This is a genomic window from Lederbergia citrea (assembly GCF_018343525.1).
Taxonomy (GTDB): Bacteria; Bacillota; Bacilli; order Bacillales; family Bacillaceae_C; genus Lederbergia; species Lederbergia citrea.
In genome coordinates, this window is record NZ_JAGYPH010000002.1 from 57,672 (window position 1) to 173,014 (window position 115,343).

Genomic DNA, 115,343 nt, shown 5'->3' on the forward strand with positions numbered 1-115,343 from the left:
TCAGAGGATTTACAAGAAAAAATATTTGATTATGTGTATGGGCATCTACCAAGTGAGGAGTGGTATGATAAAAGGTTTTACACATTTATAAAGAATGACAATTTACGAGAAAGATTAATTATTGAATATAAAAATAGTCGTGTTATTTATAAAATTTTTGAGGGGCTACAAGCAAAAGATGAATTGTTATTAGCACAAATTAAAACTCAAGTAATTATGTATGTTTCTATTCAAGAAGCTGTAATAAATTATGGCCTTTTCGATATATTTGAAGCTAAAAGACCTGTGCAGGACCTTCTGTTTCAAAATAGAAATACTCAAATTATGATTCCGAGTCACAAAAAAGAGAAATTAGTAGAAGAGTTAATTCACGATGGAAAAGAAATTTTAACGTTTTATAAAGAAAAGAAGCCAGTGGATAAGACAAAGATACGATATGACCAAAAAGTTGAGGCTTGTTTTCGATTAAATTTAATTGATATTCAACTAAAAGAGGACCTAATAAAACTGTATAAATATCGTAACACGGTTCATATAGAATCAGAGCTAAAACAAAATTTGGACTATAATCTTGAAATGGGGAATTTAGCTTACAGAAGAGTTGAAGGACTAAGCATGCAATTGACTGAGAGTTTAAAAAACTTCATTTAGTTACATAACGGAGAATCTTATCATAAGTAACTGGAACAAGTCTCATTATCGTGTATTTAATCCTCAGGGTGAAATAATATACCCCTTAATCTAAGCCTATCCCATTGTTTGTGATTATTTCCGTCTAAATTAATCTAACATAAGCGATATAAAATATCATATAAAAGCTAGTACGATTTGTTTTTATTACACAATTTAGCAAGTATTTTAAAATTTAAAAATTTTTGTAGTATAATTGACATAATATGACTTTAAATAGTTTCTTAAAAAGGTAAAAAAGGAGGGGCTTAATACCCAATGTATCAAATTGAAGTGAAGCATGAAGGATTAAATAAGTATAGAGTAATTAAAGGATCAGATTCATACGTTGTTCAGAAGAAAGCAGAAATGCAAATAAAAGAGTGGGATGAAAAATGGGAAAAGAAACTAGTTTTAGATGCTAAAAATGAGGCACGCGAACAGGCGGCAAGAGAGAAGGAAGAGAAAAAGTCTTTAGCTATGCAACTAACAAATGAGGCTTTGGAACAATTAAAAATAATAGAAAATACATTGCAACATACTCTTGATATTGACGATAAAATTAATTGGGAAAGCCTCAAAGATAATTCAAAATTCAAAAAGAAAAAGCCTAAAATTCCTGCAATTATTAATGAACCAAATGAACCTAAAAAAGACGAGGAGATCTACAAACCAAAGTTAAGCTTTCTTGATAAGATAATTTCATCCAGGAAGCAAAAGAAAATTGAAGAAGCAAAAACTCTATTTGAATTAAGTCATGAAAAGTGGATAAAAGATTGCGAACAAGTAATAAGACAGAATGAAGAAAATAATGCTGAATATGAAAAACTACTACAAGAATGGGAAAACGAAGAACAACTATTTTTATCGGAACAAAGAGAAAAAAATAATGTAATTGATAAACAAAAAGCTATGTATAAGGAGAGGATTCCCTCAGCTATTATTGATTATTGTGATATGGTGTTATCAAATTCGGAATATCCTGATGACTTCCCTCAAGAATTTGACATTGAATATAATGCTGATACGAAGATGCTAATTGTAGAATATTCGTTGCCTTCTCCAGATCGTGTACCTTCTCTTAAAGAGGTGAAATATATACAAGCTAGAGATGAATTTAAGGAAGTCTCTCTTTCGAATGCAGCTAAAAATAAGATGTATGATACTTTGCTTTTTCAGATAACGTTACGAACAATACATGAATTGTATGAGTCGGATGATGTAGACGCTATTAATTCAATTGTTTTTAATGGGTGGGTAAACTCGATTGATAAGGCTACTGGTCAGGATGCAAACGCGTGTATATTATCTATTCAAACGATAAAAGAAGAGTTTATGAGCATAAATCTTTCGCAAGTGGATCCTAAACTATGTTTTAAAAATTTAAAAGGAGTTGGGAGTAGCAAATTACATAGCCTTTCTCCGATAGCTCCTATAATAAATATTAATCGAGAAGATGCTCGTTTCGTATCCTCTTATGATGTAGCTGATTCACTGGATGAATCGGTAAATTTAGCGGCTATGGATTGGCAGGACTTTGAACATTTAATTAGAGAACTTTTCGAAAAGGAATTTAATCAATCAGGTGGTGAAGTAAAAATAACTAGAGCTAGTAGAGATGGGGGAGTTGATGCGGTAGCGTTTGACCCTGACCCATTACGAGGAGGGAAAATTGTTATACAGGCTAAAAGATATACTAATGTAGTCGGAGTATCGGCTGTTCGCGACTTATATGGGACGGTACTTAATGAAGGGGCTACTAAAGGAATTATAGTATCTACTGCTGACTATGGGCCTGATGCATATAGCTTTGCAAAAGACAAACCACTTACATTATTAAATGGAAACAATCTTTTACATTTATTACATAAACATGGACATAAAGCCAAAATTGATATAAAGGAAGCGAAAAAAGTACTTCTTGATGATTAATGATACTTATTAACAAGGCTATCGAGATGGTGGGGCTTTGTTTCGTGCAAATTAATCGCTACAATCAAACATATACCAATGAAAATAAAACATAGAACCTTGATCAATCTATTGATTGAAGGTTCTTTTTAAATTCGCAGTTTTAGAGAGGATACGGAGAACCTTATCATATGAGAACTGAATAAAGAATATCCCTTATATTTTTTACAATATCCTCCAAGTCAATAATAAATGTTACTATAAAGATAGGTATTTTTTACGGAGGAATTACAATGAAGAAAATATACGAAGAGGTTATACGTTTTAGGGACGAGCGAAAATGGGGTCCTGTACATAATGAAAAGGATTTAGCTTTGTCGATTGTATTAGAGGCATCTGAACTTCTTGAGAATTTTCAATGGAAAAGTAGTGAAGAGTCTGTTACTGACTCACGGCAAAATATTAAAGAAGAGATGGCTGATGTCCTTATTTATTTAATTCAATTGGCAGATAAGCTAGATGTAGACTTAGAAGAAGAGGTATTGCTTAAACTTGAAAAGAATGCGTTAAAATATCCTGTTCATCATGAGGAGGAGATAGAATTTGATCGTATACGAAGCAACGAAGAATGAATTTCTAGCTGACGTTTTTCAGGATGATTTGGTAAATAATATTTGTGCAAATTACACAGAGAAAATTGGGAAAATTAATGAACGTGAAGTGAGAGCATGGGATAATTCAATGCAATATATGTACCGTGTACTAGCTGATGAGGAAATTCCCAATAACGCGGGTGTTGCTATTGAGTTTAAGATTCCATATACATCTAAACGAGTGGACTTTTTAATTTCCGGTCGTGATAATCATGCAGATTCTGTAGTAATCGTTGAGCTGAAACAATGGGAATCTGTTGAAAAGGTAGAAGGAAAAGAAGCGATCGTCAAAACATTTATGAATAAAGGTATGATCGAAACTGCTCATCCCTCCTATCAAGCATGGTCCTATGCTGCATTGATAAAAGACTATAACGAAAATGTACAAAATGACCATATTGAATTATATCCGTGTGCCTATTTACATAATTACTTGAAAACGAGTCAAAATGATTCACTTACAGATCCAATATATAACTACTATAGAGAGCAAGCTCCTATTTTTGCTAAAGGAGATGCGCCAAATTTAAGAGATTTTATAAAGAAATATATTAAATACGGTGATGATAAAGAAAATCTTTATAAAATTGAAAATGGCCGTATTCGTCCCTCCAAATCTTTACAGGATTCTTTAAGCAGTATGTTAAAAGGTAATAAAGAATTTATTATGATTGATGATCAAAAAGTTGTGTATGAGAATGGGGTTGCACTTGCAAAACAAGCGACTAAAACAGGGCAAAAACACATTTTAATCGTAGAAGGCGGTCCGGGAACAGGGAAGTCTGTCCTTGCGATTAATTTACTTGTAGAGTTCACTCGCCGCGGGCTCGTTACACAATACGTTACAAAAAACTCAGCTCCACGAAATATTTATGCTACTAAACTCAAAGGAGATTTCCGAAAAACTAGAATTGATAATTTGTTTAAAGGCTCTGGCAGCTATACGAGCACACCAATTAATGAATTTGATGCCTTAATTGTTGATGAAGCCCATAGATTGAATGAAAAGTCAGGAATGTTTCAAAATATGGGTGAAAATCAAATTAAGGAAGTTATTCATTCTTCCCGACTCTCTATATTTTTTATCGATGAAAATCAACGTGTGACGTTAAAAGATATTGGCAGTATTGAGATGATAGAAAAGTTTGCAAGGGAACAAGATGCGATTGTTACAAAGACTGAACTCAGCTCTCAATTTCGCTGTGATGGTTCTGATGGATATATCGCATGGCTGGATGATGTGCTAGAAATCCGGGAGACGGCAAACTCTGATTATCTAGGTATTAATTATGATTTTCGTGTTTTTTCAGATCCTCTAGATCTACGCAATGAAATTGAGAAGTTAAACAAAGGTAAAAATAAATCAAGAGTTGTAGCTGGTTATTGCTGGGATTGGAAAAAGGATGGGAAGAACGACCCCTCTTATAATGATATTGTCCTTCCGGAATACAATTTTGGCATGAGCTGGAACCTAGGAAACACAGCAACATGGGCAATCGATGAAAAATCCGTACAGCAGGCGGGATGTATTCATACATGCCAAGGACTAGAATTTGATTACGCAGGTGTCATTATAGGAGACGACCTTATTTATCGAGATGGACAAGTTAAAACGGATCATTCAAAAAGAGCCAAGACAGACCAATCTTTAAGGGGTCTAAAGTCCATGTTAAAAGTAGAGCCAGAAAAGGCAGAAAAGCTAGCGGATGAAATCATTCGGAACACGTATCGAACCTTAATGACCCGTGGACAAAAGGGTTGCTTTATTTATTGTACTGACAAGGGATTAGAAGAGTATTTTCAAGAAAGGATTAGTCGTGCATCCTATATTTATGCTGAAAATGAACTTTTCAAACCTGCAGTGGCTGAATTGAAAGAGGATTATGATGCTAGATAACATGAAGTAATTCTCTTAACTATTTGTCAAGAAACTAGAGTGTTCGCAAATTTTGTTTTAAGATTAGGTTCTAGGGGATTAGGGGCATTAAAATGAATAAAGAATTGAATAATGCTCAACTTCTTTTTGATACTGGTGAAATGAGCAGAAAGCTAGAAAGATCCAGCCGAATTTAAACGATATTCTAAAAGATTTTATCCAAGAGTATAAGCTTGGGTGATACTCAAACAATTATAGAAAGTCTAGCGATATTAATAAGTGTACCCTTTGTAAAAGACATAAAAAAAGCCTAGGCATCTTCAAGAAGATGATCTCTGTATTGTAGAGGGTTCATCTTTTTTTATTTAAAAATTTAAAATAGTGTTGCAAGTTAAAAATAATAATGTACAATAGAAAATGTAATCGATTACAAGATGGCGGTGATTCCAGTGGCTAAGATAATTGATGTAGCAAAACATGCGAATGTTTCTACCGCAACCGTGTCCAGAGTATTAAGGAATCCTCATGCTGTTAAAGAAGTGACCCGAAATAGAGTGCTAAAAAGCATTGAAGAATTAAACTATCAACCGAACATTTTAGCCAGGCAGTTAAGAAGAAATAAAACAAATACCATTTTAGTGGTAGTCCCTAATATCCTCAATACTGTCTTTTCTCATATTGTCAGTGGGATTGAATACACTGCAAGTCAAAACAACTATCGAGTGATTTTTGGGAATACAGGTAAAGTTGTCGCGAAAGAGTATGATTATTTAAATGTTCTCAAACAAAGACAGGTTGACGGAATGATCTTACTAACATGCGAAATAGATATCGTTACTTTAAATCAGATTGCAAGCGAATATTCTGTAGTAATGGTAAATGAATTTTATGAAAATCTTAATATGCCGATAGTTTCCATTGATAATAGAGAGAGTGGTAGAATGGCCACTGAACATTTAATCAAATTAGGACACAAAAAAATTGCCCATATTTCTGGTCCTATTACTCATTATCAAGCGAGGGAGCGTTTTTCTGGCTATAAAAAAGCACTTACTCAAGAAGGATTAGAACTGAATAATGAATTAATCGTAGAAGGAAAATATACATTGGAATCAGGCTATGAAAATATGATGAAAATATTAATTCCCAAAAAAGACTTTACAGCTCTATTTGCAGCAAATGATGCAATGGCAATCGGCGCAATGAAAGCTGCCAAGAAATTAGGTTATAAAATTCCTAGAGACCTAGCCATAGTTGGATTTGATAATATAAAAATGGCATCTATTTTTGAACCAGAACTCACTACACTTGCACAACCTATGAATGAATTAGGGCATAAATCCATGGAATTACTACTTGAAAGTATGGAAAATAAGCAAGTTGAGAAAAAAAGGGTCGTGTTGAAAACAGAGCTCATAATTAGAAAATCATGTGGGAGTTTTCTTCGGTCAAAAATGTAAAGGATTACATTTTGTTAAAAACTTGGATGATTGGTATTTATAAATCACTAGTTTACATATTCCAAAATTAAAATTGGAACCACTTACTTTATATAATCAAATATTACTTTATAAAAGGAGGCGTCAACATGAAAAGATTGTTAATTGGTTTCACACTGATATTTTTATTTTCATTAACCATAAGTGGTTGTGCTCCGGGAGGTGGCGGTTCTTCCCCTAGCTCAAAAAATTCAAGTTCTTCTAATAACAGTTCTGGTAAACAAACTTTAGAGTTTTGGTATATTGATCCAGGTGAAAAAGAAGCTGTCTATTTAGATGCTGTGAAAAGATTTGAAGAAAAACATCCAGATGTGGAGGTAAAAGCTTTACGAACCCCTAATGATGCATACAAGCAAAAACTAGTTGTAGCGATGTCAGGTGGTAATCCTCCAGATGTCTTCCATAGTTGGGGTGGCGGATGGTTAAAAGAATTTGTCGATCAAGGTAAAGTCCTAGATATAACAGAAAGTGTAGAAAATAACCATTTCAACGAACTTGCTTTAGATAATGGAACATTTGATGGCAAAGTGTATGGTTTACCATTAGGAATTTCACTGGATCTTGTTTTTTATAATAAAGATATTTTTAAAAAATATAATTTAACTCCTCCTGAAACATATGATGAATGGGTCAAAATCATCAAAGTGTTAAAACAAAATAATGTCATTCCAATCGCTTTAACCAATCAGACAAAATGGCCGGGTGCCTATTATTTAATGAATTTTGCCTCTCGTATTGGTGGACCGGATTTATTTAAAGAAGCTTTCACCCGCACAGGTAGAGGATTTAATGATGAAGCATATGTAGAGGCGGGAAGGTATATTCAGGAATTGGTAGAAATGGATGCATTTAACCCAGGATTTAATGGGGTTCCATATGATGAGGGGCAAGGAAGACAACTCTTATATTCAGAGCAAGCTGCTATGATGGATATGTCGATATCATTGATAAACAACGCAAGAGAAGAAGCACCAGACTTTGAAAAAAAGCTAGATTTCTTTGTATTTCCTAAGGTTGAAGGAGGAAAGGGAGATCTAAGTCATTTAGGTGCATCTACTGCTCCAGTATGGTCGATATCATCTAACAGCAAACAGCAAGAACTAGCAACAGAGCTGATAAAAGAATTAACAAGTGCTGAAACTGCAGCTGCATATACAAATAGGACAGGCTCATTATCTGCTATTCAAAATATTGAACCGGAAGATGACTTTATCAAAAGAATTTATACGATTGCCCAAGAAGCTTCGCACTTACAAATGCCTTATGACCAAACTTTACCCGCTGAGTTAGCAGAATTGCATAAAGATACAACCCAAGCTCTATTTGGACTATCTATGACTCCTGAGGAAGCAGCTGAAAAGATGGAAAATGAAGCAAAAGTTAACTTGGATGAATAATTTTTTATGCGGGGGGGGCCTTTCCCCCTTAATTTATTTCAAAGGGGGAAACTTTAATGGAACATTTAAGTGTTAATAACGCAACTATTGTAACGAGTAAATCAACAAAGAAAAAAGCAAAAAAAATGATGGATATATTAACAATTACCTTGTTTGTTTCCCCGGCATTAATTATTTATGGATTGTATGTTATTTATCCTATTTTAGCGACATTCAATTATAGCCTCTTTGATTGGCGAGGAGGAAATGAGAGTACATATGTAGGTTTACAAAATTACGTAAAACTTTTTCAAGACCCCATCTTTTGGTCATCTTTAATAAATAATATTTGGGTGACATTAACTTCGGTCTTTTTGCAAATTCCTATTGGTCTCATTATGGCCTTAATGTTATTTGCCCCTATTAGGGGAATAAGGTTTATGAGTAGTGTTTATTTTTTCCCTTATTTAATGTCTACAGTGGCAATTGGGCTATTGTGGGTTTATATGTACGATCCTATTAATGGGTCTATTAATCAATTATTAAATTTATTGGGGATTGAAAATATTGCATGGCTAAGCGATAAAAATACTGCGATGATTGCTATATTATTTGTAATTGTATGGAATTTTGCCCCGTTTTATATGATATTATTTCGAGCCGCTATTGTCGGCATTCCAGAGGAATTATACGAAGCTGCAGAAATTGATGGTGCTAACCCACTCCTTAGATTTTTCCATATTACATTACCTCTATTGATGCCAACAATTGTCACATCCTCTATATTAGCAATTGTAGGCTCATTGAAAGCATTCGATCTATTTTATGTCATGACCGGTGGTGGCCCCAACCATGCAACTGAATTGATGGGAACCTATATGTATAAGCAAGCATTCATTAATTTTAATATGGGATATGCAAGTTCGATTGCATTTGTTATGTTTTTGATCGCATTAATCGTAACAATCATCATTCAAATGCTAGATTTTTATAGACAGAAAAAAGGAGGTCTAACTCCATGAGAATATTTCGAAAAGGATCGCTTTATCTTTTTGCCCTTTTTCTATTATCAGTGTTAGGATATCCTTTTTTGTATATGATCTCAACAGCATTGAAATCACAACGTGACTTCTTTGAAAAACCTTTCTCAATGTTTACCTCTTTTAAGCTTGGTAATTTTATTGATGTTTTTAAAATGGGTTTAACAAATTATTTTGTAAATAGTATTATCGTGACTGTAGTATCTGTTGGGACAGTAGTATTAATAGCTTCATTAGCAAGCTATCCTCTCAGTAGAATGAATTTTAAATTTAATCGAGTATTGTTTCTATTATTTATCTCTGGAATGATGTTACCGATCCATGCAACATTAATTCCTATATTTAAATTATCAGAAAGTATGGGAATCTATGATACTTTACTTGCTTTAATAGGACCTTATATCGCTTTTAGTCTACCAATTTCCATATTTATATTGACTCAATTTATGAGAGATATACCAAAATCATTGGAAGAAGCAGCTAAAATAGATGGGTGTAACCATTTAGGGATATTTAGGCACGTAATTATGCCAATGTTAACACCAGCTTTAACGGCGGTCATTATTTATAACGCAATATCGTTATGGAATGAATTTGTATTTGCCCTTGTTCTAATCACTAGTCCAGAAAGCATGACTCTACCTCTTGGTTTACAAGCATTTAAAGGAGAATTTTCGGTCAATGTTCCCGGACTAATGGCAGCTCTAACATTAGCTAGCCTTCCCTTATTGGTTATCTATATATTTTCACAAGAAAAGGTTGTTAAAGGACTTACAGGTGGTGCTGTTAAGGGGTAATATAGCTTTGTGTCCGAAAGAGAAAACTTTTTAATCGCAAGCCTGTAATAATGGAGTGTAAGTTGCAAAAAATAATTAAGAATAGAAGCCTTTAGACTTTAGTCAATAGTTTAAAGGCTTTTGGCTTTTATAGTTTATTATTAATCTTCCGATGATAGAAGGGTTTTATTAAATATCTCATTTAGAAGCAATCACGGTGAACCTTACCATAAATAGAAGCAGTTTTTTTCATAAAATAAATGCTTGTCACCACCCGCTATTTGTCGATACCCTCGACATTATTCGGGGAGTGACAGGCACTGTTTTATCAATGGAACGAAATTTTAGGTGCGTGAACACTTGTCAGGGAGTTATGGTTCTTTAACCGGCTGATTTCTGCCTGGACGCCAAACTTTTGCCGACTGAACCGAGTGCTAGTGCAATTGAAATGGCGAACAACAAGTTGACAATGGCAAAGGACGTTCCGTCATGGAAAGCGACCTGCGCGACATCGAGAAGAGCCGAAACGATAATCAGCACGCCTACAAATGTTGGATATACTTTTGCCCGAATAACCGCGCTTCCTAGAAGAATGAACCCGATGAGGCAAAGCAGCATTCCGCCGAGCGGAAAAATTGCAAAGTTCGAATTGTAGATTGGGTCGATAACCTCCGGCGCCTGTTTCGCCAGTAGAGGAATAACTGAAACGAAGAAAGCAATCGTTGCCATTTTTAAAAAGATACCAACTAGATAAAGAAACAAACCAATTAGCCCCATTTTACCCCCACGTTCTCCCGATAGACGCAAATACATCGCAGGGAGCCCGATTAGAAGCAGCATGAATATAATGAAGCACAAACTGTAAAAGGTTACCCACTGTGGGCTTTGAAGTTCACTCATTGGGGCATTGAGGCTGGTGTCAACGAGAAATGGCCAAATTGATGCAACAAGGTTTAGTCCAACACTTAACAATAATATAATGCCGGAAAAACGATACAGACTTGCATTTGACATTGGTTTTCCCCCCATTATTATCATTAGTTTAAATATTCTTTAAGCCTTTGATACTGGGTCCGTAGCTCTATTAAATTGTATTCAAACCCGCCAGGATTTATGAAACTCCCGAATAATATCCAAGGAGGAATGAGGGGCATAATTCTGCTTTGTTGCACAAAGGTGACTTACTGGACACTGATGTTATGGGAGACCCTCGGCTTCGGATCACTTTATATTTTACTTATCGATGCAGCCCAGTTTTTTAATGGGGAAAAATTGTACTTGCAGTAGCATTTCCATCAATTGAAGCAAAGCTTAATTCGGGGGAAAATGGCTCAAAGTATTAATCGGCGACTTGTATGAAATTAACATGGGATGATATGGTGAAGAACTGTCCCTTAAACGGGTGCTGTGAACTGTATCATAAATAGAGACAGTTTTATAATATAGAAAAATGGATGTCCAAAAGCTTTTTTGGCATCCATTTTTCTAGGGAGCTTTGGAGGTAGTGTACAAAAGTTAAATATGAACAATTATCCATCATGCCCATATGTTTAAACTGACCTTTTGTGGGTAATTTGGGAATGGAAAACCTTAACAAATAGAATGACTACACAATAGGTACGAATATTGGAGGATATGGTCCGAATCTTCCTCTTGGTGCCTCTCCTACTTTTTAACAACTATTTTCCTTGCTTTACTGACATTCCCTGCTTTATCTGTTGCGGTTATAGCTAATATAGTACCTGCCTTTTGTTTGCTGATTTTCACCGTAAACGTTTTGTTTTTATTGACTGTGCCTTTAAATGTCTTGGAGCCTGCCTTTACTTTTATTGTTGCACCCGGTTCTGAAGTTCCTTTTACATTGCTGTCGCGGCTTGTGACCGTTTTAACCTTTGGCGGGGCCGGAGGAATGACATCTTTTACTTTTACCTTCACGGCCGCGCTGGAGCCGAGGCTGTTTCCCGCAGTAACATATAGTACCGTGTCGGCTTTTTGGGTGCTTATTTTGACCTCAAAGCCGCCGTTTGATTTCGTTGTACTTGTAAAGGTTTTCTTTCCGGCCTTTACAGTAATCTTTGCACCCGCCTCTGCTGTACCTTTCACTACCTTTGAAAGGTTGGTAACAGTATTTACCTTTGGCGGAAGTGGAGGCGTGTTGGCATTCATGACCTTTACAGGGAGACTCTTTTTATAGTAAATGCTGCCAACTCCCAATTGCCCGTCGATGTTCGAGCCCCAAGCCCATACCGTGCCGTCCGATTTTAATACCACTGTATGATCTTCGCCCGCCTCGGCCTGAACAACATTTGTGATTGGTACCTTTACAGGAAATAATGAATCGGTTGAGCTGTTATTCCCTAATTTTCCGTAATCATTTTCGCCCCAGCTATAGACTGCCCCACCGTTAGCGACGGCAACCGTGAAACCGTCTCCCCCGTCAAGCTGCCTGATTTGCCACAAAAAGCCGTCTCCGTTTATTCCCCTGATTTGTTCCGGTTTATTTTGGAGCAGATTATTTTTCGGAATGCCTAGCTGGCCCTTATCATTATAACCCCATGAATAGGCTGAATCGTCAGCTGCAACAGCGAGACTATGATAAGTGCCGCCTGAAACCTTTTTCGCTTTCGTAGTAAGCAATACTTTTGTTGGCAGTAAAATATTCCCAAAGCCGTTTCGTCCGTTGCCAATTTGGCCCCAATTATTATATCCCCATGCCCAAACGGTCCCATCACTCTTAACCGCTAAGGAATGGAAGCGGCCAGCGCCGATTGAAACCACCTTTGTCAGATTTTTTACTTTAGCAGGAGTTTCAAGCTCTGCCGGCGATGTCGTGCCAATGCCACCCTGGCCAAATGCATTATTTCCCCATACCCAAACCGTGCCGTCCTTTTTCAATGCCATTAAATGTTCATCCCCTGCAGCGATGGCCACCACATTATTTAAGTAAGGAATTTGTTGCGGATATGTCCTAGGCCCGTTAACAATGGCCATCGGATCACCCCATATCCAAACCGTGCCATCTTTTTTTAAGGCGAAGGAAATACTATATCCGGCGGCGATCTCCTTTACATTGTTGAGTCCTTTCACCTGTACAGGTTTAAAACGCACTTTGTTATCGCCAGTCCCCAACTGGCCGGATTCATTCCTGCCAAAGCTCCATACTGTTCCGTTCTTCTTCAAGACAAGCGTATGATTTCCGCCTCCGGCTACGGCCGTGTTGGGAATCCCTTTAATCGGCGTTACTTTTTTTACTAATACCTTTACTTGAATATTGACCTTAAAGCCTTTATATTCCGCAGTAATAGTTGTGTTCCCCGGCGCAATTCCAGTAATCTTCCCCTTTGAAACCACAGCGGTGGAAAGGTGTTTCGAGTACCAAAAGGCATCACCGGCTACCGACTTTTTTGTGTTATTTTTATATTCTGCCGTTAAGGGTACTGATTTTGACTCCCCGGCATAGATCGTTACATTCGGCTGTGATGTAAATACTCTAGCAATAGATGGATCTTTTTCCGGGTTATTTCCGTCTGATGGTTGGGCAGTTTCGGTAACAAAGGTGAATTTCACACTATTGGTTGAGATTTGGTCAATCCTTAGTTTTGCAAACTTGCCGTCACTCATTGGGAATAAATATATGCCGCCCGCTTTCAAATCACAAACCTTTTGCGGACCAAATAGATTCTCAGGAAATGTGATTTGACGTAAATCAACCTGCTGTTTCAAATCTTGTTTCGGAAGTTCCACAATCTTCGCTGCCCCAATATCGCTTTGATTCATGACAAAATCAGCTTTGGTTTTGTCCTTTGTGATGGTCATTGATACAATGTCAAAGCCGCCGTCCTTTAAAACATCCCCGCTCCACTCCAATGTGTATGGATGCAGCGGCTGATAAGTACCTGTCTTTTCTTCAGACCAGTACAAAATATCACCCGCAGCCTGCACATGGTGGAGCTGCAGCCAAGAGCCCAGCATATATAACACCAATACATACAAGAAAAACGCCCTTTTCTTCATGTCATATCCCCTCATCATTTTTTAAAATCCCAAACCATATGTTAGGCATGACAGATCAAAAGTCCTACAACTTAATGTATATTCCTAAACGGCTTTTTAAGAAGTCATTTTAAATTTGGTCATCTTCGGATTAGGGATTCTCCAAATAGACAATGGATTATATAACCAATTATTAATAAAATGGTACGGCTCGTTAAAAAAATATGTAGAAGGAGCTAATGCCGTACTTGCCAATTCTTAAAACAATTATTAAAAGGATTAGAAATTAATATAACTAAACCAAGGTATCAATAACACTTATCATGCTACAGATACCCGCATTTTCATTTATTAAGTTTTAAATAGGTACTTACTGTTTTTACATTTTTCTCCTTTGGATAACTTTTGTATAAATAACTGGATAAACGAATGGGGTCCCCAAAAAAGAATCTTTCATATTGAGTTTGTCTTGTACCAAATGAACTCATAGTGAGATCCCAAGCCAACCGGAATAGCTTTACCCGGTCCAAAGCATTTCTGTTCTCTCCTTGAAGATACATATCAAGATCTGATTTAAGTGAGTCGAAGTCATTTTCTGTAGGCAATGAAACAATCCCGCTAGCCGCTATTAATTGAATAATTTCACTAAAACGAGGGTAAATCCTCGGAAAAACGTTACTAGCCACTTGTAGAGGAACCAAACTTGGACGCATAATTCCCCATTCATCTAATTCTGCGTTATTTTCGGATTTCTCTAATAGTGCTTTCATTGTTTCAATACCAATAATAATTTCCGATAGTTTTTCTTGAATATGTTGATATTCATCAATATTAATGGTTTCGACAAGCAGCTGAGCTAAACCAAAGATAAATTCTATTTTTACAATTTGCCTTATGATTACTTGATGGTAGGCAAAAGGATAATAAGAGCTTTGTTCTTTGAAATCAGTAGCCATTTCAACATTGTCATAAAAAAATACTTTTTCCCACGGTACTAATACATGATCAAAGACAATAATTGAATCCATTTCTTCAAATCTTGAGCTTAAAGGATAATTGAAAGTAGATTCACCTCCAACAAAAGATTCCCTGCAAATAAACTTTAAACCATCAGTATCGGAGGGAATGGAAAAGGCAAATGCTTCATCGGGATTAAAAAAGGGTCTAGGAGCGGTATAAACCAAAACCTCATCTGTCAAACCTCCTTGCGTAGCAAGAAGACGTGCACCTTTTATAATAATTCCTTTTTTATTTTTCTTAATAACTCTTGCGGAAATTGGTTCATTTGAAAATCCTAAATTGATGTGCGAACGATTAACCTGTGGGGTAATGAATGTGTGTGTAAAAGATAGATCTTTTTCCATCGCTCTTTCATAAAGGGACTGAATGTTTTCTGGAAAGCAATGATCTTTCCCTGTTAAAATGGCAGCAGACGCTGCAAAACTCATAATAGTAGTATTCATATAATCAGGACTTCTTCCAAGCATTCCACAAGTGTGTCTCGCCCAATATTCAATCATTGTCCTTCTTCTTTTTAAATCAGTTTTCGTTTTAGGCTGCATGTACGAAAGCCCAATAGATTCGTTCTTATTAGTTAAATTGAATGTCATTTTATCTTTTAAGGAAGGATCATTTTGTAAATCATACAAAGAAGCGGTTGTTTGGATTATTCCTTTAAAGGCGGGATGTTCAGAGATCTTCCCTTTGATTTTTACTCCATCACACCAAAGGTTAATATCCAGCCGATTTAGCCGGTCAATATAATCTTTTCCACTTATCGATCCCATTTTATCACCCCTTATAAATTGGAATAGTGGTAGTTGGTTTATTGTATTTGAAAATGTTTAAGGTTATTCCGTTAATTATTTATCGGAACGTTTAGGATAGGAAGCCCGATTTCGTATCACTATAGGAGCTGTTTGATCAATTGGAACTATATGATGGGGATTTGCACTATATTTACCTACATCCGAATTGCTCAAGCAATTATTCGAGGTTTTTCCAACAGTAGGATATGGAGATTCACAATAGTTATAGAGCTATCGCTGTGACTGTTTCACTTGCTTCTTGAAGGCGTGCGGAAATAAGCCCCATCCCGTAATGGGCCTTCACTTCAAGGAAATGGTAATCAAATTATGCCTTGAAATCGTTTACGTTGATAAGGGTAAATGTTTTAATTATAATTAAATACTCGAAAGAGAAGGGATTTTCTATGTAAAAGACTCAGAATACATTCTAGTTGAATTGTAATTGTGAGTATAAAGTTAGGAGGAGTACTATGTTGTTACAAGAGAAAGTTGCATTAATTACAGGCGCTGCGTCAGGACTAGGTAGAGCCCAAGCAATTGAATATGCAAAAGAAGGTGCAAAGGTCATCCTTAGTGATGTGAATGCGGAAGGTTTAGCTGAAACAGAGAAACTAATTAAAGATAATAATGGAACTGTACTTAGTATTGTTGCTGACGTTTCTAAAAAAGAAGATGTTCATAGTATGATTAATAAAGCTCTTGAAGAGTTTGGAACCGTTGATATTTGTGTTAATAATGCAGCTATTTTGGCAGATTTTAAAGCATCTCTTGATATTACTGAAGAAGAATGGGATAAAATCATGGCTGTAAACGTTAAAGGTGTCTATTTACTCACAAATGAGATTTTGCCACATATGCTTGAAAAGGGGAAAGGAACATTTATTAATGTTGCTTCAATTGGGGGAACAATTGCTGGTGTTGGAGACGCAGCATATATTACTTCTAAGCACGCTGTTGTTGGATACACGAAACAGCTAACTTTCAATTATGCTAAAGACGGAATTCGCGCTGTTGCACTTTGTCCAGGATTAATCGATACTCCAATGGTCCAATATGCAATTGAACAAGACCGTCCTGAGGTTGTACGACAAATAGAATCTATTCCATCTAAACATATCGGTCGCTCTGAAGAAGTTGCATATTTTTCAGTATATTTAGCAAGTGACAAAGCTAAACATATTAACGGTGTTGAAATGAAAATTGATGGTGGACAATCCATTTCATAATTATTTTTTCTAATGATCTGAAATTCAATCTATTGAATAAATGCTAAATTACCAATGGTACTTTTTTAGGTCTAAAAAACGGTTTGACTTAAGTCAAACCGTTGAAAAATTGAATTTTAACAATTGTGAAGAACTGAGAAAACCAACCGTTTGATAAGGCGATCGATGTTTTTCAGTAGGCGTAAAAGTAATTAGGGATAATCTGTTGATATTTGGATTTAAAGCTGTGAAAAACGAGAAGAAACATCAAGATTCATCAGATCTACCTTAGTATTTTTGTGTTTTCAATGATGTCTCTTTGTACGGCTATACTAACCTTCATATTGCAGCTATCTCCAGAACTATATTCTTCCGCAATAACTGGGAATGACATAATTTCTACTCATTACCCTATGGAAAAATTAGAATACTATTGGAATACTTAATCTGCAATTTTTTCAACCTTGATAATCGTGTTTGTTGCATTTAAATAAGTGAAACGATACTTCTGCCCTGTATAGATTAAAAAATCCTCAAAAAAGAGAGTCATTTGGCCTTCACCGGTTTCAATCAGTACAATCCTAGACGGATAAGATCCTCTTTTTATATCCGTAACTAATAAGTCTTTGACTTCCCATTCGCCATTTGTATAATCTTTCATAGTCTGAATTGACTTTTCTGCTTCAGTAACACCGAAGATCAATAAAAATATGGTAATTATTAAGGTAATGATCCCACCAAATGCGAATTTGATGACCGATGATTTTTTGATTCTCTGAGGATTAAAAATGGTTATCACAAAGATGAAATACAGGAAAAACAAACAGAATGTCAAAGCAGTGGCAAACAAAAAGGACGTTCCAATGAAGTCAAGGATGAACGCTGTATAAAGATCGGTCACAAACCTATTCGATGCAATAAAAGTGCTTCCTATTATAACCAAAACAATGATAATTATTAAAAAGCGAAAAATGCTTCGTAGTCGTTTTTCGTTCTGTTCTTTATTTAACTTGAATGATTTCCTCATAAACATTAACCTCTCACTTGCCAATTTCATTGGTATGGACATTGCCAATAAACTTACCTATTTGATAGTGAATACGAATGAAAGTGGTATAAAGTTTCAATAGAAAAGAGTTTTTTCCTCTCCAAATGATCACGTTAATTAAGTATTGAATGATTATTATGTTCATAGAATAGCTTTTACAGGTTAACTAACCCTAACATCAATGGAGTTAGGGTTAGTTATTGTAACCCTGTAATATGCCTTTTTAATAGCGAGAGAAAAACGATTGCCGGAGAACCTTCCCCCTGTTTTTATTAATGTTCGTCTAACTGGAGTATAGATCGGATTAAAACTTCAAAATCTTCTTCATTTGGCATATGTGCTGAGTTTTCCAGAACGATAAATTTCTTCTTCGGTGCTTCAATCCGATCCAAGTAACCTTTTGCCAAATCAAAGTTTGCCACCTTATCGTGTTTTCCCTGAATGATATAAACTGGTGTCTTAAAAATTGTCAATTCATTAAAGTCCGTATTAATAATTTCCTTTTGCAATTCCTTGCTTTCTATTAAGCTAAAAGTTGCCCCTGAAAAAAAGCCTGCATAAATATCTTTCAAACTGTAGTCGGGAGAAACAAGCGATCTTCCTGCTAGCTTAATAAGATTTGCACCTTTCGTATTTTCATCCTTATAGTTAAATCCATAATATTTATTAACCATGTCGCTATATTGCGATTCTAGTTCCCCATAATAGGGTGGCTCCCCAAACGATTCTATTTGGTCTAGAACATCCTTATCGTCTTTCGCCATTTCCTTCAGCCATTGCTTCCCTAGAACCTGACCTTCTTTAATATTTACTATTTGATCCACTCCAATGTAACCATAAAATTTGTCCGGATATCGGTTGGCTAACTGTAATCCGATAATACTACCCCAGGACATTCCAACCAAGTAGACCTTGTCCTGATTGAATTCCTCACGGACAAAATCAATTACCTCATTCGCATCGGAGAGGAATTGTTCAACATTCATTGTCTTCATATCCATATTTTTATAAAAACTTTTCCCTGAACCTCTTTGGTCAAAATAGACAGCATTAAATTTTTCAGTAATGACAGGAAATTGATTTCGTGAACTTACCCCAAATGGAAATGGCTGCCCTGGACCTCCATGTAAAAAAATTATGAATGGATTCTCTTTACTTTGTCCGTCTACTAAAATATATTGAGATATTCCACCAATGGTTAATTCCCTAACTTCACTGATCCCTCCATTTTGAATAGTCCTTTTAGATTCCCTATTAATCTGATATTGCTTAAATTCCCTGAGAAGCAGTAATAATAAAATAATGCTGACCAATGCTATTACAACATATAAACCGATCCCCATGAAAAATTTCATAATTCCCCCCCTTTTTTTTTATCTTAAGTTTCTAAATACTAATATTCCAGTTTATTTTCAAAATTCAAACGAATTTTTTATTAGAAGAACTTCGCCCCGTAGCTTTTTTAGCAGTTTAAACTCCATTTTATTCTTCAACTGTCGTGTTTCTGTTAGCTGCGAAATGAAATTGAGAAGCTAAACAAAAGGTCCTCTTTTTTCCACATCCTTTTTTTCCGGATAAGATGCATCATAAAATTAAATTTAAAGTTATAAAAAAGATGATGTATATAGCTTGTATGACTAATAACCTATTATTTCGACTTATTAACATATTAATAGACGGTATTCGGGATATTATTTGGATTAACTAATACGAATGGATTATATTTTTGAGAAAATACTACAAGCACGTGTCCTATCAGGGGTGTTTTTGTCTAAAAGTTACCAATATTCACTATTTTAGTTTGGTAGTTATTTCTATACAATTATACTTACGAAATTAATTTATTGGAAAAGGAGGTTCCTAATTTTGTAGCTAGTTTAGTAGTTAACTAGTAACTTCAGTTCGGGAAAAAAATCTTTCTTTGAAGGGAAAGTGGGAAATCAATGATGAAGAGGGCTCACCGTGACAGTGTTGTGGATGCTCCTAGTGCAAATAACAAGCTTCAGGAGTTGGCTTAATGCTTGAGCTTGCACGTATATATCGTGCTTACATACCGATTAAAGAGATCCGCTTCATTGCATTTGGTTCAGAGGAAGGGGGCAATCAACTAGAATGATACAGATTCTAGGATAGAGTTGAACTTTGATGGTTATATAGGAGGCCATACTCTTCAAACAGTCCAAGTGAAAATTAGAATAGGGAACGTAAGTCCAAACTATTTAAGCCAAATATTTAAAAGAGAGACTAATAGGTAAAAAAGTAGGATTTAGTGTTAGATTCAAGAAGTATAAAGATATGTTAAAAGAAAGGACAAAAAAAATCATGAAAAAGATGAAAAGGTTATTATTTATTTGTTTGGTGGTTGGTCTTCTGGCAGCGGCTTTTACGATGCAGGCCTTGGCTAACACCGATGATACCGCTCTGCAGACGGTCATAGAGAAGTTCGAGTCGCTTGATGAGAATGTTTATACCCCAGCCACATATCGACTGGCCAAAATGGAATACGATAAAGTAAAGGATCTAATTGACGATCCAAAAGCCACGCCGAACGAACTCAACGATGCAATAAATGCTTTAAACAAACGTATCGTAGCACTGAGAGTCCGAAACGGTTCTGAGCCACTGTGGAAAACTTATGAGGACTACTTTGAAATAGGCAATATTTATAGTGGAGCTGGCAACTTAGATCCGAGTAATACTCGCGGCTTGTTGACATCTACCCACTTCAACTCACTCACGGCAGAAAATCACATGAAGCCCGACAACCTTTCCACTGGAGGCGCCGGACAGCCGGGTACTTTTAGAATTTTCGAGGGGTCGAACCACGTCTCCGACCAACTGGTTAAACAAGCACAAGAAAACGGCATAACGGTGCACGGACACGTGCTGGTGTGGCACGGCCAGTCTCCCGGCTGGCTCAACGGAGGTACTAGTGGCAACTACACAAGATTACAGGCCAGAGAAAACATGGAGCACTATATCAAAACCGTAGTCAAGCACTTCGACACCTATTATCCCGGTGTAGTTACAAGTTGGGACGTCGTCAACGAGGCGTTCATCGATGGAGTGTCACGCATTCCTGAAGGCGCCAATTGGAAAGATTATCTTCGCCAAGGAAACCAGAGCGGCTGGTATAAGGCCTACAGCAACAGCATGTTAGAAGGCGAAGATCCGAGCGACTTCATCTATGATGCATTCGTGTTTGCCCGCAAAAATACTGACGCCAAGTTATTCTACAATGACTTTAATATGTATCAGGATGGCAAATCGAAGCTGGTCGCGATGATGGCTAAAGAACTCAACAAGCGGTACAAAAATGAGTATCCAGAAGATCCTCGTCAGTTAATCGAGGGTGTGGGTATGCAGTCCCACAACTACATTATGGATACCCCGCCTTCCAGCGTGGAAAACGGAATCCTTAATCTCCTGTCCGCTGGAGTCGATCTTATCATTAGTGAGCTTGATCTGTTCTGCTGGTTTCCGTGGAACGCCGAGCCAACTGGTGGCTCAACTAGTGGTTACATGGATTTGAGAGACCGTGGGATTGAACATATAATCGGTTCGACAGGCACAGAGGAACAGAGAAATTACTGGATTAATCGTGGTATAACCAACGGCTCCGAGATTGAAGTAATACAGGCGGAGGTTTACGCCGAATACTTCCAAGTCTATAAGAATTACGCAGCTAGTATCGACCGCGTTACATTCTGGGGTCTTAACGACATTCAAAGTTGGAGAGGAGGTCACAATCCGCTAATGTGGAACAGTGATTTCTCCCCGAAGGACGCTTTCTACGCTGTGTCCGATCCTGAGGGCTACCTGGGCGTTGACCATAATTATGTTAAACCAGTTCCAGCCTCCAAAGTTGCTGGAATCATTCTTGACTACAATGATATTAAGCCCGCTTATCGAGATGGAAGAAATGGCGGAAATTTTATCAGTGATGTTGCCAAGTTGATGGGTCCTAAGACATATTTTAATAACGAGCCGCCTTCCATCAAGAAAGGAGAATTGGATTTATCCAATCGAGCCTACAGGAGAGCAGTATTTGATTTTCTTAAATCTCATCCAGGGATGGAAGATAAGATTATAACCATGCCTCCGGACACATTCTTTATTAATAGTAAGAAATAATCCTCAAGTAGTTATACTACAAAATTTATTATAATAAGATTTTAGCGAGATAAAGCAGTCCCTTGGAGTTTTCTCTAGGGGGCTGCTTTATCCATTTGAAGGATGTGTTTTTTCAAAAAAGACTTTTCATTATTTTACTTTCCTAATAGCACTATTCTATTGTTTTCTCGATAGTAAAAACCACAAACCAATTTGTAAAGAATGATCTGTGGTTTACGATTTTAATTCAATTGCTTTTTTGATTGCCAACTTGGCTAACAAAAAAGTTGGATCGACCAGCTTTATATCTGTATCAAAGTACGGAAAAAGAAGAGGGATCTCAGTACAACCGCCGATAATCCTTGAAATACCTTCTAATTGATATGTTTCTATCATTTGATTTAATTCCTCTATATATGAGTTTGTATGAATTTCTCCTGTTTTCACATCATTAATTGCAAGGGTTACTAACTTTTGTTCCTCTTCATTCGGTAAAACAATTTTATAAGTGCTGCCTTTAAATGCATTTTGATATAATTGATGCTGAATGGTTGATTCAGTAGCAAAAAGGAGTATTTTTTCACTTACATTTGAATTACACTCCAATAAATGTTGAACTGTATTTTCAATCATACTATAAAAAGGTATGGTAACATTTCTTCTAAGTTCATCTATCCAGATATGGGCTGAATTACAGGCAATAATTATAAAATCAGCGCCAGCACGCTTTAAAACAAAAGCTGATCGAATTAATTCTTGTAACGGACTTTTGGCTCCTTTGTTGAAAGCTTCCATTCTAGAAGGAATTTTTGGATTATTATAAATGATGATTTGGTGGTGATCCTGTTCAATTTTGGCAGGTGTATTGGAAACTATTTTTTGAAATAAATCTATCGTTGCAAACGGGCCCATTCCACCAAGAATTCCAATCGTCTTCACCATATTATTGAGAATCCCTATTGCCCGGAAACCCGGCCATATATTTTGCATAAAGCATACTTGAGTTTTTGATTTTAGAAATCGTATCATAGTCGCCAACATGTGAAAAAATATGATCATTCGGGGCATGGTTGTTTATTTCAATTAGCCAAATGTGATGATGGCGGTCAATACCGATATCAATCCCGTATTTATAGATGCTCTCATATTTATCCAGCTCTTTAGCAGCTTTAATCGCAATTTCAGACATTTTTTGGCGATAACTTAGCATCTCGGCATTAGTTAGATTAAAAGATGATAAAAGTAATGTTTCTCCTCGTTCTACTTTTCCTCCACTTGAACGGTTGCTAACAACACTACCTTCCACACCTCTTCTTCCTACCATACCAACATCTTCCCATTGTCCATTCTCGTTTTTTATAAGAACAATTCGATAATCAATGAGATGGTTTTTTTCAATTTCTAAATCAATTTCTTGCTGTATAACATACTTCTCACTTTTAAATTTAGCTCTAACATAATTAAGCAGCTCGTTTTCAGAGAAAAAATCGATTGTCTTATTTTCTTTATCGCTTCGAAATTTAACACAAAATATATTTGGCTTTGCTATAAACTTTTCTACACCCATTCCCTTTAATCCTGATAATGGCTTTACATAAATGGTTCGAAAGTTTTTCAAATAATGTAGGATATCTTCTGGCTTTTTATATAAGTATGTTTTGGGTAGATGGGGGATCAAATCTTTATTTAAACTAAGCAATTGATACATTTTCCATTTATTAATATAAGCTGAATTGAAAAAACGTGAACCATAAAGGTTTTTTAAATCATTTTGTCTTTTTGTGGACAAGAGCATTCGCTTTATGATGACTGTAGGAAAAGGGAAAGTTCTTTTTTCCCATCTTCTTGAAGTTGGATTGTAAATAGGACCATTTATCTTTGCATTTTTTTCATCCATACCTTCCAGCGAAAATGCTGCTATAACTCCCCTCACTAACGGATATTGTCGAATGATAAACTTAAGATATTTTACTTTTTCTCTAAGTTCAGATTGGTAGTTCGCTATTAACAGTCCAATAAATGGCCCTATGATGATTCGATTTTTTTCAATGGCTAGTTCGTATTCAGCTTCTAAAGGAAGCCGTAATTTGTCTATAACCGTCTTGGATAACCCGATTTCATTTTCTTTTAACGTATTTAACTGTTTGCAAGCAACCTTCATTTTTTGAAAACCGAAGTGAATAGTCGTTGTTTTGTCTATTAATTTACTTTGATTAGGAAGGACAAAAAGACAATGACTTTGACTATTTATGGCTACTACTTTAATAACATTTCTCAAACGTTCACCCCCTACATTGCTATTGTTCATAATATGTTTAAACAAAAAGATATGTATAAACGATTTCCCCTTAGCTTAATCCCAATTGTCGAAAGTCGACTCCGACACTTTCTATAAAAGTTGGGTAAATAGTAGAAATATGCATTTAAATAGGACAATCACAGTGCCACTTTGCTAATTAGAGCAATATATTTAAGTAGTCCAATTGAAGGGGGGAATAATGAATGGGTGTTCTTTGTTCCTGCTGAGTCCTTATCAGTGCTGTCTAGGAGAATAACAATGTCAAAGGTGACTACTTAACTTACTTGGCTAATGTTTGAAGAAAACAATTCAGAAATAAATATAATCAACTTTGACATCGGGATTACACCGGGAGATATCTGGAATATTGAAGACAATTATATCCCCGATCTTACTGTTTTTAATGAATAAACTGAAATGAGGTGAATTTAATGAACGAGGATTTTGGAAAATGGACTCAAAATTTACTTTTGAAACAAAATCGCTTAATAGCAAAAAGAATTCCAAAAACGAAAAAATATAGTATTGAAAACCTATCAGATTTCCTCAGCCGCTTTGACAACGTCTATGTTAAACACGAAACATCAGGACAAGGGAGAGGGGTTTTCAAAGCTTACGTAGGAAAAGATGGAAGCTATTGTTTTAATGGCTTTTCAATCTCAGGAAAGCCAATCAAGCAATGTGTTAATACGATTAAGGATTTTCACCGAATCTTGCGCCCGTATGAGAAATTAGGGAGGTTAGGGAAATATATTATTCAGGAAGGCATCCAAAGTGTTACTCGTCATGGACTGCCGTTTGGCATTCGGGTTCATGTACAAAAACATAAAGGAGAATGGCTAATTAGTGGAATGAATGCAAAGATTGGAACGCCAGCAACAATCGATAGTGGTATTCTTAATTTCTCAAGAAGTGCTAAAGTCATATCGATTGATGAGCTTTTGTCGATACATTTAAAACTGGATGATAGAAAGAAGGAACAAGTAATTGATGATTTAGAGAACCTTACTATCTCAGCAGCTAAAATTATGGACTTACATTTTCCTGATAAGGAATATGGCATTGACTTTGGCATAAATCCACAAGGAAACCCCATCTTATATGAAGTGAATAGAAATCCAGGAGTCGCAGCATTTGCCGAGATTGAAAATAAAGTCCTCTTGAAACGAATTATGAAAATTCGAAGATTAGAAAAGAAGGGGTGATTTGCTTTTTATTAATGGAAGCTGTAAAAACCATGTAAAAGCATCAATTGGAACAGCTTTAACAAGTTTAGTCGATAGTTATGGTCATGCCTTTATTGATGGTCAGCTTATTCCTCATTCTACAATGAAAAAGATAAATTCGAATATTGTGCTTGGAAAAAAGGCGACTAAAATGGTGTCCTTTTTCGCCTATAAACCTCATTTAGATGCGTTACGGTGAACCGTGTCACAAATAGATGCGGTTTATTGGTGAATGATTTTCCCTGTAAGGCTTATTGAATATTTTTATTGAAGGGGTTTGATTATTTGGCGTTTATCAAAGGAATAGAATTAAGTAGGAGATTTTATTATGAAATTATTGAACAAGTAATATCGAGCAACTTTCCTAAATTGCAGTACACATCAGCACTGATTGGTCCTGGAAGCGAGGTACTTGGTTTTGATACCGAAATGTCAACGGATCACGATTGGGGTCCGCGTTTGTTTTTATTTCTTCAGAAAAATGATATGAATCTTGTAAATGATATTTATCAGGTGTTACAAAAAAATATACCGGTTCAATTTTACGGATATACTGTAGATTTGAAACAAACTGTGATTACTTCGTTAGAACAGTTTATTAAACGAAGCCTCGCTATAGATATACACAAGGATATCCAATTAATTGATTGGCTTACATTTCCATCACAAGTTTTAGCAGAAATTGTGGGTGGTGAGGTTTTCCGTGATGATACAGGACAACTGACTAAACTCCGCAAACAGTTGAATTACTATCCTTATGACATATGGTTATTTCAAATGGCGTCCACCTGGAACAGGATTGGACAAGAAGAACATTTGGTACTTCGATCTGGATATATGGGGGATGAACTTGGTTCTTCCATAATCGGATCAAGAATTGTCAGGGATATCATGAATCTGTGTTTCCTGATGGAACGACAATATGCACCATATCCTAAATGGTTTGGAACGGCATTTAAGGGATTGAAATGCGCAGATGAATTGTTACCAATGTTGACGAATGCTCAATCGGCAAGAACATGGAGAGAGCGTGAAGACGCATTATGTAAGGTGTATGAGTTCATTGCAAGTAAACATAATCAGTTGGGTATTACTGAAAATATGACTAATCAGGTTACCTTTTTCTATGATCGCCCGTTTAAAGTCATTCAAGGGGGAATGTTTGCAGATGTAATCGCAAGAAAAATCACGGATTCGGCGATTCGGAAGTTGTCCCAAAAACGATTAATTGGAGCAATCGATCAAGTTACTGATAATACTGATTTTCGATCTATCAATCAGTGGTGCACTGATGAACATTCTACAGAAAGAAACATAGTGAGGTTACTGTATAACAAAATACTAGAATAGATTCATTTCTGTGAAGCAACTATAAAACGGCAAGTATTAACGGCGTGGTGAACCTTATCATAAGCGGTTTTTTCCTATTGAGAACGATGCCCAATTTTCTATGGAAGCGCAAAAAACTGGTCATTATTATCACAGGAGGATAAATAATCAGTTCGTTGATCCTGTCCTCTTCCGTAAAAAGTATACATATTTAGAAGAGATAAGGACTTAACGCGATTATTTATTTGTTCTGATATAATAGTTAATATCTCATTACATATGAGTTTTCAAATTACGATGCCATGAAATAGTAAATACAAAGGAGGAAATAATGGATTTTATTAAAAATTTGCTTTTAGAGTTTGGATTGAATCCTACCTTAGCTAGGCATCTTTCTACTATTATTATGATTCTATTTATTGCGCTGATCTGTTTCGTAGCGAATTTTATCACAAAAAAGATAGTAATTAGAGTCATTACTCATATCGTGACAAAAAACAAATTACACTGGGGTAACATTCTTTTGGAAAGAAAGGTCTTTCGTAAGTTATCTCATATTGTTCCTGCAATTATTATTTATTACTTTTCTTCAACCTTTCTAACCTATCAAGAATTGATAGAAAAGGGTGCGATGGCCTATTTAATTATTGTAATATTAACGGTTGTTAATAGCTTATTAAATGCCATCACTGATATTTATCAAACATTTGACATATCTAAAGTTAGGCCTATTAAAGGATATGTACAGGTTGTTAAAATTATTGTCATAACGCTAGGGGGCATCTTGGTTATCGCGAACTTAATGGGGGAGAGTCCGCTTATTCTTCTAAGTGGGATTGGTGCTCTCTCAGCGGTATTGATGTTGGTATTTAAAGATTCCTTATTAGGACTCGTTGCTGGGATTCAGTTGACTTCCAATGATATGGTGCGAGTTGGTGATTGGATTGAGATGCCTAAATATGGGGCAGATGGTGACGTTATAGATATCTCTTTAAATACAGTTATGGTGCAAAATTGGGATAAAACGATTACGATGGTTCCAAGCTATGCTATGATATCCGATTCTTTTATTAATTGGAGAGGGATGCAAAGCTCTGGAGGACGACGAATTAAACGGTCCTTATTTATCGATACAAATAGTATTTCATTTTGTACCGAGGAGATGATTGAGAAATTTAAAAATATCCATTATCTTTCGGACTATATCATCAATAGAGAACGTGAAATTGCGGAATATAATAGGAATAACGAATTTAACCGCAGTAACCCAGTAAATGGTAGGGCTCTTACGAATCTAGGGGTATTTAGAGCATATATTAGCAAATACCTGCAAAATCATCCTGGAATCAATCAGGAAATGACCTTAATGGTTAGACTGTTAGCGCCCAGCGAAAACGGGGTGCCAATAGAAATATATGCTTTTACAAATGATGTAAGATGGGTAGTGTATGAATCGGTTCAAGGTGATATCTTTGACCATCTTTTTGCCATAGCACCAGAGTTTGGACTTAGAATATTCCAAAATCCATCTGGTAATGATTTGAAAACCCTTGTTAATGAATCAACAAGAGATGTAATGGTGATGGAAAGGGAATGATAACAACCTTGTTATCATTGGATAAGATAAAGTTATGAAGAAAAACCTGCAGATCCAAAAGGCAATAAATAAGTTATTTTAGCCTCTCCTAAATGATCACGGAGTAATTTAACATATTCAGGTTATTATAATACAGCTATTGTTGTTATTTAAACCAATATCTAAATAGCAGCAATACCATACACCTATAATAGCTATAGTGATAACGGAGGGAAATAACATGGTTAAAGACTCAGAAGCACACAAAGTAAATACAAATGGTGAAGGTAAACGACCACCTGAACAACAAAAGAAAAAAGGTAAATCTAATGCCCGTGGCGGAAGAAATTAAAGCCATCAGGTTAAGAGTTTAATTAAACACTCACGAATGTTGGAATATCAACGTTTGTGGGTGTTTTTTTTTGAATGCTATATCGTAAATTGCTTGATGGCTTCGTCCCAAATTAAATGTGAAACGACCACTTACTGTCATTTATTTACGATAAAATTCTCTTGTTGGTTTTTAGGAAGTTTTTACTTCTATTTTGCATTTTTTTAAAAAGGTGTATAGGTAAATGATTTTGATGTAATTGGTTTTATCGATATAGTCCCTGCCTAATCCTTTTTTTATTTTATTTCCGATACCCTTGGCTAAAATCAGAACATAAATGTCTGAACTATATTGAAAACACTTTGTCCACTTTTCTAAAATGAAAAACCTCGTTTAGATGCATTAAGGGGAACCGTAACATAAGTAAAGGAGTTTTTTAGCCAAATGCCTCTCCTTAGGTTGGGGAGGCTATAACATAATACGTTTTCTTAACGGAAATAGAAATGATAAGAATGATATTACGGAATATTAAGAAATTAGATTGACAAATAAAAGTATTCTATTAAGCTTAAAATAGTTCTATCCTCAAATTCTTCTCTAAATTTCCTTTGTATATTAGCTACTCCGAAATTTTTTCTTTGTCTTTTACTTTCTCCAATAGAAGCCACATTAAATCTCTTTTTTTACTCACATTAACACTCATTAATTTTAAAAATCTGTCCGAAGTTCAAATGAATAAATAATAGAGATGATTCATTCGTGGCATCGAATATGTATGCAAAATTTGATAGTAAAAGAAATTGAGGAAAGAACGTTTTCCAAATTAGTTAAGGGTTGTCTACTAAATTTTGTTTAAATGAGTATATAAAGGGTGCTGCAAAAGACATGACCATTGGATAGGAGAGGGATGCTATGGGATTTGAAGAAGAATACCAGGCTTTTTTGAATGCTCACTCGCAGGCAAGAACCGGTGAGCGGTTACGGCGCTTACAAGAGGGTCATAATCAGGCTGAAATGTTATTTTTGAAGCAAGTGTGGTGGCCTTTATTTTACCATTTCAAGTATCTTCATCCAGAATATGAAGTCGATGATTTCAAGGATGGCAAAAGGTATTTGGATTTTGCTTATATTCGTCCTGCCATCCGAATTTGCCTTGAGGTCGACGGGTATGGCCCTCACTTAAAGAACATAAGCAGATGGCAGTTTTCCGACAACCTGGAACGTCAAAATCAGTTGGTGATTGACGGTTGGACTGTGATTCGCTTTTCTTATGACCAGGTGAAAGAGAAGCCTCGTCGATGCCAACAGATTGTTCAGCAAGTGATTGGCCAATGGCTGGGTGATGAACTGGACCAGACCTCTCTGTCCTTTATCGAAAAGGAAGTCCTTCGGCTAGCGATTCGAAAAGGAGAAGCCATACCCCCTAAAGAAGTCGAGAAGTATTTGAAGTTAAGTGACAAGACAGTAAAAAAAGTACTTTCTCAACTAGTCGATAAAAAGATGTTGATTCCCGCATCTGGGATCAAAAGAGTCCGCTCTTATCGGTTGGGGGATCAGGTTAAGGTTCCGATCAGATAAATAGTCGGAAAAAATTCGCTTAATTAGTAATTAATATTTAAAATAGCTTAAATAGACGGAGAGATTCCTCCTATTGAATCGAAAAATGCAAAAATGGGGGATTTAGCTTTGAATAATTGGAAAACCTCCCCTTATTTACCCCGAAATGAGCTACATTCTGCATATAACCGAAAAGTTTCCGCTTATTTTACTATCGCCGGTTACTTAATTATGGACAAGAATTCTTATTGAAAAGGAAGTGAGATGAAGACGGGTCTTGTCTTTTTTATCTCAAAAAAATCCAAGAGAACCTCATTTAGATGCGTCACGGAGAACCGTATCATAAGTAATTGAGGTTCCCTAACCAACAAAGCCTATCCAAGACAAAAAAGTTTTGGATAGGCTTTTCTTAATAAGAATAATTTGTTTATGCTTAAATGGGAATATATTTGTGGAACGGTATGGCTGGAGCACAACAACTATCAAAAAAATAAAAGCAAAGTAATCTATAATTATATTCAGGAGTGAGGCAAATGAATGATTATATACAGTTGATGATTGATTGGATTGAAGAAAATTTAACAAATGAATTTTCGCTGGAGGGCTTAGCTGGTTATATGGGATATTCCCCTTATTATTGTTCTTTTAAATTTCATCAGGCAACAGGTATAAGCATTAGACGCTATATCCTTCTTAGAAGGTTGTATTTATCTACGGAAGATTTAGCAAATAATCGGAAGATCATCGATATTGCCTTTGATTATAATTATTCATCGCAAGAAGCCTATAGTAGAACTTTTAAAACAGTTTTTGGTATTAGTCCAAAAGAATTTCAACTCAATCAAATGCCTGTTCAATCATTTGCTAAGCTCACTATTCATCACGGGGAGGATGGTTGTAGAATGAATATCTCTAGAGAAACTGAGGTTGAACAATTAAAAAATAGGAAGAGAGAATTGTTTGACCATGATGTACTGAACATATTAAACGGTCAAGTGATGTATGAGGAATTTAAAGATAAAAAGCTTATGGGAGATTCTGATTATGTACCATTCAATGAAGCCATGTGTGTAAATGCGACTACCACATCTATTTTCGATCATGCGTTTATTCAAACGAGAGCGGCAGGACATAATGAATCCGAGGAAAATTACAGGAACAAGGTAATAAAGCCCTTAAATAATCTGTTTAAGAAAAACTATAACTATATTGTGTTATGGTTTGGGGAAGACATGTTTTGTCAGATGAATCTTCTGACTATTCTTGCTTATCTTGAACAGTCTCAGTATAAAGGTAGAGTTTTTTATAATAGCTTTAGAGAGGATGAATTTAAAGTAAACCAAACGGAGCTTACTTTAGGTAAATATTATTCTGTCTATGAAGAAGTATTGGTCAATCATATGAAACCAACAAATAAACTACTTCCAGTGATGTACCAGGCTATAGAGTTATTTCTAGAAATGCAGACAGAAAATAACGCCGTCATAAAATACATTTCAAAAAATAAGCATTTACCTACATCCGAATTGCTTAAGCGCTTATTTGAGGTTTTCCCAACAATAGGATATGGAGATTCACAATATTTAGAGCTGATTGATAAAATAAAATAAATGAAATACTAGATTGTTATTGGAAAGTCATCACATCTGCTCACATACTTTGTAGTAGAAACTTTCGTAGGGACGATCCTTTCAGTTATATTAGCAGGTATTTTCGTAGGATTTTTTTAAGAGAAGAGGAGATATGGTATGAAAGAGGTTCAAGAACGAATCGAAAGACATATAGATGCAATAAGCAAATTTACCGCTACACCTGGAAAAGGCACGACTCGTCTTACTTATAGTAAGGAAGATTTACAGGCAAGAAGTTATATAAAAGAAAAAATGAAGGAATACGGATTACAGGTTCAGGAAGATGGTTTTGGAAATATTTTTGGCAAGCTTGAAGGCACTTTAAAAGATGCGCCTAGTGTTCTAATTGGTTCTCATTTTGACTCTGTCCCAAATGGAGGAGCCTATGATGGCCCTGCAGGAGTAGTGGCAGCGCTTGAGGTGGCCGGTCTCTTTTACAAAAATCAATTAACACCGAAATATCCACTGGAAGTTATTGCTCTTGTAGAAGAAGAAGGGACAAGATTTGGCGGCGGATTAATGGGATCAAGAGGAATAGTAGGTTTACTTAGTGAGGAAGAATTTAAAAATCTAAAAGATAAAGAAGGAATCTCTACAGAAGAAGCGATGGAAAAAATCGGACTAAATTCCTCTCTTCCTAAAAAAAGAGATCCAAAAACGATAAAGGCATTTCTTGAAATGCATATTGAGCAAGGGCCAATTCTTGAGGAGAAAAATATTCCGATAGGCGTGGTGGAATCTATCGTAGGTATAACTCTATTAGAAGTGACAGTAACAGGTCAAGCTGGACATGCAGGTACAACTCCAATGGATCACAGATCGGATGCTTTAGTTACAGCTGCAAAGATAATTGCTCAATTGCCGGAGCTTGCAATAGGCGAGGAAGACGGAACGGTTATCACGACCGGACGACTCAATGTATTTCCAAACGGAGCCAATGTCATCCCAGAAAAAACGGTATTTACAGTCGATATTCGATCAGGCAAGGATGAAAATGTTTTGAATGTCATAGAGAAAGTAAAAGAATTAGTCATGTCATATAGTGAAAATGGAATTCATACAGCGGTTGAACAGCTTTTATATATCAAGCCAAAAGACATGAATCAAGATATTATTACTCTTTTAAAGAATAAGTGTGAAGTGTTAGAAATTCCGTATTGTTCTATTAACAGCGGCGCAGGTCATGATGCAATGGTTTTTTCCGACTTTACTGATGCTGCAATGCTTTTCATTCCAAGTAAAAATGGACTTAGCCATTGTCCGGAAGAGTGGTCAGATTCACGTCATATGGAATACGCTGTCAATATCCTATATGAAGTAATCAAGAGGTTGACGGAGGTAGAGTAGTTTGGGATCCATCCACGAATAAAAGAAGCCATACAGAAATATAGTGAAGAACTAACTGAATTACGTAGAGAGTTCATAGTGAACTCGGCTTTTATTTGTGAATATCTCAAAAAAACCTAGATTGCAGCAAAAGTTGCTTTTTCCTTTGTGATAGATACATCACGATGAACCATATCATAAGTAACGACTCTTTCACTGGTAACCTGCTTCGGCATTTGTTCTTGAAAATAATTCGCGATAAAGGTAGTTATTCTTCTTGTTTGTTCAAAAGTATAAATCGGTTCGATTGGTACAAATACTTGAAGCCCTGATGAACCTGATGTTCTTGGTACAGATAATAGACCGAGGGATTGAAGAAGATCCTTCAGTTTCAACGACACCTACTATGACTAAATTAAAGCTTGTATCATCGGGAGGATCTAAATCAAATACCATTTCCATAGGGAAATCGGGCTTATCATGGCGATCAAATGGAACGTGAAATTCAATCTCACTGTAGTTTGCTGCCCAAACCAGTGTAGCAATATCATTTAATAGCATTCGCTCTTTGTTTTTATAGAAATTCCGGCTGATCCATTCTGAGTGGGAGGAACTGGGGCAGCTAATCCATCAATTTTGAATGCTGTAAAGGATATGGAATACCATTTTAAAATGCTCGAAGCCTATCAAGCACATTGTTGATATGGTGAGTGGGAAGATGCCGATTTTGATGACATGGATAAGTTTTTCGGTTTTTAGGGAAAATGAATGAAAGTGTATCGCAAATAAACTGCATGATTGAAGAAAAAAGAAAAGACGAAGCTCTGTTTCACTTCATGGAAGAGGTTAGGTTAAGGATGATGTGAAAATCATTGATGGCTCTTCCTGACATATTAAATGATAAGAAGAGCCAATGAGGTATTATGTTAGTTATTTTCCAATGAAAGTTCTTGTGGTGGTTCTCCGTTTAGGTTTAAAACACGGACCGTTTGAGGTTTTATTTCAAGAAACACGTAGTTAGGATCATTCGGACCATCAAACCATTTACTAAACGACTCCTCCCAGAATTGATCCTTCAAAGCTTGTGTATCATTAATAGATGAAGTACCTAAAATTTCAACATATGCATCGCTATGACCTTTATCCTCGTAACCGAGCAAAACGGATACGTATGGATTATTTTCAATTTCTTCAATTTTTTCCGACTCCCTTTCCGTCGGTGTATATAGTGTAAGGGCTTCATGATAAAATGTCATATATCTTAAATGAGGCTTATTATTTTCAACCGATGCCAGGATACCGGTTTTATGATTAGAGATGATGTTAACAATCTTATCTTTTAAATCGGAATTGCTCATTTACATTCCTCCTATGGATATTGATATTTTATTTTTCACTATAACCTGGCAAATAATCTGTAAAAAACTTACTAAATTGATGAAAGAAGAGCATACTTACTTTAAGGAGTGGTTCATAGTGGCTAAAAAGGATGTAGTCAAAACATTAAATCAATTTTTAAAAGGGCAATATATGGGGATCCACGCCTATGAACATCATATACAAAAATTAACCGACCCTGAGATAAAAAGGGTATTTCAAAGGATTCAACAAGATCATAAAAATCATGCCCTAAAAGTCGCTGAAAGAATTCAAAACCTTGGAGGAGTTCCAGTCGATGATGAAGGCATGATTGGAGTGGTCCAAGGATATTTTGGTCAATTTATGATCCCGGATACCACAGTCGGTATAATAGAAAGTGCATTAAAGGGCGAAGGGTATTATGGAATTGAAGTGTCTGAAGAAATTGTAAAAGGAGATTTAGACCCTGAAAGCAGGCAATTGATCGAAGAAATATTGGATAAAGACAGAGAGCATGTTCACTTCCTGCAACATTTGGGACGTAAGTAAGGTTGGAGGCTAACAGGTTGTCATCGAGGTAACTTTGAGATTTCTATTTCACAAAATGGCTCTTTAAATAAGAAGGAGCGCATTTCTTATTCCAGATATGCGCTGATTATGAACAAATTTGACCTACCTAGTAGTTAGAGAAGTGCAAACTTGATCTATTCATGGAAAGTTAGTGTTGTCCCTGTAGCCAATCTACTAAGGCTTTTGTCTGAATATCAAGTTGATGTGCTGATTCTCCAATGTCAGTAAATTCATGCACTACTTGTTCAATACGAGAATTACATTGAGAAATAATCTTTTCTGAATGTTTGGTTCCTGTGCTTATGTTTTTATAGTGTTTATAAAGGTATACCTTTAGGTAAACCCAAAAAAAGGAAAATGGTAAAGACTTCAACAGAAGCCAATACAAAGCGTTATGGTATTTCAAGTTCAATTATGGAACCATTGTACATTTGTTCCTGACTTTACAATTATACCCGATTGGATATATAGACCTTACGAAACTTATAGTAACTGGAAATTTTCCAAGGAATTAGATAGCCGCATGCAGCAATGAAGAAGAGCAGCATTCTTGAATCCGAATCCATGTCAATAATTCCACGAATGGTCCACCGAGTGGCGAAAATTAATACAAATAAAATGACGAAAGCTAGACTTTTCTTCACATAGATCTTTCCGTCCTTCCGTCGTTCATAGCCGGTCGTAAGAATTAAAGGGATGGAGAGAATACATCCTAACAACAACGCGATAGCAACTTCGGTCGGTGTTACCTCTGCATTCGGATTCATGATTAGTGCCCATCCTGGTGTTAATAAAAATAGCGTTATAATTATTCGAGTTCCTTTGCCACTAATCGGTTGGAACATTGAGATAATTTGACGATAAAAAATCAGGGCGGCAACTAAGACGATTATGATAAGTATCGGATTATAGTTCATCATCAAACCAACTTTCCATTTTTTTGGACAAGATTCCTACTCTCACGTCCCTTCTTTGTCCAGACTTCACCACATTATCTACCATTATAAAAACCCCTTTCGATATTCCTAAATTTAATATTCGAACTTAGAAGATTAAATTCCTTTTTTGTAAGAGAGATATTATTGTCTTTGAAGAATTGCTTTTATAGACTCCTTTGGAACTATAAAATTATTGATCGGGTATCGGGCCAGTATGGCATCAGTGCTATGAAAGCTGTTCGGAAAGACGGTAAGCTGATCGGTGTCGTTGGAATTGATGATCGTAAACTATAATGAAATTAATAAGCTGACACCTAATGGAAATAAAGGTGTCAGCTTTTGGTCCAGAATTTAAAATACTTATGTTTGTAGTGTTTATCGGAGTTAAAACACTGAGAGAATGAATCATTAGGACATTCACCAGCAAATGTTTCACCCGGGTTAAAGTTCTGATTTTCAAGAACTTCATACATTCTCATCATTTCATGATCTTCGTGCTCTAAGATGTGGCAGTGCCATGGATAAATCCCTGTAAATGGTCCAAAACGTGCAATGATACGGGTAACCTCCCCGGGATTGGCACGAACCGTATCTTTCCACCCCCTCTCACTCAAATCTGGTGGTTTTGGTGGACCGATAGAAAGATTAGGACCATTTGGATTACCAGTAAACGCCGCACGATTCAAAATTTGAAAATTAACAAGATGCAAGTGAATAGGGTGAGTGTCTGGAGTAGTATTGTAAAGTTCCCAAATTTCAATGGTTCCATTTAATGGGGTTTCTGTAAGGTGCGGTTCATCCCACATCATGTTATTTAATAATAGTTTTGGACGCCCAAAATTATCGGTCACTTCAACTAAGGTGTTTTTTCGTACGATTACAGCATCTTTCGGATCAATTCGTTCCAAACAACTTAGTTTTGCTGGAATTTTACTTTTGTCAGGTTTGGATAGTTTTTGTTTGACACGGAATTGCATGATCTTTCTGAGGTCACCGGAAGGCTTTTGACCGTTAGGAAATGGGGTTTCTGCGTCATTCGTTAAGATGATATTTTGACCTTTATGGTTAGAAAAATCGATAATGACATCGACACGTTCAGCCGGGGCAAGGATGATTTGGGATACTGTAATCGGTTTTTCCAGTAGTCCTCCATCTGTGCCAATTTGAACAAAATCTAAACTGGAATTTAGACGTATACGGTAAAAACGAGAATTGGATCCATTAAGGATACGGAACCGATATTTTCGTGGCTCAACCTCCAGATAGGGCCAAACTTTTCCATTGACTAAGATGGTGTTGCCAAAAAACTCTGGCAAAACTGATGGGTTTGGTAATTTAGGGTCTAATGGTTGATGGGGCTGTAGTTTTAGAGGTGGCTCATGGCCTGGCTGAGTTGGATAGAATAGTTCACCATTAGGATAAAACGAACGATCTTGGATGACCAGCGGAATTTCAAATTTTCCCTTTGGCAGGTTCAATTCTTCCTCATCATTATCTCTGAGGAGGTAAAAGCCCGCCAGCCCTGCATAAACATTTAAACGAGTGATTCCAACGGCGTGGTCATGATACCAAAGTGTTGCAGGACGTTGGCAATTTGGATAATAGTAGACTTCATGGACAAATTTTGGTCCAACATTTTCAAAATTTCGTGTAAACCAAGCATCTGGATATCCGTCACTTCCCGGACTAGTCCGCCCTTCATGCAAATGGACAACCGTCCTTACAGATGGTTTATCTGATTCTGCACCGTGAACGGTTCGATCAACAGGCAGCAGGTGTTCAAAAGGCAATTTATTTTTCCACTTGACTTCAATAGGTTGATTTCTTTGTGTTTGGAATGTCGGACCAGGATACATACCGTTGTAACCCCAAACAGTAGTCGGCGGCAAATCTCGATGTAACTTTTGCTGAACTTGCTTCATCGTGACCTCATAGTATGGGATCCCATTACGCTTTCTTTTTGCCTTTAAGACAGGAGGAATGGGTAAGGGATCTACAAATTTCTTTAAAAACATATGATGCCTCCTTTAAAAGGAATATAGCTTTCTTGTTTATCATATGGGTTAATTTTTTTAAAGTATGGGCGAGGTTAAAGAGGTTAAGAACCGTATCACAAGTAAGTGGTCTTTTAAAGTTAGTAAAGTATGCAAATGTCTCGGTTTGGATACTTTTTTTCGTTAAGAAGGTATTTCGATAAAATGCGTTGAATATTCTCTAATACAAAAAAATCCACTACGCTACTAATATCCATCCATGGTGAAATTCAAAGGAGGCATAGCATGAAGCAGCTTTATATAAAGCAGAAGGTATTCAGTCTAAGAGACAAATTTACGGTAAAGGATCAGCAGGAGAAGGATGTTTATTATGTGGAGGGCAGTTTTATGCAAATTCCAAAGACTTTCTCCATTATGAATACAACAGGAGATGAAGTTGCACTCATTACGAAAAAGGTGTTCAGTTTTTTACCGAAGTTTTTTGTTGAGGTGAATGGCCAAGAGGAGTTAACGATTAAGAAGGAGTTTTCTTTCTTTAAAGCACGCTATACGATTGATGCAGCAGGTATTGAAGTTCAAGGTAATTGGTGGGATATGGATTTTCAGGTATTACAACATGGTGAAGTCGTGGGTAAAGTGAGCAAGGAGTGGTTCACTTGGGGCGATAGCTACAAGGTTCAAATATTGAATGAAGAAATGGAAGCCATCATCATTGCGCTTGTTGTCGCAATTGATTGTGTGAAGGCTGATGAAGCAGCTGTTTCCTCAGCAGGGACGACCACTTAACGTAGGGATGCACAATATAAAATGCTGACGGGTTTTTCTTTAGAAATTCAAAATTAAAAATACCATCAGAAAAGTAGGGAAATCACGAATGGATTCTCTGCTTTTTATTATGGAGTTTCTGTGTGAATACTTCATTAAACTGCACTTAGAATAGTCACGAATAACCGTACCACAAGTAAATTAGACTCTAAAAATCGGCAAAGAGCACCTGAATAAATTAACCACTTAGGGTGCTCTTTAAAACCAAATTCAATAAAACTATTGCACGTTAAGTCGTTTCCGAGCGGAATTTTGTCCCGCAGTAATTGGAATATGTTTCAATGCTTTTCCTAAGCCATATTGAGGCATATTTACGGATACAGATTCATAATTATTCTTACTTATTTGATAGGTTTCATGATAAATTCCAACAGCATCATTGTTACCTACTTTTTGATTGAAATTTTTCCATGCAGTTAAATGCTTCTCATTTTTTGCATAAGCGAGTAGACTTTCCAATGAACGCCAATATTGAATCATGGCAGTTGTTTTAAGTCCAAAATAACTTTCCATTGATAAAAATCCCAACTCTTCTTTGTGCGTATAAAGTTCCTTAATCATTCCAGGCATAGCGTTAAATACTGGTAGCCACTTATGGATCGCAAGTCGCTTGTTTATCCTCATTCCAATGATGAATACGACAATATCCTCTGTATTCTCAGTCGTATAACGCCCAGTTTGAATACGATTGGTCATCATTAATCCCCCTTCATGGAAATCGTATCAAGAGTAACCTCGCACCAGTCTATTGCAGCTTTAGTAGTTCTTTTTCCATAATCTAATGTAAACAACCAATACATTGAATCCTCTTCGTTATCTTGGTGATTGATAATCGCTTGTTCAATCGATACATACGTTTGAAAACGCCCTTCTAATTCTTGTTTGTAATCCTGTAGAAGCGATACTGTCTTTTCACGAGCTTGATAGCGACCAAAAAACAATTTAAGTAAAATTTCATTCCGCTCAACAGGCAATTGTTCAATTGGCTGCTCCAACCAACTTTTTAGTGCTTCTATTCCTTTGGAGGTAAGGTAGTACTCATTTCTATCAGGCTTTCCTGGGTTAGATGAAGTACGAACTTCCGCTAATCCCTCTTGGACAATTAATTTTAATGTTGGATATATTTGTCCATAACTAATTTTCCAAAAATGATTTAAGCTCCGATCAATGAACTGTTTAATGGCGTAACCGGAATTACATTCGGTAGTTAATATACCTAATATTGCATATGTTGTATCGTTGTAACTTTTCAATATCGCCCCACCTATCTAAAAGATATATATCAATTAGATATATCTTAATGGATACAAACAAAAAACACAAGTGAATTTTCAAAAAAATAAATAAATTCCTTTTGTAAACAAAACCCTCATATAGGTAAATCAAGGTAACTTCAACCACATGTGAAATGGCAAACAAAGGTGCAGGTTACTAAAATTTGAATCATCTTTTCCTCGTCAAATCTTCCGGTAGTAATCCATTTGCCACCATGATACATACATATTCTCATAGAAATCCCAAATGACTTCGGCAATGACGCTGATGAGTAGTGCTAATAATGGTAAAATGTTTCCCCCTAATGTCCTTATTTCCTCCTTGTTTTTCCAGTAATAAATCCAGATTCAGCAATCTTTGGGCTCTTTCCTTCCGAAACCATATCTTAACAAAGGCATTACAATGAGTTAATAATCTTTAAATAATTGAATGTTATGCTGATATAGCTTTGAAAAACTCGTAGGAGGGGCGATCTTGGAAGTTCAACTAAGAGATGTCACTATGCAATTTAATGATATAACCGCAGTTGATCGATTAAACGTTACGATAAAAGATGGTGAACTAGTTTCTATGCTAGGTCCTAGCGGTTGCGGAAAAAGTACAACTTTATTTATGCTCGCGGGATTATATAGACCGACCGGTGGGGAGATATTATTTGGAGATCGCCTCGTTAATAAAATTGAACCAGAACATCGTGAAATTGGAATGGTATTTCAAAACTATGCATTGTATCCGCATTTAACTGTTTTAAAAAACATTATGTTTCCTTTGAAAATGCGAAAGACACCTAAAAAGGAAGCAGAAGAACTTGCTATACAGATGGCTAAACTTGTACAAATTGACCATTTATTAGATCGAAAGCCTGGGCAGTTATCAGGAGGTCAGCAACAACGTGTTGCGATCGCAAGAGCATTAGTAAAGAAGCCAAAAATTCTTCTCTTGGATGAACCTTTATCAAATTTAGATGCAAGACTCCGTCTCGAAATGAGAGAAGAAATACGACGAATTCAGCAGGAAGTTAAAATTACAACGATTTTTGTTACTCATGACCAAGAAGAGGCAATGAGTATTTCGGATAAGATTTTATTAATGAAGGATGGCAAGTTCCAGCAGTATAGTCCACCACAAGAGATGTATGATCATCCAGAAAATGAGTTTGTGGCCGGATTCTTAGGAAGTCCTCCTATCAATCTATTTTCATGCTCAATGAAGTACAACTTAAAAGATGTGTCCATTAGCGGGACAGACGATGTGATTACACTATCGTCTGCTTTGAAAGAAAGCGTTAGTACTAATGATCAATTAACACTTGGGGTAAGGCCCGAGGATTTTTATATTGAGAGAGATGAAAATAAGCCAGGGATTTGTGGAAAAACAATCATGGTAGAAAGAATTGGCCGCGATAATATGTTGAATGTAGAAGTTCAGAATAAAACAATTCGAGCCATTGTTTCCCCAGATTGTCCAGTTGGGCGTGGGGATATTGTAAAGCTAGGAATTCTTCCGGGACGTGCCCATTTATTCGATGCCCAAACTGGAGAAAATTTACTAGATTATAAGACACGATAGGAGGGGCATTGGTGAACGAGAAACCAACAATCGGTAAAACACTACAAGCCTTGCTTTATTTAGCTCCTGCCCTGCTTATTATTGGTGTGTTTAATATTTACCCAATCATTAAGTCGTTTTTAATCAGCTTTTATACCGATTATGACTATTTTAAAGATATCGTCAATGAGAGAGGAATCAGTAACTATACGTATATTTTCCATGATCCAGAATTTTGGCTTTCAATGAAAAATACGATGATTTTTGTAATTGGAGTTGTGCCTCTTTCCATCGTCATATCTTTAGGAATTGCATTTTTATTGAATCAAAAAATTAAATTCAGAGGTTTTTTCAGAACGGTCTATTTCATTCCGTTTGTCACTTCAGTGGTAGCTGTTTCAATCGTTTGGCGCTGGATTTTTCATACACAGTATGGCTTATTAAACTACTCCCTTGGATTTTTTGGAGTATCGCCGATCAAGTGGTTGTCAGATCCTAAGATGGCCATGCCTGCGCTGATTATTTTAGCGATTTGGAAAGGACTCGGTTATAACATCATTATCTTTTTAGCTGGGTTACAAAATATTAATCAACAATACTATTTAGCAGCCAAAGTGGACGGGGCATCGTCATGGCAAAGATTTAAAGAAATAACGGTCCCATTGTTATCATCGACTACTTTCTTTATTTCAATTATCTCGATTATTAGCTCTTTTAAAGTGTTCGATGAGGTGTTTGCGTTGTTTGGTGGACAACCAGGTCCCGCAAACAGTGCACAAACGGTTGTGTATTATATTTTTAATAAGTTTTACGGGGAATGGGATTTTGGTGTTGCATCGGCAGCGGCCTATGCATTGTTTATCTTGATTTTTATTCTGACTCTTGTCCAGCTTTATATTGGCAAACGTAAGGTGAATTATTGATGAAGGAGGGAGAATTGTGCAAAGAGAAGCTCTCTCAAAAGGATTTATATATACATTGTTAATAATAGGTGGTCTATGCATGATTTTGCCCTTCATTTGGATGATTAGTACCTCTTTAAAAGCACCAAATGAGGTCATGATTATGCCGCCTAAATGGATCCCGGCTATTTTTCACTGGGACAATTATGCAACTGCATGGGCCATGGCTCCATTTGGTCGTTATACATTCAATAGCTTAATCGTTCTCGTTGCCAGTACGATAGGAGAATTAATTACGACTGTACTAGCGGCTTATGCCTTTTCCCGTATAAACTTCTACGGAAGAGATATTGCTTTCTCAGTCTTACTTGGAACGATGATGGTTCCAGGGGAGGTATTATTAATTCCTAACTTCGTCACGCTTGCGAATTTTGGATGGATAGACCGATACGAGGCTCTCATTATTCCTTGGTTAGCGAGTATTTTTAGTATTTTTCTATTAAGACAGTTTTTCCTTTCCGTTCCAAAGGAGTTGTCATTTGCTGCCAAAATTGATGGGTGCAATGATTTTCGCTTTTTATGGTCGATCATGGTTCCACTTGCCAAGCCCGCTTTAATCACGATTGCTCTATTAAAAGCAATCGGTAGCTGGAATGCATTTTTATGGCCATTAGTCGTCACAAGCTCTGAAAATATGCGGACACTTCCAGTTGGATTAACAACGTTTAGCACAGATGCTGGCACGATGTACGAGTTATTAATGGCCGCTTCTACAATGATTATTTTACCGATGATTATTTTATATTTAATTTTACAAAAGTACATCATTGAAGGTGTCGCAAGAGCTGGTATTAAAGGGTAAAGAGAGTTCAACTTTATTCCTTTGGGGAGGTGTTGCTCCACCGTATTTCATTCCTGCAACATGAAAGCTTGTCAATTATACAATAATGGAGGGTTTATAAAGTGAAAAAATTCCTTTTACTTGCCTTAACAGCAATGTTGTCATTTGCTCTAGCCGCTTGTTCAAGTGGCTCGAAAGCAGCAAATTCATCAGATAAGACAAATTCAAATAATGAGCAAGCAAGTGGGGTTACAACAACGATCGATAAACCAGTTACGATTGAATTTTGGCATGCGATGACTGGACATTTAGGTGAAACATTAGAAAAAATGACAGATGAGTTTAACCAATCACAAGAAAATATTACAGTGAAACTCGTAAACCAAGGTAATTATGGAGATCTTTCTAAGAAAGTAATGGCTTCTGCCAAAGCACGGACGCTACCTGTCATGTCGCAGGCTTATGAAGATTGGATGACGCAATATATCCAAAACGACTTAATTACAGATTTAACACCTTATGTGCATGATGAAAAATATGGATGGACCGATGATGAGTTCAACGATATTGTAAAAGTTTTCCGTGATGCGAATACATGGGACGGGAAAATATTCGGTGTACCATTTAATAAAAGTACAGAAATTATGTACTACAACACAGATATGTTTAAAGAAAACAATTTAGAAGCGCCAACAACATGGGAAGAGCTACGTGATGCTGCTCAAAAATTAACGAATAAAGATAAAAAAGTTGTCGGATTAGGATTTGAAAATTCAATTGGTACTTCATTCCCTACGTGGGTGAGACAAGCTGGTGGAACATTCCTTGATGAAGAAAGCAATAAAATCATGTTCCAATCCCCAGAAGGAAAAAATGCCCTTGAATTCTTAAATGGCATGATGGTGGACGGGATTGCTCGATTAGCTGGAGAAGATGAATACATGTCTAACCCATTTGGTCGTGGGGACACTGGAATTTATATTGGATCGTCAGCGGGTATTCCATTCGTAACGCAAGCGGCAGAGGGTAACATCAATTGGTCTGCAGCTCCACTTCCGAAGGATAAAGCGGCAGCAACTCCTTTCCAAGGGACAAACTTAACGGTATTTTCTTCTGCATCGGATGAGGAAAAATTAGCTGCATGGGAATATATGAAATTCATGACAAGCAAAGAGCAAACTGTATTTTGGGCGAAAGAAACTGGATACGTTCCTGTTCGTACGTCTGCACTTGATGATCCAACTTGGAAGCAATTTATCGAGGAAAACCCAGTGTACGGTGTAGGACAACTCCAATTCGAAGCTGGTTATTATGATCCACGTCCAGTAGGTGCATTCGATATGAAGAATATTGTAACAAAAGAAATTCAATCTGTTCTTCTTGGACAAAAAACAGTTGAGCAAGGCTTGGAAGATGCTGCAAAAGGCGCACAAAACGCATTAGATAAAGCGAAAAAATAGTAAGGAAAACAAAAGAGGAATCGGTTATAGGTTCCTCTTTTTTTAAATTCATCAGATGAGGTGATTTGAGTGACAACACTCGAACAGACAAAGATCCGTTTTTGGGGTGGATTACGGACGATTGGTGGGACAATTGTTACAGTAGAATATAAAGATTCCAGGGTGGTTTTTGACTTCGGATTAAAATATGATCCTTCAACGAATTTCTTTGACGGACAGCTTAAGCTGCGTACTACATCGATTGTTAAAGATTATTTACGGTTAGGAATGATTCCAAAAATTGATGGTCTATATTCCGAGCAAGACCTAGCAGGCGAAGAAGGAGTGGTTCCCGCTGAATTGGATAAACGGGAAACAGCTGTTATCATTTCGCATATTCATTTAGACCACATTGGCGCCATGGGAACAATTGCACCTGAAATACCAGTGTATCTTACAAGCGATTCGTTAAAGCTTTATCGAGCTCTTGACACGGTCGGTGAAGGCGTACCAGGTAACCGAAATTATCAGAGCTGTGATTATGAACAGTCTTTCAACGTTGGAGAGATAACCATTACTCCAATCCCAGTAGACCATGATACATTAGGGGCATGTGCTTTCCATATCCAAACGCCAGATGGGTCTATTTTATATTCGGGAGATCTTCGTTTACACGGCAAATATCCAGAACGGATAGAGCAAATGATCGAGAAAGCAAAAGAACGTAGTTTCGATGTTTTGATTATGGAAGGAACGACTTTAAATAGCGTTGAAGTCCATCGTGAACCCCTAGTTCCTTCGAAAGAGCTACCTGAGGATTTTTTCACTGAAAAGCTTATTCCTAGTAAAATGGTAAGTGTTTTAGAAGAAGCAAATGGAATTGGCTGTTTCAATATTTATAATCGAAATATAGATCGATTAGAAGGCATTTTAGAGGCAGGGAAAAATAGCAAGCGTACAGTTGTTTTTGAACCTGAAACGGCTTATCTAGTATCTTCATTCCTACCTGAAAGTGAATTTGCTATTTTTCTCTCTTCCGAAACAAAAGAAGAAATGAAAAATGGTAAGTTACTAGAATGGAAAAAGGCGTTATTTGAGCGATATGAAACGTTGGATGCTGTGCAAATCAATGAAAGTCCATCCCGTTATTTCATGCAAAATAGTTATGAACAAACAATGGAGATTTTTGATTTAAACGTAGAAAATGGCGTTTATATTCATTCAAACGGCGTGCCGTTAGGAGATTTCGATCCATCATATCAAAACTTAAAAAACTTCTTAAAAAGAATTGGTATCGATCACGTACTTGTTGGAACTTCAGGCCATGCAATTCCGAATCATTTACAATATATTCTAGACGAACTCGACCCGGATTTCTTAATTCCACTTCATAGTTTTCATCCGGAACGGTTAATCCCTAGACGGGGTAGACAAGTATTGCCTGAGTATGGTGTGACGTATGTGTTAAAGAACCACGAATTAACAATACAATAAGGTAAAGGAACTTTGGTCAAAAGAAAGGTCATGCTCACGTGATGTTGTTGTATATTTAACGTTAATATTCAAAACGTGAGTGTTTCATAAAAAGGATTCTATATTTTTGTTTCAGGTAAAAGATTTAAAAAGAAAATGGAGTTGTTACGTGATGGATAATGATCAGTCGATAAAGATAAACATTCTTTATACAAGTGATATTCACGGAAGCATATATCCAATTAATTATGCAAATAACGAGCAGGTTGAATGGGGATTAAGTAAGATAGCGACGAAGATAAAGATGGAAAGGGCTTTAGATGACCATTTACTATTGATTGATAATGGCGATCTTATTCAAGGTTCGCCATTAACCTATCATTATGTACAATTTTTAAAAGATAAAGAACATCCAATGATTCGCCTCTTAAATCACTTATCTTATGATGCAGCAGTCATTGGCAATCACGAGTTCAATTATGGTCTTGATCTGCTAAAGCAAGCTGTAAATGAATCTAATTTTCCATGGCTATCTGCAAATATAGTTGATTCAAAAACAGATAGTCCATATTTCGGCAAACCATACATCATTAAAGAAGTAAAATCTGTGAAAATTGCAATCTTAGGTATCACGACTCATTACATCCCATATTGGGAAAAACCCGAAAATATACAAGGAATTGAATTTAAAGACACGCTGCAAGAAACAAAGAAGTGGGTTTCATATATCAAAGAAAATGAGAAACCGGATGTATTGATTGTTTCGTATCATGGTGGTTTTGAGAGGGATTTAGAGACAGGTGAGCCAACTGAAGTTCTTACAGGAGAGAATCAAGGATTTGCTATTTGTAATGAAGTCGAAGGAATTGATGTATTACTGACAGGGCATCAGCATCGTTCGCTGACAGGAAATATTAATGGGGTAGAAGTCATTCAGGTACCTTTCAAAGGACAGGCATTGGGGAAAGCAACCTTAATCTTGAATAAGCAAAAAGAGATTCTTAAAAAAAATGCAAAATTACTATTTATGGAAGAAGTTGAAGCAGATACACAAATACTTGAACTTGCTTCAAAGAATGAAAATGAAACGCAAAAATGGCTAGACACGCCTATTGGAATAGTAGACCGAGATATGCTAATAACTGACCCACTACGAGTCCGGATGCAAGATAATCCGCTTATTGAATTCATTAACAATGTACAAATGGATGTGGCTGGAGTGGAAATTTCTAATACAGCTTTATTTGATAATACCTCACCCGGCTTTCGTAAACAGGTAACCATGCGTGATATTGTCGCTAACTATATTTATCCTAATACACTAACAGTTTTGCGTTTATCAGGACATGATATCAAAGCGGCACTTGAGCAAAATGCTAGTTATTTTACCATTGATCAAGCGGGAGAACTTGCAGTAAACCCCTCGTTCATTCAGCCGAAGCCGCAACACTATAATTATGATATGTGGGAAGGCATTGATTACATTTTGGATATTTCCAAACCAATCGGACAACGTGTAACAAGATTATATTTTAAAGGCGCACCCTTAGACCTTGATGCAACGTTCGATGTTGTGATGAATAATTATCGTGCTAGTGGTGGGGGCGATTATATGATGTTTAAAGATAAACCAGTTGTGAAGGACATTCCAATGGATATGACTGAGCTAATTGCCAATTATATAAGCAAGAGAAAAGAAATCCAAGCTACAGTGAATCACAATTGGAAAGTTATTTGGGCATAGGGAAATATGAAGCAAGTTTTGTAAACATAAAAGATGGTGACTTAAAATCAAAAAGGATATAAAGAAGAGGAGGAACATTTTAGAAAATGCGTGGGTAAAGTGAGCAAGGAGTGGTTCACTTGGGGCGATAGCTACAAGGTTCAAATATTGAATGAAGAAATGGAAGCCATCATCATTGCGCCTGTTGTCGCCATTGATTGTGTGAAGGCTGATTAAGCAGCTGTTTCCTCAGCAGGGACGACTTAACGTAGGGATGCACAATATAAAATGCTGACGGGTTTTCTTTAGAAATTCAAAATTAAAAATAAAACTAGGTTTATTTTTATATCAAAATAAGCCTAGTTTTTTAATGATTTTTTTTCGGAGCATAATGTATTTGTTTTCCACCTAGTTTTGACCAAACGAAGAAAGAAACTTACTATAATCTTAACTCCATTTCCTCCTCCGCAATATGAAACCCTTTTTCCTCAATTTGTTGTTTAATAGGACTATCTAGGTCAATCGCTGGATTGGAGTGATTTAAATGGACAAAATAAATCTCTGTGTCGTTTATTAAATCTTGCAATCTTTCCATTGTTTCCGTCATGACTGGATGCGGAATTTCTCGATAATCTCTGCCGATTGTTTCAAGATCAGCAGGTGAATGGAACGTACCGTCAAGTAGGCAAATATCTGCTTCTTGACAAAGTGTGTAAATATCATGCTCCCATTGTTCCCAGCGATCAATATCGGGAACATAAAGGACTTTCTTATTCGGTCCTTCAATCCAAAAAGCAAATGTTTCTGAGAATTCGTTTCTATGGGGAACATCGATCGGTTTTACGGTCACGAGCGGTGAAACGGAGACCGTTTGTCCATCCACGATTTCCTGTACATCAATATTCTCGAGCTTTGTTAATTGACTCCAGGGAGCTTGTTCTTCTAATAGCTGCTTCATTTTTGTTCCTGCCATCACTGGTATACCTTTGGCACCAATTGCTTCTCTACCTAAAAATAATAATCCTGGATAGTGTCCTAAATGGGCATGAGTTAGAAAGATACTATCCATGAGCTTCCCTTGCATATCATATCTCTTTTGTAATCGGGCCATCTGCTCTTTTAAATCAGGAGTAGCATCGATTAAATGCCATCGCTTCTCATTAGGTAGGACAATTGCTAATGAGGAGGCAAGTCTCCGAAAACTTGGATTTCTCATCGCCTCTGTACAATTTTTACAAAAGCAATTAGGATGCGGAAGTCCAGCATCCTGTGCTGTACCTACTACACTTACGATCACTTCACTCATTGTTCGATCCCCTTTTCATTTCCATACTGTTTCTTTGAAATCGTCCAGCCTGTATATCCGAATATGATATTAATAAGAGGGACGAGAATAACGAAGAAGGCATATGGGATAAATTCACTCGGACTTGCACCGAGGATACTGTATGCAAAAACGGCTGGTACACCCCATGGGACAAGGTTGATTCCGACAGTACCGGCAGCTTCTACACAACGAGATAGGTTTTTCGTATCAACACCCATTTCTTTATACTTTCCAACAAATGTTCTCGCTGGTAAAATAATCGCTAAAAATTGCGCTCCACTTGCAAAAGCAACAACAAATGTTGATAGAATCGTTGAACTGATCAGATTTCCAGTTGAATGTACCTTTGCCATCATTTTCTTTGTTAATGTATCAAATGCCCCCGTTTCTTCGAGAATCCCTCCAAGAGCGGTAGCAATCATTAAGAGGGCAATCGTTCCAAGCATTGACATAAGACCCCCGCCATTCATCAAGGAATCTAATGATTTTACTCCAGAGTCTAGCGAATACCCATTCGTCATTACTTGAATAATAGAAGAGATCGAAACACCTTGAACGATAATGGCAAGTATTGCCCCTAGTAAACTAACTATCATTAAAGCGGGTATTGCCGATGTGCGTCTAATCATTAAAAAGATCGTAAAAGCTGGAACTAATAAAAGTAAAGGATGAATCATAAATACTTTATCTAATCCAGACAGAATCGCCTCAATGGACTGAGTATCAGCACTTTGATTAGCCACTGATGATGAGCTTACAATCCAATACAAGATTATTGCGATGAAAAATGCAGGGAGCGTATCCCAAAGCATATGCTTAATATGACTAAATAAATCTGTTTCTGCCATTACAGGTGCAATATTCGTGGTATCTGATAATGGCGATAATTTATCACCAAAGTATGCTCCGGAAATAACTGCACCTGCAACAAGTCCAGGCGCAAAGCCAAGTCCTTCACCAATAACCATAAAAGCAAGACCAATAGTAGCGATCGAAGTAAAAGAACTTCCTAATGTAATAGAAACAATCCCAGTAACAAGTGCGACGATTGGCACAAAGATTTCTGGTTTAATAATTGATAGTCCGTAATAAATAATTGTTGGAATGACTCCACTAGCAATCCAAGTTCCGACAATGATTCCGATAATCAGTAAGATAAAGACTGCAGGCAAGGCACGTGAAACTCCATTCACCATCATTTTTTGCACGTCATCAAAGCTCCAGCCACCAATAATTGTTACAAGTGAAGCTGCTATCACACCAATTAATAATGGGATATGCATACCAGCCTTCCAAAAAAAGATCGAACAAGCTGCCGCACCGATTAAGGTGAGGATCGGAATGATCGACATTCCGAAAGAAAGTTGTTTTTTCATTTCTCATTTCTCCTTGTTTTTCCAAGATGTAAAACGATCGAAAACAAACAAAAGGAGCCCCATCCCAAAAAGGGACGGAAGCTCCGCGGTACCACCCTAGTTAACAGATTTCTCTGTTCGCTTTCATAGATAACGGCCTAAACCGGAATATATCAGCTCTCCGACTGTAATTCACCGTACGCCTCGCCTAGTTTTCACCAACCACCAGGTCTCTATTTTCCAAGAATCGCACAAGTTACTTTAACGGTTCAATGCTTTTATGCTTTTATGTGATGAAGTATAAAATAATATTAGTCAATCGCAATTCATAAGTCAATAAATTTTTTCTCGGCAAAATTTCCGTTTGGAATAGAAAAGACCACTTCTAAGCGCAAGTCACTGTCAGAATGCAAGTGAGGATTGGGATTTAGTGACCGTAGAGCAACGAATGTAGGTTATTAAGAATACTGTCGGGAATACTCTTTAACATTTTTTCGGAAGGAGTTGGTCACTGGAAGTAGAAGAAAACCCTATCGTTTTGATATCAGAGGAACCGGGAACCTACATGTACAGCTACTGGATGGAATGATCCGCGGTGTAATCATTGTGAAGGAAGCATAGGAGAAAATAAAAGCTAAGAAAATCGGCTGTATCCAATGAGGCGGCTGGTTTTAGAAATATTCAGAAAATCAAATTGACAGCCCTTCTACTAAGTGTTACAATGTACTTGTAGTATGTTATACTGGGTACCAACACCACTTAATAGCGAGGTTGTAAAAATATTTTTAAAAAATTGTTGACACCTCATCTACTCAGTGTCACAATATACTTGTAATAAGCAATACTGAATAGCATGATTTCCCAAAAGCTATTCAGTAAAAATTTACCTCAGTACTAAGTTATACTGAATATAAGTCAGACAAAATAGGGGGTGACTCTGAACATGGAAAATTTAACTGAAATGCTGAGGGGTTCGCTGGAAGGCTGCGTTCTGGAAATCATCAGCCGCCATGAAACCTATGGCTACGAGATTACCCGCCGCCTGAACGAGCTTGGGTTTACAGAAGTCGTGGAAGGGACGGTCTACACCATCCTCGTACGATTAGAAAAGAAAAAACTCGTGAGCATAGAAAAGAAACCGTCAGATATGGGTCCGCCCCGCAAGTTTTACTCACTTAATGAGGCTGGCCGCCAGGAACTTGAATTGTTTTGGAAAAAATGGGATTTTGTATCATCAAAAATCAACGTCTTGAAGTCAATCTAACTTCATAAAATATTCAATCCGATATTTTTGGAGTGTCTTGTTAAGCTTTATAAAAAAGGAGGAAAAATAACATGATGGAAATGTTCAAAAAAATGATTGGTGATAAAAAAGAATACAAGATGATGATGGCACGGGTTGAAGCCTTGCCAGAGGACTACCAGTATGTATTTAAGAAAATTCAAAACTACATGTGGAAATTCACAGCGGGAAACGGGATGGATATGCTGCACATACAGTATGAATTAATTGATTTGTTCGAAGCTGGTGCGGCGGAAGGTAGACAAGTGCTGGAAATCACTGGGGATGACGTGGCGTCCTTTGCCGACGAACTAGTGGCAAACGCTAAAACCTATGTTGCCAAGTATCGTGAAGATTTGAATCAGAGTATCGTGAAGCGATTGGGAAAAAAATAAACTTATTAAATAATTCCGACTGAATAACTGGTTACAAATATGAATTGCCACCTTCGTTATTCAGTTATATTTTTAACTAAGTAATGAGTCATACAGGTTATCAGTAATACTAAATAGTGGAGTTTAGGAAATCTAGCTACGCAAGGTGCTTTTTATAAGGAGGAAAAAAGTATGAACAATGCAGCGATTTCTGTAAAAGGGTTAAAAAAATCCTTTAAAGATAAGGAAGTCTTAAAGGGGGTAGATTTTGAAGTACGGCATGGCGAAATTTTCGCACTGCTGGGCTCAAATGGAGCGGGCAAGACGACGACGGTCAACATACTCTCGACGCTGATGAAGCCCAATGGCGGCGAAGTAGGTATTTGCGGCTTTGACGTCTAGCGTCAACCGGATCATGTTCGCCAGAGCATCAGCCTGACAGGGCAGTTCGCAGCTTTAGACGGCGTGCTCACAGGAAGGGAAAACCTGAAGTTTATCGCTAAGTTGCGGGGAGTTTCCAATCCCGCACAAGTCGCTGACAATCTGCTTGCAAGATTCAGCCTGACCGATGCGGCCAACCGCCGGGCGGACAAATATTCCGGCGGGATGGAACGTCGGCTTGACATCGCCATGAGCCTGATTGGGACGCCAGCAGTTATTTTTCTCGACGAACCGACGACAGGGCTTGACCCCGAAGCGCGGATTGAAGTCTGGGATACCGTCAAGGAGCTTGCAGGCAGCGGCACGACCATCTTGCTGACGACCCAGTACCTGGAGGAAGCCGAACAACTGGCGGACCGTATTGCCATCTTGCAAGGCGGAAAAATTATCACGACCGGTACCCTTACCGAACTCAAAGAGATGTTCCCGCCTGCGAAAGTGGAGTACATCGAGAAGCAGCCGACATTGGAGGAAATTTTCCTAGCGATCATCGGCAAAAAGGAGGAGATGTAAATGAAAAGCAAAACAGGGGTATTACTATGGCGTTTAATGCGCAACATCATCCGCAGCCCGGATACGATTATCACGGTGGCGATTACGCCGATTATGATGATGCTGCTGTTTGTCTACGTATTTGGCGGCGCCATAGAGACAGGCACGGACAACTACATCAATTATTTATTGCCAGGAATCTTGCTGATGGCTATCGCATCCGGCGTCGCTTACACTTCCCTGCGGCTGTTTACGGATGTAAAGAGCGGGCTGATGGCGCGTTTCATTACCATGCCCATCAAGCGCTCGTCGGTATTGTGGGCTCACGTGTTAACCTCGCTTGTTTCCAATGCGCTTACTGTCGTGGTGGTTATCTTCGTCTCGCTCTTAATGGGCTTCCGTTCCAACGCTGATATCCAGCATTGGCTCGCGGTAGCTGGGATACTCGGCCTATTTACGCTGGCGCTGACATGGCTGGCGGTCATTCCCGGATTGACAGCGAAGTCTATGGAAGGGGCGACAGCCTACTCGTACCCGCTGATTTTCCTGCCGTTTATCAGTTCGGCCTTTGTCCCCACCGAAACCATGCCTAAGATTGTCCGTGTGTTCGCTGAGAACCAGCCCGTGACTTCAATCGTGAATGCGATTCGTGCCCTCTTGTATGACGGGTTAGTTGGCAACGATATCTGGATTGCGCTTGCTTGGTGCGTCGGCATCATGGTCATCGCTTACTTCTTCGCCAGTAAAAAATTTCAACGCCAGTTAGGATAAGTACACCATTATAGGATTAGCCATATCAATAGTCGGCCGCTCCGATGAATGCATTTGCTATCATATGGAAGGCTGCTTAAATACCGTGGGAACCATCAATATCATTGACAGTAAAAGAGTAAATTCCGAAGCAAAACCGCTTTGTTAATCAATGTCATTAACTTAAGGAACTATGGATTACATTTCAGATGGAATGTGATTCATAGTTTTTTTTCGATTGAAGGAAAAAGTTTTTAAGGCAGCACGAAAAAAGGGGAACCCCCTTAAATTGGATTTATGCCACCCTATCCATTAAGAGGCTTTTCTTTTTGTGCTTATAATTCTCTTGACCTATTCTTCAAAGTTCTCGCCATCAAGTCTCCGTTTATGTTTTTCAATAATGATTTTTTTGTTAAGTATCCTTACTTCACCAACCTTTAGCAACCGCATATCCTCTACAATATACTTAGCTAACTCTTCGTCAGAAATGTCTTCTCCATCAATATCAAGACGAAATTCCTGCCCTTGTATTCCACCGCCATTTGTAAAATCGATTTCAAAGTCAAAAAGAACTCTTTTATCCATTTCGAATCCACCTTAACTTAGTTTTAAAGGATATATATTCGGCTTAAAAATACAAATACCTTCTTCACACTAAACTGCCCGTTTGTTGAATAAGCACAACTTTAAAATTATGTATAAATATTAGCATTTATACAGTTTGTTTTTGAAAAATGATTCATAAAAATTAATAAATATACTGCCAAAACATACATTACTTAAATGCCAGATACAAATCCACTCATTTCCCAAATATTGACATCTATTCATATTTACCATAACATTATTTTAATTCTTAAACAGTAAAACTGTTTAAATGAAAGGATGTTTGCGATGAATAGGGAACAACAGATTAAGGCAAACTTCTCCCTTAAAGACCAAGCAGTGTCGTTCCTACAACTTGTAGCATCAGGGAAAGTACGCGAGGCATACAAGCGTCACATAGCGCCTGGCTTCTGCCATCACAATCCCTTTTTCCGTGGCGATGCAGATTCGCTCATGATCGCGATGGAAGAGAATGCAGCCAAGAATCCTCAAAAGATACTTGAGGTCAAACGTGCTATTGAAGAGGGAGATATTGTTGCGGTGCACTCCAATGTGAAACAGAATCCAGAGGACATTGGAGGGGCTGTTGTCCATATCTTTCGTTTCCAGGATAACCAAATTGTTGAATTATGGGATGTAGGTCAACCATACCGGAGAATTCCCCTAACGAGAATGGTGTGTTTTAATGTTATAAAAAATGAATTTGCGAAAAAAATAACTTTATCATGAAAATCAATAACAAGTTATATATAGGCAGCTAAGAGCGCACTAAACTAAAGTCTTAATAGGGAGGTCCTTATGCAAAAAATAGTTCCACATTTGTGGTATGACAAAGAAGCTAAAGAAGCTGCTCTGTTTTATATCAGTTTATTTGAGAAATCTAAACTATTAAATGAAACAGTTATTGAAAACACTCCTTCTGGAGATTCAGAATTGGTAAGCTTTGAATTAGCTGGGCAAGAATTCATGGCAATAAGTGCAGGTCCTTACTTCAAATTTAACCCATCTGTTTCCTTGATGGTAGCTTGCGAATCCGTAGAAGAGGTTAATACGAAATGGAAAGCTTTAATAGAGGGTGGTACCGAACTCATGCCATTAGGTGAATATCCCTTCAGTACATGGTTTGGCTGGATACAGGATCGCTTTGGTTTGTCTTGGCAGTTAACACTTACAGACAATGGTCAAGCTGTTCAAAAGATTACACCACACTTGCTTTTCTCTAGTGATTCATGTGGAAAAGCTGAAGAAGCAATAAAGTATTACACAGAAGTATTTGATGATTCAAAGTTGGGGTTAATCAGCAAATACGGAGCAGGCGAAGCAATGTCATTGAAGGCAAAAGTGAAATATGCCGATTTCAAACTTGGCGGTATGCATTTTTCAGCGATGGATCATGGATTTGATGTAGATTTTAATTTTAATGAAGCATTTTCTCTAATGATCAACTGTAAAGATCAGATTGAGATTGATTACTTCTGGGATAGGCTTTCTGCCGTACCGGAGGCAGAACAATGCGGATGGATAAAGGATAAATTCGGGCTTTCATGGCAAATTGTTCCGGATAATATGAATGAGGTCTTGTATAAAGGATCAAAAGATGAAAACCGCAGAGTTTTTGAGGCACTCTTAAAGATGAAGAAAATTGATTTAAATGCTTTGGAGATTGCTCGTTTTGAAAACGATAAAAAAGTGTGAGAGCATGAGCCGCTAGTATAATTGGTGCGGTGAGCCTTACCAAGTAAGTGCGGTCTTCACCCCTAAACCAATGACACCAATTGTATTCAACATATATTTCTGCTCCTTTAAAATAGGTAAATAGGCAGTAAAACTCCTACATAAACAGTGGGAGTTTTACTGCCCTGAAGGCTTAAACAAATAAACTTAATAATAGTACAAAGGCTAATCCAGCTACGGAAATGATCGTCTCCAGCAAGGTCCACGTTGCAAAAGTTTCTTTCATGCTTAAACCAAAGTATTCTTTAAACATCCAGAAACCGGCATCGTTAACGTGTGAAGCAATCAAACTACCTGCTCCGGTTGCAAGTACGACTAAAGCAAGGTTTACGTCAGATTGGCCTAACATCGGAATGACCAAACCAGCAGTAGTTAAGGCAGCAACGGTTGCAGAACCTAAAGCAATACGCAGGATGGCGGCGATTATCCAGGCAAGTAGGATGGGTGACATGTTCGTTCCATTGAATAATTCAGCTACATAGTCGCCTACACCGCCGTTGATCAATACTTGTTTGAAGGCACCGCCGCCGCCGATAATTAATAGCATCATCCCAATGTGCAGAATCGCAGTTGTACACGACTCCATGACATCTTTCATAGGAATCTTTCTTGCCAAGCCCATTGAATAAACTGCAAATAGTAGAGAGAGCAACATGGCAGTTCCAGCTTCGCCAATAAATCGGATTGCTGCTAGAAGTCCATTATATTCAAACCCGACTGTTTTTTGCATCAAAGTAATAATTGTCGCAATGGACATTAAAATAACCGGAAGTAAAGCGGTAAAAACACTGATGCCAAATCCTGGTGTGTCTTCAAGTTTAAATCTTTTTTGTTCACCTAATGAGGCAATGCTACCCATTTTTGTAAATGATTCTGGTACAATCTTTCTAGCAAATTTCGTAAATACAGGTCCGGCTAAGATGACAGTTGGTATAGCAATAATAAAACCATAAAGTAAAACTTCACCAATGTCTGCGCCAAATTCACCAGCAATGGTAGTTGGCCCCGGATGTGGTGGTAAGAAACCGTGTGTAACCGATAAGGCTGCTGTCATCGAAATACCGAGAGATAAGATGGAAACTTTTAATTCTTTTGAAATCGCAAAGACAATTGGAATCAATAATACTAATCCTACTTCAAAAAATAATGCGATCCCGATAATGAATGAAGCAACTACGACAGCCCATTGAGTATTTTTTGCGCCGAATTTGTTCACAAGGGTCATGGCAATACGCTGTGCACCCCCAGAATCAGCGATTAACTTACCGAGCATTGCGCCAAGCCCAAAGATTAAGGCTATATGGCCAAGTGTTCCGCCCAATCCAGCTTCAATGGTTTTAACAACTTCCTCTAGTGGCATCCCAAGTGCTAAAGCTACTCCAAACGATACAATGATTAAAGAAATAAAGGTGTTTAATTTAAAGCCCATAATTAAAATTAATAATGCTACAATTCCTAATGCTACAATCACTAATGGCATGGTAAATCCTCCTGATTATCTAGTTGTGTTTAAGCTTCTTTGATAAGTAGCAATCTGTGTATATTCGTTTTCTAGTACTCTTGAGAGGTTAATAAAAATCGGCAACAATTGTCGATATTCTTTTACGGCTTCTTCTTTAGGTGCGTGCCTATAGGTATTACCAATCATGTCAGAAACGATATCAAAGGAATCAATTTTTCCAGTTGCATATAATCCTAGAATACAAGCACCAAGGCACGAACTTTCATAGCTTTCTGGAACCACTACTTCAGATTCGAATATATCGGACATCATTTGTCTCCAAACATCCGACCTTGCGAATCCTCCCGTAGCTTGAATTCGGGTAACAGGGCCGTCCATGCATTCGGTTAAGGCTAAAAATACGGTGTATAAATTGAATATGACACCTTCTAGAGCGGCTCGAATCATATGTTCTTTTTTATGTGACAAGGTTAAACCAAAGAATGAACCACGCACGTCTGGATTCCATAATGGCGCACGTTCCCCCGCGAGATATGGATGGAATAACAATCCATCAGCACCTGGTCGTACACGTTCAGCAATCTTGGTTAAGACTTCATAAGGATCGATTCCGAGTCTTTTGGCTGTTTCTACCTCTGAAGAAGCGATTTCATCGCGGATCCAACGGAGGACCATTCCGCCATTATTAACCGGACCGCCAATCACCCAATGTTTTTCCGTCAAGGCGTAACAAAAGATTCTTCCTTTTTTATCTGTTTGCGGCTCGTCGATGATCGTTCGGATTGCACCGCTTGTCCCAATCGTGACAGCGATTTCTCCTTTGCGGATAGCGTTTACACCTAGATTCGAAAGGACTCCATCACTTGCTCCAATAACAAAGGGAGTTTGCGGATCGATCCCAATCTGGTTGGCTAAAACCGGATCACAGTTAGTAAAAATCTTAGTAGTTGGTACGAGTTTTGATAATTGATCACGTGTAATACCAGCAATTCTTAGGGCTTCTTCATCCCAATCTAGTTTTTTCAGATTCATCATCCCCATGCATGAGGCCAGAGAATGGTCGACAACATATTGGTTAAAGAACTTTTTAAAAATATATTCCTTAATCCCGATATATTTTTTAGCTTTGGTTGCGATCTCGGGGCGATCATTCACAATCCAGGTAATTTTTGATAGTGGTGACATGGGGTGAATAGGTGTTCCTGTTCGTTTGTAAACTTCATGCCCGTTTAATTCTTTCTTAATTTTCTGCGCCCATGCTTCACTCCGATTATCCGCCCAGGTGATACAAGCGGTCAGCGGATCGTCATTTTCATCCATGGCAATGACACTGTGCATTGCACTGCTAAACGAAATAAATGATAGTTCCTTATCTGTATGCTTTTTCGTTATATTTGAAACAGCTTGTAAGACTGCCTGAAAGATTTCTTCAGGATCCTGTTCAGCTGCCATCATATCTGGAGTGTAAAGCGGGTAACCGACATTCTCCAATTGAATGACATCGCCTTTCTCCGTAAATAAAACAGCCTTTGTGCTGGTTGTACCAATGTCTATACCTAACATGTAGCTAGTCATTTGTTCATTCGCCCCCGTTTGAAAGCATTTTTTGCGACATCCAAAAGTCTTCCACTTTCTCTTGAACATCATCAAAGTTTTGGTGTAACGACTTAATCATAAGCTCTCGATCTTTTGTTTGAATGGCATCAATATAAAGTTGATGATTATTGATGATTCGTGCAAAGTCATCATACTTTTCAATAAAACGACTGCGCATAGACAGAAGAATCATACTTTCCATGACAGGTTTTAAATTATCCCAAATCATCAGGATGTAGGAATGACTGATAGACCGAATAATCGTTTCGTGAAATAGGACATCTTGATAGGAAAACTCATCAGCATCGCTATATTTAATAGCCACTTTCATCATTTCAAGAATTTTACTAAGTTCTTTTACTAAGTCACTTGTGTCCGTCCTTACAAGGCGTTCAAATACAAACGTTTCGATAAGGATCCGTACATCATAAATTTCAGCATATTCTTTTTCTGTTAAACCAATAACAACGGCACCCATTCTTTCTAATCGAATGATTTTTTCAGATGCCAGTGTTTTTAACGCTTCTCGAATGGGTGACCGGCTCACTGCAAATTCTGCAGATAATTTATTTTCTGAAAGGATGGTTCCGTCTTGAATGATTCCAGAAATAATTCGCATTCTAAGCTCGTAAGCTACACGGTCTCCTGCTGAAACTTTTGATAGCCATTTTTCGGGATATAGAAACTCCTTAGATTCGGTCATACAATCACCTACTTTAATTTTTCTGTATACTTGTATACAAGTATATAATTAAAATTACAAATAATGCAACCGCTTTTATTAAAATATAAATAGATTTCGAATTTTGTTTGGGATTAGAGTATTAAGGGAATTTTAGTGGAATCTATCAAAATGGTTGCTTAGATAATATAGACTGAATAATTAAGGAAAGGCTAGAATTCTTCAACATAAGTACCATACCTTAAACGGTAGGAACCCAGTTTAGAATCTAGCCCAAGGGTCTTGAATAGCTAAGTCAAATGTAGTAAGGTTAAAAATTTTGAGGGGTTTCTTCGGTGAGCGTGGTGCTTAACCTCCAGATCTGTTCAACATTTTGAGGATTTGTTGCGTAACTAGGATAGCTGCTTGAACCGAATATGTTCTTCAATTGTGTAAAGCCTTTTTCGGATGTTGATGGTTTAACAATCTCTAACTTATGATTGATTAGTTGGCCTGTAACATTCTTAAATTGGTCTGAAGTACAAATCTGGAAGTAGTTATCCGCCATGCCCGATGGTAAAGGATTGGTAAGGTTTTGTAACCTTGCAAACACTCTCCAAACAGAATGCATTTTGTTAATTGTCTCTTTTGAGAGCTTTACGCGGTTAATTTGCAGGGCGTTGACTTTAATTCCCCTACTTTTATATTCTTCTGCCATTTTGAAGGTTAGGATCAATAACGCCATTTTCGAGTCTCCATACATCTTATAAGTGCTATAAGGCCGTGTGTCCTTTAGTTCTCCGCGCAAATTGTCGAACTCGACCTTTCTTTTCGGGTCGAAGAAATTTTTGATGTTCGTCGTACAAGCATGGAGGATTCTGGGATCTGGTGATTTTGCAAGATGATCTGCCAATAAACGGGTCATTAAAAAAGGACCGAATGTATTTGTTGCGAAAGACAATTCGATATGCTCGGGACTAAGTTTATATTCTTTTTCACCGTGGTTTAAGTAGGCGGCGTTATGTATAAGGATGTCTAACCGCGGGTATTTGGATGTAAAAGCTGTACAAAATGAACGAATAGAATCAAAAGAAGAAACATCAAGCTCCATCAGATCTACATTTTTATTTTTTGTGATATCAATGATGTCTTTTTGTACGTCTGTACTAATCCCCATATTGCGGCAAGCCATGATTACATGATAACCTTCTGAGGCAAATTTAAGGGCTGCCGCTTGACCAATCCCGGAATTGGCTCCCGTAATAATAACAAATTTTTCTTTCATCACGAACCTCCTTTTTTTGCCCATATTTGGGCCATCCATATTTTCTGCTTACGCATTTTTACGGCGGTCACGCTCATATTGAATTAATAAACTGAGAACTTCTATATAAGTAATAAGTAATATGAATATATTACCATGAAGGGGGATTAGAAAATGTCGAATCTTGGAATAAAAACAATTTTAATCGTCCTTGGACCAAGAGGAAGCAATCGAGTTAAAAGTCCGCAATGATGCCCTTATATTTGTATCATCTATTTTCTTTTAAGATAATTAATGTAAAATGGTGTATGACAAATTTTTCTGCCCGGGAGGATCATTCATGATAACAATTAACGAAATAGCTCAAAGGGCGAATGTTTCACGGACAACTGTTTCAAGAGTTATAAATCATTCAGGTTACGTTAGTGAGGAAGTAAAAAGAAGAGTATTAAAAGTAATCGAAGAGACAGGGTATGTACCAAGTGAAAACGCTAAATCGTTACGGACTAAAAAAACAAAAGTAATCGGTGTCATTCTTCCTAAAATTAGCACTGAAACATCCAGCCGGCTTGTAAAGGGACTGGACGAAATATTCGCTAAAGAAGGTTATCAAATCCTTCTTGCCAATACAAACCTGGATCCTGAAAAGGAGATAGAATATTTAAGGCTCTTGAAAAGTAGACATGTCGATGGGATTATTCTATCAGCAACCAATATTAACAGCCCATTAGTGGAAGAAATTTATCAGTTAAAAATCCCCTTTGTAACGGTTGGACAACATATACCAGGATTGGCCAATGTAATCTTTGATGATTATCAGGCTTCCAAAGATATGGTTCATTTATTGATAAAAAAAGGGTATAAAAACATTGCATTTATCGGAGTAGACGAAGAAGACCGTTCCGTTGGATATTTGCGGAAATTAGGGTTTTTAGATGCAATGAAAGAAAAGCATTTACCTGTAGAGGAAAGCTGGGTTCAAAAAGGAATATTTGATGTGGATTCGGGTTATGAATGCATGAAATTAATCATGGATACTTCCAAACGAAAGCCTACAGCTGTACTTGCCGTGACAGACCGGCTTGCTATTGGAGCTTTACAATATATCAAAGAAACGGGGCTGTCTATACCAGATGATATCGCGGTAGCCGGAATGGGTGCTTCAGAGCTTTCCAGATTTATTTCCCCACCCTTAACCACTATTGAATTTTCAATGAAAGATGCGGGACGTGAGGCGGCTGGTTTATTATTAGAGCAAATAAATGGGGAAAATGACCATGAAATAATTAGAAAAATTAAGTATAGACTTCTCGAACGGTCCAGTATATAATGGGTGTGTAATCGATTCCACAAAAATATTTATATTTTTTGTTATATAGGGAATCGATTCCATACCAGGATATTGCTCATATTCAAAGGTTATTATTTAAAAAAAATCTTGTTGAACTGTTCCTACGCCATTGTAGAATAACTTTCAAATTTATTTTTTTAGATTATAGGGAATCGATTCCACATTTAAAACAGGGGTGAATAAGAAATGTCAGAAAATCGCAAAATTGCTGAAGATGTGATTGAAGCTGTCGGGGGAAGAGAGAATATTCAATCGGTGGCCCATTGCGCAACCAGACTGCGAATCATGGTCAATGATAAAGAAAAAATCAATCAGGAGCAAGTAGAGGAAATTGGCAAAGTAAAAGGAGCTTTCTTTAATTCCGGGCAATACCAGATTATCTTTGGTACCGGTACTGTAAATAAAATTTATGAAGAAGTATCCAATCTTGGTCTTGATACGAATTCCGCTTCTGATCAGAAAAAAGAAGCAATAAAAAGCGGGTCTACATTTCAACGAGCGATTCGAACCTTTGGGGATGTATTCGTTCCCATTATCCCGGTCCTGGTAGCCACTGGACTATTTATGGGGCTTCGCGGCTTGGTCATGCAGGAACAAATATTATCCTTATTTGGCATGACGCCGGATGATATATCACAAAACTTTTTATTATTTACACAGGTATTAACAGATACAGCATTTGTATTCCTGCCGGCTCTTGTTGCCTGGTCAACTTTTAGAGTTTTTGGAGGAACACCGATTATTGGATTAATTCTTGGACTAATGCTTGTTTCGCCCGCCTTGCCAAATGCATACGCTGTTGCTGGCGGTGATGCAGAGGCGCTTCGCTTCCTCGGCTTTATTCCAGTAGTTGGTTATCAAGGCTCTGTCATACCAGCGTTTATTGCCGGAATTTTAGGTGCGAAACTTGAAAGAGCAATAAGAAAACGTGTGCCTGAATCTTTGGATTTAATTACCACACCTTTTCTTACTCTCCTAGTCATGATTACTGTCTCTTTATTAATCATTGGACCAATCTTTCATACTGTTGAAACAGGAATACTATCTGTTGCTACAAAGGTTCTTTCATGGCCATTCGGAATTAGCGGTTTATTAATTGGCGGCCTGAATCAGCTTATTGTGATCACAGGTGTTCACCATGTTTTCAACATGTTAGAGATTCAACTGTTGGCTGAGTTCAAAAATAACCCGTACAACGCAATTATCACGTGCTCGGTTGCTGCACAGGGCGGGGCAGCTCTAGCTGTCGGTTTAAAGACAAAATCCGCAAAATTAAAAGCACTGGCCCTGCCATCATCTTTCTCAGCATTTTTAGGAATCACGGAACCAGCTATTTTCGGGGTTAACCTCCGTTATGGTAAGCCATTCATTATGGCACTTATTGGTGGTGCTGCAGGTGGATTTACGGCTTCCATCCTTGGACTTAAGGCAACAGGTATGGCAGTTACAGTAATTCCTGGTACTCTGCTTTATTTAAATGGACAGATTTTACAATATATTTTAGTAAACGTCATTGCGATTGCGGTTGCATTCATTCTGACTTGGATGTTCGGCTTTTCAGATAAGGTAAAGAAAGAAATTGAACAATAAAAGGGGTAAAAGGCAAATTGAATTTGCCTTTTCTTTTTATAAAACATATCGAGGAGGGGCTGCTATGAGAGAAAAAGAAGGTCTCCTTATTCAAAAAGCGCATAATGAAGTAAAAAAATATCAGGACAAGGTTTTAAATGATCCTTACCGGCTAAATTATCATATAATGCCGCCAGTTGGATTGTTAAATGATCCAAATGGTTTAATTCAATATCAAGGGGTCTACCATGTATTTTATCAGTGGAATCCGTTTGAAACGGCCCATGGAGCCAAATTTTGGGGGCATTATTCTTCCAAGGATATGGTTCATTGGCAAGAGGAACCGATTGCATTGGCCCCGAGTGAATGGTATGAAAAAAACGGCTGTTATTCGGGAAGTGCGGTTGAATCGGATGGAAAGCTCTATCTCTTTTACACAGGGAATGTAAAGAAAGAAGACGGGACAAGAGAAACGTATCAATGTCTTGCGGTTTCTTCAGATGGAATTCATTTTGAAAAACACGGTCCGATATTAAGGCTACCGGAAAGGTATACAGCCCATTTTCGCGATCCAAAGGTTTGGAAAAAAGGTGACAGCTGGTATATGATTGTCGGTGCTCAGACCTTGGATGAAAAGGGAACCGCTGTTTTATTTACTTCAGTGGATTTATATCATTGGAATGAATTAGGGAGTATTGCTGGGTCAGGAATGAATGGCATGGACGATTTTGGCTATATGTGGGAATGCCCAGACCTTATTCATTTAGATGGTAAAGATATATTATTGTTTTCGCCACAGGGATTGGAACCATACGGGTATTTATATAATAATTTATTCCAATCAGGGTATTTCATTGGAAAATTAGACTATGAAACTCTTAACTTTCAGCATGGCTCTTTTACGGAGTTGGACCGCGGCTTTGACTTCTATGCTCCGCAAACCTTCACCGATGAATTGGGGAGAACGATTCTTTATGGCTGGATGGGAATGACAGACGAAAAGGAATCATACCAACCGACAATATCGAATAATTGGGTGCATGCCTTAACGATTCCAAGAGAATTGGAGCTTAGAGAAGGTAAAATTTATCAAAGGCCGGTTGAGGAATTACAAAAGCTCCGAAAAGATAAGGTAGTAGCGAAAGTTGATAAAATGGAAGGAAATCATGTCCAATTTGATGGAGTAAATGGGCTATCATCCGAATTACTGCTGGATTTATTAAAAGTGAAAGCCGGAAAATTTCAAATCTCTTTCCGAGGCGAAGCGCACCTAAGCTTTGATTTGGATAAAAAAGAAATCAGTTTGCAAAGGAGACATTTAAAGACGGGTGCTTTAGAAACAAGAACCTGCAAAATATCTTCTGTGTCCAAGCTTCATATCTTTATGGACCATTCCTCCTTAGAGATTTTCATTAATGACGGCGAAGAGGTTTTTACTGCTCGTTATTTTCCAAATCCAAAGGATGAAACCATTATCTTTCACGGAGAAGCAGAATTTAGATTGACCAAGTGGAATCTGGGTTAAGTGTAAATTATGAGAGTAATTTTACTTCAACCATCTTAATATTTCAAAGCCTCATTAGATTATTTGCGTAATCCGCATCATATCTAAATGAGGCTTTTTAATTTTTACTTCGGTAGGCTTAAAATAAGAGAGCTAGCGCAAATCAATTACCAATAGATAGGATCATCATTATTCAATAACAAAGCGAGGAGATGAAGACCCTACCAAATCAACTGAAAATAACTTAATCTCTATCTCTTGCCCTCTGTGCATCTCTAATATTCTTTTGAACCGTAATGGCTGCAAACAAACTAAGAACAAATGCCATGCCATAAAATCCCTTTTCACTTAAATCAATACTTCCTGCATTGTATAAACCGATAACCATTAATGAAATTGATACAATAAGTGCAAACCAACTAATGCCATAATAAATATTAGTAACTGGTATTCCCTCCTCTTTATCTCTTACTGCTTTTTGTAAAGATACCGCTGAATAAAGCCCGAATACTAAAACTGCAAAATAATAACCTTTTTCGTTTAATTGCATCGTTGCGTTATACAAACCTATGAGATAAGCCGTAACACCTACTAATAGCGCTGCCCAAGAAGCCCCTTTGAAAGCTGGAGTTGGTTCTCCCTCTTTCCTTACTGCTTTCAATTTTAAATCATTTTGTTTTCCTTTATCTAATAAAATCTCATTATCATTTGACATTGAATGTTTCGCCTCCATTTTTTTATCTAATAAAAACGACACACTACATACACTTTATTGCCCCTATCTTAATCCATTATATAGAATTTTCTTACAAATAACAGAAAATTTTTCCTAATCTCCATTGGGGTTTCCGATCATTAGTATTCTAATAAGCTGGTTTATTAAGGGAAGTGGGCATGGGGATTTATTATAAGACCGAATTAATTTAGCTGTTTAGCTATTATCTTATAATCTATTCCTTCCACCATATTTTAGAAGGGCGTCCTTTCGTCGATATATCGGCAATAGGACGCTCTTTTTTGCGTTTCAAAAAGATTTTTCTAAAACAAGGTGTCCAATTCTCGTCTTAATCGATATATGAAAGATGAAGCGGTTTATTTTCAGAAAAGAAAAGGAGATGAACAATGGCAAAGTATCGCGTGATTTACACTCAGTTTTGGGATGATCCGAAGGTGGTGGAAGAAATGACCCCGGAGGATAAGTATGTTTTTCTTTATTTGTTGACGAATAGCAATACGAGACAAATTGGCATCTACACGATCACGAAGAAGCAAATGCTCGATTTCCCGTGACTACTATTTTTTCGATTCTAGGGGCAATGGACCCGCGCTCAATTTATCCTGAACAACTATTTTTTCCATATTTTTATCATTCTTAAAAAATATATTGTATTAATATACATAAAGAGTTATAATTATAATAACAGAAATAATTCATTCGTAATTATAGGGGAGATTACCATGGAAAGAAAAAATATTATTATAATCGGTGCGGCAGGAAGAGATTTTCACAACTTTAATACATATTATCGCGGTAATGAAGCATATAATGTTGTTGCTTTTACAGCAGCACAGATTCCAGATATTGATGGACGTAAATATCCAAGTGAATTAGCGGGCGAACTATATCCAGAAGGGATTCCTATTTATTCACAAGATCAATTACCAGAGTTGATTAAAGAGTTACAAGTGGATGAATGTGTTTTTGCGTATAGTGATGTTAGTTACGAAGCTGTGATGGGTGTGGGTGCGATCGTGAATGCAGCGGGTGCTAACTTCACATTGCTAGGTCCAAAGAGCACGATGTTAAAAAGTAATAAGCCGGTCATTTCTGTTTGCGCAGTAAGAACTGGAACTGGAAAAAGCCAAACATCAAGAAAAATTATTGAAACGCTGCTTGAGCATGATTTAAAGGTTGTTGCAGTGAGACATCCAATGCCTTATGGCGACTTAAACGCACAGCGTGTTCAGCGCTTTGCGACAGTGGACGATTTAAAGAAACATCATTGTACAATTGAGGAAATGGAAGAATATGAGCCACATGTGGCACGTGGAAATATTATATATGCTGGCGTTGATTATGCGGATATTTTGGCAGCCGCTGAAAATGATCCGGATGGCTGTGACGTAATTTTATGGGACGGGGGAAATAATGATTTCTCTTTCTTCGAGCCTGACTTAGCTGTTACTGTCTTGGATCCGCATCGCCCAGGTCATGAGCTGAAATACTACCCTGGCGAAGTATGCCTAAGAACAACTGATGTCGCCATCATTAACAAAGTGGATAGCGCAGCAGAGGAAGCTGTTCAAACCGTAGAAAATAATATAAAATTCGCAAATCCAAACAGCAAAATTATTAAAGCTGAATCAAAGATTACCGTCGATCAGCCGGAAAGTATAGTTGGAAAACGCGTGTTAGTTGTTGAAGATGGTCCGACGTTGACACATGGAGAGATGAAACTTGGCGCGGGTATCGTTGCGGCTGAACGTTTGGGTGCGAAGGAAATCATCGACGCACGTCCATTTGCGGTAGGTACATTAAAAGAAACCTTTAACAAATACCAACATATTGGAAACGTCCTTCCGGCGATGGGTTACGGCGAACAGCAATTGAAAGATCTTGAAGAAACAATTAATAATGCCGACTGTGATGCAGTGATCATTGGTACACCAATCGATTTAACGCGCGTCATTTCGATTAATAAACCGTGTACACGTGTACACTATGATTTAGATGAAATTGGTGATTCGAATTTAAGCAATATATTAAAAGATTTTATTAAAGAGCATAAGCTAGTGTGATGCTCAAATAATTAGAAAGAGACTAGCGACGTATTAGTTGCTAGTCTTTTTCTATGTCGGTGTCGAAGAAAGTTAGCATTGATCTATTTTATTTTGTAAAACAAGTGAAGATTTAAAGGAAAAATGATGGTTGTTCACCAACCTGCGCCGTTTTTTCTGCCTGTTATTAATATAAAGTTACCTTACATGGAAAAAATTACTAATGTTAAGCCTAGTAAATGCACATTGTTTTCTTTTAAAGCGTTCATGAGTACAGTAATCGGTGAAAATATGAAAAGATGGGAATCATGAAGTGTTCATGAGTTCAGGGCTAGATGATGAATTGGTAACCAAGTCTTCATAGGGTGTTTAGGGACTTTTTAGAAATCGATTTGCAAAGAAACTTTTAAAATTAGTGTTATTTATCTCCAAAAAGAGATACAAAAGCGCGTCCTTGCCGTCGGTTATTCGACATAATGACGCCTTTTTTATTTATTTTAAAGTTGAATAATAGCTTCTACATTTTAAGCAAATCTACCACATTGGTTGAACCAGAGAAAAGTCGAATATAATTTATTTTTGTAGATTTTTCTTCATAAGAGATGCTACTTGTATATTATCTTGTTGAGAAGTGTCTTCTAGATGATTAATAATTAATTCCTGTCGTTCCACAGGGTGATTTTGGCTTAATTTAGCTTTAGCTTCAATTTTAGTGATTTTTATTCTGAACGCTACAATTCCTTTACTCATTCCCTCGATAAAACTGGGATCAACATCATTTATATTGTATGGACTATCAGGGCGTTCATATTTATTTACCAAGTCATTTAAATTATCGAATATTACTTCTCTATCTTCGACAATCTCCATTTTTCCATATAAATGGATAGACACGTAATTCCAAGTAGGTACTGCTTTAGTTGTTTCGTACCAAGAAGGTGAAATATAACAGTGGGGACCTTGGAAAACTGCAAGGACTTGTTGGTTTTCAGCATCCTTCCATTGTTCGTTCGAACGTGCAAGATGACCATATAAAGAGTTTTCGGATTTATTTAACATCAGTGGCAGATGAGTAGCATAGGGTTCTCCTTTATGCTTAGAAAATAAGGTTGCAAAGCCATATTTTTCGATAAAATCATAAATTACTTCTTCATCATCAATTTTAAATTGTTTAGGTATATACATAATAATCCCCCTTTCAAAATTTGAGTGTTTTGATCATTATAAAGTCTATTTGTTCTTCATCACCCATATAAAAAGAGTGGGCTCCAGTTTGAACGAACCCCATTTTCTTATAAAAGGCAATAGCATTCTCATTCTTTTCCCATACACCTAGCCAGATCTTCCTTTTATTATCCTTCATAGCTATTTCCATAGCTTTATTTAGCAGATATTTGCCGAGCCCATGTTTTTGAAATTTGCTCCATATATAAATCCTTTCGATTTCAAGTGATTCATCGCCCATTTTTTCAGACTGAGCATCATTGGTATTTACCTTTAAATATCCAGCGACTTCATTATTAAAATAAACAAAAAAGAAAAGCGAAGAAATATTGGATAATTCTCTTTCTAATTGTTTTAAGTTAAATGCCCTTTCCAAATAGGCATTCATATTTTCGGGTGAATTCTGATGCTTAAATGTCTCATTAAATGTTTCATAACTAATTTCTTGAAGTTTGCGTAAATCTTCAAGGGTACACTTTTTTATATTTATATTCATTTAAATATGTCGCTCCTTTATATAATCAATAATTTCTCCTGTTTCCTTTTTTTTGCAAATTCCCAGTCCTATTCTATATTTGTGCTTACTCTTTGAAGCAGATTGTAAATGATTTCTGCTTCTGTTTGGGAAAATCCTTCTAATGCAACGATATTGGAATAATCATTTTCCCCTTTCTCTGTAGGAAAGGGCTTTCTGATAGCACAATTTGCTGTTGTTCGATGAATCATTGTCTAACATATTGGAAACGTCCTACCAGCGATGGGATACGGCGAACAGCAACTGAAAGATCTTGAAGAAAGGATTAATAATGCTGACTGTGATGCTGTAATCATTGGTACACCAATCGACTTAACAGGCGTCATTTCAATCAATAAACCGTGCACACGTGTACACTATGATTTAGATGAAATTAGTGCCCGAATTTAAGCGATATTTTAAAAGATTTTATTGAAGAGCATAAGCTTGTATGATAATAAAATAATGAGAAAAGGACTAGCAATAGTGATGTCTCCCCAAAAGTTAGAATTGGTCTTTTGGGATGCACATCATTGCTAGTCTTTTTAAATATAATAGGGAGAAAAATAGTGTGAATTGCGGACGGGCAATACCATCAACTTTTGGGATTTTTTAAATCAGTTTTAAAATTAATTATCGCTCTCGCCCTTTTCATAGTACTTTTCAAAAATAATCGCAAGATCGGTATCCGCTTCAAATACTTTATCATCAACAATATTTGTAGTCATGACAAAATCAGGGTTTATAGAGTTTGTTTCATGGAATCCTACTCCGAATAACATTCCGTTAAGTTCCCTTGTGTCTATATTAGTAATTGTAAAAGTAACATGACTAAGCTCTTCTAAGAAGTCTGCAATATCATCTTTATTGGTTAATTTTCTATTATAACCTGTTGAACCGTCTAAAATAGTAATCATTTCAACTTTGCTTAGATCACCATCGTACAATTCATTAAATGTTAACGTTTTTTCTGAGCAACCCGATGAAAATAATAACAACACGATAAATGGATACAGAAATTTTGGGATATTCATTCAGTTAATTCTCCTATGCTTATAATCAAACATTAATTGGCAATTTCCCAGATATCTGTGACAGGTTCCTTTTCCCACTTTAGCCATACCATTTTACCGGTTCTATCCCAGTTGTCGTGTACGATAAATTGTTGATACCATCGGAGGGCTGAGGTGTCATAATACCTTTCAAAACCTACTAATGTTACCATATGACCCCCCTTAGCTTTAGGGTCAATTGTTTTATAATTATCTAATCTTAATAGAGAAGGGTGATTCCTTTTTGTAATATTTCTAACATCTGTAAAAGAAGGAAATATATCACGACTTACTGTAAAATTTGTTTGGCCGCGTTCTTTTAAATAAGCTCTAAAACCAGGCGTAACATCAGAACTAGTAACACCAGTTTTATTATTATGTTTCATCAAAACACCAAATCTATTAGCTGCTGTTTTCCAATTGTTTGAAGGAACCATATTAGGATAACCCTTAGCATCCCAATACATTGCTATATTAGCAGATGCTGTAGGGACACAATCCTCTTCCATTGAAGTATTATCATTTTGTTGATAATCAGGTACCCCAGAGATGTATTTATATTCATAGTTTGTAATAGCCATAGGTGTAATTTCATCTATTGTATCATCATTCTGTTCAGGGGTTACAGAGGACATCTCACTAATTAATTCATCTTTGCTAAACTCTTGTTCTGTCTGTAAATCAGATACATAGCCGTTTTCCAAATCTAACGCATATGAAAGTGGTCCCGTATAATAATAATCTTTGTTTTCATCTGTAATTGGCTCTACATCACCTAAACCAAATTCAATAACTTCGTAGCTATTGTTACCATCGACTACAGAGTAGCCCAGTGTTTCATTTTGATCGCTGATTACTGAAACATAGTATTTATTGCTATTCTCGATATCGTTATTTAGTTCAATGATTTTTCCTATCTTGTAGTTTTCTAACTTAGAAAAGCCATTTTCGATTTTTAAATTTACATAATTTTCAACACTCTCTGTGACTAATGCTTCCCATTCATTTAAAGCGCTATCTCTAATTAAAGCTTCCCAATCACGGTCCGGGTTAATGGGTTTGGCGGTTGCAAGAGCAGGCGATGAAATACCTAGGGTCAAGATTGAAACTAGTAAAATTGATTTTAACGATTTCATTTTCATTGATTAGCCCCCTTTTTTCATTATTAATACTTTTCTGGATAAATATACCACCAATATTCCTATTATGGATATAATATCTCTCGACAAATATTTCTTATCTCAACCAATTCATATTTGCTTTTTAATCCTAGCCAAATGCTTCCTTGTATAATAGTAGTAGGGATTCTTTCTCTGGTCGGTTACTTACTCAATTTGATTTTTTGTGAGGTTTTATTTTACGTCTCAAAAGTCCTGTGGATTCAATCACCAAAGTAAAAATCGTTGTCTTTGGTGCTTTTTCGGTTGCCCAGTCTCTGTTTATACTAGATATAAACTTAGAAAAATACATTCCTTGATTTATGCTAAAATGAATATAAAGTTGTAGGAGGAAAGGGTGATACATCTCTTGCGTAAATTAGCTATCATTCTACTTAGTTTCGTTTGTGTCGTCCTTTTTTATTATACGATCGTATCTTGGAGTAAGGTGTTTAAATCTGATTGGGAGCTCCCGCGCGCAGCAGAACAAGTGAATACGAAACATCGTCTTGTGTTGATTACACAGGAGCTAGAGACACCTTTTTGGGACAAGGTAGCAAAAGCTGCCATGGAACAGGCAAAGAAGGAATCTGCTAGTCTTGAAGTTTGGGGAAGCTATGGTAACAACAAAGAGGACTTTTTAAAGAAAATTGAAATCGCTATCTATTCACAAGTGGATGGAATTATCGTCCAGGGATTAGACACCGATGAATTTAAAACCCTTACAAATATAAAAGCTACTTCTTACGGGATACCGATTATTACGGTAGCAAACGATGTTCCTATGGGGAATAGTCTTAGGAAGTCGTATGTTGGTTCAGATCAATACTTAGCTGGAAAGATGATAGCTGAACAGCTAATCGCTGATATGGGGGCTTCTCCTGAAGGAGAAGTAGCAATCATGATTGACAAACAATATCAATATTTTCAAAAACAGCGATTGGAAGGAATTAAAGATGTATTAACAAAATATCCAAATATCCAAATGATTGATATAGAGATGCAAGATGCGAGGGAACAAGTCATTGCCACAACGAAAGACGTATTAAATCGGCATCCGAATATCGATGCTTTTATTACCGTTAATGCAGATATACTAGCGGCTATGGTCCAAGAGATTGAAAGTAGATCGAAAATTGAGCGTTATTATATTTATTCATTTGATGATGATTATGAATCAATATCATTACTTAATCAGGGGAAGATTGATGGCATCATTGAGCAGTCTCCAGAAGAGATGGGAACGATGAGTGTGAAATTGCTTTTAAAATGGCTTAATAATGAGAAAGTGACACTTGATTTAAATGGATATCGAACTGATATTCGAGTTGTAAAGGCGTCGGATGTAAAATGAACAGTATTCAGAAAAAAATTCTAGTGCTCGTGATCGCTGTCCTATTTATAATGGCAGCCATTTGGATTTCACTGACCTACTATAATCAAAAAATGCAAAACCAGTACAATGATATATTAGAACGCTATTTAATCATGAACGAAGTGACAAGTGAAAGCCAGCAAATTGTGGCTGCTCTTAATAACTACTTAATTGACCCAACAGAATCCAATTTAAAAGAGCTCAAACTCAATATGGCTCAGATTCAAAGAACAAAAGATGAAGTTTCAAAATTTAGGAATATTGATAATGACTCTGCTTTGACAAATTACGAAAACTTAATCGACAGTCTTGTTGAAACAACGAACCAATCCGTTTTGGCTCGTACGGGACAACAAACGGAGGATTATTTGAGTGCTTTTTCCGAAGTGAGTCGTATCTCGAAATATATTTCTGAAATGACGCTTACTTTAATAGACACGGAACTCAAAACGTATGATCGTTTCTATCGTAGTATCATTGATAGTTCGGGAGAATTGAGAATGCTTGGAATCTGGCTATTGCTGCTGATTACATTGCTCGTACTGTTATTGGCTCATTGGTTTTCAAAAAGAATCACAAGACCGGTCAATCAGCTGACGGAAGCGGCACACGAGTTATCATTGGGGCGATTTGATTTAAAAATAGAGGTGGACTCCAATGATGATGAAATCTCTTTTCTCGCAAAAATGTTTGATAAAATGCGAATTAATATCAATAACTATTTATCCGAAATAAAACAGAAAGCCCAATTAGAACATGAGCTTCAAGAAAGTAAGCTGCTTTTACAGGAGAGTCAGCTTCGTAGTTTGCAAAGTCAGATCAATCCTCATTTCCTTTATAACACACTAGACATACTGTCTAAAAAAGCTTATTTAGAAGGATCTGAAGAAACAAGTGATCTTTTAGTGAGTGTTGCGGGACTTTTGCGTTATAACCTTCAAAGATTAGAAAATTCTGCTGCGCTATTTGAAGAAGTACAAGTTCTTAAGCAATACATTGATATTCAACATGCAAGGTTTACTGATCGACTTCATTTTCACATGGAGGTTGATGATTCGTGTTTAGCGATGAAAATTCCTCGTTTAACATTGCAGCCGATTGTGGAAAATGCCGTGATCTATGCCATTGAACCAAAGGAAAATGGTGGAAGTATATATTTTCGTGTGAAAGATGATGCCGATTACGTGAGAATAGAGATAGAAGATGATGGGCCGGGAATGACAGAAGAGAAAGTAAAAGAAATACTTCAGGTGAATACGAAAGAGGCGAGAGGTCACTTCACAGGAATCGGTATAAATAATGTGGTCAAACGTTTAAGTTTGTTTTACAGCTGTAATGATGTGTTTGATATTGAAAGCAAACTTGGAATCGGCACAAAGGTTATTTTAAAAATACCAAAAACGAGGAGAATGGAAGGAAATGAAGCGACTCCTAATCGTCGATGATGAGCAGATTGTCAGGGAAGGCCTACGAGCGATATTATTAAAAAACTTTCCAGATATTAAGATAGATGAAGCAAAAAACGGAAATATGGCTATAGAAAAGGCTGAGTCATTTATGCCTGATTTGATATTAATGGATATTAAGATGCCTGGAATGAGTGGTCTTGAAGCCGTCCAGAAAATAAATGAAAAGAATTCCCTTATCAAGTTTATTATGATTTCTGCATATGCCGAATTCGAGTATGCAAAAGCCGCGATGAAGCTAGGTGTGAAGGACTATTTACTGAAACCTAGTAAAGCTAGTGAGGTCGTACAAACGGTTCGTAAAGTAATCAGTCAAATTAAAGAAGAAGAAGAGTCACAGCAAGAACGTATTCTTCAGAAAAACGCATTGCAAAAAGCTTTAACGATCGTAGAAACGGATGTTGTTACACAGTTATTATTCGATCATGTACACGAAATCCATTTAGATGAGTTAGTGGGCATGCTACAAACTCCGATGACAAGTGAAAAGTTTGTCATGAGTATTTTACTGCCGGAGGATTCAGAGCGCTTGTATGCGGAAATTAAACAAAGGGTTAGAAAAATAGGAAGCGCGTGGGTAGGTACATTATATGGACGCCTCATACCAATTATCGTATTTAGGCAACATAGCGAGTCTTTTCGCTCCCAAGCGATTGCTCTTGCAAGAGATATCTTATCTGTAGCCAGTACAGAGGATAAGGCGGGCTGGTTCGTTGGAATTGGTAACGTTTACGACTCCTTGGACAAAATCCGACAATCCTATCAGGAATCGCTGATTGGAACGAGGGATAGCTCACTTCCTGTTAAATATCGCTTTTATTCAGATATACCACTCGCCGGCTCCAGGATAGATGGTTATCATGCGAAAAAATTTGAAAATAAATTATTTGATCAAATTCGAAACGGACAATGGCGGGAAATCATGAAAGAGGTATCTGAATTAATCGGTTTTTTTGAGAATAAGGGTGTTCCTCTCATAGAAACACAGCAACGTGTCTTAGAGCTGCTTTGGATTGCCTCTCGGGTATTAAATGAAATCGGAGTTGAACCAGATACTCCTTTGTATTCTTTTCAAATAAACGATTTCAGGCAATTACGGACTGAAACGAATCATTTACTTAACCAGATGTGGCAGTCTTATACCAACTATCAAAACCAAGTAGAAGATGACACGATTAAACAGATTAGGAACTACATCATTGAGCACTCCCATAAAGAAATTTCCTTAGACGGGATTGCACAAAAGTTTGAACTAAGCCCAATTTATATAAGCAAGCTTTTTAAAGAACAGTTAGGTGTGAATTATATCGCCTTTTTGACTGAATGCCGCTTAGAAAAAGCAAAGAAATTAATGTTAAATCCTGAAAAAAGCTTAAAAGAAATTACGTATGATGTTGGGTATCAAGATCCCAATTATTTCAGTAAGGTTTTTAAAAAAATGTATGGTGCTTCGCCAACAGAATATAGAAGATCATTGCTTGGAATAAAGGTATAACAAGAAAGAAAAGGTGTGAAATGAATGAAACAGACCTTATTGAAGATTCATATCCTATTGTTTTTGCTTGTTGTCACGGCCTGCCAGCAAAACAACGCTCCAATAGATCAAGATTCCTTTTCAAATAAAGAAACGAGTGAAAGCCATAAAGAAACAGATGATAAAATCATCATTGGCTTTTCCATGGATACGTTAGCTGAGGAAAGATGGTTAAGGGATCGAGAACTATTTAAGGAAGCAGTAGAAGCATTAGGTGCTGAGGTCGAAATTTTGGCATCAAAGGGTGATGATGCATTACAAATCATACAAGCGGAAAATCTAATTAATAAAGGTATTGATATATTGGTCATCGTCCCTCATAACGCAGAGTCAACAGCCATGATTGTCAAAAAGGCCCACGCAGCGGGGATAAAAGTACTTTCTTATGATCGATTAGTTCGAAATTCCGAAATTGATTTGTATGTTTCTTACGACAATGAAATGGTGGGTGAACTTCAGGCAAAGGCGATCACGAAATTAGTCCCGAAAGGAAAGTATGTGTATATCGGTGGTCCTGAAACAGATTATAATGCCCATTTATTAAAAAAAGGTGTCTTTAACATACTTCAACCGCTCATTGATAAGGGTGACATTACCATTGTTTATGACCAATGGACAAAGGACTGGTACCCTGAATATGCTTTTGCTAATATGCAAGAGGCTTTAAGGGCAAACAATAATGAAGTGGATGCTGTAATTTCCGCAAATGATGCAACTGCGGGCAAAGTGATTCAAGCGTTAGACGAACGGGGGCTCGCAGGGAAAATACCTGTTGCCGGGCAGGATGCTGACCTAGCTGCAGCACAACGAATCGTTGAAGACACGCAAACGATGACGGTATATAAACCATTAAAGGAACTAGCCGACCAAGCGGCTGAACTTGCAGTAAAGCTTGCTAAAGGGGAAGAAGTAAAGGTAGAAAGAATGATTAACAATGGAAAATCAGAGGTGCCATCCATACTTCTTTCTCCCATTGCTGTCGACCCAAAAAACATTGATGAAACGATTATTGCAGATGGATTTCATACATGGGACGAAGTATATAGGAGAAAAGAAAAATAATCGTTTAAGGAAAAAATCCATTTTGAGATGCGGGGCTTGTAAAATCCGTAGATAAGGGAACAAAAAGTGACAAATTCACGGAGTATGTTTTATATTGTTCAGTAAATATGGCATTATAGGAACAGGACTTCTACGAACGTGCTTACGGCCTGGCACCTACATCGCAAATATTAAAGGGAGGTAAAAACAATATGAAAATCATTGTTACCAGTATATTCGTACAAGATCAAGACAAGGCACTACAGTTTTATTCAGAAACGCTGGGCTTTGTAAAAAAGCACGACGTTCCCGCCGGAGAATTTAGGTGGATTACACTTGTTTCTCCCGATGATCAAGACGGTACCGAACTTTTGCTCGAACCGAATAACCATCCAGCTGCCAAAGAGTATCAAAAGAAGCTATTTGAAGAAGGCATACCAGTAACAATGTTTGGTGTTGAGGATATTCACAAAGAGTACGAAAGGTTATTGAAACAAGGCGTGACATTTACTATGGAGCCGACAGAAATGGGAGCAGTCACAATCGCTGTCTTCGACGATACATGCGGCAATCTTATTCAGATAGCGCAGAAGTAACTTTATCTTAACCCGGTCCTAAAAAACAATAAGGAGGACAAAACATGACAAAGACAAATGAAATCAGCAATACAAAGCAATTGTCACTAGAACAACGTGAAGAATTATTTAGAGCATTGAAAGCTCGGTTTGAAAAAAACATGCACCGCCATGAAGGTTTTGAATGGGATAAAATTCAAGCAAAGCTGGAAGCCAATACTGAAAAACTATGGTCGCTCAATGAAATGGAAAAAACCGGCGGTGAACCGGATGTTGTTGGGCATGATAAAGAGAAGGACGAATACATTTTTTATGATTGTTCAGCGGAAAGTCCTAAAGGCCGCAGAAGTCTTTGTTACGACCGTGAAGCGCTGGAGTCAAGGAAAAAACATAAACCAGAAAATAACGCTATTGATATGGCAACTGATATGGGCATTGAACTATTAACAGAAGAACAGTACCGAGCCTTGCAGAAACTTGAAAATTTCGATATGAAAACGTCGAGTTGGGTGCTAACGCCCTCTGAGATAAGAGAACTAGGCGGCGCCATCTTTTGTGATCGTCGCTACGACACTGTCTTTGTGTACCATAATGGAGCAGAATCCTACTATGCTGCCAGGGGTTTTCGTGGCTTGCTAAAGGTCTAAATTTTGCACAAGCATCTAAATTTTACTATCCTCCTTCAATTATCGGACGCAATTCTTGTACAAGGAATTGTGTCTTTTTCAGTTTCCTCGTGAGCTTAATAAGAATTCCTTTTTGTTTAGTGGAGCTTATTTGACCCAACAGACGGATTTGACATAAATTCAGCATCAATAATCCTTTTATCTGTTACATAAACCAACTAAAGAAATGAATACTAGTTAGAAAGCAAAAAGGAGTGATACTGATGGCTATGTGCCCTATATGTAACTCATTTAAAGAATTAGAAATGTATTGTTCAGAATGTAGTTCTCGATTAGAAGACTCGGGTAAGGTATCCGATTTTTTAGACCCTTACGGCCATTATAATGATGAAGAAACTGTAAAAATGGGTGATGGCTATCCCAATACAGCGAAAGATCAAATTTGTCCTCATTTAATGTACTGTAATAATTGTGGATATGATGAGGTGAAGTTCGTTCAAGAAGAATAGCTGGTCAAATGAGTGGCTCTTAAATATCTAACAGTTTAGTGAAGCTAATAAGGGACAAATTAAGGACTGGAAAAAACTAGACCGATTAAGAACGTTACTTTTTCACAGTTTCATGATAAATGTAAAAAGACTTAGCCAAAGAAACTTTAAATCAAGGCTAAGTTTATTTACATCTCTATATCGAACAAATTGTTTTTTTCTTGTGAAAGATTAAATCTTTATTACAAGTGATTGGTCAATTTCAGAAATCGATTTCTTTCCACATATCGCCATTTGCAGTTCGGTTTCTGCAATGAAATTTTCTGCAACGGATTTGACTCCCGTTTCTCCTGCCACGGTAAGCCCATAAATATAAGGTCTACCGATTAATACAGCTGATGCCCCTAATGCTAATGCTTTGATAATATCGGCCCCACGGCGGATCCCGCTGTCCATTAGTACCGGAACCTTATGTTCAACTGCTTCACAAACAGATGGGAGGGCTTCTAATGTTCCGATCGCCCCATCCAACTGTCGCCCCCCATGGTTTGATACGATAATCCCGTCCACTCCGTGCTCTATTGCTAAAAGAGCATCAGCTGGATGGGTAAGACCCTTTAATAGAACCGGTAAATTAGTTTCCTTTTTAATAAATTCAAGGTCTTTCCAAGAGAAACTTACATTATTTCCTTCATCTAAGGCTTTTTTGCAAGCGGCCTTTAAATTGTTTTCTGGGGGTTCGTCAAGCATAGAGAGAAAAACAGGATCGGTGAAGTAATTCCCCATACCTTGCCCGGTTAAAAAAGGAAGGAATGCGTTTCTTAGGTCTGTTTCTCGCCACCCTAAAAGAGTTGAATCAATGGTCACAACAATGGCGGAAAACCCCGCCTCTTCCGCTCTTTTTAAAAAGCTTTTCGTTAACTCTTTATTGATTGGTGGATAAAGTTGAAACCACCTAGGGGAATCACCCATTACCTCTGCAATTTTTTCCATGGGAGTAGTAGACACGTTACTTAAAGTGTACGGAATTCCTAATGAGGCTGCCGCTTTAGCAGGGGCAACTTCCGCATCGGAATGAACAATTGAATTTACTCCAATTGGTGCGAACAAAAAAGGAACAGGATATTTTTTTCCAAATAATGAAATTTCTAAGTCTCGTTTTGAAATATCCTGACAAACCCTGGGGCGAATTCGATATTGTCTAAAGGCCTCTTCATTTGCCTTCATCGTGTCACCAGCACCAGCAGCCCCGTATACATAACCGAAAGGACCGGCCGCTAATTTCTCTTTTGCCCTTTTTTCCCACTCCGTAAAAGAAACGGGCAATAGTGTGGCTCCGCTATCCACGCTTTCATAGTATCCCATTTGTATTTTTTCGCAGTCTTTCAAATATATCACCCTAAGTTTAAGTAAGTTTTATCAGGTAATAGCTTTATCCTTTTTGTTTGTTTTAATCCGAAAAAGTTTGGGCAAATTATTTATTCGTAATTTCACCCCATTTTACAAAAGTACAAGACCACTTTTTCAGTTACTTTGATACCCATTAGCTAAAGTGGATAACCAAGTGTACACAGCGGTTATCTTTGGTTATAAAGGGTCGATGCTAATTTTTTAACACCGTTGATTGAAGCGCCTGAGCAAGGCGCTTACACTTTTCTAGATAAATATTAAAAAAAACCAGATGATACTAAAATATTACTATAAGAAAGCGTTTTTATGGACTTGTCCAGTTGATATAGTTAAATAGAAATAAAAAAACATAGAAACGAAAGGGGTTTCAATATGAAAAAGTTTAAGTTTATATCTGCTTTAGTCGTTGCTATGCTAATGGCAGTTCTTGTAGTTGGCTGTAGTAATGACGCTGCAGGCGGAGATGGAAATAAGAGCGGGAAAAAATCTAAAGGCAAGGTAAACGTAGGAATTGTTTTACCTACTAAAGACGAACCAAGATGGGTACAAGACGAAACACGCTTTCATGATGCGTTAAAAGATTCTGAGTACACAACAGAAATCTTGTTCAGCCAAGGTTCATCTGCTAAAGAAAAAGAAAACGTAGAAACACTTCTTAATAAAGGTATTGATGTTTTAATTATTGCACCACATGATGGGCCAGCAGCCGGCGCTGCAGTAGAAGCAGCCAAAAAAGATGGTGTTACTGTTATTGCCTATGATCGTCTCATTACGGATACAAAAGGAATCGATTATTATGTAACATTTGACAGTGTGGCTGTAGGTGAAGCACAAGGACAATACTTAATTGATCATGCTGCTGATGGGAAAGACATTCCGTTATATCTATATGCTGGAGCAGCTTCTGACAATAATGCCTTCTTATTCTTTGAAGGTGCATGGAAAGTTTTACAACCGAAAATTGCAGACGGAACTTTTGTGATCGCAAACTCAAGTGCAGCAGAAGCTTTAAAAGATAAAGCAGAACTTTCACGTGATGAATTAGGTAAAGTGCTTGGACAAGTAACAACAAACTGGGATGCAAATGAAGCGAAAAATAAAGCTCAAACGCATCTAACAGCTGCAAGCAAAGAGTTAAAAGGCGAAGTTGCGGTTCTTGCTCCAAATGATGGTACATCCCGTGCGATTGCGGATGTATTTGGAACTGACCCTGATGTTTCAAAATATGTCATCACAGGTCAAGACGCTGAAAAAGCTTCCATCCAATACATTATTGATGGCAAGCAATCTATGACAGTATTTAAAGATGTTCGTACACTTGTTGCTGATGCGATGGGAATGGCTGTTGACATTCTTGATGGCAAAAAACCTGAAACAACGGGTTCTTATGATAATGGAAGTATCGAGGTACCAGCAAAGCAAACAGATGTTATCGTTATTGAGCAAGAGAATGTGAAGAGTGAACTCATTGACTCCGGTTACTATGAAGAGAGTGAATTCAAGGGACTTTAAAATCATAAATAACTAGATGGGGTTATAAAAATAGTGATAGATCAATATCTATCACTATTTCCTTGTAATAGTTGTTTTGTTAAGGAGGAAAAACATGAGCGAATATATTCTGGAAATGAAACAGATTACTAAGGAGTTTACAGGAGTCAAAGCGCTCAGTAATGTTAATTTCAAAGTAAAAAAAGGTGAGATTCACTTTCTAGTTGGTGAAAATGGAGCCGGTAAGTCTACACTTATGAAAGTACTTAGCGGTGTTTACCCATATGGTTCATATGAGGGGGACATCGTTTTTAATGGTAAAGTTCAACAATTCAATAAAATCAATGACAGTGTTGAAACGGGGATCGTCATTATTTATCAAGAGCTTGCCTTATTTCCAGATCTCCCTGTTTATGAAAATATATTTATTGGCAATGAAGTGAACCATAGCGGGGTACTTGATTTTAATCAAACGATTGTTGAATCTAAACAACTGCTTGAAAAGGTGAATCTGAAAGTCAATCCAGAAACGTTAATAAAAGATTTAGGCGTAGGTAAACAGCAGCTCGTTGAAATTGCGAAAGCGTTAAGTAAAGATGTAAAATTACTTATTTTAGATGAACCGACTGCAGCGCTTAATGAAGATGACAGTGAGAATTTATTACAATTATTGCTTGAATTAAAGAAGCAAGGCATTACTTGCATTATGATCTCCCATAAGTTGAAAGAAGTTATTTCCATCGCCGATAAGGCAACCGTTATCCGAGATGGAGAAACGATCTGCACGCTTGACGCCTCAAAGGGAGAAATTAATGAAAAAGAGATTATAAAAAATATGGTGGGCCGAGAAATTGAGGATATTTACCCAAAAAGAGAGAAAAAAGCTTTTGGCGATAAAATTCTCGAGTTAAATAACTGGACTGCCTTTGATCCGCAATTAGGACGCAACGTCTCTAAAGGTATCGATTTACATGTGAGAAAAGGTGAAATCGTCGGGATCGCAGGATTAATGGGCTCTGGTCGAACAGAACTTGCTCTCAGTATTTTTGGTAACTCAAAGTCGTATAAGATCCAAGGTGATTTATTCGTGGACGGTCGTCCTGCCAACTTTAAACATACGAGTCAGGCCATTAAAGCAGGGATAGCGTATGTTACTGAAGACCGTAAAGGGGACGGGTTGTTTTTATTACAGGATATCAAGAACAATATCACCGCTTCCAACCTGAAGGGAATCTCTTCGAATGGAATCATTAATCAAAATGAAGAAATCAAAATTGCTGATCACTATAAAAGTTCATTAGGTGTGAAAGCATCATCATTACAACAGCTCGTTGGAAATTTGAGTGGGGGCAACCAACAAAAAGTATCATTAGGTAAATGGCTATTTGTCGGTCCCAAATTACTTATTTTAGATGAACCAACGCGAGGAATCGACGTTGGTGCTAAGTTTGAAATTTATTCCGTTATGAATGAATTAATCGAACAAGGTATGAGTATTATTATGATTTCTTCAGAACTCGGCGAGGTCCTTGGAATGAGCGACCGCATCTATGTGATGGCTGAAGGAGAAATCAAAGGTGAGTTGTCATCTGAGGAAGCTGATCAAGAAAAAATCATGCAGCTTGCTACGCAATAGGAGGTTAATTTTATGAAACTATTGAATGAAGCGAAGCATTTAATTAAAGATAATATTCGTGATTATGGTATGTACATTGCTTTAATCGTTATTATGGTGACCTTTTCAGTACTAACAGACGGTCTATTTATGTCTTCAAGAAATATCAGTAATTTACTAGATTCCGCTGGGTATATTGCCGTTTTAGCAGTGGGCGTCATGCTCGTTATTGTTATTAGGCATATTGACTTATCTATCGGTTTCTTAGCTGGATTTCTTGGAGCGATTGCAGCAATACTACTGATGCATGTAGGATTACCGGTCTATATCGTCATCCCAATTATATTAATCCTTGGACTATTTGCTGGATCGATTACCGGTTTTCTAGTAGCAAAAATAGGAATTCCCGCCTTCGTTGCGACACTTGCAGGATGGTTGATTTATAGAGGGGCCATTCTTTTAGCAACAGAAAAGACAGGAACAATCATCATTAATAATGATACATTTAATGCGATCGGCAACGGATATATTCCATCGCTTGCGGTCATTAATGGTGTGCATCTATTAACATTGCTTGTTGGAGCACTAGCGATTGTATTCTACATTTACAGCACGATAAATAATCGAAGAAATAAAATAAAATACAATTTTGAAGTTGTCTCTAAACAAATTTTTATTCTGCAGTTAATTTTTGTATCAGCAATTATTGGATATATTACATGGATTTTAGGTAGTTACAATGGATTATCATGGACAGTTGTCATTATGCTTTTTGTTGTGATCGTCTATCATTTTATTACAACAAAAACGGTGGTAGGACGACATATTTATGCAGTAGGTAGTAACCCGGAGGCAGCACATCTTAGCGGGATTAATGTGAGTAAAATTACATTCCTCGTATTTGGTTCTATGGGGATGCTATCCGCATTATCAGGTATTTTATTTACCTCTCGGTTACAATCTGCAACAACGACTGCAGGTACTTTATTCGAACTTGATGCCATTGCAGCAGCTTTTGTTGGTGGTGTTTCCGCTGCGGGTGGAGTTGGTAAAGTAACAGGAGCTGTGATTGGTGCACTCGTTATGGCAACCTTAACAAACGGCATGAACTTGATGGGTGTAGGAATTGCACCTCAATATATCATCCGTGGTGGTGTGTTGGCTCTAGCAGTTATTTTTGACGTATTCACTCGTAAGCAGAGAGCTTAAAAAACATGTATTGATAAATGCCAGCTATGAAAATAGTTGGCATATTTCTTTCTAAGTTAATTGAGGGTGCAGATGATGATGGATGATCAAAACATAATCAAGGCCTCATTCTGTTTTTATTTTTTTCATTTTTCGAAACATTTATTCGGGGACGGGTTCAAAGGGGACAGTTTCAATAAGAATATATTTTGTTGAAATGAGGAATAACACTTGAAAAATTTATTTAATTTTAAAAGTTTAAAAATGAAAATATTAGTTGGCTTTTCTCTTGTGATCTTTTTGTTCATAGCCTTTGGAGCATATATCTTTATTTCTGTTAATAACGTTAATACTGATACAGATAGGATGGTTAGTAAAGATCTTCAATTATTGATTGCGGGAGAACAAATGGCTGTTAGAATGGCCAACAGTATAGGGTTGGCTAGTGGCTATGTTGTATTTGGCTATAATGACAATAAAGATATATTTGAAGACGAAACACAAAAAGCACAGCACTATGAAAAGGTTGTGAAAGAATTAGGTGCTTCAGCTGAATTTACGGAACTCATACAGCGAGCTGACGATTGGAGAGAGTATGTTAAAAGTGACGTATTTAATGAATTTGAAACTGGTAATAAAGAACAGGCTACTTTAAATCTTGCAATATCATCAAAAGAAGCTCGTAATATTATGGAAGGTTTTGAGATGATAGCCGCAGATAGGGAAGCCTTCATTCAAAAGCAAGGCAACAGCATTATTAACAATGGAAATATGACATTGTACATAGCATTAATCGCAATTATATTAGTCATCGTTGTTAGTATAGCCGCAGCATTCATTACTTCGACTATCATTACTACCCCGCTTAAAAAGGTAATGGAGCGATTGAAATTGATCTCAAGTGGGAATCTCAGCCATGAGCCATTAATAACGAAATCAAGAGACGAAATCGCCCAGCTTGTTAACTCTACAAATGAGATGAATAAAAATATACGTGAATTGATTGGTGAAATCAACTATGTATCACACTCCATTTCTAGACAAAGTGAAGAGTTGACTCAATCGGCGAATGAGGTTAATGCAGGTTCCTTACAAATATCTGCTACCATGCAAGAATTGGCTACCGGCACGGAAACTCAAGCTGTAAGTACCAGCGAATTGGCTTCCATCATGGTATCTTTCTCTGCCACAGTCGAAGAGGCTAACGACAATGGAGAACGTGTACAGCAGGCCTCTACTAATGTGCTGCATATGACAAATGAAGGTAGTCAATTAATGCAGGCTTCGAGTCAGCAAATGGCTAAAATTGATCAAATCGTTAATGATGCAGTTGAAAAGGTAAGAGGGTTAGACGAAAAATCAAATAAGATATCCAAATTGGTTTCGGTGATCCGGGAGATTGCCGACCAAACGAATTTACTAGCATTGAACGCAGCGATTGAAGCGGCTAGAGCGGGGGCACATGGTAGAGGCTTTGCAGTAGTGGCAGATGAAGTCCGAAAACTAGCCGTACAAGTATCTGCTTCTGTATCAGATATAACAACCATCGTTAATGGTATCCAAAACGAATCTACTTTAGTTGCGGAATCCCTTGAAGACGGATATCAGGAAGTTACACGTGGAACAAACCAAATTGAAGCAACACAAGAAACCTTTAACGGAATCGGTCTCGCTTTAACAGAAATGACGAACAACATTCAGATTGTCTCCGAAAATATCTCAAATATCGCACAAAGTACTAAAAAAATGGACGTGTCCATAACAGATATTGCGTCAATCTCCGAAGAATCTGCTGCTGGAGTGGAGGAAACATCTGCTTCATCCGAGCAAATCAGCAGTTCTATCGAAGAAGTGGCGAATAACTCCCATGATCTGGCTAAGTTAGCAGAGAACTTAAATCGCCTTGTCAATCGATTTGTTCTGTAAGGAAAGTAAAGTAGGAAGGCTTTGCAACAGAAGATAAAGAAGACCCACCATTCATATGCCTCGAGATAGATTAATAACCATTAATTAATGGAAAATATTTTAATCTATAATTTTTAGTGGTACACTATACTAATAAGGTTATAAACATTCAGAAAAGATCTGTGATTAGTGGCGCCTTTTGGTAAGCAAAAATGCCCACATCCCTTTTTTAAAATATTAGGTTAGTAAGGAAGATCGAAATGAGTATCAGACAAACTACAACAGACGTTATCTTAATTGGTGCCGGTATCATGAGTGCGACGCTCGGGACACTCTTGAAGGAATTGGTACCTGACTGGAAGATCACCGTGTTTGAGAAGCTCGAAAACCCGGGAGAAGAAAGTTCCAACGAATGGAATAATGCGGGTACGGGCCATGCTGCACTGTGCGAGCTTAACTATACACCTCAAAAATCGGACGGATCGATAGATATTAGCAAAGCTGTAAACGTGAATGAACAGTTCCAGCTTTCAAGACAGTTTTGGTCATACCTTGTAAACAGCGATCTGATTAGCAACCCGCAGGACTTTATCATGCCAATCCCTCATATGAGTTTAGTAGAAGGGGAAGAGAATGCAAACTTTTTGAAAAAACGTTTTGAGGCGCTGTCAACCAACCCACTGTTCCAAGGAATGGAATTTTCCGATGACCCTGAACAACTGAAGGAATGGATCCCGTTGATTATGGAAGGACGTACAACGAATGAACCGATTGCGGCCACCAAAATTGACTCGGGAACCGATGTTAATTTCGGTGCTTTAAATCGTATGTTGATTGAACACCTAAAGAGTCAAAATGTCCGGGTTAACTACAAGCATAATATAAAGGATATTAAACGTACCAGCGAAGGCTTATGGGAAGTGAAAGTGCAGAATGTCGAAAGTGGTAAAATCGAATTCCATACTGCAAAATTTATCTTTATCGGAGCCGGCGGCGGGAGTCTACCGTTACTGCAAAAAACTGGTATTCCGGAGTCTAAACATATTGGCGGCTTCCCGGTAAGCGGACTGTTTTTGGCGTGTAACAATCAGGATGTTGTAGAAAAGCACCATGGAAAAGTTTACGGTAAAGCCAAGGTTGGTGCTCCTCCAATGTCTGTCCCGCATCTTGATACAAGATATATTGACAACAAAAAATCATTGCTGTTTGGACCGTTTGCCGGCTTCTCACCAAAGTTCTTAAAAACGGGTTCAAATTTTGATTTGATATGTTCCGTTAAACCGTATAATGTCCTCACAATGTTGGCGGCAGGTGTAAAAGAGTTATCTCTGACAAAATACTTAATCCAGCAAGTGTTGTTATCGAATGAAAAGCGAATGGACGAATTACGCGAGTTTATTCCGACTGCTAAAAGCGAGGATTGGGAAGTAGTGGTAGCAGGCCAACGTGTGCAAGTCATCAAAGACACGGAAGCGGGCGGCAAAGGAACGCTCCAATTTGGTACGGAAGTTGTGACTGCTTCTGATGGCTCAATCGCTGCATTGCTCGGCGCCTCTCCAGGTGCTTCTACTGCCGTTCACGTCATGCTTGAGGTACTAGGAAAATGCTTCCCGCAACATATGAGAGAGTGGGAACCAAAAATAAAAGAGATGATACCTTCTTATGGCTTATCGCTAGCGGAAAACCCAGAGCTTTTCCAAGAAATCCATGCTTCAACAGCGAAGGCGCTTGGCCTTAGTGAAAAAGCGCAGTTACAGGCAGTAGGCGGGAGTTAACATAATTAGATATTTTTTGGAGTTAAGTATTCTACTATTCTATTGAAGGGGCTTTCCACCTTGTGAAAGCCCTTTTTTCATTGGATAAAAATCGGATGCTAATGTAGGCGCGGTGAACCGTAGAACCAGGGGCTATGGTTGAAATTCCTTCCTTTTATAGAAAGTAATTGTTTAATTACTACAAAAAAGGGGCTGTCCAGAAGGTCGATTTTACTGACTTTCTGAACAGCCTCTTCTTCCTGACTCCTGCTTAATCTTTATGGTCAATCGAACCTGCGCTCGATTAACTCTAAGACATGATTTTTTATCATTAGGGGCAATGGAATCCGCTCGATTGACCCTGACCCACGATTTTTCATCCTTAGGGTAAAAGGAACCCCGCTCCTTTCCATTTATTTAGAAACTAACGTAACCACAGATCTAGGCGGTACATTAAACACTTTATGTGCAGGGAATAAGTTTTTTTGTTCCAAATCATAGTTTTCAGAAGTTATATATGGTTTAAATTGGATCGCTTTTTTATTTCCTGGTAGACCATCTACATTTAAATGTACTGGTTTTGTTTCGTCACTGTAATTTACAAGAACAATTGAAAGTTGTTTATTCTCTTCTTTATAATAAGCTGAACTCATAAGGCCATCCTTATCGTTTGCCCCTTGCAAGTCAACTCTATGTGCTCCTGGCCTAACAAAACGACTGTAATTGCCTAAGGTCCATAGTAATTTAGATTCGATGATCGTTTCTTCATCACCTTGATTTAAGTAATCCGTGTAGATCAAACCATCCTTATAATCATACGGAGACATCGCCAGCCACCATTGCCATGCCGAAGCTTGTGTTTCAACCATGTCAAAATGAATGAGTCGAGCAACATCAAGTGCCGTCTGCATCGATAGATCGCGGCCGTGCCCATGTCCTCCCAAAATGCAGTATTCGGACATCCATATTTTTGCATTCGGGTCATAACGTTCTATATTTTCCCGTACTTTTTTTCTTAAAGGAATGAGACGATCCACCCCTGAAAAATAATCAGACCAATAGGCATGTGCACTGATTTTGTTGCCGACCATCTCTTTTATTTCATTGTCTCCTAAAAACTCCTTAATATATTCTCGGTATTTACCGGGATAAGCACCGCTCGCATTTCCACTATTATAGCGGCTAGTTCTCCCTGTAAATGCGGAATAGATATCATCATCAAGCAAAGAGGTATATTCGACAGCTTCTGGTGCATCAATTTCTGTTTCAAGGCCACGGTTTTGCAGCTCATGATATAAAGCTCTTACTACTTTTTTCATATCGTCAATATTGTAGCGATTTCCTTCTTGCCCCGCGTAGTTCCAATCCCATGTAGGCTCATTTATCGGACTAATATAGTCGAATGGCAATTGTTCTTGTTTAAAGTGTTCTAAAGTATCAGCTAAAAAGACGGCAAAGTCATCTATATATTCTTCTTTTAGATTTGTGCTGCCAACAGAAGGATCAGGCTGCCCATGGCCATTCTTTGTCATCCATACAGGCGGACTATTCACAAACGCAATAAAATCTTCAACGCCCCGTGCTTTTGCCGCTTGGAGAAACCATTGCTGTCCAGCTTGTTTAGACCAATCATAAGGTTCGTTTTCTGCAGTTTTAAAACTTTCTGCTCTCCTATAACGATCCTTAATAATGTCTTTATCTGTCACTTCGCTCCCAGCGCCAACATTAAAACGCCACATCGATAAGCCGATTCCTTTGTCTTGTGAAAATAGCAAATCAGCCACTTTATTCTTATTTTTTTCTGACCATTCAGCACCAATTGGATCTAAAGCCCAAGCGCCAGAAGCGCCAAATCCATCAATTTCCTGATACTTTCTTTCTATATTTATATTAATCTCTTGGGCGTTGTTATCATTTGGAACCGCTAAATTATTATCTTTTGCATGACCAACCGTTGACCCCAACAATGAAAAACTTAAAAATAATGCCACTGTTAATTTTCCTTTCTTATTGCTTGTCATTTTTTTCTCCTTTCGCCAAACCATTTTAGTCAAAAAAATACGATAGCGATGATTCTTTTAATCACCTTCTTCAGGAAAAAGTTTTTTAATAGTTGCTAATAGAATGTTAGAAAATTTCTTAGAAGTAGAAGTTGTGAAGTATTGGTAGGTGACTTAGCGTAATGTGAGGTTCTATAGTTTAATTATAAAACAAATGTGAAATGACTCTCTTAAACCAATTGGTAGCGCTCCCATAGTTGATATTACTATAAAATAGAAATCTGTTTCAATCCGTATTAATACCTAATTCTCAACCCGTAAAAAATTTCATAAAATGAAAAAAAGGCTCTTGTTTTCAGGCTAAGGTGAGCAAAGGAGGGGAAGCAAAATGGGGAAATTAAAGTTTTGGGGAGTGGCGGTACTCATTGGATTGCTAATTGGTGCAGCGATTTGGTTGATATCATTGCAACAAGAAAGAGCCCTTGATCGATCGGAAGAAAAAGAAAAGAATCGTATAAGAACTTTTTTTTCAGAGCTGAACAGTGTTTACGGATATCTTTACACCAAGGAGAACGGAAAGTACCAGCTGTTCCTGGAAATCGATGAAGCCTTGCTCCAAGGTGAATTGTCAGGTTCTCTTCTTATGATGGCTGACACGGGGAATAAAAACAACCCATACGAAGAAACCAGATATGTTTTGAACGGAATAACAGACGGACATATGGTAGAATTCTTCACCACTGTAGATGGGCAGAAAACAAAGCTCGAAGGAAATTTTATAGGGGCTACAGTTGGTTTGAATCTATCCTTTTGGACAACCGACCAGAAACTGACGTTTAAAGCAGTAACAGAAGAAGAGTTTAAGAAATTTAAAACGAAGTTTTAGACTAAACAAACCGATCGAATTGCCGTACGCTTAAAGAAATTGAAGCCGTTTTAATTCAGCGGCTTCATCTTTTCTTGCATGATGACGAAAAAACCACCTGCTTAATTAATATTCAAAATTCTAGAGATGAAAATTTCTCGACACTTTCTTTTTTGCAGACAGGGAATCTATTGCAGATCCATTGAATCCTTTAACGATGAGCCATACTGCTAAAATCATTTCATTAGCGGCTATAGGCAGGGCCAATAGACCACCAAAAATAGAAAGTTGTTCAATAACACCGAACATGACTAAAAAGGCACAAATTAAAACTAGGGTTGCCCCTGTCATCCCTAAGAGGGGGATAAAACTTGGTACGAGCTTGGATCTATAAAATATATAACTGTACATCATTGTATTGATACCGAGCATGAAATTGGGGCCAAGCAAAAATGTCCATCCATGTATTGCTTTTAATAAAGTACCTGAGGCTTGATAAAAGGCGATATCTGGAGATCCTCCTGCTACATACTCCCGGCTTAAGGTCAATAGGGACAGTATGCTTATTATACCAAGGGTAATGACAACCGCTTCTAGAAACCTGAAGCAAACATGCCAAAGAGCTATCGTTTCACTATACTTTCTTAAAAATGGAAACATTGTCGTCGCTGTACCAACCGCTGAAACGACAAGAATTAATTCCATAATCGCTCCCAGTATCACTTGGTTGGCATGTTCGCTGCCTTTAATCAGGTAATCGGGACCGTTTAGGATGGGGTCGTACAAGATTAGACCTATTATTGCCGTTACGGCTGCAAGTATAAATAGTACTCCCACAATTTTTGCCGCTTTTTTGTTTGAATTCATTTTATCTCCGCCTTTTTAATAATTTCATAAACGGTAAAGCTATTTTCTACAATTTGGTGTTGTCCCCATAAAAGAATACCTCTTCCAAAGGTAGGTTAAAGGCATGGGCAATTCGAAAAGCCAATTCTAGAGATGGGGAGTAGTTTCCCTTTTCAAGTGCCACAATCGTTTGTCTTGTTACTCCCACCTTGTCAGCCAACTGCTGCTGGGTCATTTCATCATGGTTGAATCGTAATTTTCGAATATGATTGCCGACAAGACTTTTGCCCACTCTTACACTCCTCTCCGATAGTGATAAAATTTCGTAATGGAGCCAGTTACATCGGAAATGAATCCTGAAAAGATCAGGATAATGAACATTACCTGTAACGGCTGATAAATGATCAGCGATCCCATTGCAACAAGAAAGCCGAGGATAAACACAAAAAAAGAATTTCGGAATGCTTTCAATTCAATCAATTTATCCAGTTCATCCGCAAATCTGGGTTCCTTTTCTCTTGTCGTCATTCTAAAGACAATGTTAAAAATAATGCTGATAATGATGTGTGCAATTATGGAAACTAGAGTCAAGATGAGGACGAATGATCCCCAATAGCGAAAGGTTTCAATCGACTCCAGACCCCCTTCAGGGTACTGAGGGTACATGTACAAGCAATAAGATACGAATATAAGTATGGCGCCGATCAAAGATACGATACTTTTCTTTTCTTGATATGTCATGTTTACATCTCCCGTATGGTTATTTTTACATCTTGTAATGTATTGTATTCACCATGTAAAGGAAAGTTTACATTTTGTTTTGTATATTTTACTTTAATTTATAATTTACATAAAAATTGGCCGGATACCCCTATTAGGCAGTATTCCGACCTTCCGGTGATTCAACTTGATAGCTGAGTTTTAATAAACGAACAACGGCATAACCGATTTTCTGAGCTGAAAATCATCAACAGAAAGCAGAACGTACCACTAATAAGTGCCTGCCAATTCCCGTATTTTGTCAAATTCATCGACATTATTCGGGGAGTGACAGGCACTATTTTATATGCTTGAAACCTTACTTGGGTATATGATGCGTGCTCTTTGATGATTTCTAGATGGACGAGCAAATGTGGGAATATTTATGTCATCAAAAAAAGCTGACTTGACTATATTGTCATCGTCAGCTTTTTCATGTTAAAGCGTAAAGCGGGACACTTGTTCGTTTCCGATAAGCAGCCCGTCTATTTCTTGGAAACCTATTTTTTCGTAAACGCGTTTTGCGTGTTCATTAGTTGGTTCATAAGACAGTTTGATGGTTTGATGGCGATCCTCTTTTATGTCCCTGATATCGTCTATCACGAGTTGAATCGCTTTTTTTCCATACCCTTTCCCTTGATGTTTTTGATCAATCATCATTCGATAAATCCAGTAATCATGGTCGTCTTCATCGATTCCATAGAGTGCGAAACCAATCATTTCCTCGCCGAGAAAGATTCCTTTTGCCTGAAAATTTTCAAGAAAATTCAACTGGGCCAGTGATACCGCATTTGATGCCACAAACTTTAGTTGATCTTCCCTGACGCGCAGCGAAATGGCCTTCAGCCAATTGTCTTTCGTAATCGTTTCTAAATGCAACATACTTCAACAATCCTTCCGTTTTATGTAGGGATGATAATCAAGAAAAAGAAAAGGGACGGTTCTTGAACTTCCTTGTTAGGAAGCAAGAGACCCGTCCTTCTTAATAAATAACAACCGGATCGTAAGTATCGAGATTATCATACACCATTTTCATCACACTAGGGGGCGTGTTGACGCAGCCGCCCGAACCATCTGAAAGATAGGCATTACCTGCCCAGTTTGTTCGCCAGCTGGCATCGTGGAATCCTTGCCCGCTATTTGTAAACGGAGCCCAGTAATTGACCTTGATGGCATAATCAGGCTTCCCTACAGCACTGCCCGTAAGTGTATACCCAGTACGTTTAAAAAGGATATACCAAACTCCAGGAGATGTATCCTCACCGGTGCTATGTTTGCCGGTCACTACATGTGTGTTAACGACTAATTTTCCATTTTTATATATCCAAATATGCTGGTCCGCAATGGAAACTTCCGCATACGTGTTGCCAATGCCATTATTCTTTGTAGTTTCATAGCCAATGCCTTCATTCGTCCAGCCATGGCCGTAAATATTAGAGGCGGAAATTGATTTCGTTTCTTTTTCAAAAGCTTTCTGAACAAGCGCCGCCTCTTTTTCAACATCTAATGCCCAGCCATAGCCTTGCCCTTTTACCGAAATGACCTTACCTGAATGGGTCTTAAATGTAAAATTTTTATTTAATGTAGATTGAGATTGATTGATTTCATCTATTTTTTTCTTAATATCACTTGCGGTGATTGTCACTTTCATATCTTTTGAAATAGAAGCATCTTTAATTAATTCACTGGCTTTTAACGTATACACTTTGTCCTGTACCTTATAATCAACTGTTCGTGCCAAGAAATCCCGATACTTACTCTCTTCTTCTTTTATAATCGGACTATCCTCCGCGATTGGCTGGGTGAATACAGGTTGCAGATGAATTTCACTTGTATATTTCTGTTTCTTAAAATCTTTTAATATAGCGGCAATATTGTACTGTTCCCCATGATCACTATTGGAGACGACAATTTTACCCCCTACCAATTTCACCTCTGCATCTTCGGGTGCTTTTAAGCTCTCATTTAAGGATTGGAGCTTTTCTTCCAGTTGCTTTGGCAACGTTTCGCTTCGAAACTCATCCTTATTTTTCGGTATCAGCCAATAATTTTTTTCCTCAAAGGAAGGAAAAAACGTCCACTGACTTTTTAATAATTTCTTAATCTCAGACTTATCTTGATCGGAAAATGCCATTTCAGTTTCATTTTCATCTAAAATGAGCTCTTCACCTATATACACTCTGTTTGTTAATTTAGTTGAACTTAATTTATTTATTGCCTTATCAGCAGTCAGTCCACCGACTTGTATGTTATTAACCATTATCTTTGAATTGAAGCGAGTTGCCTGATAATAGCTCATTCCCGCAACGATTAGTGCAATGATTATAATGATCGTTCCAATAACAATCAGATAACGTTTTCCCTGCGGCTTGTATCGATTCCCCCGTTTTGTTTCAATTTCTAAAATAGGTTGTTGTAACTCACCCATACACATTCCCTCCGCTATTTGTTAACCATTGATATTAATGTCTAACAGGCTTAATCTTATGAACTTTTGAATATTTTACATTACTATTAAAACTATTACTACTATATTACAAGAATTTAAGTGAGGAATGTGTCATATTTTGTAAAAACATTAAATTTTTCTCCGTTAAAATATGACATATATTTCACGAATCAATGCTCATGACATACTTTCCCTGGGAGTTTAGCTTCCTTCCTTGAGACTCCAATCACAATTTTTTTAAAACATCTTGTTTTTAGTTTAAAACTATGTAAATATAGGTGTCATGACAGGTGATAACCTTGGGGGTTTACATCATGAGAGCAAATGACGTCCTTATTATTGGGAGTGGCGTTGCGGCTTTACAGTTAGCGACATTAATTAGCCGCGACAAAAATGTGAGGATTTTAACAAAATCACATATAACACATGCAAATTCTTATTTGGCACAAGGTGGGATTGCTGCTGCCATCGGGGTTCAAGACAATGCTTCGAAGCATTTCGCAGATACTCTTCGGGCAGGGCGATTTCATAATCATGAGGAATCGGTTCGTGAAATATTGAACGAAGCTCCTACCCTTATTCATGACCTTGCTCAACAAGGTGAAATTTTTGACAAAGATCAACATGGAAATATACTGCTCGGACTGGAAGGGGCTCATAGTGAAAAAAGAATCGTCCATAGTGGCGGCGATGCAACGGGAAAAAATGTAATAGATTACTTGATTAGTAACTTAACTGAAAATATTAAAGTTGAAGAGAATGTTTTTGCTTATGAATTAATCATTGATCATCAGGAGAAACGCTGTATTGGCGTAAAAGCTAAAGACGATGATGGGGCAATTCATTTTTTTTACGGGGATTATGTGATTCTTGCTACAGGTGGCTGCGGCCAATTATATCCCTTTACTTCAAATGCGGAAACTGTAACGGGTGATGGGATCGCGATGGCCTATTTGGCAGGGGCAGACATTGTCGATATGGAATTTATCCAGTTTCATCCAACCCTCTTATATAAAGATGGGGAGACGAAAGGGTTAATTTCGGAAGCAGTAAGAGGTGAAGGCGCGATTCTAGTAACAGGGGAGGGATCTCCGATTATGGAGGGCGTCCATCCATTAAAAGATCTTGCACCAAGACATATTGTTTCGCAAACAATCTTCGACTATATCGAAAAGGGCCATGACATATATTTAGATATTAAAAGTATAAAAAACTTTGAAAAGAGATTCCCTACAATCACAGCTAATTGTCGGGAAAATGGCATTCATCTATCAGATGGAAAAATTCCCATTGTTCCTGGCAGTCATTTTTTAATGGGTGGGATTAAAACTGATTTAATTGGACGTACTTCATTACATGGATTATTTGCAATTGGAGAGGCGGCATGTACCGGTCTTCACGGCGCAAATCGATTGGCAAGCAACTCCATTTTAGAAGGCCTTTATCAAGGAAAGAAGCTCTCCCAATGGATTAATTCACATGCAGAAAGCCAACCAATTCGAGAGCTGTCTAAACCTTTACAGTCCATTCTGGCAAAAAAAGTGGTGCTTCCAAATATCCAAGTCTTAAAGGATACGATGATGAAAAGGGTCGGTATTGTCCGATCCAAAGAGCTCTTAGAAAAACAGAAAAATTGGCTGCAGCAATTACATTTAAATTTAACAGAGCTTGATTCTTATTCAATTCGAGATATAACGTCTATTTTTATGTATATCAATGCCTACCTCATTACGGAAGCAGCACTTAGTCGGACTGAAAGTCGCGGCGGTCATTTTAGAACTGACTTTCCGTATGAAGATGATGAGAACTGGTTTAAGAAAACAATCATTCAAACGCGCAAAGGAGAAGTGGCAAATACTCATGAACACGTTGAAACTGCGCTCGTTAATTGAGCAATTTTTTATTGAAGATATTGGGGAACAGGATGTAACAACAGATTTGATTTTTCCCGATGATACAAAAGGGAAAATCGTCTTTTTAGCAAAGGAAAAGGGCGTTTTTTGCGGTGAGGAAATAATTAGGACGGGGTTTCACCTTTTGGATGCTGCCACTGACATCCATTTGTTTGTTAAAGATGGCGATCCAATTGAAGTTGGGCAGCAATTGGCTGTTGTTAAAGGGGAAATTGCCGCCCTTTTAAAAGGAGAAAGGGTTGTCCTTAATCTTGTTCAGCGCATGAGTGGAATATCTACCTTAACAAGAAAAGCGGTAGAGACGCTGGATAGCTCTTATACAAGGATTTGCGATACGAGAAAAACGACGCCTGGACTTCGAATGCTTGAAAAATACGCTGTCCGTTGTGGTGGGGGTTACAATCATCGATATGGTCTTTATGATGGAGTGATGATCAAGGACAATCATATCGCATTCGCGGGCTCTATTAAACGTGCAGTAGAATCGGTGCGTGAGCATGCAGGACATATGATCAAAATAGAAGTGGAAACAGAGTCAAAAGAACAAGTCATCGAAGCGGTGGAAGCGGGCGTGGACGTGATTATGTTTGATAACCGTACTCCTGATGAAATAAAGGAGTTCATACAATTAGTGCCTGCCCATATTATTACGGAAGCGTCCGGCGGGATCCAATTAAACAATTTAGCTTCCTATCGTGATTCCGGTGTTCATTATATTTCTCTTGGTTTTTTGACTCATTCATATAAAGCACTTGATATTAGTGTCAAAGTCGTACTTGATTGATGAAAAAAGTTTTCGTAATAGAACATAAAAAAAGATAGGAAGGGATTTAAATGACAGTAATTGAAATGAAAAGCGGCTTAATTGAGGAAATTCAAGAGTGGAAAGAGAAGCGTAATGCGATTTTACTCGCTCACAATTATCAACTGCCTGAGATTCAAGATATTGCGGACGTGTTGGGTGATTCGCTTCAACTTGCACGAGCCGCGGCAGAAACTTCAGCTGACGTCATTGTGTTCTGCGGTGTCCACTTTATGGCGGAAACGGCTGCGATGTTGAATCCTGAGAAAACGGTGCTTCTCCCAGACCTGGAAGCAGGCTGCTCTTTAGCTGATTCCATTACAGCGGACCAGCTTCGTGCATGGAAAGCCGAGCATCCTGGCGCAGTTGTTGTTGCATATGTGAATACTACCGCTGAAGTGAAGGCAGAAAGTGATTATTGTTGTACCTCTTCCAACGCTGTGGATATTGTCCGGTCTATCCCTGAAGATAAAGAGATCCTTTTCTTGCCGGATATGTTTCTTGGTTCTTTCGTCCAGCGGGAAACAGGCCGTGAAAACATGCATATTTGGATGGGGGAATGCCACGTTCATGCAGGAATTGCCCCAGAGCATGTAGAGGATGTTCTTACTGAGCACCCGGAAGCTGAATTGCTTGTGCACCCAGAATGCGGCTGTTCTACCTCTAGCATGTATTTAATGTCTGAAGGTATTCTGCCAAAAGATAAAACCCATATTCTATCGACGGGTAATATGCTAAAACACTCGAAAGATTCTCAAGCCGATGAATTCATCGTCGCAACAGAAGTAGGGATTATTCATCAGATGCAAAAGCAAAATCCCGAAAAACGTTTTGTCCCTGCCAATCGACAAGCCGTTTGTCCTTTTATGAAAATGATCACCCTTGAAAAAGTTTTAGACGCTTTAAAAGAAAACAAACATGTGATCACAGTTCCTGCAGACACGGCTGAAAAGGCAAAGCTTTCTATTGAGCGGATGATTTCCATCGGCTAAAGGATTCAATATAAAAATAATCCTATTTGAATATGTGACGATGAATTCTCACTAGGATAGGAGATTTATTAAAAGGCGATTCCGAATATTATATTTGGTATCGTCTTTTTTTTATAAGGCAATAGACGGAGGAAAAATTAAATGTTAAAACCATGTATGAATCTGGTATCCTTTTTATAGGGTATATTATAAAGTTAAAGGAGGAAAAGCCTATAGATGATTGGCATCCGAGTTTAAAAACAGAAAGTCTTCTGTTAGAGCCATCTAGAACAAAGAAGGAAGGTGAAGCTGATGAAAGTGATGAAAGCTTTTCAAAATAAGTTGGTCGGTCTTATCGGGGCTGTTAACCGTTATCCTTTAACGATTCTCTTTCTTTTAGCCATTGCTACCGTAAATGTAAATGTGATTAACAATGAAATAGAAGCCTATTTAAAATATTTATTTACTTTTATTGTTGGCGCATTGCTCAGCGTTATCGGTCAACATGTTTATGAACGCTTCTTCACGAAAGTCAGTGAACGAGTCATGCTTATGGGTGGAGCGATTCTGCTCACTGCGGGCTATTATTTAGCTATCCATTCGGCATCCACCTTTAATGAAGAAATTGCTACGAAAACGAGTGTGACTATGTTTGCCCTCGTCATGGCCTTTATTTGGATTCCATCGATCAAAAGCAAGATCTCGTTTAACGAGAGTTTTATGTCTGCGTTTAAAGCTTTCTTTATCACCTTGCTCTTTACATCTGTGATCGCAGGTGGCTTAAGTTTAATTATCTTCGCGATTGACGAGCTGCTTTTTCCAGTGAATCATAAAGCAATTGCCCATGTCCTGAATATCGTCTATTCCTTGTTTGCCCCTATTTTCTTCTTGTCCTTTACTCCTCCTTATCAAGGCAAAAAGAACAGTCATCTTTCAGCTGAGGAGTTGAGCATCCGAAAGGAAAGAGTCGAGAAAGCGATTATCTGTCCTAAAACATTAGGAGTCTTGATTTCTTATATTATTATTCCGCTGACGGCTGTGTACACAATTATTCTTTTGGCATATGTTCTATTAAACATTCATGGCAGCTTTTGGACGAATAATTTATTGGAGCCGATGTTGGTTTCTTACGCCATTATCGTCATTTTTGTTAACATTCTTGCCAGTCATTTGGAGAATAAGTTTGCCAGTCTATTTAGATTGATTTTCCCAAAAATATTAATACCGATCGTGTTATTTCAAACGCTTGCATCCATTTTAAAGATCGGCGAAATCGGCATCACCCATGGACGCTATTACGCGATCATGTTCGGTATTTTTGCCACAATATCAGGAATTATCTTCAGCTTTTTTCCGATCAGAAAAAATGGACTGGTTGCTGCTGTCTTGATTGTCTTTTCTGCCGTTTCGATCATTCCACCGATCGATGCTTATACAGTGAGTAAGGTGAATCAAATCAATTTACTGGAGAAAACACTCGTGGAAAACAATATGCTTGAAAATGGTAAAGTTGTACCAAATCCGAATATTTCTATTGAAGATAAGCGGATGATTACGAGGACAGTCAGTTATTTAAATAACCTGAACTATACGGATGAAATCGATTGGCTGCCGGAAAAAATATTTTACTATGATAATTTTAGTAAGACGTTCGGATTCGAAGAAACATATGATCAACCAAGCGATCGAACGGAAGGGAAATTTGCTCACCTCGATTGGGAACGCAGCCCTGCAGTAAATATTGAGAATTACGACCGTATGATTCATTTGTATTTTCAAGGGTCCCAAACCGATTTGAAAATACCCATTGAAATAGACAGCCAAACATACACATTAAAGAATGACAGTGAGAATCTTATTTTAGTAGATGAAGAAAATAAAGAATTGCTCCGATTTGATATGAAGAAAGCGATTGATCAAATTTTTGAGAACCAGCTTGAGGGTGATTCAGGAAAAGAAGACATGTTAACTGCAGAGAAATTGATGGTTACCCAGGAAAATGACCAAGTCAAAATGACCATTCTAGCCAATTCCGTTGACAACTATGGTTCTCAATACAATGCAGATCTATTTGTTTTCCTTAAAATCAAGTAAGGGTCCGGCAACACCTAAATACTATGACAGTACAGAAGCATGTAGGGATCTTTCTCTACGTGTCTTTTTTTTTTGTGTCCCGCAGTTCCCATTGTTTTTCTGACAAATGGTAGTTTGTTATAGGATAATAGTGATGTATTTGATGGGCAAAATATTAGGAGAAAAACTCCAAAAAGAAGGAAGTGCTAAACATGAATTTAGAAATGGTTATGCAGGAGCTTGAAGCCCTTGGCAAGGAACGAACTAAAAAAATATACATATCCAATGGTGCGCATGAGCCGCTTTTTGGCGTAGCAACAGGTGCAATGAAGCCAATAGCTAAGAAAATAAAAATTAATCAAACTTTAGCTGAAGAGCTTTATGCCACAGGGAACTACGACGCCATGTACTTTGCAGGCATTATTGCAGATCCAAAGGAAATGACTGAATCGGATTTTGACCGTTGGATGGATTCGGCCTATTTTTATATGCTGTCCGATTATGTGGTAGCAGTAACTTTAGCGGAAGCAGATATGGCACAAGAAGTTGCCGATCGATGGATCGCAAGCGGTGAAGAGCTAAGAATGTCAGCGGGCTGGAGTTGCTACTGTTGGCTTTTAGGTAATCGCAAGGACTTCGAGTTTTCCGAGAGCAAGATTGCCAACATGCTTGAAACAGTTAAAAACACCATTCACGATTCTCCAGAACGAACAAAAGCTTCAATGAATAATTTTCTATACACCGTGGGAGTATCATATTTGCCGCTCCATGAAAAGGCGGTCGAAACTGCAAAGGAAGTGGGTACAGTAGAAGTCAAACGAGACAAGAAAAAAAGCAGTTTCCTACACGCTTACGAAAGCATTCAAAAGGAAGTAGATAAAGGTAGGATTGGATTCAAACGCAAATATGTAAGATGTTAAACATTAGCCTCACATCTCGAACAATATTCAATTATTGAGGGCGTTGATCCAAAATGGATTGATGCCTTTTTTAAAATTATTATGTATAATGCCTGGGCATTGTTTTCGGGGATCGGGCATACGACCAATTACTTAGTTGCCCAAAATTTTGGTTCAAACAATATGAAGAAAGGCATCGAACGAACATACATTGCCTTTTATCTTTGTTTAGCTGCCAGTGCATTTATTTTATTAGTTGGATTACTCTTCCCGGAAGCAATTTTTAAGGTGTTGGGAAGTTCTCCCGGAATGATCGAGGAGGGAAAAAGTTATTTAAAAATTCGTTTTTTTGCGATGGTTTTCTCTACTCATTCTCGGTGTTATTCAATTTTATCTGTCAGAACCAATTGCTAAGATTTATACCTAAGATCCTTTGGTGTATCAATTAGCAGCTAAATTAATTATGATCTCTGCGTTTTTACAGTTGTTTGATGGACTATTAAATTTCTATGCCGGCGGTCTTAGAGGAATCGGCGACGCTTGTTTTTACTGAAGATTTCATTGATACTTGGGTGGGTATTATTCATCCCACTCAGCTATGTATTAACCTTTACACTAAATCTTGGCAGTGTTGGCGCGTGGATATCATTATATAAATATCTAACAGCATTTGGAATTAGCGTGATGATCTGTTTTTATCGGACTGATTGGAATACAATTAAGTTAAAAATGGTAGAAAGTGATATTTAAAAAAATCGTCCATCAGGGCGATTTTTTATCAATGGATTGATAAGGTTAAATGTCCAAAAAAAAAAGGAAAAACCTTGGTAATCCTAATTGATTTTCCAGGTTATTCGTAGGTTACAAAATTGTAAGGATAGCGGATAAATTGTAAGGATAAATTATGGTTGCATCCATCCGTTTCTTTTATTGTTATATATATAAGAAAAAACGAGGGATGATGAGATGGAAAAGCAAATAGTTTTAGAAGCTGCAAATATAAAAAAAGTATTCGGATCGAAAGGGAATATTCATACAGTATTGGATGAGGTCGATCTAGACGTATACGAAGGAGAATTTGTTGGGATTATGGGTCCATCTGGAGCAGGGAAATCGACGCTTTTGAATGTATTGTCAACGATTGATGTTCCCACTTCAGGTGAAATTAAGATTGACCGGCAAAGCATCCTCAAATTAAAAGAAGAAGATTTGGCTGACTTTAGAAGGGATAAGTTAGGTTTTATTTTTCAGGATTATAATTTAATTGAAACATTAACTGTAAAGGAAAATATTATCCTCCCACTTTCCTTGGCGAATGTTTCGCATCAAGAAATTGAAAATAGGATAAAAAAAGTGTCTATGGCGCTTGGAATTGAAGGTATTTTACATTCTTATCCTTATCATATTTCTGGAGGGGAGCAGCAAAGAACGGCAACAGCAAGAGCTATTATAACGAATCCCAGCCTTATATTTGCTGATGAACCAACAGGTGCATTAGATTCGAAGTCCGCTTTTATGCTGCTCGGTACACTTGCCGAATTAAATCAACGAGAAAAAGCTACGATTTTAATGGTCACTCATGATGCTTATGCAGCAAGCTTTAGCAGCCGTGTCCTATTTATTAAAGATGGATCGATTTTTACTGAAATAAGGAAGGGAGAACAAAGCCGCAAGCACTTTTTCGAGCAAATTATTGATATCCTCGCAACCCTTGGGGGAGGTGGGCATCATGACGTTATTTAGCCTTGCAAAAAAGAATATTAAGACGAATACGAAACAATATATGCTCTATTTTTATCCGATGGTATTCAGCATCGTTATTTACTTTACATTTGTTTCGCTCCAGTACAACAACCAAATTAGCGAATCGGCGACAGTCCTTGGGAAAGTCCAGCCCGCCTTTATGTCGGCATCTGTTTTGTTGTTACTATTTTCAGCGATTTTTATATGGTATTCAAATGATTTTTTTATAAGAAAGCGGAAAAAAGAGGTCGCTTTATATTCCTTGTTTGGGATGCGGAAGAAACAGATTGCAAGACTTCTATTCTATGAAAACTTGATTATGGGATGCGTTGCACTCGGGATTGGGATGGCAATTGGCGCCCTTTTATCGAAATTATTTGCAATGTTGTTAATCAAACTAATGGGATTCTCAATCATCGCAAATTTTGAGGTAGCTCCTGAAGCGATTATTCAAACCTTAATCGTTTTTATGGCGATCATTGTAGTTACCTCATTTCATAATTATCGGATCATTTATCGATATACGTTATTGGATCTTCTAAAAGCAGATAAACAGGGGGAAAAGCAGCTTAAGGCTTCAAAGCTTGCCGCTTTAGGCTCACTATTTGCGCTTGGAATAGGATATTATCTTCTGCTTCAACCTAGTAACACTACAATCTACAAAGAATATGGATTCACAGTTGTCCTATTTTCACTATTCATGATTTTAATTGGATCTTTCCTATTTATTCGTTCCGTATTCTCAGTCCTTTTAGAAATAGTGATGAAAATGGGAGGTGCTTATTATAAGGGGACAAATTTAATCAGCGTTTCTCATTTACGCTTTCGTATGAAGGGCAATATGCTCATCTTAGCCATGATTGCTTTATTGAGTACAGTTACACTTTTTGCTTTGGGAGCTATTTTCAGCTTACATCATAATTTAACGACAATAGTTGAAGAGCAAAATCCGTTAAGTCTCATGTATACATCACAAAATACCGAAACGGATAAACAAATCGCCACCTTAATTAATGATAGCGGAGAACATCAAATTATTTTCTCGGATCGAGTGGAGTATTTGCAGGTTGAGGGAGATCTATCTGAAACAAAAAGGTGGCCAGATCAATTTCCGATTATTCTTCTATCGGAAAATGAATATCATAGATTGGCTAAAAAAATGGGAAATAACGAGATTGAGGGCATTGGAAAAGATCAAGCAATTGTATTTAATGATGGAAATATGAATCAAAATACGGATCCTTATACTGGTAAAAGCATTTCGATTATGGATCACCATGTTAGGATCCAGAAATATGAAGAGAAGATGCTGTTAAATCAAACCTATTATGCTTTCCCTGTAGTAATCAATGATACTTTGTATCGGCAGCTTAAAAAGCATGCAATTGTTAAAGAAATGCAACTATATAAATTAAAAAATGATAAATCAATGGATACATTAATGAAAGCGATTGAAAATGCGGCACTAAAAGATATTAATGGCCATCCAATTATATTTTCCTCCTTCTTTCTTCAGTATCAGAAAGGAGTTCAAACTTATGGGCTGCTTATTTTCATTGGTGCATTTTTAGGAATAGTATTTTTGCTCGCAACAGGCAGCATGCTGCATTATAAACAGCTAACCGAAGCAATTGCTGATCAAGGGCGTTATCAAGTATTAAAAAATATTGGAATGAGCCGAAAGCAAATTCAAGTAACAATCGCCAAGCAATTATTGCCCGTCTTTTTACTACCATTGGTGCTTGCCATACCTAACAGTTCATTTTTAATCACAGCACTGGCAAGGTTTTCAAAAATGAATATGCTGCTGCCGTTTCTAAGTACCATCGCTATTTATATGACAATCTACTTTATTTACTATTTGATTACGCTGAGAAAATATTACACAATTGTAAATCAATAAAATGAAAGGACGTGATTGCCTGGGTCACGTCCTAATTAAGTATTCCTCTCTTAGTAGGTCAACTGTTTTTGAAAAAGAAATGGAGGCTTCGGTATAGCATCCTTCTTTTGATTGAATTGAAAGCTCATGCCCTAATTTTGCTGCTGTTTTTTTGGCGAGATATAATCCCATTCCCGTTGACGAAGAAACTTGCCTGCCATTTTTTCCCGTAAAGCCTTTATGAAAAACACTTGGCAAATCTTCTGCGGGTATGCCAATTCCATGATCCCGAATAATGATTCTTCTGTCATTTTCTTGGATTTGAATGGAAATCTCACTGCCGGCGGGTGTGTATTTTAATGAATTTGATAGAAACTGTTGTAAGATAAAAAGAAGTCCCTTTTTATCGGTTAAGACTTCCAATGGTGAGAGGTTCAAATGGAGCTTAATGTTTTTAGATAAAAATAACTTTCGATTCCCTTTCACTGCTTCCTTGATAACCTGTTCAACATTCATTTCCTGAATAAAATAGTCCTTGCTGAAATCACTCGCCCTCGTGTAATAAAGAGCTTGGTCGACTAAATGCTCGATTTTTTCTATTTCTTCTTCAAAACTTTCTGAAATTTGTTCTGTTTCAATCACCATTTTGCAGACGGATATCGGTGTTTTTATTTCATGAACCCATGCTGTCATATACTCATGCCATTCCTTTTGTTCATTTTTCATTCTCTCAATCTCTTGTTCATATTGCTCTTTTTGAGTGTGTAATAGTTGAATGATCAACTTTTCTTCATATTTATGAGTGTGTGGTTGTTCCAACATATACCCAGCTTCTGTTTTCTCTTTTAAATTATTGTAGAATCCCTTTTTATTACGGTAATCAAATAGTAAATAAATCAAAAAAAGTATGGCTAATATAAGCAATAAATATAGAAGATTACTTAGATGAAGATGCAGGTTCGGATCCAACCATGTGACTAAGGATGTAATAGCTATTACGAATAAAAATATGAGTAAAAGAGACCGGTGATCAAAAAGGTAATTTTTCCAATTCATTGTAAAAGGTATCCTTGTCTTTTCTTAGTCATAATGGCATCTTTAATCCCAATTTCCTCAAGCTTTTTCCGCAGTCGATTCACATTTACAGTGAGGGTATTGTCATCGATAAACTGCTCATCTTCCCATAATGCCCTCATCATTTCATCCCGAGAGATAATTTGCCCTGCCTTTTTCATGAGAAGATAAAGAATCTGAAATTCATTTTTCGTAAGGGAAGCCTTTTTACCTCTGTATTCGATAAAGGAATTTTGTAGATTAAGAGTAAGCTTATCGACCGTAAGCAAATCCTTTTTCAAATCTTGAATGGAGTTCGACCTTCTTAGTACAGCATTCATTTTTGCCACCAATACTTCGAGCGAAAATGGCTTCTGAATATAGTCATCCCCACCCATGTTCATAGCAATGACAATATCCATACTTTGTGAGCGTGAAGAAATAAAAATAATCGGTACATCAGAAAGCTGCCGAAGCTTGCTGCACCAATAAAAACCATCATTTCCAGGCAAGTTAATATCCAAAAGGATCATATGGGGATTTTCCTTTATCATTAGCTCATCTAAATGCTCGAAGTCTTCAACCAAAACAGGTTGGAAATTCCACTTTGCTAAATACTGCCCTATTAAACTCCTCATTTTGGAATCATCTTCAACTATTAGAACTTTGTACATGTTCATCACCCAATTTAAGTATATCAAAGGGGAACCGCAAATTCTGCACCATTATTTCGTATATAACAAGTCATGCAGAGAGTGAGAATATCTAAAGTTAATAAAAAAATTTATTACAGTTACTGGCGTTGACAATATACCTACAAGGGTATATGATCTAGAGAGACAGAACGATAGTAGAAAGGAGAATTCCTATGGAATATAATGATCAAATTAAAAATAGAGTGAAGCGCATGGAAGGTCAACTGAGAGGGATTCTGAAAATGATGGAAGAAAATAAAGATTGTAAAGAGGTCATTACCCAGCTATCAGCAGTTCGCTCAGCAGTAGATCGAACGGTTGGCGTAATTGTAAGTTCAAACTTGGTTGAATGTGTTCTTGAAGCTGAAAAAAATGGAGAAAACACGGATGAATTAATTAAAGAGGCTGTCAACCTGCTTGTTAAAAGTAGATAAAAATTAATGGGTTGACACTCTTTTTTTCATTTATTATAATACCCCTAGGGGTAAGGGTAAAAATAAAAAGCTTGGAGGAATTAAAAAATGAATGTAGATAAAGTATTAGATGCAAAAGGTTTAGCATGTCCGATGCCAATTGTAAAAACAAGAAAAGCAATAAATGAACTTGAATCAGGTCAAGTATTGGAGATTCATACAACTGATAAGGGTGCTAAAAACGATCTTACAGCATGGGCTAAATCTGGCGGGCACGAACTCTTGAAACTTGAAGAAGAAAATGATGTACAAAAGTTTTGGATTAAGAAAGGATAATTTTTTTTAAGATGTTTAATACCCTTAGGGGTACGGGTAAGTAAAAGATTAGGAGGTAAAATCATGACAGAAAAGAAAAAGACAACGATCGTATTATTTAGCGGTGATTATGATAAAGCGATGGCGGCCTATATTATCGCAAATGGTGCAGCCGCCTATGATCATGAAGTAACCATTTTTCACACTTTTTGGGGATTAAATGCCTTACGTAAAGATGAAAATATTTCGGTTAAAAAAGGCTTTATGGAAAAAATGTTCGGAAAAATGATGCCAAGAGGCGCAAACAAAATGGGGCTTTCAAAGATGAACTTTGCTGGTTTCGGTCCTAAGATGATCAAAGATGTGATGAAAAAGCATAATGCGATGCCTTTACCTCAATTAATTGAAATGGCACAGGAACAAGACATTAAACTAGTCGCATGTACAATGACAATGGATTTATTGGGTCTACAACAAGAAGAACTGTTAGACAATATTGAATACGCTGGGGTGGCAGCCTATTTAGCTGACGCTGAAGATGGCAACGTCAATTTATTTATCTAATTTCATATACCCCACCACGTATAAAAAATAGGAGGTTTTAAGATGGAGAACATTAAAGCAAATATTATGTTAGATGCAAAAGGATTGGCGTGTCCAATGCCAATTGTAAAAACGAAAAAGGCTATGAATGAATTGGAGGCTGGTTTCGTTTTAGAGATCCATGCAACTGATAAAGGGTCAAAAGCTGACATTCAGGCTTGGGCTAAAAGCTCGGGACATCAATATTTAGGCACTCTAGAAGAAGAAAATGTGCTAAAGCATTATGTAAGAAAGTCTTCCAGTGATGAAACAATTGAAAAAAAGCATACAAATATAGCTAATAATGAAGAACTGGAAATCAAATTAAAAGAAAATGAAAACATTGTTGTTCTTGATGTAAGGGAAGCTTCCGAGTTTGCATTTAACCATATTCCGAATGCGATCTCTATTCCATTGGGAGATATAGAAACTCGCTTACATGAATTAAACAAAGACGATGAAATTTTTGTTGTATGCCGAACTGGAAACCGCAGTGATCTTGCCGCCCAAAAGTTAGCAGAAAACGGATTTTCGAATGTCATCAATGTCGTACCAGGCATGAGTCAGTGGTCCGGTGAAACGACTGGGCTCAATAAATAGGCGCGATGTCTAAAATTTTTTAAAATAAAATATACCATAGGGGGTAAAAAAGTGGCTATTAAATCAATGACTTCAAAAGAAGTAACGAAAAAAGTATTTAACAAAGAAGAATTATTTATTTTAGATGTACGCAATGAAAGTGATTTTCAAGATTGGAAAATCGAAGGAGAAAACTTTGAATATTTAAATGTTCCATATTTTGATTTACTAGATGGCGTGGAAGGAATCATGGATAAGATTCCTTCTGATAAAGATGTGCTCGTCGTTTGTGCAAAAGAGGGTTCATCGATTTTTGTAGCTGAGATGCTCTCTGAGGCGGGCCTTGAGGTTTCTTACCTAGAAGGTGGAATGAAAGCATGGAGTGAACACTTAGAACCTGTTAAAGTTGGGGATTTAAAAGATGGTGGCGAAATCTATCAGTTTGTACGAATCGGCAAGGGTTGCTTATCCTACATGGTTATTTCAAACGGTGAGGCCGCCATCATTGACTCCACAAGAATGACTGACATCTATCTTGAATTTGCCAATCGTATGGGAGCAAAAATTACCCATGTATTTGATACACACTTACATGCCGATCATATTTCTGGTGGAAGAAGACTCTCTGAAAAAACAAACGCAACATACTGGCTGCCACCAAAGGATGCAACGGAAGTAACGTTTGATTACCAACCACTAGAAGATGGAAATGAAGTGGAAATTGGTAACACAGCTATCAATATTCATGCATTATATTCTCCAGGCCACACGATTGGGTCAACATCCTTTGTTATTGACGAAAAGTTCCTCCTGTCAGGGGATATCTTATTTATTGATTCCATTGGAAGACCAGACCTTGCCGGTTTAGCGGAAGACTGGGTTGGAGATTTAAGAGAAAGTCTATACACGAGATACAGAGAATTATCTGGAGAACTAATCGTTTTACCAGCACACTTTATGATTATCGATGAATTAAATGCGGATGGCAGTGTATCTGAAAAATTAAGTACACTATACGAAAAAAATCATGGGCTAAATATTGAAGACGAAAATGAATTTAGAAAACTTGTGACTGAAAATCTACCTCCACAGCCAAATGCATATCAAGAGATTCGTGAAACAAATATGGGGAAAATGAACCCTGATGAAGAGAAGCAACGTGAAATGGAAATTGGACCAAATCGTTGTGCAGTGAGATAAAAAAGGGAATCGGTAGCGATTCCCTTTTTGGAAGGAGGTAAAAATGGATATAGGTTTTATTATTACCATTTTCTTAATTGGATTGATAGGCTCGTTTATTTCAGGAATGTTAGGAATAGGTGGGGCGATTATTAATTTTCCAATGTTATTGTATATCCCCGCCGTACTTGGTGTTGCTCATTTTACAGCCCACGAAGTGTCAGCAATAACAGCAATCCAAGTGTTCTTTGCAACAATTGGAGGTGTCATCGCCTATCGTAAAGGTGGATTTTTAAATAAAAAATTAATTGGTTATATGGGTGTTAGTATTTTAATCGGGAGTTTCATTGGGGGATTCGGCTCTACACACATGTCTGAAAGTGGAATCAATGTAGTATATGGAATTTTAGCGTTCATTGCTGTTGTGATGATGTTTATACCTAAAAAGGGAATTGATGATATATCTTTTGATCAAATAAAGTTTAACAAATGGCTCACCGCATTACTTGCCTTAATCGTTGGGATTGGGGCTGGTATTGTCGGTGCAGGAGGCGCATTCTTGTTAGTGCCCATCATGCTCACCGTTTTAAAACTACCTACAAGAATGACGATAGCTTCTTCCTTAGCGATCACACTTATTTCATCAATAGGTGCCATAGCAGGAAAAATGTCAAATGGACATGTGGAATTCCTACCATCACTTATCATGGTGGTTGCAAGTCTAATAGCATCACCACTTGGAGCTATTGCCGGAAAAAAATTAAATACAAAAGTGTTGCAGGTGGTTTTAGCTATATTAATATTTGCAACGGCAGGGAAGATTTGGATAGATATTTTATATTAATGAATAGTATCTAAGAAAAAGACGTGATCAGCACGTCTTTTTTTTAGATCTTTTTATTGGATATCATTCGTTAAGTTCACCATCATATCTTCGTCCATAGGACGTTTATTTCAACATTTTAGCGTCTTCAATCTTCCCACCTGTTAAATGGGTTATATAGGCTGGCAAAAGGGGAAATACACAAGGAGAAAAAAAGATAGCACTCCCCCTGCTAGTGCAAAAAATAACCATTCACTCCTTTTCAGTTTTAATATAGATTTAATTTGTTAAAGTTTGATTAAGATAAATAATAATTGTATTTTCTATTTCATTTGGTTATTAGAGAAGTTTAAACGATATTGAAAGGATGATTAATAGATGAACCATTGGAATACACGCTTTCAAACAGAGAATTATGTTTTTGGCAAGGAACCGAATGTTTTTTTGGCAGAAATTCAGAAGAAACTAAAAGTGTCCGGTGATGCTTTGGCCATAGCTGAAGGGGAAGGGCGTAATGCGGTTTATTTAGCCGAGCAAGGAATGAAAGTCACGGTATGGGATTATGCAGAATCAGGGCTTGCGAAAACAAAAAAGCTTGCAGAAGAACGAGGTGTATTGGTATCCGCTGAACTTGTGGATTTAAACGAAGCAAACTGGAGTCAAGCTATATGGGATGAAGTAGTATGTATCTTCGGCCACTTTCCGACTGAACTTCGCCAGAAAACCCTTCAAGGTGTAAAGGAAGCTATAAAGCCAGGTGGTTATTATGTGACAGAGGTTTATTCACCTTACCAGATACCTTATAAAAGTGGCGGACCGCGAGATCTGGCCTTTTTATACAAACCAGAAGAATTTTTGAAAACCTTTGCTGATTGGCGCATTGTCCACTTTTTCATGGGAGAGGTTGTCCGTCACGAAGGAGAAGGGCATAATGGACTGTCACATGTGATCCAGTTTATTGGCCAAAAACCAGAATAGAAACAGAATGAAACAGGAGGGATTGAATGGCACAGAAACTGACCGTTATCCAGCAAAATGATACACATGGCTGCCTAGAAATGCATGTGTATCATTTTGCTTCCCCGTACAATAGAAAGGAGACTCTGATCGAACAAAATCAGTCTTCCCTGTCCCATAGGAGATGCCAAGGGGACTGTAACAGGGGTTATCACCTACGGCTGTCCCATTGAAGCCGTTAAGGAGACTCTGATCGAACGAGATCGATAGGTCCTACCATTACGGCTTCATTTATCCCCATAATAAGGAGGCATATCGAAATCTATAGCATCAGCAGTTAAACCATTTCGTTCCACTTTATAGGATTGAGTCCAAGAACCTATCTTAGTCCCTTTACTCCAATTTTCCGTAAACGTAACAAGATAAATTTCCTTACCAATTTGTTTTGCGTTAGTCTCCCTTACCACATGATAACCATCAACCACCCCTTCCCATTTGCCAATTGTTTTAGGAAAGTAATCTATTGTTGTACCCTCCCCAGCTGTTGCACTTTGAACAGCATCTTCTTTTGTAAAGGGAGGCATCGGCGGTGACGTCATTTGGAGAAACATCCAGAGTAAGAAAACCGATGCGATTGGTATGAGGTAAAACATTTTTACACTCTTGTTTTGTCTCTTATATAACCACTTATCGATGATTCCATATACCATAGCTGCCAGCATTCCGTAGTAGGCAAGTGTTGTTTCTTGAAAAATGATGCCGTTCGCCAATCCAAATATGCCAAGTATTAATACATAGAGCCAGTCGTGTTTTTTAAACAATTTCCCTTGCAAATACTCGATTCCAATCGATACTAAGTTTCCATATACTAGGACTATAACGCCAATAAACATAAAATAAACAAAAAACCAACTAATGAACTGATTTCCTTTGTTATAATCAACATCAGAACCACTTTTTAAATATAAAAAACTTAACATAAACGAAAAAATAGTAGTAGTAATAAATGTAGTTAATATTTTTCTAGTAATAAGATTTCCAATTTGCATCTTTTCACACTCTGTTCTTTTTAAAAATGGTAGTATTATTGTACACTATTCTGCATCTTTGGATTGGAGAAAAACACCATAATTTTTGTTTTATTTTCAGTAAAAGCTATATACAAACTTATTGGTTTATAGTGCTGGAAATGCTTGAAAATGGTACATGAAGACAGATGGTGCTAAAAAAATGAAAGTTGTCTTCATAGGTTGTTATGAAGTCCCAATATATTGAAAATCAATCACCGAAAAGAAAAGGAGAAACCATGACAAAAAATAATGAAACAGGATGGAATTTAGACAATAGTTATGATCGCCTGCCAAATTCACTTTTTTCCAGTATCAATCCTACTCCCGTACAATCACCAAAATTGGTTATTCTCAATAAAGAATTAGCAACATCCCTCGGTTTAAACGCCCAAGCGCTCGAAAGCGACGATGGCGTAGCGGTGTTTGCCGGAAATAAGCTTCCTGATGGGGCTTCGCCTCTTGCTCAAGCATATGCGGGGCATCAGTTCGGGCATTTTAATATGTTAGGGGACGGACGGGCGATACTGCTAGGTGAACAGATCACGCCTGAAGATGAGCGCTTTGATATTCAGTTAAAAGGTTCAGGCAGAACGCCATATTCCCGTGGCGGAGATGGGCGAGCGGCGCTTGGGCCGATGCTCCGTGAATATATCATTAGTGAAGCGATGCATGCGCTCCGGATTCCTACCACTCGTAGTCTAGCGGTGGTGACAACGGGTGAAGCGGTTATTCGTGAAACTCCGCTACCCGGTGCTATTCTAACCCGTGTCGCTGCCAGTCATATACGTGTTGCCACCTTTCAATACGTAGCGAAATGGGGCACAGTGGAAGAACTGCGGACATTGGCTGATTATACAATCAAGCGCCATTTTCCGGAAATAGAAGCAGATGAGAACAGGTATCTTTCATTACTTCAAGAAGTAATCAAGCGTCAGGCTGAGTTGATTGCCAAGTGGCAGCTTGTTGGTTTTATTCATGGGGTGATGAACACCGATAATATGGCCATTTGCGGAGAAACGATCGATTACGGTCCTTGCGCCTTCATGGATACTTATGACCCGGCAACCGTATTTAGTTCTATTGATCGTAACGGCCGCTATGCCTACGGTAATCAGCCGCCAATTGCCGGATGGAATTTGGCCCGGTTTGCTGAAACTTTATTACCGCTGCTACACTATAATATAGAGCAGGCGGTCGAAATGGCTCAGGAGAAGATTACACTTTTTAATGAGTTATATCATGTCCATTGGTATGCGGGGATGCGAGCAAAACTGGGGTTATTTAATGAGGAAACAGATGATGAGGCCCTAATCGATGGTCTCCTAAACATGATGGAGAAGTATCAGGCGGACTATACGAATACATTCCGAGCATTAACAATAGAA

101 protein-coding genes, 5 pseudogenes and 1 other annotated feature (2 of these 107 cut by a window edge) are annotated in these 115,343 nt (G+C 37.5%); of the genes and pseudogenes, 69 read left to right on the plus strand and 37 right to left on the minus strand.

The features are described 5' to 3' along the window. From KHA88_RS09575 to KHA88_RS09610, 8 genes are all read left to right on the plus strand, one after another. A protein-coding gene (locus tag KHA88_RS09575) for a hypothetical protein (protein ID WP_213121775.1) crosses the window boundary here: on the plus strand, positions 1-651 show its 3' portion. 9 nt of this gene lie to the left of the window's left edge; the window shows 651 of its 660 coding nt (coding positions 10-660); its start codon lies beyond the left edge, outside the window; the stop codon is at positions 649-651. A 297-nt stretch (positions 652-948) separates the two neighbouring features. Continuing rightward, complete coding sequence (locus KHA88_RS09580; protein WP_213121776.1) at positions 949-2,601, plus strand: restriction endonuclease; 1,653 nt, start codon at positions 949-951, stop codon at positions 2,599-2,601. Positions 2,602-2,873: 272 nt separating this feature from the next. Then, positions 2,874-3,212, plus strand: a complete 339-nt coding sequence (locus KHA88_RS09585) for a nucleotide pyrophosphohydrolase (protein ID WP_213121777.1) — start codon at positions 2,874-2,876, stop codon at positions 3,210-3,212. Continuing rightward, positions 3,184-5,130 (plus strand): DUF2075 domain-containing protein, encoded by a 1,947-nt coding sequence (locus tag KHA88_RS09590; RefSeq protein WP_213121778.1) that lies wholly within the window; start codon positions 3,184-3,186, stop codon positions 5,128-5,130. The genes KHA88_RS09585 and KHA88_RS09590 overlap by 29 nt, the downstream gene beginning before the upstream one ends. A gap of 428 nt (positions 5,131-5,558) precedes the next feature. Then, positions 5,559-6,569, plus strand: coding sequence for a LacI family DNA-binding transcriptional regulator (locus KHA88_RS09595; RefSeq protein ID WP_213121779.1), 1,011 nt, complete (start codon positions 5,559-5,561; stop codon positions 6,567-6,569). Between the two features lie 128 nt (positions 6,570-6,697). Then, positions 6,698-8,005: an extracellular solute-binding protein gene (locus KHA88_RS09600; RefSeq protein WP_213121780.1), complete on the plus strand. Its 1,308-nt coding sequence runs from the start codon at positions 6,698-6,700 to the stop codon at positions 8,003-8,005. 56 nt (positions 8,006-8,061) lie between these two features. Next, a complete protein-coding gene (locus KHA88_RS09605) occupies positions 8,062-9,006 on the plus strand; it encodes a carbohydrate ABC transporter permease (RefSeq protein ID WP_213121781.1) in 945 nt (314 codons plus the stop codon). Next, on the plus strand, positions 9,003-9,821 hold the full coding sequence (locus KHA88_RS09610) for a carbohydrate ABC transporter permease (RefSeq protein ID WP_213121782.1): 819 nt from the start codon (positions 9,003-9,005) through the stop codon (positions 9,819-9,821). The genes KHA88_RS09605 and KHA88_RS09610 overlap by 4 nt, the downstream gene beginning before the upstream one ends. A gap of 360 nt (positions 9,822-10,181) precedes the next feature. Here the strand turns inward: KHA88_RS09610 and KHA88_RS09615 are convergent, their stop codons facing one another. From KHA88_RS09615 to hpaB, 3 genes are all read right to left on the minus strand, one after another. Then, positions 10,182-10,814, minus strand: a complete 633-nt coding sequence (locus KHA88_RS09615; protein ID WP_213121783.1) for a hypothetical protein — start codon at positions 10,812-10,814, stop codon at positions 10,182-10,184. A 651-nt stretch (positions 10,815-11,465) separates the two neighbouring features. Further along, positions 11,466-13,814 carry an RCC1 domain-containing protein gene (locus KHA88_RS09620; RefSeq protein ID WP_213107499.1) on the minus strand — a complete coding sequence of 783 codons (2,349 nt, stop codon included), beginning with the start codon at positions 13,812-13,814 and terminating at the stop codon, positions 11,466-11,468. Between the two features lie 323 nt (positions 13,815-14,137). Continuing rightward, entirely contained in the window at positions 14,138-15,580 is a 1,443-nt protein-coding gene (gene hpaB, locus KHA88_RS09625) for a 4-hydroxyphenylacetate 3-monooxygenase, oxygenase component (RefSeq protein WP_213107500.1), read from the minus strand. Positions 15,581-16,071: 491 nt separating this feature from the next. On the opposite strand from hpaB, the gene KHA88_RS09630 reads away from it, so the two are divergent. Then, on the plus strand, positions 16,072-16,827 hold the full coding sequence (locus KHA88_RS09630) for an SDR family NAD(P)-dependent oxidoreductase (protein ID WP_213098802.1): 756 nt from the start codon (positions 16,072-16,074) through the stop codon (positions 16,825-16,827). A 421-nt stretch (positions 16,828-17,248) separates the two neighbouring features. On the opposite strand, the gene KHA88_RS09635 is transcribed toward KHA88_RS09630, so the two are convergent. Both KHA88_RS09635 and KHA88_RS09640 read right to left on the minus strand, forming a co-directional pair. Further along, positions 17,249-17,707: a hypothetical protein gene (locus tag KHA88_RS09635; protein WP_213098801.1), complete on the minus strand. Its 459-nt coding sequence runs from the start codon at positions 17,705-17,707 to the stop codon at positions 17,249-17,251. A gap of 419 nt (positions 17,708-18,126) precedes the next feature. After that, on the minus strand, positions 18,127-19,209 hold the full coding sequence (locus KHA88_RS09640) for an alpha/beta fold hydrolase (RefSeq protein WP_213121784.1): 1,083 nt from the start codon (positions 19,207-19,209) through the stop codon (positions 18,127-18,129). A gap of 603 nt (positions 19,210-19,812) precedes the next feature. On the opposite strand from KHA88_RS09640, the pseudogene KHA88_RS21440 reads away from it, so the two are divergent. Further along, positions 19,813-19,955 (plus strand): annotated as a pseudogene (locus KHA88_RS21440) (M28 family peptidase); the annotation flags it as partial. A gap of 194 nt (positions 19,956-20,149) precedes the next feature. Next, positions 20,150-21,988 (plus strand): endo-1,4-beta-xylanase, encoded by a 1,839-nt coding sequence (locus KHA88_RS09645; protein ID WP_213121785.1) that lies wholly within the window; start codon positions 20,150-20,152, stop codon positions 21,986-21,988. Between the two features lie 213 nt (positions 21,989-22,201). On the opposite strand, the gene cuyB is transcribed toward KHA88_RS09645, so the two are convergent. Together cuyB and KHA88_RS09655 are read right to left on the minus strand one after the other, a co-directional pair. Further along, complete coding sequence (gene cuyB, locus KHA88_RS09650) at positions 22,202-22,909, minus strand: cysteate racemase (protein WP_213121786.1); 708 nt, start codon at positions 22,907-22,909, stop codon at positions 22,202-22,204. A gap of 1 nt (position 22,910) precedes the next feature. Then, positions 22,911-24,245 carry a YheC/YheD family endospore coat-associated protein gene (locus KHA88_RS09655; protein ID WP_213121787.1) on the minus strand — a complete coding sequence of 445 codons (1,335 nt, stop codon included), beginning with the start codon at positions 24,243-24,245 and terminating at the stop codon, positions 22,911-22,913. A gap of 452 nt (positions 24,246-24,697) precedes the next feature. On the opposite strand from KHA88_RS09655, the gene KHA88_RS09660 reads away from it, so the two are divergent. The 7 genes from KHA88_RS09660 to KHA88_RS09690 all read left to right on the plus strand — a co-directional run bounded on the left by KHA88_RS09660 (position 24,698) and on the right by KHA88_RS09690 (position 33,263). Next, complete coding sequence (locus tag KHA88_RS09660; protein WP_213121788.1) at positions 24,698-25,471, plus strand: YheC/YheD family protein; 774 nt, start codon at positions 24,698-24,700, stop codon at positions 25,469-25,471. A 1-nt stretch (position 25,472) separates the two neighbouring features. Continuing rightward, positions 25,473-25,691: a hypothetical protein gene (locus tag KHA88_RS09665; protein ID WP_213121789.1), complete on the plus strand. Its 219-nt coding sequence runs from the start codon at positions 25,473-25,475 to the stop codon at positions 25,689-25,691. A gap of 86 nt (positions 25,692-25,777) precedes the next feature. After that, positions 25,778-26,842 (plus strand): DUF4037 domain-containing protein, encoded by a 1,065-nt coding sequence (locus tag KHA88_RS09670; RefSeq protein WP_213121790.1) that lies wholly within the window; start codon positions 25,778-25,780, stop codon positions 26,840-26,842. Between the two features lie 310 nt (positions 26,843-27,152). Further along, positions 27,153-28,418, plus strand: a complete 1,266-nt coding sequence (locus KHA88_RS09675) for a mechanosensitive ion channel family protein (RefSeq protein WP_213121791.1) — start codon at positions 27,153-27,155, stop codon at positions 28,416-28,418. Between the two features lie 1,222 nt (positions 28,419-29,640). Further along, positions 29,641-30,306, plus strand: a complete 666-nt coding sequence (locus KHA88_RS09680; RefSeq protein ID WP_213098796.1) for a DNA-binding response regulator — start codon at positions 29,641-29,643, stop codon at positions 30,304-30,306. A 512-nt stretch (positions 30,307-30,818) separates the two neighbouring features. Further along, positions 30,819-31,895 (plus strand): helix-turn-helix transcriptional regulator, encoded by a 1,077-nt coding sequence (locus KHA88_RS09685; RefSeq protein ID WP_213121792.1) that lies wholly within the window; start codon positions 30,819-30,821, stop codon positions 31,893-31,895. 138 nt (positions 31,896-32,033) lie between these two features. Continuing rightward, positions 32,034-33,263, plus strand: coding sequence for a Zn-dependent hydrolase (locus KHA88_RS09690; protein ID WP_213098794.1), 1,230 nt, complete (start codon positions 32,034-32,036; stop codon positions 33,261-33,263). Between the two features lie 116 nt (positions 33,264-33,379). Here KHA88_RS09690 and ligD (KHA88_RS09695) read toward each other — a convergent pair whose 3' ends face one another. The 3 genes from ligD (KHA88_RS09695) to KHA88_RS09700 all read right to left on the minus strand — a co-directional run bounded on the left by ligD (KHA88_RS09695) (position 33,380) and on the right by KHA88_RS09700 (position 34,600). Beyond that, entirely contained in the window at positions 33,380-33,643 is a 264-nt protein-coding gene (ligD, locus tag KHA88_RS09695) for a non-homologous end-joining DNA ligase LigD (RefSeq protein ID WP_213121793.1), read from the minus strand. Beyond that, complete coding sequence (gene ligD / locus KHA88_RS21445) at positions 33,528-33,869, minus strand: non-homologous end-joining DNA ligase LigD (protein WP_430413709.1); 342 nt, start codon at positions 33,867-33,869, stop codon at positions 33,528-33,530. Before ligD (KHA88_RS21445) ends, ligD (KHA88_RS09695) begins: the two co-directional genes overlap by 116 nt. A gap of 299 nt (positions 33,870-34,168) precedes the next feature. Further along, positions 34,169-34,600 carry a pyridoxamine 5'-phosphate oxidase family protein gene (locus KHA88_RS09700; RefSeq protein ID WP_213098792.1) on the minus strand — a complete coding sequence of 144 codons (432 nt, stop codon included), beginning with the start codon at positions 34,598-34,600 and terminating at the stop codon, positions 34,169-34,171. Positions 34,601-34,718: 118 nt separating this feature from the next. Between KHA88_RS09700 and KHA88_RS09705 the strand changes: the two genes are divergently transcribed. After that, positions 34,719-35,150, plus strand: a complete 432-nt coding sequence (locus tag KHA88_RS09705) for a ferritin-like domain-containing protein (RefSeq protein ID WP_213122278.1) — start codon at positions 34,719-34,721, stop codon at positions 35,148-35,150. A gap of 470 nt (positions 35,151-35,620) precedes the next feature. Here KHA88_RS09705 and KHA88_RS09710 read toward each other — a convergent pair whose 3' ends face one another. Continuing rightward, the gene (locus tag KHA88_RS09710) at positions 35,621-36,091 is read right to left on the minus strand and encodes a CcdC protein domain-containing protein (protein WP_213121794.1); all 471 of its coding nucleotides are present in this window, start codon (positions 36,089-36,091) and stop codon (positions 35,621-35,623) included. Between the two features lie 162 nt (positions 36,092-36,253). On the opposite strand from KHA88_RS09710, the gene KHA88_RS09715 reads away from it, so the two are divergent. Then, positions 36,254-36,403: a PDC sensor domain-containing protein gene (locus KHA88_RS09715; protein ID WP_213121795.1), complete on the plus strand. Its 150-nt coding sequence runs from the start codon at positions 36,254-36,256 to the stop codon at positions 36,401-36,403. 38 nt (positions 36,404-36,441) lie between these two features. Here KHA88_RS09715 and KHA88_RS09720 read toward each other — a convergent pair whose 3' ends face one another. Then, positions 36,442-38,124: a multicopper oxidase family protein gene (locus KHA88_RS09720; RefSeq protein ID WP_213121796.1), complete on the minus strand. Its 1,683-nt coding sequence runs from the start codon at positions 38,122-38,124 to the stop codon at positions 36,442-36,444. A 264-nt stretch (positions 38,125-38,388) separates the two neighbouring features. Here KHA88_RS09720 and KHA88_RS09725 point away from each other — a divergent pair, with 264 nt between their 5' ends. Next, positions 38,389-38,889, plus strand: a complete 501-nt coding sequence (locus tag KHA88_RS09725; protein WP_213098789.1) for an LURP-one-related/scramblase family protein — start codon at positions 38,389-38,391, stop codon at positions 38,887-38,889. A 258-nt stretch (positions 38,890-39,147) separates the two neighbouring features. Here KHA88_RS09725 and KHA88_RS09730 read toward each other — a convergent pair whose 3' ends face one another. Then, positions 39,148-39,624 carry a DUF4188 domain-containing protein gene (locus tag KHA88_RS09730; protein ID WP_213107509.1) on the minus strand — a complete coding sequence of 159 codons (477 nt, stop codon included), beginning with the start codon at positions 39,622-39,624 and terminating at the stop codon, positions 39,148-39,150. A 2-nt stretch (positions 39,625-39,626) separates the two neighbouring features. Continuing rightward, positions 39,627-40,181 carry a PadR family transcriptional regulator gene (locus KHA88_RS09735; RefSeq protein ID WP_213107510.1) on the minus strand — a complete coding sequence of 185 codons (555 nt, stop codon included), beginning with the start codon at positions 40,179-40,181 and terminating at the stop codon, positions 39,627-39,629. A gap of 496 nt (positions 40,182-40,677) precedes the next feature. On the opposite strand from KHA88_RS09735, the gene KHA88_RS09740 reads away from it, so the two are divergent. From KHA88_RS09740 to KHA88_RS09765, 6 genes are all read left to right on the plus strand, one after another. Beyond that, a complete protein-coding gene (locus tag KHA88_RS09740) occupies positions 40,678-41,772 on the plus strand; it encodes an ABC transporter ATP-binding protein (RefSeq protein ID WP_213098786.1) in 1,095 nt (364 codons plus the stop codon). An 11-nt stretch (positions 41,773-41,783) separates the two neighbouring features. After that, on the plus strand, positions 41,784-42,674 hold the full coding sequence (locus tag KHA88_RS09745) for a carbohydrate ABC transporter permease (RefSeq protein ID WP_213098785.1): 891 nt from the start codon (positions 41,784-41,786) through the stop codon (positions 42,672-42,674). Between the two features lie 16 nt (positions 42,675-42,690). After that, positions 42,691-43,515: a carbohydrate ABC transporter permease gene (locus KHA88_RS09750; protein ID WP_213098784.1), complete on the plus strand. Its 825-nt coding sequence runs from the start codon at positions 42,691-42,693 to the stop codon at positions 43,513-43,515. Positions 43,516-43,616: 101 nt separating this feature from the next. Continuing rightward, positions 43,617-44,954 (plus strand): ABC transporter substrate-binding protein, encoded by a 1,338-nt coding sequence (locus tag KHA88_RS09755; RefSeq protein ID WP_213121797.1) that lies wholly within the window; start codon positions 43,617-43,619, stop codon positions 44,952-44,954. Positions 44,955-45,023: 69 nt separating this feature from the next. Further along, complete coding sequence (locus tag KHA88_RS09760; protein ID WP_213121798.1) at positions 45,024-46,427, plus strand: MBL fold metallo-hydrolase; 1,404 nt, start codon at positions 45,024-45,026, stop codon at positions 46,425-46,427. A gap of 151 nt (positions 46,428-46,578) precedes the next feature. Next, the gene (locus tag KHA88_RS09765; RefSeq protein ID WP_213121799.1) at positions 46,579-48,150 is read left to right on the plus strand and encodes a bifunctional metallophosphatase/5'-nucleotidase; all 1,572 of its coding nucleotides are present in this window, start codon (positions 46,579-46,581) and stop codon (positions 48,148-48,150) included. A gap of 418 nt (positions 48,151-48,568) precedes the next feature. Here the strand turns inward: KHA88_RS09765 and KHA88_RS09770 are convergent, their stop codons facing one another. Continuing rightward, positions 48,569-49,435, minus strand: coding sequence for an MBL fold metallo-hydrolase (locus KHA88_RS09770; RefSeq protein WP_213121800.1), 867 nt, complete (start codon positions 49,433-49,435; stop codon positions 48,569-48,571). Beyond that, entirely contained in the window at positions 49,432-50,832 is a 1,401-nt protein-coding gene (gene nhaC, locus KHA88_RS09775) for a Na+/H+ antiporter NhaC (protein ID WP_213121801.1), read from the minus strand. Before nhaC ends, KHA88_RS09770 begins: the two co-directional genes overlap by 4 nt. Before the next feature lie 67 nt (positions 50,833-50,899). Beyond that, positions 50,900-51,093 (minus strand) — a binding site (T-box leader). 661 nt (positions 51,094-51,754) lie between these two features. On the opposite strand from nhaC, the gene KHA88_RS09780 reads away from it, so the two are divergent. The 4 genes and pseudogenes from KHA88_RS09780 to KHA88_RS09795 all read left to right on the plus strand — a co-directional run bounded on the left by KHA88_RS09780 (position 51,755) and on the right by KHA88_RS09795 (position 54,171). After that, positions 51,755-52,075: a PadR family transcriptional regulator gene (locus tag KHA88_RS09780; protein WP_213098778.1), complete on the plus strand. Its 321-nt coding sequence runs from the start codon at positions 51,755-51,757 to the stop codon at positions 52,073-52,075. 71 nt (positions 52,076-52,146) lie between these two features. Continuing rightward, positions 52,147-52,488 carry a DUF1048 domain-containing protein gene (locus KHA88_RS09785; RefSeq protein WP_213121802.1) on the plus strand — a complete coding sequence of 114 codons (342 nt, stop codon included), beginning with the start codon at positions 52,147-52,149 and terminating at the stop codon, positions 52,486-52,488. A gap of 171 nt (positions 52,489-52,659) precedes the next feature. Then, positions 52,660-53,421: pseudogene (locus KHA88_RS09790) on the plus strand (ABC transporter ATP-binding protein). Continuing rightward, positions 53,422-54,171 carry an ABC transporter permease gene (locus tag KHA88_RS09795; RefSeq protein WP_213121803.1) on the plus strand — a complete coding sequence of 250 codons (750 nt, stop codon included), beginning with the start codon at positions 53,422-53,424 and terminating at the stop codon, positions 54,169-54,171. A 330-nt stretch (positions 54,172-54,501) separates the two neighbouring features. Here the strand turns inward: KHA88_RS09795 and KHA88_RS09800 are convergent, their stop codons facing one another. Then, positions 54,502-54,735, minus strand: coding sequence for a cyclase (locus KHA88_RS09800; protein ID WP_213121804.1), 234 nt, complete (start codon positions 54,733-54,735; stop codon positions 54,502-54,504). A gap of 309 nt (positions 54,736-55,044) precedes the next feature. Here KHA88_RS09800 and KHA88_RS09805 point away from each other — a divergent pair. Next, positions 55,045-55,442, plus strand: a pseudogene (locus KHA88_RS09805) (nuclear transport factor 2 family protein). 112 nt (positions 55,443-55,554) lie between these two features. Continuing rightward, positions 55,555-56,451, plus strand: coding sequence for a VOC family protein (locus tag KHA88_RS09810; protein WP_213098772.1), 897 nt, complete (start codon positions 55,555-55,557; stop codon positions 56,449-56,451). Positions 56,452-56,623: 172 nt separating this feature from the next. On the opposite strand, the gene KHA88_RS09815 is transcribed toward KHA88_RS09810, so the two are convergent. From KHA88_RS09815 to KHA88_RS09830, 4 genes are all read right to left on the minus strand, one after another. Then, positions 56,624-57,970 carry a GntP family permease gene (locus tag KHA88_RS09815; RefSeq protein WP_213121805.1) on the minus strand — a complete coding sequence of 449 codons (1,347 nt, stop codon included), beginning with the start codon at positions 57,968-57,970 and terminating at the stop codon, positions 56,624-56,626. 15 nt (positions 57,971-57,985) lie between these two features. Then, positions 57,986-59,527 (minus strand): gluconokinase, encoded by a 1,542-nt coding sequence (gene gntK, locus KHA88_RS09820; protein ID WP_213121806.1) that lies wholly within the window; start codon positions 59,525-59,527, stop codon positions 57,986-57,988. Between the two features lie 4 nt (positions 59,528-59,531). Continuing rightward, positions 59,532-60,251, minus strand: a complete 720-nt coding sequence (locus KHA88_RS09825; protein WP_213121807.1) for a GntR family transcriptional regulator — start codon at positions 60,249-60,251, stop codon at positions 59,532-59,534. 289 nt (positions 60,252-60,540) lie between these two features. Further along, the gene (locus tag KHA88_RS09830; RefSeq protein ID WP_213121808.1) at positions 60,541-61,494 is read right to left on the minus strand and encodes an SDR family NAD(P)-dependent oxidoreductase; all 954 of its coding nucleotides are present in this window, start codon (positions 61,492-61,494) and stop codon (positions 60,541-60,543) included. Positions 61,495-61,813: 319 nt separating this feature from the next. Between KHA88_RS09830 and KHA88_RS09835 the strand changes: the two genes are divergently transcribed. From KHA88_RS09835 to KHA88_RS09845, 3 genes are all read left to right on the plus strand, one after another. Next, positions 61,814-62,803 (plus strand): LacI family DNA-binding transcriptional regulator, encoded by a 990-nt coding sequence (locus KHA88_RS09835; RefSeq protein WP_213121809.1) that lies wholly within the window; start codon positions 61,814-61,816, stop codon positions 62,801-62,803. Between the two features lie 207 nt (positions 62,804-63,010). Then, entirely contained in the window at positions 63,011-64,414 is a 1,404-nt protein-coding gene (locus KHA88_RS09840; protein WP_213121810.1) for a sucrose-specific PTS transporter subunit IIBC, read from the plus strand. Positions 64,415-64,478: 64 nt separating this feature from the next. After that, a complete protein-coding gene (locus tag KHA88_RS09845; protein WP_213121811.1) occupies positions 64,479-65,918 on the plus strand; it encodes a glycoside hydrolase family 32 protein in 1,440 nt (479 codons plus the stop codon). 223 nt (positions 65,919-66,141) lie between these two features. Here the strand turns inward: KHA88_RS09845 and yiaA are convergent, their stop codons facing one another. Continuing rightward, positions 66,142-66,612 carry an inner membrane protein YiaA gene (gene yiaA / locus KHA88_RS09850; RefSeq protein WP_213121812.1) on the minus strand — a complete coding sequence of 157 codons (471 nt, stop codon included), beginning with the start codon at positions 66,610-66,612 and terminating at the stop codon, positions 66,142-66,144. Positions 66,613-67,019: 407 nt separating this feature from the next. Between yiaA and KHA88_RS09855 the strand changes: the two are divergent. Both KHA88_RS09855 and KHA88_RS09860 read left to right on the plus strand, forming a co-directional pair. Next, positions 67,020-67,172, plus strand: a pseudogene (locus KHA88_RS09855) (DnaD domain protein); the annotation flags it as partial. A 183-nt stretch (positions 67,173-67,355) separates the two neighbouring features. Beyond that, the gene (locus tag KHA88_RS09860) at positions 67,356-68,696 is read left to right on the plus strand and encodes a cyclic 2,3-diphosphoglycerate synthase (protein ID WP_213121813.1); all 1,341 of its coding nucleotides are present in this window, start codon (positions 67,356-67,358) and stop codon (positions 68,694-68,696) included. Between the two features lie 552 nt (positions 68,697-69,248). Here KHA88_RS09860 and KHA88_RS09865 read toward each other — a convergent pair. From KHA88_RS09865 to KHA88_RS09875, 3 genes and pseudogenes are all read right to left on the minus strand, one after another. Beyond that, positions 69,249-69,860 (minus strand): FMN-binding negative transcriptional regulator, encoded by a 612-nt coding sequence (locus KHA88_RS09865; protein WP_213121814.1) that lies wholly within the window; start codon positions 69,858-69,860, stop codon positions 69,249-69,251. Positions 69,861-69,873: 13 nt separating this feature from the next. Beyond that, positions 69,874-70,395, minus strand: coding sequence for a spermidine/spermine N(1)-acetyltransferase (paiA, locus tag KHA88_RS09870; protein ID WP_213121815.1), 522 nt, complete (start codon positions 70,393-70,395; stop codon positions 69,874-69,876). A 68-nt stretch (positions 70,396-70,463) separates the two neighbouring features. Next, a pseudogene (locus KHA88_RS09875) lies at positions 70,464-70,604 on the minus strand (MarR family transcriptional regulator); the annotation flags it as partial. Between the two features lie 52 nt (positions 70,605-70,656). On the opposite strand from KHA88_RS09875, the gene KHA88_RS09880 reads away from it, so the two are divergent. Continuing rightward, a complete protein-coding gene (locus KHA88_RS09880) occupies positions 70,657-70,824 on the plus strand; it encodes a hypothetical protein (RefSeq protein WP_249313018.1) in 168 nt (55 codons plus the stop codon). A 218-nt stretch (positions 70,825-71,042) separates the two neighbouring features. Here the strand turns inward: KHA88_RS09880 and KHA88_RS09885 are convergent, their stop codons facing one another. Next, complete coding sequence (locus tag KHA88_RS09885) at positions 71,043-71,447, minus strand: hypothetical protein (protein ID WP_213121816.1); 405 nt, start codon at positions 71,445-71,447, stop codon at positions 71,043-71,045. 32 nt (positions 71,448-71,479) lie between these two features. After that, positions 71,480-72,607: a C39 family peptidase gene (locus KHA88_RS09890; protein ID WP_213107526.1), complete on the minus strand. Its 1,128-nt coding sequence runs from the start codon at positions 72,605-72,607 to the stop codon at positions 71,480-71,482. Between the two features lie 385 nt (positions 72,608-72,992). Here KHA88_RS09890 and KHA88_RS09895 point away from each other — a divergent pair, with 385 nt between their 5' ends. From KHA88_RS09895 to KHA88_RS09925, 7 genes are all read left to right on the plus strand, one after another. Continuing rightward, positions 72,993-73,976, plus strand: a complete 984-nt coding sequence (locus KHA88_RS09895) for a substrate-binding domain-containing protein (protein WP_213121817.1) — start codon at positions 72,993-72,995, stop codon at positions 73,974-73,976. Next, positions 73,973-75,442 carry a sensor histidine kinase gene (locus tag KHA88_RS09900; RefSeq protein WP_213098753.1) on the plus strand — a complete coding sequence of 490 codons (1,470 nt, stop codon included), beginning with the start codon at positions 73,973-73,975 and terminating at the stop codon, positions 75,440-75,442. Before KHA88_RS09895 ends, KHA88_RS09900 begins: the two co-directional genes overlap by 4 nt. Beyond that, positions 75,417-76,958: a response regulator gene (locus KHA88_RS09905; protein ID WP_213121818.1), complete on the plus strand. Its 1,542-nt coding sequence runs from the start codon at positions 75,417-75,419 to the stop codon at positions 76,956-76,958. Before KHA88_RS09900 ends, KHA88_RS09905 begins: the two co-directional genes overlap by 26 nt. Before the next feature lie 24 nt (positions 76,959-76,982). Further along, positions 76,983-78,059 carry a sugar ABC transporter substrate-binding protein gene (locus tag KHA88_RS09910; protein WP_213121819.1) on the plus strand — a complete coding sequence of 359 codons (1,077 nt, stop codon included), beginning with the start codon at positions 76,983-76,985 and terminating at the stop codon, positions 78,057-78,059. Positions 78,060-78,250: 191 nt separating this feature from the next. Next, positions 78,251-78,634, plus strand: coding sequence for a VOC family protein (locus tag KHA88_RS09915; RefSeq protein WP_213121820.1), 384 nt, complete (start codon positions 78,251-78,253; stop codon positions 78,632-78,634). Between the two features lie 44 nt (positions 78,635-78,678). Further along, a complete protein-coding gene (locus KHA88_RS09920) occupies positions 78,679-79,260 on the plus strand; it encodes a DUF4256 domain-containing protein (RefSeq protein ID WP_213121821.1) in 582 nt (193 codons plus the stop codon). Positions 79,261-79,502: 242 nt separating this feature from the next. Beyond that, positions 79,503-79,748 (plus strand): hypothetical protein, encoded by a 246-nt coding sequence (locus KHA88_RS09925; RefSeq protein WP_213098748.1) that lies wholly within the window; start codon positions 79,503-79,505, stop codon positions 79,746-79,748. A gap of 210 nt (positions 79,749-79,958) precedes the next feature. On the opposite strand, the gene KHA88_RS09930 is transcribed toward KHA88_RS09925, so the two are convergent. Beyond that, a complete protein-coding gene (locus tag KHA88_RS09930) occupies positions 79,959-81,092 on the minus strand; it encodes an alpha-hydroxy-acid oxidizing protein (RefSeq protein WP_213107531.1) in 1,134 nt (377 codons plus the stop codon). Between the two features lie 417 nt (positions 81,093-81,509). Between KHA88_RS09930 and KHA88_RS09935 the strand changes: the two genes are divergently transcribed. The 5 genes from KHA88_RS09935 (at position 81,510) to KHA88_RS09955 (ending at position 89,111) form a co-directional block, all read left to right on the plus strand. Next, positions 81,510-82,649, plus strand: a complete 1,140-nt coding sequence (locus tag KHA88_RS09935; protein ID WP_213098746.1) for a sugar ABC transporter substrate-binding protein — start codon at positions 81,510-81,512, stop codon at positions 82,647-82,649. A gap of 94 nt (positions 82,650-82,743) precedes the next feature. Then, positions 82,744-84,264, plus strand: a complete 1,521-nt coding sequence (locus KHA88_RS09940; protein WP_213098745.1) for a sugar ABC transporter ATP-binding protein — start codon at positions 82,744-82,746, stop codon at positions 84,262-84,264. Positions 84,265-84,276: 12 nt separating this feature from the next. After that, entirely contained in the window at positions 84,277-85,452 is a 1,176-nt protein-coding gene (locus KHA88_RS09945; protein WP_213098744.1) for a sugar ABC transporter permease, read from the plus strand. A 210-nt stretch (positions 85,453-85,662) separates the two neighbouring features. Further along, the gene (locus KHA88_RS09950; protein WP_249313020.1) at positions 85,663-87,357 is read left to right on the plus strand and encodes a methyl-accepting chemotaxis protein; all 1,695 of its coding nucleotides are present in this window, start codon (positions 85,663-85,665) and stop codon (positions 87,355-87,357) included. 239 nt (positions 87,358-87,596) lie between these two features. After that, positions 87,597-89,111, plus strand: a complete 1,515-nt coding sequence (locus tag KHA88_RS09955) for a malate:quinone oxidoreductase (protein WP_213121822.1) — start codon at positions 87,597-87,599, stop codon at positions 89,109-89,111. Between the two features lie 392 nt (positions 89,112-89,503). On the opposite strand, the gene KHA88_RS09960 is transcribed toward KHA88_RS09955, so the two are convergent. Next, positions 89,504-91,111 carry a glycoside hydrolase gene (locus tag KHA88_RS09960; protein WP_213121823.1) on the minus strand — a complete coding sequence of 536 codons (1,608 nt, stop codon included), beginning with the start codon at positions 91,109-91,111 and terminating at the stop codon, positions 89,504-89,506. 367 nt (positions 91,112-91,478) lie between these two features. Between KHA88_RS09960 and KHA88_RS09965 the strand changes: the two genes are divergently transcribed. Further along, on the plus strand, positions 91,479-91,976 hold the full coding sequence (locus tag KHA88_RS09965; RefSeq protein WP_213098741.1) for a hypothetical protein: 498 nt from the start codon (positions 91,479-91,481) through the stop codon (positions 91,974-91,976). Between the two features lie 120 nt (positions 91,977-92,096). Here the strand turns inward: KHA88_RS09965 and KHA88_RS09970 are convergent, their stop codons facing one another. The 5 genes from KHA88_RS09970 to KHA88_RS09990 all read right to left on the minus strand — a co-directional run bounded on the left by KHA88_RS09970 (position 92,097) and on the right by KHA88_RS09990 (position 95,994). Continuing rightward, a complete protein-coding gene (locus KHA88_RS09970; protein ID WP_213098740.1) occupies positions 92,097-92,822 on the minus strand; it encodes a DUF4386 domain-containing protein in 726 nt (241 codons plus the stop codon). Between the two features lie 46 nt (positions 92,823-92,868). Next, on the minus strand, positions 92,869-93,093 hold the full coding sequence (locus KHA88_RS09975; protein ID WP_213098739.1) for a helix-turn-helix transcriptional regulator: 225 nt from the start codon (positions 93,091-93,093) through the stop codon (positions 92,869-92,871). A gap of 2 nt (positions 93,094-93,095) precedes the next feature. Beyond that, positions 93,096-93,542: a hypothetical protein gene (locus KHA88_RS09980; protein ID WP_213107533.1), complete on the minus strand. Its 447-nt coding sequence runs from the start codon at positions 93,540-93,542 to the stop codon at positions 93,096-93,098. 456 nt (positions 93,543-93,998) lie between these two features. Beyond that, on the minus strand, positions 93,999-94,442 hold the full coding sequence (locus KHA88_RS09985) for a GNAT family N-acetyltransferase (RefSeq protein ID WP_213121824.1): 444 nt from the start codon (positions 94,440-94,442) through the stop codon (positions 93,999-94,001). Between the two features lie 100 nt (positions 94,443-94,542). Further along, positions 94,543-95,994, minus strand: coding sequence for a L,D-transpeptidase family protein (locus KHA88_RS09990; RefSeq protein ID WP_430413698.1), 1,452 nt, complete (start codon positions 95,992-95,994; stop codon positions 94,543-94,545). A gap of 329 nt (positions 95,995-96,323) precedes the next feature. Between KHA88_RS09990 and nadB the strand changes: the two genes are divergently transcribed. The 9 genes from nadB to KHA88_RS10030 all read left to right on the plus strand — a co-directional run bounded on the left by nadB (position 96,324) and on the right by KHA88_RS10030 (position 106,313). Continuing rightward, positions 96,324-97,901: an L-aspartate oxidase gene (gene nadB / locus KHA88_RS09995; protein WP_213121826.1), complete on the plus strand. Its 1,578-nt coding sequence runs from the start codon at positions 96,324-96,326 to the stop codon at positions 97,899-97,901. Then, entirely contained in the window at positions 97,870-98,706 is an 837-nt protein-coding gene (nadC, locus tag KHA88_RS10000; RefSeq protein WP_213121827.1) for a carboxylating nicotinate-nucleotide diphosphorylase, read from the plus strand. The genes nadB and nadC overlap by 32 nt, the downstream gene beginning before the upstream one ends. 50 nt (positions 98,707-98,756) lie before the next feature. Then, the gene (gene nadA / locus KHA88_RS10005; protein WP_213107537.1) at positions 98,757-99,716 is read left to right on the plus strand and encodes a quinolinate synthase NadA; all 960 of its coding nucleotides are present in this window, start codon (positions 98,757-98,759) and stop codon (positions 99,714-99,716) included. A gap of 291 nt (positions 99,717-100,007) precedes the next feature. Then, the gene (locus KHA88_RS10010) at positions 100,008-101,789 is read left to right on the plus strand and encodes a DUF4153 domain-containing protein (RefSeq protein WP_213121828.1); all 1,782 of its coding nucleotides are present in this window, start codon (positions 100,008-100,010) and stop codon (positions 101,787-101,789) included. A gap of 191 nt (positions 101,790-101,980) precedes the next feature. Continuing rightward, positions 101,981-102,688: a DNA alkylation repair protein gene (locus tag KHA88_RS10015; protein WP_213107542.1), complete on the plus strand. Its 708-nt coding sequence runs from the start codon at positions 101,981-101,983 to the stop codon at positions 102,686-102,688. Between the two features lie 81 nt (positions 102,689-102,769). After that, on the plus strand, positions 102,770-103,081 hold the full coding sequence (locus tag KHA88_RS20970; RefSeq protein WP_249305992.1) for an MATE family efflux transporter: 312 nt from the start codon (positions 102,770-102,772) through the stop codon (positions 103,079-103,081). A gap of 147 nt (positions 103,082-103,228) precedes the next feature. Next, positions 103,229-103,417, plus strand: coding sequence for a hypothetical protein (locus tag KHA88_RS20975; protein ID WP_249313023.1), 189 nt, complete (start codon positions 103,229-103,231; stop codon positions 103,415-103,417). Positions 103,418-103,633: 216 nt separating this feature from the next. Next, positions 103,634-104,410, plus strand: a complete 777-nt coding sequence (locus KHA88_RS10025; RefSeq protein ID WP_213107544.1) for an ABC transporter ATP-binding protein — start codon at positions 103,634-103,636, stop codon at positions 104,408-104,410. Next, positions 104,397-106,313, plus strand: coding sequence for an ABC transporter permease (locus KHA88_RS10030; protein ID WP_213121829.1), 1,917 nt, complete (start codon positions 104,397-104,399; stop codon positions 106,311-106,313). Before KHA88_RS10025 ends, KHA88_RS10030 begins: the two co-directional genes overlap by 14 nt. A 24-nt stretch (positions 106,314-106,337) precedes the next feature. On the opposite strand, the gene KHA88_RS10035 is transcribed toward KHA88_RS10030, so the two are convergent. Further along, a complete protein-coding gene (locus KHA88_RS10035; protein WP_213121830.1) occupies positions 106,338-107,348 on the minus strand; it encodes a sensor histidine kinase in 1,011 nt (336 codons plus the stop codon). Further along, positions 107,345-108,019, minus strand: a complete 675-nt coding sequence (locus KHA88_RS10040) for a response regulator transcription factor (RefSeq protein ID WP_213121831.1) — start codon at positions 108,017-108,019, stop codon at positions 107,345-107,347. The genes KHA88_RS10035 and KHA88_RS10040 overlap by 4 nt, the downstream gene beginning before the upstream one ends. Positions 108,020-108,213: 194 nt before the next feature. On the opposite strand from KHA88_RS10040, the gene KHA88_RS10045 reads away from it, so the two are divergent. From KHA88_RS10045 to KHA88_RS10075, 7 genes are all read left to right on the plus strand, one after another. Continuing rightward, positions 108,214-108,474 carry a metal-sensitive transcriptional regulator gene (locus KHA88_RS10045; RefSeq protein WP_213121832.1) on the plus strand — a complete coding sequence of 87 codons (261 nt, stop codon included), beginning with the start codon at positions 108,214-108,216 and terminating at the stop codon, positions 108,472-108,474. Positions 108,475-108,561: 87 nt separating this feature from the next. Then, the gene (locus KHA88_RS10050) at positions 108,562-108,789 is read left to right on the plus strand and encodes a sulfurtransferase TusA family protein (RefSeq protein ID WP_213121833.1); all 228 of its coding nucleotides are present in this window, start codon (positions 108,562-108,564) and stop codon (positions 108,787-108,789) included. 63 nt (positions 108,790-108,852) lie between these two features. Further along, on the plus strand, positions 108,853-109,332 hold the full coding sequence (locus KHA88_RS10055; protein WP_213121834.1) for a DsrE/DsrF/DrsH-like family protein: 480 nt from the start codon (positions 108,853-108,855) through the stop codon (positions 109,330-109,332). 42 nt (positions 109,333-109,374) lie between these two features. After that, positions 109,375-109,950, plus strand: a complete 576-nt coding sequence (locus KHA88_RS10060) for a sulfurtransferase TusA family protein (protein ID WP_213121835.1) — start codon at positions 109,375-109,377, stop codon at positions 109,948-109,950. 66 nt (positions 109,951-110,016) lie between these two features. Then, positions 110,017-111,129, plus strand: a complete 1,113-nt coding sequence (locus KHA88_RS10065) for an MBL fold metallo-hydrolase (RefSeq protein WP_213122280.1) — start codon at positions 110,017-110,019, stop codon at positions 111,127-111,129. 43 nt (positions 111,130-111,172) lie between these two features. Next, entirely contained in the window at positions 111,173-111,952 is a 780-nt protein-coding gene (locus tag KHA88_RS10070; RefSeq protein WP_213121836.1) for a sulfite exporter TauE/SafE family protein, read from the plus strand. A 357-nt stretch (positions 111,953-112,309) separates the two neighbouring features. Beyond that, positions 112,310-112,909, plus strand: coding sequence for an SAM-dependent methyltransferase (locus tag KHA88_RS10075; RefSeq protein ID WP_213121837.1), 600 nt, complete (start codon positions 112,310-112,312; stop codon positions 112,907-112,909). Between the two features lie 266 nt (positions 112,910-113,175). Here the strand turns inward: KHA88_RS10075 and KHA88_RS10080 are convergent, their stop codons facing one another. Continuing rightward, positions 113,176-113,937, minus strand: a complete 762-nt coding sequence (locus tag KHA88_RS10080) for a hypothetical protein (RefSeq protein ID WP_213121838.1) — start codon at positions 113,935-113,937, stop codon at positions 113,176-113,178. 257 nt (positions 113,938-114,194) lie between these two features. Here KHA88_RS10080 and KHA88_RS10085 point away from each other — a divergent pair, with 257 nt between their 5' ends. Beyond that, positions 114,195-115,343 carry the 5' portion of a protein adenylyltransferase SelO gene (locus tag KHA88_RS10085; RefSeq protein WP_213122281.1) on the plus strand. 315 nt of this gene lie beyond the right edge of the window, so only the first 1,149 of its 1,464 coding nucleotides appear in the window; the start codon lies at positions 114,195-114,197; its stop codon lies beyond the right edge, outside the window.

Coding starts and splice junctions, on each gene's coding strand:
- KHA88_RS09580 (WP_213121776.1), top strand. CDS start 949: ATGTATCAAATTGAAGTGAAGCATGAAGGATTAAATAAGTATAGAGTA.
- KHA88_RS09585 (WP_213121777.1), top strand. CDS start 2,874: ATGAAGAAAATATACGAAGAGGTTATACGTTTTAGGGACGAGCGAAAA.
- KHA88_RS09600 (WP_213121780.1), top strand. CDS start 6,698: ATGAAAAGATTGTTAATTGGTTTCACACTGATATTTTTATTTTCATTA.
- KHA88_RS09605 (WP_213121781.1), top strand. CDS start 8,062: ATGGAACATTTAAGTGTTAATAACGCAACTATTGTAACGAGTAAATCA.
- KHA88_RS09610 (WP_213121782.1), top strand. CDS start 9,003: ATGAGAATATTTCGAAAAGGATCGCTTTATCTTTTTGCCCTTTTTCTA.
- KHA88_RS09615 (WP_213121783.1), bottom strand. CDS start 10,814: ATGTCAAATGCAAGTCTGTATCGTTTTTCCGGCATTATATTATTGTTA.
- KHA88_RS09620 (WP_213107499.1), bottom strand. CDS start 13,814: ATGAAGAAAAGGGCGTTTTTCTTGTATGTATTGGTGTTATATATGCTG.
- hpaB (WP_213107500.1), bottom strand. CDS start 15,580: ATGGGATCGATAAGTGGAAAAGATTATATTGACCGGCTAAATCGGCTG.
- KHA88_RS09630 (WP_213098802.1), top strand. CDS start 16,072: ATGTTGTTACAAGAGAAAGTTGCATTAATTACAGGCGCTGCGTCAGGA.
- KHA88_RS09640 (WP_213121784.1), bottom strand. CDS start 19,209: ATGAAATTTTTCATGGGGATCGGTTTATATGTTGTAATAGCATTGGTC.
- KHA88_RS09645 (WP_213121785.1), top strand. CDS start 20,150: ATGTTAAAAGAAAGGACAAAAAAAATCATGAAAAAGATGAAAAGGTTA.
- cuyB (WP_213121786.1), bottom strand. CDS start 22,909: ATGGTGAAGACGATTGGAATTCTTGGTGGAATGGGCCCGTTTGCAACG.
- KHA88_RS09660 (WP_213121788.1), top strand. CDS start 24,698: ATGAACGAGGATTTTGGAAAATGGACTCAAAATTTACTTTTGAAACAA.
- KHA88_RS09675 (WP_213121791.1), top strand. CDS start 27,153: ATGGATTTTATTAAAAATTTGCTTTTAGAGTTTGGATTGAATCCTACC.
- KHA88_RS09680 (WP_213098796.1), top strand. CDS start 29,641: ATGGGATTTGAAGAAGAATACCAGGCTTTTTTGAATGCTCACTCGCAG.
- KHA88_RS09685 (WP_213121792.1), top strand. CDS start 30,819: ATGAATGATTATATACAGTTGATGATTGATTGGATTGAAGAAAATTTA.
- KHA88_RS09690 (WP_213098794.1), top strand. CDS start 32,034: ATGAAAGAGGTTCAAGAACGAATCGAAAGACATATAGATGCAATAAGC.
- KHA88_RS09700 (WP_213098792.1), bottom strand. CDS start 34,600: ATGAGCAATTCCGATTTAAAAGATAAGATTGTTAACATCATCTCTAAT.
- KHA88_RS09710 (WP_213121794.1), bottom strand. CDS start 36,091: ATGATGAACTATAATCCGATACTTATCATAATCGTCTTAGTTGCCGCC.
- KHA88_RS09720 (WP_213121796.1), bottom strand. CDS start 38,124: ATGTTTTTAAAGAAATTTGTAGATCCCTTACCCATTCCTCCTGTCTTA.
- KHA88_RS09725 (WP_213098789.1), top strand. CDS start 38,389: ATGAAGCAGCTTTATATAAAGCAGAAGGTATTCAGTCTAAGAGACAAA.
- KHA88_RS09730 (WP_213107509.1), bottom strand. CDS start 39,624: ATGACCAATCGTATTCAAACTGGGCGTTATACGACTGAGAATACAGAG.
- KHA88_RS09765 (WP_213121799.1), top strand. CDS start 46,579: ATGGATAATGATCAGTCGATAAAGATAAACATTCTTTATACAAGTGAT.
- KHA88_RS09770 (WP_213121800.1), bottom strand. CDS start 49,435: ATGAGTGAAGTGATCGTAAGTGTAGTAGGTACAGCACAGGATGCTGGA.
- nhaC (WP_213121801.1), bottom strand. CDS start 50,832: ATGAAAAAACAACTTTCTTTCGGAATGTCGATCATTCCGATCCTCACC.
- KHA88_RS09780 (WP_213098778.1), top strand. CDS start 51,755: ATGGAAAATTTAACTGAAATGCTGAGGGGTTCGCTGGAAGGCTGCGTT.
- KHA88_RS09785 (WP_213121802.1), top strand. CDS start 52,147: ATGATGGAAATGTTCAAAAAAATGATTGGTGATAAAAAAGAATACAAG.
- KHA88_RS09795 (WP_213121803.1), top strand. CDS start 53,422: ATGAAAAGCAAAACAGGGGTATTACTATGGCGTTTAATGCGCAACATC.
- KHA88_RS09800 (WP_213121804.1), bottom strand. CDS start 54,735: ATGGATAAAAGAGTTCTTTTTGACTTTGAAATCGATTTTACAAATGGC.
- KHA88_RS09810 (WP_213098772.1), top strand. CDS start 55,555: ATGCAAAAAATAGTTCCACATTTGTGGTATGACAAAGAAGCTAAAGAA.
- KHA88_RS09815 (WP_213121805.1), bottom strand. CDS start 57,970: ATGCCATTAGTGATTGTAGCATTAGGAATTGTAGCATTATTAATTTTA.
- gntK (WP_213121806.1), bottom strand. CDS start 59,527: ATGACTAGCTACATGTTAGGTATAGACATTGGTACAACCAGCACAAAG.
- KHA88_RS09825 (WP_213121807.1), bottom strand. CDS start 60,251: ATGACCGAATCTAAGGAGTTTCTATATCCCGAAAAATGGCTATCAAAA.
- KHA88_RS09830 (WP_213121808.1), bottom strand. CDS start 61,494: ATGAAAGAAAAATTTGTTATTATTACGGGAGCCAATTCCGGGATTGGT.
- KHA88_RS09835 (WP_213121809.1), top strand. CDS start 61,814: ATGATAACAATTAACGAAATAGCTCAAAGGGCGAATGTTTCACGGACA.
- KHA88_RS09840 (WP_213121810.1), top strand. CDS start 63,011: ATGTCAGAAAATCGCAAAATTGCTGAAGATGTGATTGAAGCTGTCGGG.
- KHA88_RS09845 (WP_213121811.1), top strand. CDS start 64,479: ATGAGAGAAAAAGAAGGTCTCCTTATTCAAAAAGCGCATAATGAAGTA.
- yiaA (WP_213121812.1), bottom strand. CDS start 66,612: ATGTCAAATGATAATGAGATTTTATTAGATAAAGGAAAACAAAATGAT.
- KHA88_RS09860 (WP_213121813.1), top strand. CDS start 67,356: ATGGAAAGAAAAAATATTATTATAATCGGTGCGGCAGGAAGAGATTTT.
- KHA88_RS09865 (WP_213121814.1), bottom strand. CDS start 69,860: ATGTATATACCTAAACAATTTAAAATTGATGATGAAGAAGTAATTTAT.
- paiA (WP_213121815.1), bottom strand. CDS start 70,395: ATGAATATAAATATAAAAAAGTGTACCCTTGAAGATTTACGCAAACTT.
- KHA88_RS09880 (WP_249313018.1), top strand. CDS start 70,657: ATGGGATACGGCGAACAGCAACTGAAAGATCTTGAAGAAAGGATTAAT.
- KHA88_RS09885 (WP_213121816.1), bottom strand. CDS start 71,447: ATGAATATCCCAAAATTTCTGTATCCATTTATCGTGTTGTTATTATTT.
- KHA88_RS09890 (WP_213107526.1), bottom strand. CDS start 72,607: ATGAAAATGAAATCGTTAAAATCAATTTTACTAGTTTCAATCTTGACC.
- KHA88_RS09900 (WP_213098753.1), top strand. CDS start 73,973: ATGAACAGTATTCAGAAAAAAATTCTAGTGCTCGTGATCGCTGTCCTA.
- KHA88_RS09905 (WP_213121818.1), top strand. CDS start 75,417: ATGAAGCGACTCCTAATCGTCGATGATGAGCAGATTGTCAGGGAAGGC.
- KHA88_RS09910 (WP_213121819.1), top strand. CDS start 76,983: ATGAAACAGACCTTATTGAAGATTCATATCCTATTGTTTTTGCTTGTT.
- KHA88_RS09915 (WP_213121820.1), top strand. CDS start 78,251: ATGAAAATCATTGTTACCAGTATATTCGTACAAGATCAAGACAAGGCA.
- KHA88_RS09920 (WP_213121821.1), top strand. CDS start 78,679: ATGACAAAGACAAATGAAATCAGCAATACAAAGCAATTGTCACTAGAA.
- KHA88_RS09925 (WP_213098748.1), top strand. CDS start 79,503: ATGGCTATGTGCCCTATATGTAACTCATTTAAAGAATTAGAAATGTAT.
- KHA88_RS09930 (WP_213107531.1), bottom strand. CDS start 81,092: ATGGGATACTATGAAAGCGTGGATAGCGGAGCCACACTATTGCCCGTT.
- KHA88_RS09935 (WP_213098746.1), top strand. CDS start 81,510: ATGAAAAAGTTTAAGTTTATATCTGCTTTAGTCGTTGCTATGCTAATG.
- KHA88_RS09940 (WP_213098745.1), top strand. CDS start 82,744: ATGAGCGAATATATTCTGGAAATGAAACAGATTACTAAGGAGTTTACA.
- KHA88_RS09945 (WP_213098744.1), top strand. CDS start 84,277: ATGAAACTATTGAATGAAGCGAAGCATTTAATTAAAGATAATATTCGT.
- KHA88_RS09955 (WP_213121822.1), top strand. CDS start 87,597: ATGAGTATCAGACAAACTACAACAGACGTTATCTTAATTGGTGCCGGT.
- KHA88_RS09960 (WP_213121823.1), bottom strand. CDS start 91,111: ATGACAAGCAATAAGAAAGGAAAATTAACAGTGGCATTATTTTTAAGT.
- KHA88_RS09965 (WP_213098741.1), top strand. CDS start 91,479: ATGGGGAAATTAAAGTTTTGGGGAGTGGCGGTACTCATTGGATTGCTA.
- KHA88_RS09970 (WP_213098740.1), bottom strand. CDS start 92,822: ATGAATTCAAACAAAAAAGCGGCAAAAATTGTGGGAGTACTATTTATA.
- KHA88_RS09980 (WP_213107533.1), bottom strand. CDS start 93,542: ATGACATATCAAGAAAAGAAAAGTATCGTATCTTTGATCGGCGCCATA.
- KHA88_RS09985 (WP_213121824.1), bottom strand. CDS start 94,442: ATGTTGCATTTAGAAACGATTACGAAAGACAATTGGCTGAAGGCCATT.
- KHA88_RS09990 (WP_430413698.1), bottom strand. CDS start 95,994: ATGTGTATGGGTGAGTTACAACAACCTATTTTAGAAATTGAAACAAAA.
- nadB (WP_213121826.1), top strand. CDS start 96,324: ATGAGAGCAAATGACGTCCTTATTATTGGGAGTGGCGTTGCGGCTTTA.
- nadC (WP_213121827.1), top strand. CDS start 97,870: ATGAACACGTTGAAACTGCGCTCGTTAATTGAGCAATTTTTTATTGAA.
- nadA (WP_213107537.1), top strand. CDS start 98,757: ATGACAGTAATTGAAATGAAAAGCGGCTTAATTGAGGAAATTCAAGAG.
- KHA88_RS10010 (WP_213121828.1), top strand. CDS start 100,008: ATGAAAGTGATGAAAGCTTTTCAAAATAAGTTGGTCGGTCTTATCGGG.
- KHA88_RS10015 (WP_213107542.1), top strand. CDS start 101,981: ATGAATTTAGAAATGGTTATGCAGGAGCTTGAAGCCCTTGGCAAGGAA.
- KHA88_RS20970 (WP_249305992.1), top strand. CDS start 102,770: ATGTATAATGCCTGGGCATTGTTTTCGGGGATCGGGCATACGACCAAT.
- KHA88_RS10025 (WP_213107544.1), top strand. CDS start 103,634: ATGGAAAAGCAAATAGTTTTAGAAGCTGCAAATATAAAAAAAGTATTC.
- KHA88_RS10030 (WP_213121829.1), top strand. CDS start 104,397: ATGACGTTATTTAGCCTTGCAAAAAAGAATATTAAGACGAATACGAAA.
- KHA88_RS10035 (WP_213121830.1), bottom strand. CDS start 107,348: ATGAATTGGAAAAATTACCTTTTTGATCACCGGTCTCTTTTACTCATA.
- KHA88_RS10040 (WP_213121831.1), bottom strand. CDS start 108,019: ATGTACAAAGTTCTAATAGTTGAAGATGATTCCAAAATGAGGAGTTTA.
- KHA88_RS10045 (WP_213121832.1), top strand. CDS start 108,214: ATGGAATATAATGATCAAATTAAAAATAGAGTGAAGCGCATGGAAGGT.
- KHA88_RS10050 (WP_213121833.1), top strand. CDS start 108,562: ATGAATGTAGATAAAGTATTAGATGCAAAAGGTTTAGCATGTCCGATG.
- KHA88_RS10055 (WP_213121834.1), top strand. CDS start 108,853: ATGACAGAAAAGAAAAAGACAACGATCGTATTATTTAGCGGTGATTAT.
- KHA88_RS10060 (WP_213121835.1), top strand. CDS start 109,375: ATGGAGAACATTAAAGCAAATATTATGTTAGATGCAAAAGGATTGGCG.
- KHA88_RS10065 (WP_213122280.1), top strand. CDS start 110,017: ATGACTTCAAAAGAAGTAACGAAAAAAGTATTTAACAAAGAAGAATTA.
- KHA88_RS10070 (WP_213121836.1), top strand. CDS start 111,173: ATGGATATAGGTTTTATTATTACCATTTTCTTAATTGGATTGATAGGC.
- KHA88_RS10075 (WP_213121837.1), top strand. CDS start 112,310: ATGAACCATTGGAATACACGCTTTCAAACAGAGAATTATGTTTTTGGC.
- KHA88_RS10080 (WP_213121838.1), bottom strand. CDS start 113,937: ATGCAAATTGGAAATCTTATTACTAGAAAAATATTAACTACATTTATT.